General features: G+C 65.4%; 110 protein-coding genes and 1 riboswitch (1 of these 111 running past the window's edge). Of the genes, 45 read left to right on the top strand and 65 right to left on the bottom strand.

The genetic code is table 11. From position 1 onward, the window contains the following. The 4 genes in view from IE122_RS13255 to IE122_RS13240 are tightly spaced (each overlapping or abutting the next) and all read right to left on the bottom strand, a layout consistent with a single transcriptional unit that may run on beyond the window. Nucleotides 1-261, bottom strand: the 5' end (the start) of a protein-coding gene (locus IE122_RS13255; protein WP_189621650.1) for a protein-glutamate methylesterase/protein-glutamine glutaminase. Its footprint begins 765 nt before the window's first position; 261 of the gene's 1026 nt are visible here — the first part of the coding sequence; it begins with the start codon at nt 259-261; its stop codon lies beyond the left edge, outside the window. Further along, the gene (locus IE122_RS13250) at nt 258-1130 is read right to left on the bottom strand and encodes a CheR family methyltransferase (RefSeq protein ID WP_189621649.1); all 873 of its coding nucleotides are present in this window, start codon (nt 1128-1130) and stop codon (nt 258-260) included. Before IE122_RS13250 ends, IE122_RS13255 begins: the two co-directional genes overlap by 4 nt. Next, complete coding sequence (locus IE122_RS13245; protein WP_189621648.1) at nt 1127-3253, bottom strand: chemotaxis protein CheA; 2127 nt, start codon at nt 3251-3253, stop codon at nt 1127-1129. The genes IE122_RS13250 and IE122_RS13245 overlap by 4 nt, the downstream gene beginning before the upstream one ends. Continuing rightward, nucleotides 3250-3510, bottom strand: a complete 261-nt coding sequence (locus tag IE122_RS13240; protein ID WP_189621647.1) for an STAS domain-containing protein — start codon at nt 3508-3510, stop codon at nt 3250-3252. The genes IE122_RS13245 and IE122_RS13240 overlap by 4 nt, the downstream gene beginning before the upstream one ends. 377 nt (nt 3511-3887) lie before the next feature. On the opposite strand from IE122_RS13240, the gene IE122_RS13235 reads away from it, so the two are divergent. Next, entirely contained in the window at nt 3888-4928 is a 1041-nt protein-coding gene (locus IE122_RS13235) for a chemotaxis protein CheB (protein ID WP_189621646.1), read from the top strand. 15 nt (nt 4929-4943) lie between these two features. Here the strand turns inward: IE122_RS13235 and IE122_RS13230 are convergent, their stop codons facing one another. The 3 genes from IE122_RS13230 to IE122_RS13220 are packed head-to-tail and all read right to left on the bottom strand — an operon-like array spanning nt 4944 to nt 9138. Beyond that, the gene (locus IE122_RS13230) at nt 4944-6533 is read right to left on the bottom strand and encodes a DHA2 family efflux MFS transporter permease subunit (RefSeq protein WP_189621645.1); all 1590 of its coding nucleotides are present in this window, start codon (nt 6531-6533) and stop codon (nt 4944-4946) included. Next, nucleotides 6533-7678, bottom strand: a complete 1146-nt coding sequence (locus IE122_RS13225; protein WP_189621644.1) for an HlyD family secretion protein — start codon at nt 7676-7678, stop codon at nt 6533-6535. The genes IE122_RS13230 and IE122_RS13225 overlap by 1 nt, the downstream gene beginning before the upstream one ends. A 2-nt stretch (nt 7679-7680) precedes the next feature. Continuing rightward, complete coding sequence (locus tag IE122_RS13220) at nt 7681-9138, bottom strand: efflux transporter outer membrane subunit (protein ID WP_229814138.1); 1458 nt, start codon at nt 9136-9138, stop codon at nt 7681-7683. A gap of 25 nt (nt 9139-9163) precedes the next feature. Between IE122_RS13220 and IE122_RS13215 the strand changes: the two genes are divergently transcribed. The 13 genes from IE122_RS13215 (at nt 9164) to IE122_RS13155 (ending at nt 23783) form a co-directional block, all read left to right on the top strand. After that, nucleotides 9164-9862, top strand: a complete 699-nt coding sequence (locus IE122_RS13215) for a TetR/AcrR family transcriptional regulator (RefSeq protein WP_189621642.1) — start codon at nt 9164-9166, stop codon at nt 9860-9862. 76 nt (nt 9863-9938) lie between these two features. Continuing rightward, nucleotides 9939-13340 (top strand): acyl-[ACP]--phospholipid O-acyltransferase, encoded by a 3402-nt coding sequence (locus IE122_RS13210; protein ID WP_229814136.1) that lies wholly within the window; start codon nt 9939-9941, stop codon nt 13338-13340. Nucleotides 13341-13349: 9 nt separating this feature from the next. Next, entirely contained in the window at nt 13350-13841 is a 492-nt protein-coding gene (locus IE122_RS13205; RefSeq protein WP_189621641.1) for an asparaginase domain-containing protein, read from the top strand. 311 nt (nt 13842-14152) lie between these two features. Beyond that, entirely contained in the window at nt 14153-15205 is a 1053-nt protein-coding gene (locus IE122_RS13200; protein WP_229814146.1) for a sensor histidine kinase, read from the top strand. After that, on the top strand, nt 15198-15638 hold the full coding sequence (locus tag IE122_RS13195) for a response regulator (protein WP_189621639.1): 441 nt from the start codon (nt 15198-15200) through the stop codon (nt 15636-15638). The genes IE122_RS13200 and IE122_RS13195 overlap by 8 nt, the downstream gene beginning before the upstream one ends. A gap of 26 nt (nt 15639-15664) precedes the next feature. Beyond that, a complete protein-coding gene (locus IE122_RS13190) occupies nt 15665-17431 on the top strand; it encodes a putative bifunctional diguanylate cyclase/phosphodiesterase (protein ID WP_189621638.1) in 1767 nt (588 codons plus the stop codon). Between the two features lie 99 nt (nt 17432-17530). Beyond that, nucleotides 17531-17929: a glycine zipper 2TM domain-containing protein gene (locus IE122_RS13185; protein ID WP_189621637.1), complete on the top strand. Its 399-nt coding sequence runs from the start codon at nt 17531-17533 to the stop codon at nt 17927-17929. A gap of 136 nt (nt 17930-18065) precedes the next feature. Further along, nucleotides 18066-18239, top strand: coding sequence for a Flp family type IVb pilin (locus tag IE122_RS13180; protein ID WP_189621636.1), 174 nt, complete (start codon nt 18066-18068; stop codon nt 18237-18239). Between the two features lie 142 nt (nt 18240-18381). Next, on the top strand, nt 18382-19140 hold the full coding sequence (locus IE122_RS13175) for an SDR family oxidoreductase (RefSeq protein ID WP_229814134.1): 759 nt from the start codon (nt 18382-18384) through the stop codon (nt 19138-19140). Nucleotides 19141-19166: 26 nt separating this feature from the next. Beyond that, nucleotides 19167-20423: an SAM-dependent methyltransferase gene (locus tag IE122_RS13170; protein ID WP_189621635.1), complete on the top strand. Its 1257-nt coding sequence runs from the start codon at nt 19167-19169 to the stop codon at nt 20421-20423. Between the two features lie 72 nt (nt 20424-20495). Beyond that, a complete protein-coding gene (locus tag IE122_RS13165) occupies nt 20496-21713 on the top strand; it encodes an argininosuccinate synthase (protein ID WP_189621634.1) in 1218 nt (405 codons plus the stop codon). A gap of 221 nt (nt 21714-21934) precedes the next feature. Further along, complete coding sequence (locus IE122_RS13160; RefSeq protein WP_189621633.1) at nt 21935-22387, top strand: septal ring lytic transglycosylase RlpA family protein; 453 nt, start codon at nt 21935-21937, stop codon at nt 22385-22387. A 271-nt stretch (nt 22388-22658) separates the two neighbouring features. Then, complete coding sequence (locus IE122_RS13155; protein ID WP_189621632.1) at nt 22659-23783, top strand: zinc-binding metallopeptidase family protein; 1125 nt, start codon at nt 22659-22661, stop codon at nt 23781-23783. A gap of 13 nt (nt 23784-23796) precedes the next feature. On the opposite strand, the gene uvrA is transcribed toward IE122_RS13155, so the two are convergent. Continuing rightward, nucleotides 23797-26691 (bottom strand): excinuclease ABC subunit UvrA, encoded by a 2895-nt coding sequence (gene uvrA, locus IE122_RS13150; RefSeq protein WP_189621631.1) that lies wholly within the window; start codon nt 26689-26691, stop codon nt 23797-23799. A gap of 252 nt (nt 26692-26943) precedes the next feature. Here uvrA and IE122_RS13145 point away from each other — a divergent pair, with 252 nt between their 5' ends. The 3 genes from IE122_RS13145 to IE122_RS13135 all read left to right on the top strand — a co-directional run bounded on the left by IE122_RS13145 (nt 26944) and on the right by IE122_RS13135 (nt 28297). Next, on the top strand, nt 26944-27363 hold the full coding sequence (locus IE122_RS13145; protein ID WP_229814132.1) for a hypothetical protein: 420 nt from the start codon (nt 26944-26946) through the stop codon (nt 27361-27363). A gap of 121 nt (nt 27364-27484) precedes the next feature. Beyond that, on the top strand, nt 27485-27646 hold the full coding sequence (locus IE122_RS13140) for a hypothetical protein (RefSeq protein ID WP_189621630.1): 162 nt from the start codon (nt 27485-27487) through the stop codon (nt 27644-27646). 123 nt (nt 27647-27769) lie between these two features. After that, a complete protein-coding gene (locus IE122_RS13135) occupies nt 27770-28297 on the top strand; it encodes a septal ring lytic transglycosylase RlpA family protein (RefSeq protein WP_229814130.1) in 528 nt (175 codons plus the stop codon). A gap of 4 nt (nt 28298-28301) precedes the next feature. On the opposite strand, the gene IE122_RS13130 is transcribed toward IE122_RS13135, so the two are convergent. Genes IE122_RS13130 through IE122_RS13115 form a run of 4 tightly spaced genes read right to left on the bottom strand, consistent with a single transcriptional unit; the run spans nt 28302 to nt 32744 of the window. Continuing rightward, a complete protein-coding gene (locus IE122_RS13130; protein WP_189621629.1) occupies nt 28302-29042 on the bottom strand; it encodes an ABC transporter ATP-binding protein in 741 nt (246 codons plus the stop codon). Beyond that, nucleotides 29039-30004: a FecCD family ABC transporter permease gene (locus IE122_RS13125; RefSeq protein ID WP_189621628.1), complete on the bottom strand. Its 966-nt coding sequence runs from the start codon at nt 30002-30004 to the stop codon at nt 29039-29041. The genes IE122_RS13130 and IE122_RS13125 overlap by 4 nt, the downstream gene beginning before the upstream one ends. Continuing rightward, on the bottom strand, nt 30001-30855 hold the full coding sequence (locus tag IE122_RS13120) for a helical backbone metal receptor (RefSeq protein ID WP_229814128.1): 855 nt from the start codon (nt 30853-30855) through the stop codon (nt 30001-30003). The genes IE122_RS13125 and IE122_RS13120 overlap by 4 nt, the downstream gene beginning before the upstream one ends. Further along, nucleotides 30852-32744, bottom strand: coding sequence for a TonB-dependent receptor plug domain-containing protein (locus IE122_RS13115; protein WP_189621627.1), 1893 nt, complete (start codon nt 32742-32744; stop codon nt 30852-30854). The genes IE122_RS13120 and IE122_RS13115 overlap by 4 nt, the downstream gene beginning before the upstream one ends. 107 nt (nt 32745-32851) lie before the next feature. Beyond that, nucleotides 32852-33060, bottom strand: a riboswitch (cobalamin riboswitch). A 213-nt stretch (nt 33061-33273) separates the two neighbouring features. Here IE122_RS13115 and IE122_RS13110 point away from each other — a divergent pair. From IE122_RS13110 to IE122_RS13065, 10 genes are all read left to right on the top strand, one after another. Continuing rightward, nucleotides 33274-34413: a cell wall hydrolase gene (locus tag IE122_RS13110; protein ID WP_229814126.1), complete on the top strand. Its 1140-nt coding sequence runs from the start codon at nt 33274-33276 to the stop codon at nt 34411-34413. Nucleotides 34414-34514: 101 nt separating this feature from the next. Continuing rightward, nucleotides 34515-34865: a hypothetical protein gene (locus IE122_RS13105; protein ID WP_189621626.1), complete on the top strand. Its 351-nt coding sequence runs from the start codon at nt 34515-34517 to the stop codon at nt 34863-34865. 368 nt (nt 34866-35233) lie between these two features. Further along, nucleotides 35234-36196, top strand: coding sequence for a malate dehydrogenase (mdh, locus tag IE122_RS13100; RefSeq protein ID WP_189621625.1), 963 nt, complete (start codon nt 35234-35236; stop codon nt 36194-36196). A 124-nt stretch (nt 36197-36320) separates the two neighbouring features. Next, the gene (gene sucD, locus IE122_RS13095; RefSeq protein ID WP_189621624.1) at nt 36321-37211 is read left to right on the top strand and encodes a succinate--CoA ligase subunit alpha; all 891 of its coding nucleotides are present in this window, start codon (nt 36321-36323) and stop codon (nt 37209-37211) included. Nucleotides 37212-37422: 211 nt separating this feature from the next. Beyond that, a complete protein-coding gene (locus IE122_RS13090) occupies nt 37423-40278 on the top strand; it encodes a 2-oxoglutarate dehydrogenase E1 component (RefSeq protein WP_189621623.1) in 2856 nt (951 codons plus the stop codon). An 8-nt stretch (nt 40279-40286) separates the two neighbouring features. Continuing rightward, nucleotides 40287-41522 carry a 2-oxoglutarate dehydrogenase complex dihydrolipoyllysine-residue succinyltransferase gene (odhB, locus tag IE122_RS13085; RefSeq protein WP_189621622.1) on the top strand — a complete coding sequence of 412 codons (1236 nt, stop codon included), beginning with the start codon at nt 40287-40289 and terminating at the stop codon, nt 41520-41522. A gap of 28 nt (nt 41523-41550) precedes the next feature. Further along, nucleotides 41551-42072 (top strand): DUF1877 family protein, encoded by a 522-nt coding sequence (locus tag IE122_RS13080; RefSeq protein WP_189621621.1) that lies wholly within the window; start codon nt 41551-41553, stop codon nt 42070-42072. Between the two features lie 24 nt (nt 42073-42096). Further along, nucleotides 42097-43500 (top strand): dihydrolipoyl dehydrogenase, encoded by a 1404-nt coding sequence (gene lpdA, locus IE122_RS13075; RefSeq protein WP_189621620.1) that lies wholly within the window; start codon nt 42097-42099, stop codon nt 43498-43500. Between the two features lie 121 nt (nt 43501-43621). Continuing rightward, nucleotides 43622-45076, top strand: a complete 1455-nt coding sequence (locus IE122_RS13070) for a DUF4403 family protein (protein WP_189621619.1) — start codon at nt 43622-43624, stop codon at nt 45074-45076. A gap of 70 nt (nt 45077-45146) precedes the next feature. After that, entirely contained in the window at nt 45147-46085 is a 939-nt protein-coding gene (locus tag IE122_RS13065; protein ID WP_189621618.1) for an AEC family transporter, read from the top strand. A gap of 7 nt (nt 46086-46092) precedes the next feature. Here IE122_RS13065 and IE122_RS13060 read toward each other — a convergent pair whose 3' ends face one another. From IE122_RS13060 to rpsJ, 32 genes are all read right to left on the bottom strand, one after another. After that, on the bottom strand, nt 46093-47805 hold the full coding sequence (locus IE122_RS13060) for a DUF8614 domain-containing protein (RefSeq protein ID WP_229814124.1): 1713 nt from the start codon (nt 47803-47805) through the stop codon (nt 46093-46095). 149 nt (nt 47806-47954) lie between these two features. After that, nucleotides 47955-48503 carry a hypothetical protein gene (locus IE122_RS13055; RefSeq protein WP_229814123.1) on the bottom strand — a complete coding sequence of 183 codons (549 nt, stop codon included), beginning with the start codon at nt 48501-48503 and terminating at the stop codon, nt 47955-47957. 95 nt (nt 48504-48598) lie between these two features. Then, nucleotides 48599-50761 carry a prolyl oligopeptidase family serine peptidase gene (locus tag IE122_RS13050; protein ID WP_229814121.1) on the bottom strand — a complete coding sequence of 721 codons (2163 nt, stop codon included), beginning with the start codon at nt 50759-50761 and terminating at the stop codon, nt 48599-48601. A gap of 175 nt (nt 50762-50936) precedes the next feature. Further along, the gene (gene rplQ / locus IE122_RS13045; protein WP_189621617.1) at nt 50937-51359 is read right to left on the bottom strand and encodes a 50S ribosomal protein L17; all 423 of its coding nucleotides are present in this window, start codon (nt 51357-51359) and stop codon (nt 50937-50939) included. A gap of 193 nt (nt 51360-51552) precedes the next feature. Further along, the gene (locus IE122_RS13040; RefSeq protein ID WP_189621616.1) at nt 51553-52620 is read right to left on the bottom strand and encodes a DNA-directed RNA polymerase subunit alpha; all 1068 of its coding nucleotides are present in this window, start codon (nt 52618-52620) and stop codon (nt 51553-51555) included. A 104-nt stretch (nt 52621-52724) separates the two neighbouring features. Continuing rightward, the gene (rpsK, locus tag IE122_RS13035) at nt 52725-53114 is read right to left on the bottom strand and encodes a 30S ribosomal protein S11 (protein ID WP_007011846.1); all 390 of its coding nucleotides are present in this window, start codon (nt 53112-53114) and stop codon (nt 52725-52727) included. A gap of 67 nt (nt 53115-53181) precedes the next feature. Beyond that, nucleotides 53182-53550, bottom strand: a complete 369-nt coding sequence (gene rpsM, locus IE122_RS13030) for a 30S ribosomal protein S13 (protein WP_189621615.1) — start codon at nt 53548-53550, stop codon at nt 53182-53184. Between the two features lie 344 nt (nt 53551-53894). Beyond that, nucleotides 53895-54671, bottom strand: a complete 777-nt coding sequence (locus tag IE122_RS13025) for an SRPBCC family protein (RefSeq protein WP_189621614.1) — start codon at nt 54669-54671, stop codon at nt 53895-53897. 33 nt (nt 54672-54704) lie between these two features. Beyond that, complete coding sequence (locus IE122_RS13020) at nt 54705-55352, bottom strand: adenylate kinase (RefSeq protein WP_189621613.1); 648 nt, start codon at nt 55350-55352, stop codon at nt 54705-54707. Nucleotides 55353-55394: 42 nt separating this feature from the next. Then, complete coding sequence (gene secY / locus IE122_RS13015; protein ID WP_189621612.1) at nt 55395-56762, bottom strand: preprotein translocase subunit SecY; 1368 nt, start codon at nt 56760-56762, stop codon at nt 55395-55397. A 197-nt stretch (nt 56763-56959) separates the two neighbouring features. Next, nucleotides 56960-57439 carry a 50S ribosomal protein L15 gene (rplO, locus tag IE122_RS13010; RefSeq protein WP_189621611.1) on the bottom strand — a complete coding sequence of 160 codons (480 nt, stop codon included), beginning with the start codon at nt 57437-57439 and terminating at the stop codon, nt 56960-56962. Between the two features lie 106 nt (nt 57440-57545). After that, complete coding sequence (locus tag IE122_RS13005; RefSeq protein WP_189621610.1) at nt 57546-58727, bottom strand: ankyrin repeat domain-containing protein; 1182 nt, start codon at nt 58725-58727, stop codon at nt 57546-57548. 174 nt (nt 58728-58901) lie between these two features. After that, on the bottom strand, nt 58902-59078 hold the full coding sequence (gene rpmD / locus IE122_RS13000; RefSeq protein ID WP_189621609.1) for a 50S ribosomal protein L30: 177 nt from the start codon (nt 59076-59078) through the stop codon (nt 58902-58904). Between the two features lie 5 nt (nt 59079-59083). Beyond that, a complete protein-coding gene (gene rpsE, locus IE122_RS12995) occupies nt 59084-59806 on the bottom strand; it encodes a 30S ribosomal protein S5 (RefSeq protein ID WP_189621608.1) in 723 nt (240 codons plus the stop codon). 2 nt (nt 59807-59808) lie between these two features. Further along, nucleotides 59809-60147, bottom strand: coding sequence for a 50S ribosomal protein L18 (gene rplR / locus IE122_RS12990; RefSeq protein WP_189621607.1), 339 nt, complete (start codon nt 60145-60147; stop codon nt 59809-59811). After that, nucleotides 60147-60680 carry a 50S ribosomal protein L6 gene (gene rplF / locus IE122_RS12985; RefSeq protein ID WP_189621606.1) on the bottom strand — a complete coding sequence of 178 codons (534 nt, stop codon included), beginning with the start codon at nt 60678-60680 and terminating at the stop codon, nt 60147-60149. The genes rplR and rplF overlap by 1 nt, the downstream gene beginning before the upstream one ends. Beyond that, nucleotides 60680-61075: a 30S ribosomal protein S8 gene (gene rpsH, locus IE122_RS12980; protein ID WP_189621605.1), complete on the bottom strand. Its 396-nt coding sequence runs from the start codon at nt 61073-61075 to the stop codon at nt 60680-60682. The genes rplF and rpsH overlap by 1 nt, the downstream gene beginning before the upstream one ends. 15 nt (nt 61076-61090) lie before the next feature. Further along, a complete protein-coding gene (gene rpsN / locus IE122_RS12975) occupies nt 61091-61396 on the bottom strand; it encodes a 30S ribosomal protein S14 (protein WP_189621604.1) in 306 nt (101 codons plus the stop codon). Nucleotides 61397-61424: 28 nt separating this feature from the next. Next, nucleotides 61425-62006 (bottom strand): 50S ribosomal protein L5, encoded by a 582-nt coding sequence (gene rplE / locus IE122_RS12970; protein WP_189621603.1) that lies wholly within the window; start codon nt 62004-62006, stop codon nt 61425-61427. Next, nucleotides 61999-62316 (bottom strand): 50S ribosomal protein L24, encoded by a 318-nt coding sequence (gene rplX, locus IE122_RS12965; protein ID WP_189621602.1) that lies wholly within the window; start codon nt 62314-62316, stop codon nt 61999-62001. The genes rplE and rplX overlap by 8 nt, the downstream gene beginning before the upstream one ends. After that, a complete protein-coding gene (rplN, locus tag IE122_RS12960) occupies nt 62316-62684 on the bottom strand; it encodes a 50S ribosomal protein L14 (RefSeq protein WP_189621601.1) in 369 nt (122 codons plus the stop codon). The genes rplX and rplN overlap by 1 nt, the downstream gene beginning before the upstream one ends. Before the next feature lie 58 nt (nt 62685-62742). Further along, nucleotides 62743-63030, bottom strand: coding sequence for a 30S ribosomal protein S17 (gene rpsQ / locus IE122_RS12955; RefSeq protein WP_189621600.1), 288 nt, complete (start codon nt 63028-63030; stop codon nt 62743-62745). 12 nt (nt 63031-63042) lie between these two features. Then, the gene (gene rpmC / locus IE122_RS12950; RefSeq protein ID WP_189621599.1) at nt 63043-63240 is read right to left on the bottom strand and encodes a 50S ribosomal protein L29; all 198 of its coding nucleotides are present in this window, start codon (nt 63238-63240) and stop codon (nt 63043-63045) included. A 4-nt stretch (nt 63241-63244) separates the two neighbouring features. Then, nucleotides 63245-63676 carry a 50S ribosomal protein L16 gene (gene rplP, locus IE122_RS12945; RefSeq protein WP_189621598.1) on the bottom strand — a complete coding sequence of 144 codons (432 nt, stop codon included), beginning with the start codon at nt 63674-63676 and terminating at the stop codon, nt 63245-63247. Between the two features lie 21 nt (nt 63677-63697). Beyond that, nucleotides 63698-64393, bottom strand: a complete 696-nt coding sequence (rpsC, locus tag IE122_RS12940) for a 30S ribosomal protein S3 (protein WP_189621597.1) — start codon at nt 64391-64393, stop codon at nt 63698-63700. 3 nt (nt 64394-64396) lie between these two features. After that, nucleotides 64397-64774, bottom strand: a complete 378-nt coding sequence (rplV, locus tag IE122_RS12935; RefSeq protein WP_189621596.1) for a 50S ribosomal protein L22 — start codon at nt 64772-64774, stop codon at nt 64397-64399. Further along, on the bottom strand, nt 64774-65052 hold the full coding sequence (rpsS, locus tag IE122_RS12930) for a 30S ribosomal protein S19 (protein ID WP_189621595.1): 279 nt from the start codon (nt 65050-65052) through the stop codon (nt 64774-64776). The genes rplV and rpsS overlap by 1 nt, the downstream gene beginning before the upstream one ends. Before the next feature lie 6 nt (nt 65053-65058). After that, nucleotides 65059-65895, bottom strand: a complete 837-nt coding sequence (gene rplB / locus IE122_RS12925) for a 50S ribosomal protein L2 (RefSeq protein ID WP_189621594.1) — start codon at nt 65893-65895, stop codon at nt 65059-65061. A 6-nt stretch (nt 65896-65901) separates the two neighbouring features. Continuing rightward, nucleotides 65902-66222 carry a 50S ribosomal protein L23 gene (locus tag IE122_RS12920; protein ID WP_189621593.1) on the bottom strand — a complete coding sequence of 107 codons (321 nt, stop codon included), beginning with the start codon at nt 66220-66222 and terminating at the stop codon, nt 65902-65904. Then, nucleotides 66215-66838: a 50S ribosomal protein L4 gene (gene rplD, locus IE122_RS12915; protein ID WP_189621592.1), complete on the bottom strand. Its 624-nt coding sequence runs from the start codon at nt 66836-66838 to the stop codon at nt 66215-66217. The genes IE122_RS12920 and rplD overlap by 8 nt, the downstream gene beginning before the upstream one ends. Nucleotides 66839-66841: 3 nt before the next feature. Then, on the bottom strand, nt 66842-67597 hold the full coding sequence (rplC, locus tag IE122_RS12910; RefSeq protein WP_189621591.1) for a 50S ribosomal protein L3: 756 nt from the start codon (nt 67595-67597) through the stop codon (nt 66842-66844). Nucleotides 67598-67889: 292 nt separating this feature from the next. Then, entirely contained in the window at nt 67890-68201 is a 312-nt protein-coding gene (gene rpsJ / locus IE122_RS12905) for a 30S ribosomal protein S10 (protein WP_091146544.1), read from the bottom strand. Nucleotides 68202-68456: 255 nt separating this feature from the next. Here rpsJ and IE122_RS12900 point away from each other — a divergent pair, with 255 nt between their 5' ends. Next, entirely contained in the window at nt 68457-69434 is a 978-nt protein-coding gene (locus IE122_RS12900; RefSeq protein ID WP_189621590.1) for a class I SAM-dependent methyltransferase, read from the top strand. A gap of 7 nt (nt 69435-69441) precedes the next feature. Here IE122_RS12900 and IE122_RS12895 read toward each other — a convergent pair whose 3' ends face one another. From IE122_RS12895 to rpsL, 5 genes are all read right to left on the bottom strand, one after another. Next, nucleotides 69442-69786: a hypothetical protein gene (locus IE122_RS12895; RefSeq protein WP_189621589.1), complete on the bottom strand. Its 345-nt coding sequence runs from the start codon at nt 69784-69786 to the stop codon at nt 69442-69444. A gap of 92 nt (nt 69787-69878) precedes the next feature. Next, nucleotides 69879-71069, bottom strand: coding sequence for an elongation factor Tu (gene tuf / locus IE122_RS12890; protein ID WP_189621588.1), 1191 nt, complete (start codon nt 71067-71069; stop codon nt 69879-69881). A gap of 124 nt (nt 71070-71193) precedes the next feature. Next, nucleotides 71194-73287, bottom strand: a complete 2094-nt coding sequence (gene fusA, locus IE122_RS12885; RefSeq protein WP_189621587.1) for an elongation factor G — start codon at nt 73285-73287, stop codon at nt 71194-71196. A gap of 133 nt (nt 73288-73420) precedes the next feature. Next, the gene (rpsG, locus tag IE122_RS12880; RefSeq protein WP_189621586.1) at nt 73421-73891 is read right to left on the bottom strand and encodes a 30S ribosomal protein S7; all 471 of its coding nucleotides are present in this window, start codon (nt 73889-73891) and stop codon (nt 73421-73423) included. Nucleotides 73892-74069: 178 nt separating this feature from the next. After that, a complete protein-coding gene (gene rpsL, locus IE122_RS12875) occupies nt 74070-74441 on the bottom strand; it encodes a 30S ribosomal protein S12 (RefSeq protein WP_189621585.1) in 372 nt (123 codons plus the stop codon). 444 nt (nt 74442-74885) lie between these two features. Here rpsL and IE122_RS12870 point away from each other — a divergent pair, with 444 nt between their 5' ends. From IE122_RS12870 to IE122_RS12850, 5 genes are all read left to right on the top strand, one after another. Continuing rightward, complete coding sequence (locus IE122_RS12870; RefSeq protein WP_189621584.1) at nt 74886-75704, top strand: hypothetical protein; 819 nt, start codon at nt 74886-74888, stop codon at nt 75702-75704. 222 nt (nt 75705-75926) lie between these two features. Beyond that, on the top strand, nt 75927-76307 hold the full coding sequence (locus IE122_RS12865; protein WP_189621583.1) for an endonuclease domain-containing protein: 381 nt from the start codon (nt 75927-75929) through the stop codon (nt 76305-76307). 486 nt (nt 76308-76793) lie between these two features. Then, on the top strand, nt 76794-77129 hold the full coding sequence (locus IE122_RS12860; RefSeq protein WP_229814119.1) for an antitoxin Xre/MbcA/ParS toxin-binding domain-containing protein: 336 nt from the start codon (nt 76794-76796) through the stop codon (nt 77127-77129). Then, nucleotides 77126-77704: an RES family NAD+ phosphorylase gene (locus tag IE122_RS12855; protein WP_189621581.1), complete on the top strand. Its 579-nt coding sequence runs from the start codon at nt 77126-77128 to the stop codon at nt 77702-77704. Before IE122_RS12860 ends, IE122_RS12855 begins: the two co-directional genes overlap by 4 nt. A gap of 407 nt (nt 77705-78111) precedes the next feature. Further along, the gene (locus tag IE122_RS12850; protein ID WP_229814118.1) at nt 78112-78651 is read left to right on the top strand and encodes a hypothetical protein; all 540 of its coding nucleotides are present in this window, start codon (nt 78112-78114) and stop codon (nt 78649-78651) included. 21 nt (nt 78652-78672) lie between these two features. Here IE122_RS12850 and IE122_RS12845 read toward each other — a convergent pair whose 3' ends face one another. Next, nucleotides 78673-79686 (bottom strand): glycosyltransferase family 4 protein, encoded by a 1014-nt coding sequence (locus IE122_RS12845; RefSeq protein WP_189621579.1) that lies wholly within the window; start codon nt 79684-79686, stop codon nt 78673-78675. Continuing rightward, nucleotides 79655-80767, bottom strand: coding sequence for a glycosyltransferase family 2 protein (locus tag IE122_RS12840; protein WP_189621578.1), 1113 nt, complete (start codon nt 80765-80767; stop codon nt 79655-79657). The genes IE122_RS12845 and IE122_RS12840 overlap by 32 nt, the downstream gene beginning before the upstream one ends. Before the next feature lie 225 nt (nt 80768-80992). Here IE122_RS12840 and IE122_RS12835 point away from each other — a divergent pair, with 225 nt between their 5' ends. The 3 genes from IE122_RS12835 (at nt 80993) to IE122_RS12825 (ending at nt 84163) form a co-directional block, all read left to right on the top strand. Then, nucleotides 80993-81988 (top strand): glycoside hydrolase family 16 protein, encoded by a 996-nt coding sequence (locus tag IE122_RS12835; RefSeq protein ID WP_189621577.1) that lies wholly within the window; start codon nt 80993-80995, stop codon nt 81986-81988. A gap of 1162 nt (nt 81989-83150) precedes the next feature. Beyond that, nucleotides 83151-83648, top strand: coding sequence for a helix-turn-helix domain-containing protein (locus tag IE122_RS12830; RefSeq protein WP_189621576.1), 498 nt, complete (start codon nt 83151-83153; stop codon nt 83646-83648). 248 nt (nt 83649-83896) lie between these two features. Further along, a complete protein-coding gene (locus IE122_RS12825; protein ID WP_189621575.1) occupies nt 83897-84163 on the top strand; it encodes a hypothetical protein in 267 nt (88 codons plus the stop codon). Between the two features lie 31 nt (nt 84164-84194). On the opposite strand, the gene IE122_RS12820 is transcribed toward IE122_RS12825, so the two are convergent. The 8 genes from IE122_RS12820 to IE122_RS12785 form a co-directional block, all read right to left on the bottom strand. Continuing rightward, nucleotides 84195-84620, bottom strand: a complete 426-nt coding sequence (locus tag IE122_RS12820) for a hypothetical protein (protein ID WP_189621574.1) — start codon at nt 84618-84620, stop codon at nt 84195-84197. Between the two features lie 253 nt (nt 84621-84873). Beyond that, the gene (locus tag IE122_RS12815; protein WP_189621573.1) at nt 84874-85221 is read right to left on the bottom strand and encodes a hypothetical protein; all 348 of its coding nucleotides are present in this window, start codon (nt 85219-85221) and stop codon (nt 84874-84876) included. 180 nt (nt 85222-85401) lie between these two features. Next, nucleotides 85402-86661, bottom strand: a complete 1260-nt coding sequence (locus tag IE122_RS12810) for an O-antigen ligase family protein (protein ID WP_189621572.1) — start codon at nt 86659-86661, stop codon at nt 85402-85404. After that, the gene (locus IE122_RS12805) at nt 86658-87722 is read right to left on the bottom strand and encodes an acyltransferase family protein (protein WP_189621571.1); all 1065 of its coding nucleotides are present in this window, start codon (nt 87720-87722) and stop codon (nt 86658-86660) included. Before IE122_RS12805 ends, IE122_RS12810 begins: the two co-directional genes overlap by 4 nt. A 324-nt stretch (nt 87723-88046) precedes the next feature. Next, nucleotides 88047-90695: a family 16 glycosylhydrolase gene (locus tag IE122_RS12800; protein WP_189621570.1), complete on the bottom strand. Its 2649-nt coding sequence runs from the start codon at nt 90693-90695 to the stop codon at nt 88047-88049. Between the two features lie 140 nt (nt 90696-90835). Continuing rightward, the gene (locus IE122_RS12795; RefSeq protein ID WP_189621569.1) at nt 90836-91915 is read right to left on the bottom strand and encodes an acyltransferase family protein; all 1080 of its coding nucleotides are present in this window, start codon (nt 91913-91915) and stop codon (nt 90836-90838) included. 183 nt (nt 91916-92098) lie between these two features. After that, nucleotides 92099-92350: a hypothetical protein gene (locus IE122_RS12790; RefSeq protein WP_189621568.1), complete on the bottom strand. Its 252-nt coding sequence runs from the start codon at nt 92348-92350 to the stop codon at nt 92099-92101. Between the two features lie 79 nt (nt 92351-92429). Then, nucleotides 92430-93437, bottom strand: a complete 1008-nt coding sequence (locus tag IE122_RS12785; RefSeq protein WP_189621567.1) for a polysaccharide pyruvyl transferase family protein — start codon at nt 93435-93437, stop codon at nt 92430-92432. 423 nt (nt 93438-93860) lie between these two features. Here IE122_RS12785 and IE122_RS12780 point away from each other — a divergent pair, with 423 nt between their 5' ends. From IE122_RS12780 to IE122_RS12745, 8 genes are all read left to right on the top strand, one after another. Further along, nucleotides 93861-94301, top strand: a complete 441-nt coding sequence (locus IE122_RS12780) for a hypothetical protein (protein WP_189621566.1) — start codon at nt 93861-93863, stop codon at nt 94299-94301. A gap of 342 nt (nt 94302-94643) precedes the next feature. Next, a complete protein-coding gene (locus IE122_RS12775) occupies nt 94644-95204 on the top strand; it encodes a polysaccharide biosynthesis/export family protein (RefSeq protein WP_189621565.1) in 561 nt (186 codons plus the stop codon). 3 nt (nt 95205-95207) lie between these two features. Beyond that, entirely contained in the window at nt 95208-96566 is a 1359-nt protein-coding gene (locus IE122_RS12770) for an outer membrane beta-barrel protein (protein ID WP_189621564.1), read from the top strand. Nucleotides 96567-97081: 515 nt separating this feature from the next. Beyond that, nucleotides 97082-98260, top strand: coding sequence for a cell wall hydrolase (locus IE122_RS12765; RefSeq protein ID WP_189621563.1), 1179 nt, complete (start codon nt 97082-97084; stop codon nt 98258-98260). Nucleotides 98261-98310: 50 nt separating this feature from the next. Then, nucleotides 98311-99846 carry a TolC family outer membrane protein gene (locus IE122_RS12760; RefSeq protein WP_189621562.1) on the top strand — a complete coding sequence of 512 codons (1536 nt, stop codon included), beginning with the start codon at nt 98311-98313 and terminating at the stop codon, nt 99844-99846. Continuing rightward, nucleotides 99843-101549, top strand: coding sequence for a type I secretion system permease/ATPase (locus IE122_RS12755; RefSeq protein ID WP_189621561.1), 1707 nt, complete (start codon nt 99843-99845; stop codon nt 101547-101549). Before IE122_RS12760 ends, IE122_RS12755 begins: the two co-directional genes overlap by 4 nt. Before the next feature lie 33 nt (nt 101550-101582). After that, nucleotides 101583-102935, top strand: a complete 1353-nt coding sequence (locus IE122_RS12750) for an HlyD family type I secretion periplasmic adaptor subunit (protein WP_229814117.1) — start codon at nt 101583-101585, stop codon at nt 102933-102935. A gap of 591 nt (nt 102936-103526) precedes the next feature. Further along, a complete protein-coding gene (locus IE122_RS12745; RefSeq protein ID WP_229814115.1) occupies nt 103527-104396 on the top strand; it encodes a sugar transferase in 870 nt (289 codons plus the stop codon). Nucleotides 104397-104740: 344 nt separating this feature from the next. Here the strand turns inward: IE122_RS12745 and IE122_RS12740 are convergent, their stop codons facing one another. The 6 genes from IE122_RS12740 to IE122_RS12715 all read right to left on the bottom strand — a co-directional run bounded on the left by IE122_RS12740 (nt 104741) and on the right by IE122_RS12715 (nt 114798). Beyond that, nucleotides 104741-105430: a phytanoyl-CoA dioxygenase family protein gene (locus IE122_RS12740; protein WP_229814113.1), complete on the bottom strand. Its 690-nt coding sequence runs from the start codon at nt 105428-105430 to the stop codon at nt 104741-104743. A gap of 226 nt (nt 105431-105656) precedes the next feature. After that, the gene (gene glgX, locus IE122_RS12735; protein WP_189621560.1) at nt 105657-107459 is read right to left on the bottom strand and encodes a glycogen debranching protein GlgX; all 1803 of its coding nucleotides are present in this window, start codon (nt 107457-107459) and stop codon (nt 105657-105659) included. A gap of 13 nt (nt 107460-107472) precedes the next feature. Next, nucleotides 107473-108942 carry a glycogen synthase GlgA gene (glgA, locus tag IE122_RS12730; protein ID WP_189621559.1) on the bottom strand — a complete coding sequence of 490 codons (1470 nt, stop codon included), beginning with the start codon at nt 108940-108942 and terminating at the stop codon, nt 107473-107475. Between the two features lie 24 nt (nt 108943-108966). Beyond that, nucleotides 108967-110229 (bottom strand): glucose-1-phosphate adenylyltransferase, encoded by a 1263-nt coding sequence (gene glgC / locus IE122_RS12725; RefSeq protein ID WP_189621558.1) that lies wholly within the window; start codon nt 110227-110229, stop codon nt 108967-108969. Nucleotides 110230-110242: 13 nt separating this feature from the next. After that, entirely contained in the window at nt 110243-112420 is a 2178-nt protein-coding gene (glgB, locus tag IE122_RS12720) for a 1,4-alpha-glucan branching protein GlgB (RefSeq protein WP_189621557.1), read from the bottom strand. Next, entirely contained in the window at nt 112417-114798 is a 2382-nt protein-coding gene (locus tag IE122_RS12715; protein WP_189621662.1) for a glycogen/starch/alpha-glucan phosphorylase, read from the bottom strand. The genes glgB and IE122_RS12715 overlap by 4 nt, the downstream gene beginning before the upstream one ends. A 342-nt stretch (nt 114799-115140) precedes the next feature. On the opposite strand from IE122_RS12715, the gene IE122_RS12710 reads away from it, so the two are divergent. Continuing rightward, nucleotides 115141-115329 carry a hypothetical protein gene (locus tag IE122_RS12710; RefSeq protein ID WP_189621556.1) on the top strand — a complete coding sequence of 63 codons (189 nt, stop codon included), beginning with the start codon at nt 115141-115143 and terminating at the stop codon, nt 115327-115329. Nucleotides 115330-115343 lie beyond the last annotated feature (14 nt).

Below are 115343 nucleotides of genomic sequence, written 5' to 3'. Positions count from 1 at the left end.
TTCCTGCGTCGCGCCCGAGACGATCAGCACCGGCGTCGGCCGCAGGGTCATGATCTTTTCGAGGAAATCGAGGCCGTTCATGCCGGGCATCTCGATATCGAGGGTGACGACATCGGGATCGAGCCGCTTGATCATCTCGCGCCCTTCCGCCGCATTGGAAGCGGTGCCGGCGACGGTAATGTCCGGCTGTTCACGCAGGCGGGACATCAGGATCGCCCGCATGGTCGGCGAATCGTCGATGATGAGGACGCGGATGCTCATGCGTCTTTCCGCCGGTAGATCGTCGGCCCGACGAGGTTGAGGCGATCGGTGGCGGGGCCGGTAACCCTTTCGGAATGCCCGATGTACAACCAGCCGCCGGGGTGCAGCACATCGACAAAGCGCTGGACGAGCCGCTCCTTTGTCGGATTATCGAAATAGATCATGACGTTTCGGCAAAAGATGAAATCGAACCGGCCGGTGATCGGCCAGTCGGCCAGAAAGTTCAGCAGGCGAAAGCGCACGATGCTGCGCGCCGTTTCGGACACGCTGACTTCGCCCGCCCTTTCGGCAGTCCAGGCGCGGCGCAGCGCATCAGGGACAGGCTGCACGTCCTTGGGCTGATAGACACCGGCCTCTGCCTTGCGGATCGCATGCGGGGCGATGTCGCTGGCGAGGAGGCGCAGATCGCCTTGCGCCATCTTCAGTCCCTCGCCCTTTTCCGGGCCAAGCAGGGTCATGGCGATCGACCAGGTTTCCTCCCCGCTCGAACAACCGGCCGACCAGCCGCGGACCGGCTGCCCTTTGCGCAGCTTGTCCAGCAGCAGCGGCCGGACCGTGGCCTGGAGGTGTTCGAAGTGGTGGGCTTCGCGATAGAAAAATGTGTGGTTCGTGGTCAGCGCAGCCACGGCCCTGAACAGTTCGGTGGCATCGCCACGCATCCGGTCGATGAACTTGCCGAAGGTGATGCAGCCTGCTTCGCGCACCAGCGGGGCCAGCCGCGAATAGACCAGCATCGCCTTGCCTTCGGGCAGGACGATGCCGACCGCGTTGTAGACGATTTCGGACACCGCCTTGAAATCGGCGGCGCTGTATATCTCGGGAGAAATGCCGGGAACGGGGTCCATCCGGGCGGCCATCGTTAGCGTCATGCCGCCTGCCGTTCCTGCGCCGGCAATGCGCAGGCGACGAGGCCATCGACATCGACGATCAGCGCCACGCGCCCATCGCCCAGGATCGTCGCCCCTGCCACGCCTTCGACTGCGCGGAAATTGGTGGCCAGGCTCTTGATGACGAACTGGCGCTGGTCGCAGATGTTATCGACCAGCAAGGCCGCCTGCCCCGCGCTTTCGGTATCGACGACGATCAGCACGCCTTCGGCCGCAGCGGTTGCCCCTTGAACCGTGCCCAGGGCATCGCGCAGCGAGATGACGGGGATGAACCGCCCGCGCACGTTGAGCATCGCCCGGCTCGATCCCAGCCCTTGCACATCGGCTTCGGCCGGGCGCAGGCTTTCGACGACATGCGCCAGCGGAACCACCAGCGTCTGATCGCCGACATCGACGATCATGCCGTCCGAAATGGCCAGCGTCAGCGGCAGGGTGAGCGTGAAAGTGGTGCCCTTGCCCTCGATGCTGTCGATGGTGATCCGGCCGCCCAGTTCCTTCACGTTCTGGCGCACCACATCCATGCCCACGCCGCGGCCGGACACATTCGACACCACCTGCGCGGTCGAGAAACCGGGGGCGAAGATCAGGTTGTCGATCTCTTCGGCGGTAAGCTGCGCCTCGGGACTGATGATGCCCTTCTCGATCGCTTTGGCCAGCACACGCTCGCGGTTGATGCCCGCGCCGTCATCCCCGATCGCGATGAGGATGCGGCCGGAGCGATGCTCGGCCGAAAGCGTCAGCGTGCCTTCGGGAGATTTGCCCGCGGCGATGCGCTGCTCGGCGCTTTCGATGCCGTGGTCCACCGCATTGCGGATCAGGTGAGTGAGCGGTTCGCCCAGCCGTTCGATCACCGTCTTGTCGAGTTCGGTCGTCTCGCCGATCACCTCCAGCCTGACGTGCTTGCCCGTAGAGGCGGCCAGATCGCGCAGGATGCGCGGCACCCGGCTGAACACGCTGGAGATCGGCTGCGCCCGGATCGACATCGCGCTTTCCTGGATGTCGCGGGTCAGGGTTTCGAGCAGGCTCAGCTCGTCAGTTGCGGAAATGCCCACGCCTTCCAGCCGCTGGACCAGCATGGCCTGGGCAATCACCAGTTCGCCGACGAGATCGATCAGCCGGTCCAGCTTGAACAGGTCGATGCGGATCGATTGCCCGGCCGCAGGCGACGCGGGGACAGCCCCGGCCGGTGGCACGGCGGCAGTGGAAGTGGCGAAAACCGCCTGATTCTCTTCGGCCGGCACCGGGCCGGCGGCAGGAACCACGGCTGCGGCAGACGCCGCGACAGGCACCGGGGTTTCGCCCGGTTCAAACGCCGGAATGTCCTCATCCTCGCCGATCGCCAGCGCGCAATCGTCGCCGATGAAATCGAAGATGTCTCGCACCGCATCCTCGGGCGTTTCGGCGGGCAGCGCGTAAGTCCAGCCGAGATAGCCTTCGGAAGGATTGAAGCTGTCGAGCGGCGGCACTTGCGATACGTCACAGTGCGTGCATTCGCCCCCCAGCGCGGCGATGTCGCGCAGCATGAGCAACGGCTCGCTGCCGTTGCGCATCGCCCCTGCCCGCATGCGCAGATGCACCGGCCAGCGCGCGGGGGTAGGAGAAGGCACGAAATCGGCGGTGAGATCGTCCAGCAAGGCATCGAGGTCGAGCCCGAAGTCGTCTCCGGCACCGCTATCGATCGCCGGTTCAGGGTCAGGCTCAGGCGTGGCCTTGGGAGCGGACCCGGCGTTAGCGGCCATCGCCGCCTCCATTTCGCCGATCAGCCCGGCATCGTCCGGCGCTTCGGCGCATTCGCGCGCCGCCGTGACATGATCGGCCAGTGTATCGAGTGCGCGAAGCAGCAGATCGATAAGGTCCGGCGCAATCGCCACCAGCCCTTCGCGCACATCGGACAGCAGCGTTTCGAACGTGTGGGTATAGGCCTGAAGCGCGCCATAGCCGAACGCCCCGGCCCCGCCCTTGATCGAGTGGATCGCGCGGAACACCGCGTTCACGGTATCCGAATCCTGCGTGCCGGCGCGGCAGGCGGCCAGCCCGGTTTCCGCCGCCGCCAGCGATTCCTCGCATTCGACGAAGAAGATCTGCTGGATTTCCTCGGGGGTCACAGCTCAACCTCTTCGAACAGTTCGGCAGTCAGCCCGGTCAGCCGCGCCGCTTCGTCCAGTGCGGGGCTCGCCACGATGATCGCGCCGCCGCCACTGCGCCGGGCCGAAACCAGCAGTTGCAGAACCGCCTGCCCGACATGGGTCACGCCGCTGGCATCGACGCGGGTGGGGCCATCGCCCATTGCGGCGACGAATTCGGGGCACAGCGCCTCGGCGGCAGCCCGGTCACAGCGGGCAGGCAGAGTAATGCTGGTCATACTCGGGCTCCTGCGCAACGTGCCTGATCGCTACCGCCCCGCGCCTTCATCAGCGTCACCGGTGACCTACGGGTTTGTCCCAGGGGCACGTGGCAGTATCCCACCGCGCAGGCCGCCGGCGTCCCCGGCAGGGGCCGGGGGCGCAGGGCCCCGCACTTGGCGCAAATCCTCATCGGCGCATCCCTCGTCTGATACCGGAACCGGGCCCGGAAATGCTCCGGTCCAATCGAATGCATCCTTGTTAGGCCAGCGCGAGCGAACGCGGGGTTTGCCGCAAACTCCGGCGATGTGCGTAGCGTGGTTAAGGAAAATGCTTGGATGCTTAGCGGTAAGTGGCAGATGAACTGGCCCCGTGCCGATAGGAAGGTTTCCCCGCGATGCATGATGCCCGCGTCCTGGTAGTGGACGATTCAGCCGCGATGCGCGCCCTGTTCTGCGATGTGCTGGAGCAATCCCGCAATGTGCGCGTCATCGGCACCGCCGCCAACGCCGCCGAAGCGCGCGACCAGATCGCCCAGCTCATGCCCAATGTCGTCACGCTGGATGTCGAGATGCCGGGAATGAGCGGCATCGAATTCCTGGAAGAGATCATGACGACCAGCCCGATGCCGGTGGTCATGCTCTCCTCACTCACGCAGAGCGGCACCGAAACATCGCTGCGCGCGTTCGAGCTGGGCGCGGTGGAGTGCTTCCCCAAGCCGCTCAAGGCGACGCCCGAACAGTTCGCCAAGACGGTGGGCAAGCTCGGCAAGATCGTGCTGGCAGCGGCCAATTCCAACGTCCGCGACAAGCCCCGCCATCGCGGGCCGCGCGCCGCTGCCGATACCGCAGCGGCCGGTTATGCCGCCAATGGCAAGATCGCTGCATTCAGCACGTCGATGGGCGGGGTGGACGCGCTGACCGAGATCCTGGGCCACTATCCCAAGGCCTGCCCGCCCACGGTCATCGTCCTCCAGACCGAACCGGCGCTGGCTGAAATGTTCATCGCTCGCGCTGACAAGGACTGCGCCTGCGCCGTCCGGCCGGCCGAGGACGGGGCGGAACTGATGCCCGGAACAGTCCACATCGCATTCAATCCGGCGCGGCATGTCATCGTCGAGCCGGGTACCCCGGCGCGGCTGCGTCTGGTCGATCGCGATCCGGTCGAAGGGTTCCGCCCTTCGGCGACGTTGCTGTTCGGCTCGATCGCGCGGGGCGGCATGCCCGCCATCGGAGCAGTGCTGACCGGCATGGGAGAGGATGGAGCCAAAGGGCTCAGGCTATTGCAGGCGGCCGGCTGCCGGACCTTGGCGCAGGATCGCCAGACCGCCACCGTGCCGCAGGCCCCGGCAGCCGCAGTCGAAGCCGGCGCGGTCGATGCGGAACTGAAGCTGGAAGACCTCGCCGCAGACGTTCTGGGCAACTGCGCGGCGACATGATCGCCTCCGCGCCGATCAGTGCGCTTCGGCCGCTGCTTCGGCCGCCTTGGCTCCGCGCGCGGGTTTCGGGGCCAACCACACCGTGCAGGCAGCCAGCATCAGCAGCACCGCCGAGAGAGCAAAGGTATGGTCGGTCGCCAACGTGACCGCCTGCCGCTCGACCATGGCAGCGATATTCGCCTGCGCGGTTGCCGCCGATACGCCGTGCTGCTGCATCGCTGCGGTCACCTCGTTTACGCCGTTCATCGTCCCTACCAGTTCGGCACGGTCGGCGCGGGAATAGTCATCCCACAGCGCGGTAATGGTGGCGGTACCGACGGCGTTCGAGATCGTGCGGGTGAAGCTGATGATGCTGGCGGCGGCCGGCACCTCCTCGGGGTTTACCGAACTGAGGCTGATGAGCGTGAGCGGCAACATAAAGCAGGCGACGCCGAGGCCCTGGATCAGTTGCGGGAACACGAAGTGCCAGAAATCGGTATCGGTATTCCACCGCGACCGCAGCAGCGAACACATCGCCACCCACAGCATGCCGAAAAACACCACGAACCGCGCATCGACATACTCGATGACCTTGGGCACCAGCGGAGCGCCGATGATCGCCATTACGCCCGAGAAGGCCATGACATAGCCGGCCTGAGTGGCGGTATAGCCCATCGTCGTCTGGAGGAACTGCGGCACGATCACGACTGACGCGAGGTATGTCCCGAAGGCCAGAGTCAGGGAGATCGCCGCAGCGCTGAACCCGCGATGGCGGAACACCTTGAGGTCAACCACCGGGTGCGCCTCGCCCAGTTCCCAGATCATGAACACCGCGAAGCCGACTGCCGCGATGCACCCGAGGGTGACGATCGTGGTCGAATTGAACCAGTCCTCGTCGCGGCCTAGGTCGAGCATAAGCTGGAAAGCGCCAACCCACAGCACCAGTAGCGCGAGCCCGGCGAAATCGATCGGCAACTTCTTCGTTTCGGTATCGCGCCCGCCCAAGGTCATGCGCAAGCCGATGAAGATCGCCGCCACGACCGGCACATTGATGAAAAATATCCAGCGCCAGCTCCAGTTGTCGCTGATCGTCCCGCCCAGGATCGGGCCAAGGATCGGCGCGACGATGACGGTCATCACCCAGGCGGACATCGCCTTTCCGCGCACACGCGGCGGGAAGACCCGCATCAGCATCATCTGCGACAGCGGCATCAGCGGCCCACCGCAGAAGCCCTGTCCCAGCCGGAACAGCACCAGCATCGGCAGCGAGGTGGCGAGGCCGCACAACGCCGAAAACACCCCGAAGCCGACGATCGACACGAACAGGACGCGAAAGGCCCCGAACCGGCCGATCATCCAGCCCGCCAGCGGGACGCAGATCGCTTCGGCGACAGCGTAGGAGGTGATAACCCAGGTACCGCTGGATACGGCGACGGCCATGCCTCCGGCGATGTGGGGGACGGAGACGTTGGCGATCGTCATGTCCAGCGTGACGACGAAATTCGACAGCGCCAGCAGGAACCCGATCAGCACCATGCGCGGGGTTACCGGGCGGTCGTCCTCGGTCGATGGCGGGCGGGCAGCACCGCCCGCCCCACCAGCAGCAGGCGACGCGGTCGCGGCCATCAGTCAGGGTCCGAGATGTCGATCTCGGCTTCCATCGACAGGCCCACACGCAGCGGATGCTTCTTCAGCTCGGCCGGATCGAGCCGGATGCGCACCGGCAGGCGCTGCACAACCTTGATCCAGTTGCCGGTCGCGTTCTGCGCCGGGATCAGCGAAAACGCCGAACCGGTGCCGCCCGAAAAGCCGACTACCGTGCCGTGATAGACGACATCGCCGCCGTAGAGGTCCGACTTGAGTCGCGCCTTCTGGCCCACGCGGACCTTGCCGAGCTGGTTCTCCTTGTAGTTCGCCTGCACGTAAAGCTGCGCCATCGGCACGATCCGCATCGCCACCGCGCCCTTTTCGATCGATTGCCCCACTTCGATCGCGCGCTGGACGATGACCCCGTCCATCGGCGCGCGGACCAGCGTGCGTTCGTAATCGAGCTGAGACTTTGCCAGTTGTGACTTGGCGAGCAGGACCGAGGGCGCGTTCTCGACATTGGTGCCGCGTGTGATGGCGGCCGACGCGCGCTGTTGTTGCTGCGCATTCACCGCTTCAGACCGCGCCTGGCTCAGCCCCGCGCGCATCGCATCGAGATCGGCCTGCGCCTTGGCCAGCGCTTCACGCGCCGAGGACAGGTCTTCGGCCGAAACCGCGCCGGTGCCGGCCAGTGCGCTGCGGCGGCCATAGTCCGCCCGCGCCTTGACCAGCGCCGCCTCGGCCGCCTTGGCCTGCGCCGCCGCCGTCGAAATCGCCGCATCCTGGGCATCGCTGGCCGCACCAAGGGCGAGGTTCTTGGCGAGGTCCTGTTCGTACATGCGCTTGGCATAGGCGACGCCGGCCTGGCCCTGCTTCAGGGCGATAAGCTGATCGCGCGCATCCAGCCGATAAAGAATCTGGCCGCGCCGCACCGTCTGCGTGTCGATCACGTCGACGCTGGCCACGGTGCCCCCGGTTTCCGCTGTCACTTGCGCCACGTCACCGGCGACATAGGCATTATCGGTGGAAACCGACCGAGAACCGATGAAAAAGTTGTAAGCGAACCACAGAACGGCGATCACCGCCACGACGATGGCAACGATCAGGAACAGACGATTGCGGCGGCCATTGCTGATGACGGGCTGGGGTTCGGCAGCATCGGCCTGCTGCGCTTCATCGCTCATGGTCAATTGACCCCTTCATTGGAATTCTCTGCATAGCCGCCGCCCAGCGCGCGCCGCAGCGCGATATCGTAAGCGAGCGTGACGAACCGCGCATCGACTGCGGCGGTGCGGGCATCGAGCGCGCCAGTCTGGGCCTGCAACGCATCGATATAAGTGGAAAGCCCGGCGTTGTAGCGCTTCAGCGCCAGGTCGCTGGCCGCTTCGTAGCGCTGCGCCGCCAGTTCGGCATCACGTTCCCGCAAGGCGGCTGCATCGCGGTTGGACAGGGCATCGGCAACGTCCTGCAACGCGCCGATGACGGTGGCATCGTAATCGGCGACGGCAAGATCATATGCCCCGCGCGCCTGCGTGAACTGCCCGGTCAGCCGCCCGCCCTGGAAAATCGGCAGGCTGATCGCGGCACCGGCATTGCCGTAAGTCGAGCCGCTCTTGAACATGTCGGCGATGTGCAGCGCGTCAAGGCCGATCAAGCCGGACAGGCTGATGTCGGGCAGGAACGCGGCCTTGGCGGCATCGATCCGCGAACCGGCCGCTTCGACCCGAAGCCGCGCGGCGACGATATCGGGCCGCCGGCCGGCCAGCGCAATGCCGGCATCGGCGGGGACCGGTGTCGCTTCGAAACGCGCGATCGGAGCCGGGGTGATCGACAGCCCCCGATCCGGACCCGCCCCAAGCAACGCCGCCAGCGCGTGCCGCGTGACCAGAAGCTGAGCGTCATTGGCGGCCAGCGCATTGCGCGCCTGCGCTTCGAGCGCTTCGGCCTGGAGCTGCGAGGTGTTGTTATCGAGCCCCTGCCGGACCCGCGCCGTGGCCAGCCGGGCAAGTTGCCCGCGCGCCGCGAGTTCGTTGCGCAGCACCTCCCCGCGCGCGGCGAGCCGGGCAAGGTCGAAGTAGGTCGAAACCACGTTGGTCGACAGCATGACCCGCGCCTGCCGGGCATCGACTTGCGCGGCGGTTTCTTCCGAGGTCGCGGCGGCCAGCGTCTTGCGATTCCTGCCCCACAGGTCGAGATCGAAATCGCCGGTCAGTGCCAGCGAGCCGGTCGAAATCCAGCCGTGCGGGATGAACGCGGAGGGCGCGCCGGTATTGTAGCTCTGCTTGGTGAAGCCGGCCGATCCATCGACGCCGATGCTGGGCAGCGTCTGCGCCCCGGCGATCAGCGCCGCACCGCGCGCCTGGCGGATGCGCGCTTCTGCCCGCGCGACATCAGGCGAATTCGCCAGCGCTTCGGCAACGAGCGTATCAAGCTGCGGATCGCCGAAACTGCGCCACCACGTATCGGCCGGCCATGCGGGTGCGCCGACGGTGGTGCGGTTAGCTAGCGAAAGCGCGCTTTGCTGTGAGGAAGGTGCCCGGGTTTGCGGGCGTGGACCCAGGTCAGGGGCGGCGCAGGCGGCAAGCGCCGCGCAACAGACGGCGGCACCAAGCGCGCTGCGGGCGACTCGAATTTTAGATTTCATACTCATCGGTACGATTTTTATCGGCTTGCCGGTTGCCAGTGTCAACATAAAAGTGTACCAGTCAGTATCAATGGATAAGTGCACGAGCAAAAGAGAGGAAAACCGGGCCAGACGCCGGGCCGCGATCCTGTCGATCGCCCATCAGGGCTTTCTCGACAATGGCTACGCGGCAACCAGCATGTCTGCGATAGCTGATAAACTGGGCGGGTCGAAGACAACTCTGTGGTCCCATTTTTCATCGAAGGAAGAGCTGTTCAACGCGGTCGTCGAGGACCTCGTTGCAAAGCTGGAGAATGATCTGCGCGATGTGCTCGACGTGGACCGTTTCTCGGTCGAGGCGCTGCGCAGACTGCTGATCCGCCTCTGCGCGCGATTGATGACGCCTTCCGCCATCGGCCTGACTCGCCTCGTCATCGGCGAGGCAGGGCGCTTCCCCGAGGTGGGTGAGGTCTTCTTTCGCAACGGCATCACCACGCTGCGCGCCAGGCTGCTGCGGTTCTTCGAAGGCGGATTCCCGCCCGCGCGCGCCGGGGTTCTGATGGAACTGACCATGTGCGCGGTGCAAGGGTTCCGGTTTTCCTCGATCGTGCGGGGTCAGGCTTTGACCAACAGCGAGATCGAAACCTTCGTCGATTGCCTGCTCGAAAATCTGCGCATCCCGGCCGACTGGGCCGATCGTGCTGCGGCGGCCGACAGCGTCTCCGACAACGACGCGGACGATTGACCGGGAGCGAAACGCCGCCTTACCCATTATGGCAGATTGGACTGCCGCATCTGCCCTGTCCCTGAGGAGTCCCTGCTTGTCTGCACCTGATTTCTCGCTGCTGGGCCAGCGCCGCTTCGGCCCGATCTTCGTGGTCCAGTTCCTGGGTGCCTTCAACGACAACCTGCTCAAGTTCGCGATGCTGTTCCTAGCGAACTACGGCATCTATGCCAGCGCGCCCCAAATGGCCGAGCAGTTGGGCGTGATCGCCACCGGGCTGTTCACCCTGCCGTATTTCCTGTTGTCCGCCCTCGCCGGGCAGGTGGCCGATCGCATCGACAAGGCGCGCCTGATCCGGTGGATCAAGGTGGCGGAACTGGGCATCATGGTGGTCGGGCTGATCGGCTTTGCCGCCAGTTCCATCCCGCTGCTGCTGGGTGCGATTTTCCTGATGGGCGTCCATTCCACCTTCTTCGGCCCGGTCAAATACTCGATCCTGCCGCAGCATCTTTCTCCTCGCGAGATCATGGGCGGCACCGCGCTGATCGAGGGCGGGACCTTCCTGGCGATCCTGGCCGGGCAACTGCTGGGCGGCGTTGTGCCGCCGTGGGAGGCAGGCGTTTTGGCGATGGGCTGCGCCGCGCTGGGCTATGGTGCGGCCCTGGCGGTTCCCACCGCGCCGCCGTCGCGCGCCAGCCATCCGATCGACTGGAACGTGCTGCGCGGCACATGCGCCGTGCTGGGCACTGCACGATCAGGGCGCGGCGTGTGGCTGGCGATCCTGGGGATTAGCTGGTTCTTCGCGGCCGGGGCAGTGCTGCTCTCCGAACTCGCGCCGCTGGTCTCGGGATCGTTCGGGGCCGACCGACGGGTGGCGACGGCGTTCCTGGTGGTCTTCTCGATCACGATCGCGCTCGGCTCGTTGGTGGTGAACCGCTTGCTGAAGGGCGAGGTCTCCGCGCGCTATGTCCCGATATCGGCGCTGGCGCTGGCAGCGGGACTGATCGACCTGTGGCTTTCATCCAGCTCGTTCGAAGTGGTCACCCCCGGCGCATCGCTGTCGCAGTTCCTGGCCACGCCCGGCGCATGGCGCGCCGTCGCAGATATCTTCGTGATCGCGCTGTCCGGCGGGATGTTCATCGTCCCGCTTTATGCGATCCTTCAGGTCCGCTCCCCGGACGCCGAACGCTCTCAGATCATTGCCGCCAACAACATCGTCAACGCCGGGGTGACTGTGTCGCTGGTGCTGGTGACCACATTGTTGCTCGGAAAGGGCCTTGGCGTGCCGGCGGTCATCGGCGCGCTGGGCTTCGCCACGCTGGTGGTCGCACTGATCAGCGTCTGGCTGCTGCCGGACACGCTGTTCAAGGGGGCAGTGCGCCTGCTGCTGCGGCTCGCCTATCGTGTAGAACTGCGCGGGGCGGAGAACATGCCCGCGCCAGGTGAGCCGGCGGTGGTCGTCGTCAATCACCTCAGCTTCCTCGATGGGCTGCTGCTCGGCGCGTTCCTGCCCGGACGGCCGGTCTTCGCGGTCCACACCGCCATCGCCCGCGCCTGGTGGATCAAGCCGTTCCTCCAGTTGTTCGAGGCGTTTCCCGTTGATCCCACCAACCCGATGGCCGCCAAGGCGATGGTCCGGGCGGTGCGTGAGGGGCGCACGCTGGTGATCTTTCCCGAAGGCCGCATCACCGTCACCGGCGCGCTGATGAAAGTGTTCGACGGCCCCGGCATGGTCGCCGACAAGGCGCATGCGCCGATCGTTCCGGTCAGGCTTGACGGTCCTCAGTATTCCACCTTCTCGCGCCTCAAGGGCAAAGTGCGGACGCGCCCGTTCCCCAAAGTCACGATCGACATCCTGCCGCCGCGCCGGTTCGAGATCGAGGGCGAGATGACCGCCCGCCAGCGCCGTGCCGAGGCGGGGCGGATGCTGTACGACGTGATGAGCGGGATGATCTTCGATACCTCTGCCATCGATCGCACGCTGTTCGCCGCGCTGTGCGAGGCGCGCCATATCCACGGCGGCAAGGCGCTGGTGGTCGAAGACCTCAAACGCGATCCGATGTCGTTCAACCGGCTCGTGCTGGGGTCCGAACTGCTGGGCGACGTGCTGGCGCGCCAAACCGCGCGAGGCGAAGCGGTGGGCTTGCTGCTGCCGAACGTGGCGGGCGCGGTGGCCGCGTTCTTCGGCCTGCAGGCTCGCGGACGGGTGGCGGCCATGCTGAACTTCACCGCCGGCGAAGCCAATTTGCGCTCGGCCTGCGTGACCGCCGAAATACGCACCGTGGTCACCGCGCGCGCTTTCGTCGAGCAGGGCAAGCTTGGTGCGGTGATTGCTGCGCTGGAAGCGGACGGCCGGCGCGTCCTTTATCTGGAGGACCTGGCGGCGCAGATCAGCGGCGGGGCCAAGCTGTGGCATCTGCTGACCGGGTGGCGCGCTCCCGCACGCCATGCCCGGCTTGCCATCGCGCCCGGCGATCCCGCCGTGATCCTGTTCACATCGGGATCGGAGGGCAGCCCGAAAGGCGTGGTGCTGAGCCACCGCAACCTCCTTGCCAATTGCGCGCAGCTTGCCGCGCGGATCGATTTCAATCCCACCGATATCGTGCTGAACGCGTTGCCGGTGTTCCATTCGTTCGGGCTGACCGGCGGCACCTTGCTGCCGGTGCTGAACGGCATCCGCACCGTCCTCTATCCCAGCCCGCTGCATTACCGCATCGTCCCCGCGCTGGCCTATGACGCGAACGCGACGATCCTGTTCGGCACCGACACGTTCCTTGCCGGCTATGCCCGGATGGCGCACGGATATGACTTCTATGCCCTGCGCTACATCTTCGCCGGGGCGGAAAAGGTCCGCGACGAGACCCGCCGCACGTATGCCGAAAAGTTCGGCCTGCGCATCCTTGAAGGCTATGGCGCGACAGAATGTTCGCCGGTGATCGCGGTCAACACGCCGATGCACTTTCGCGCCGGCTCGGTCGGCCGGCTGCTGCCGTCGCTAGAGCCGCGTTTGGAGCCGGTGCCGGGCATCGACGAAGGCGGCCGCCTGTTCGTGCGCGGGCCCAATGTCATGGCGGGCTATCTACTCGCCAATGCGCCGGGCCAGTTACAGCCGCCCGCCGAAGGGTGGCACGACACCGGCGATATCGTCACCATCGATCCCGAAGGGTTCGTCACCATTCGCGGACGCGCCAAGCGGTTCGCCAAGATCGGCGGAGAAATGGTGTCGCTGCCGGCGGTCGAAGGCTATGCCGGCAAGGTCTGGCCCGATGCCGAACACGCCGTGGTCACCCGCCCCGACGCCAAGAAGGGCGAGCAACTCGTGCTGTTCACCACCGCCCGGGCTGCCACCGCCAAGGCGCTGCTGGAATGGGGCCGCGCCAACGGCGTGACCGAGCTGATGCTGCCGCGCGACCTGCGCGTAGTGGATGCCCTGCCCGTGCTGGGCACCGGCAAGATCGATTACGTGACCCTGGCCGAGATGGCCAAGGCACCGGCCTAAGGAACCGCCATGTCGCTTGCTCCCATCCTCGTCGTCACCACCGGCGGCACCTTCGACAAGCAGTATTTCGATGCGCTGAGCGAATACAAGATCGGCGAAACCGTGATCGACAAGCTGCTGGCGATCGCCCGGGTGGCGCACCCGTTCCGGGTGGTCGAACTGATGCGCAAGGACAGTCTTGACCTGACCGATACCGATCGCGCGCTGATCCGCGCCACCATCGACGCCGCGCCGGAAACCCGCGTGGTCATCACCCACGGCACCGACACGATGACGCATACTGCAGCCGCGCTGGCCGACGTTACCGGCAAGACGATCGTCCTCACCGGCGCGCTGGCCCCGGCGCGGTTCGCGGAAAGCGATGCGCCGTTCAACCTGGGCATGGCTTTCGCCTGCTGCCAGTCCGCCCCGGCGGGTGTGTGGATCACGATGAGCGGATCGGTTTTCGATGCACTCAAAGTGCGCAAGGACCGCGAAGCGGGCAAGTTCGTCGAAATCTGACGGGGACGGGGTTAGGGTCCTGACCCTAAGGCACCGGAACGGTGCCGCCCCCCCCATTTACCTCCATTCCCGGTCCTTCCCCGGCGGACTTCACCCGGCCAATCCCTTAGGGTTTGTGCAGTGGCGGCAGTTGCCATTGCGGAAAGTCTGTCGGCGCTAATCATTCGCAATGGACGGGCAAGAGCTTGCGCGAAGCAGGCCTGCTCACCGGTCGCACGTACAAAACCCGCCCCGGCGAAACGGGGCTTCATCATCGTGACTCCGGAGTTGCCGTGCAGATAGCCTTGCCCGTTTCGTCAGACTTGCAGAACGTGCTGCTGCACGCGCCGATCGGCGTGCTGATCATCGATGCACGGGGGCAGATCGTGTGGGCGAACGACGCTCTGGCAAACCAATTCGGCTATCGCATCGATGCGCTGGTGGGCGCGCCGCTGGGCATGCTGCTGCCCGACCGCTTTCGTGAAGGGCACATCCACCACTTGCGCGGCTATGCCGAAGCCCCGGCCTCGCGGATGATGGGGTCGGGCCGCGACCTGACCGGGCTGCACAGTTGCGGGCGTGAATTCCCGGTCGAAATCGCGCTGAGCGCGGTGGGTGGCGGTCTGTCGCCGCTGTTCATGGCCATCGTCAGCGACATTTCCGGCCGCAAGCGCGCCGAGGAAGCGCTGCAGCGAACGAATGCCCAGCTTGAGGAATTCACCTACGTCGCCAGCCATGACTTGCGCTCGCCGTTGCGCGGCATCGCCGATCTGATCACCTGGATCCGTGAGGACCTAGGGGAAGACCGCTTGTCCGATGATGTCCGCCACAACTTCGAACGGGTGGCACTGCGCATCAGCCGCGCTGAACAGATGATCGACGATCTGCTGGTCTATGCCCGCGCCGGCACCCGCGATCCGATCGTCAACCGGGTCGATCCCATCGCGCTGGTGGCGGACTGCATCGCCCTCGCCGATGTACCGGCCGGATTCACCGTGGAAACCGACATCATCGGCCACCCGATCGAATGCCCGCGCGCCCCGCTGGCCACGTCTCTACGCAACCTGATCGCCAACGCGGTCAAGCATCACGGCCACGACAAGGGCCGCATCCGCATCTCTCTGCGCGAGATCGGGCGGTTCTGGGTGTTCCATGTCGAGGATGATGGCAAGGGCATCGCCAAAGGCAGCGAGGAGCGCATTTTCAAACTGTTCCACCGCGCCTCCCCCGAGACCGAGGGTGACGGGGTGGGCCTGGCGTTCACCCGGCGCATGATCAATGCCCACGGCGGCATGATCACCGTCGCCCCGCAAGGAACGCTCGGGGGTGCCTGCTTCGAAGTGTACTGGCCGCGCATCCAGCTCAAGGAAGAAAGCGATGGCTGAACCGCTGCACCGGCCGCTGTTCTGCACCGTCCTCCTCGTCGATGATGATGATGTGGCCACTGAAGGCGTGCTGCGCAGCTTTCGCAAGCACGAGGTGCCCAGCCACACCGTCACCGCGCAGGATGGCTATGAAGCCCTGGAAATCCTGCGCGGGCTGCACCCGTACAAGAGCATCCATACCCCGGTGATCGTGCTGCTCGATCTCAACATGCCACGCATGGACGGCTTTCAGTTCCTGGAGGAAATGCGCGCCGATCCGGTACTGCGCCGCACGGTGGTGTTCGTGCTCAGCACCTCGGCGCGCGATCAGGACCGCGCCCGCGCCTATGACGAGCAGGTGGCCGGTTACATGGTCAAGTCCGCCGTCGGCCCGCAGTTCGCCCTGCTCGCGGACTTCATGAACCAGTACGCGAGGACGCAGAACCTCCCCTGACGTGCCCCCACAAGGACCGCATCCCCATGGAATTCCTGCACAATTCCCCTACCGACATCCACGCCCTGATCGTGGATGACGATGATGTCGATCGGGAACGGCTGACGCGCATGCTCCATCACGGTCCGCGCCGGATCAGCGTGGTCGAAGCGGCCTCGCGCGCTGAAGCGCTGCAACTGATCCGCCGTCCAGCTACCCATTTCGATATCGTGTTCCTCGATTTCGGGCTGACCGACGGGGACGGCCGCGATCTCGTCCCGGCGATCCATCAGGAACTCGATCCGGATTGCCCGATCGTGGCGGTCACCGGCAACGGCGATGAACAGATCGCCGCCGCCGCGATCAAATCGGGTATGACCGAATTTCTCACCAAGAAGGCGCTGTCAGCGGAAAAAGTGGCGGCATCGGTGGAAGAATGCATGGCCTGGCGCAAATACCGCCAGGACCTGCGCCGCGCCGAGGCGGAGCTGACTCACCGCAGCATGCACGATCCGCTAACGGACCTGCCCAACCGCAGCCTGTTCTTCGACCGGCTTGAACAGCACTGCGCCCGTGCCCGCCGCAGCGGCGATCCGGTGGCGGTGGTGATGATCGACCTCGACCGGTTCAAGGAAGTGAACGACAGCCTCGGCCATGCCGCCGGCGACATGGTGCTGGGCATGGTGGCCCGGCGGCTACGCGCGAACCTGCGCGAAGTGGATACGATCGCCCGGCTTGGCGGCGATGAATTCGCGCTGATCCTCCAAAACATCGCCACGCACGAAGCGGCGCTGCAGATCGTCGGCAAGCTGATCAAGCTGGTCGAGCAACCGATCCTGCACGACCAGCGGGTGCTCTACGTCGGCGCTTCGGCGGGTGTGGCGCTGTGCCCGCAACTGGGATATGCGCCCACCGCGCTGCTATCGGCAGCGGACGCGGCGATGTACGATGCCAAGCGCGGGATCGACAAGGTGGTAGTCGCCACCGATACGCTGGCACTGGGGCTGACCGCGATCGACCGGCCGGTTCTGCTCGAAGAATTCGAAGCGGCGATGGCGGCGAACGAAGTGGACTGGCACTGGCAGCCCAAGATCGACATGCGCGATGGCCGCATCACCGGGTTCGAAACGCTGGTCCGCTGGAACCGCGCCAAGGGCGAGCCGATCTCGCCCGAACACCTGGTCCGCACGGTCGAGCAATCGCCGCTGCTGGAAACCTTCACCTATCACTGCCTCGACCGGGTGCTGGCCGAGTTCGCCCCGATCCGCAGCGCGGTGGGTGACGTGACGCTGGCGGTCAACATCTCACCGCGCGTGCTGGAGCGGCCCGGCTTTGTCGAACGGGTGGCCGAAAAGGTCCGCCTTAACGGCATCGATCCCCGCAGCGTCACGCTGGAACTGACCGAGACCGCGCTCATCAACAATCCCGCGCAAACGCGCCGGGTGATCGAGAGCCTGCTGGCGCACCATATCCAGTTGTCGATCGACGATTTCGGGGCCGGCTTTACCTCGTTCGGCTACTTGCGCGAATTTCCGGTCGGCGAAATCAAGATCGACCGCTCGTTCATCGCCCGCTTTTCCGAAAGCCGGTTCGACCAGTCGCTGGTGAGCAGCCTGGTGGTGCTGTGCGAAAGCCTGGGCATCCCGCTCGTAGCCGAAGGGGTGGAGACGCTGGAAACGCGGCAAAGGCTGGTGGCGCTGGGGTGCCATTATGGCCAAGGATACGGCATCTGCCCGCCTATTCCCTATGCCCAAGTCATGCCGTGGATCGCAAAGTGGTACGTCAGCCTGCCGGGCAAGACGCTCAGCGCCTGAGCCTGTCGGGAACCTGACCTCGCAGTTCATCCCGGGTACGGGAACCACTTGGCACATCATCGCTTCATTCCGGCGCATGTCCGGCAGATGGAGCAAGCCATGAAAAAGTTCATCCTCGCGCTCACCGCCCTTGGCCTGGCGCTTCCCGCCCTGCCCGCCGCCGCCGATCCGCCGCCATGGGCCCCGGCGCACGGGCACCGCCACAAGGAGTATCGCGACGGGCATCGCCACCGCGACCGCATCTATGACGATCGCGGGCGCTATTACCACCCGCGCCGGATTACCCGCAACGACCACATCTGGCGCGGCCGCGACGGGCGCTATTACTGCCGCCGCGATAACGGCACCACCGGCCTGATCATCGGGGCCGGGCTTGGCGCGCTCACCGGCAGCGCAGTGGCTGGGCGTGGCGACAAGACGCTGGGCGCCGTAGTCGGCGGCGTGCTGGGCGGCGTGGTCGGCCGCGAAATCGATCGCGGTGATTTGCAGTGCCGGTGAGCCTGCTCCTCAGATCGTAAACGCGCGAATAACCATGTGATTACCTTTTTATAAATGATTTGTCCGTATTCCTACCAATCGTTCCTCAGCGTTCGCAGGGGATTGATCGATAATTCTTTCGTCCAAGGGGGCCTTTGTGCGGATACTGAAATATCTTCGTCGCGACGAGACTGCGGCAACAGCTATCGAATACGGCCTGATCGCCGCGCTTATCGCGGTCGCGGCGATCACCGCCATGTCGGGCATGGGTTCGCAGTTGAAATCCACGTTCACCAAGACCTCGTCGAGCATGTCGACGGTCAACTCCTAAACCGCCCATCGCCGGCGCGACAGCAAGGGTCTGGCGCGCCGGTCCGGCGGTGGATGTACGGGATGCCTTCCCCATGCGGAGGGTTTGTGGTCCAAGGGGCGATGTCGTGCGTCCCGCCCCGTTGCCATAGCTCTCCCCCGCAATGCCGCTAAATCGCCCCGCCATGCTGGTGACCGGCGGTGCCAAGCGCATTGGGGCAGCGATTGCCCGGGCCTTCGGGGCCGCAGGCTGGCACGTGGTCATCCATTACGGCCGCTCGCTCGATCAGGCCCGCGCGGTCGCCGCGGAACTGCCCTCTGCCGAGATCATCGCCTGCGATCTGGACGATGATGCGGATTGCCGCCGCATGGTGCGCGACCTTGCCGAGAGCCTGCCTGACTGGCGCGTGTTGGTGAATTGCGCCGGGGTGTTCGATCTCGACACCGCCGATGCGATCGACCCGGCGATCTTCGCCCGCGCCATGCAGGTCAACGCCGCCGCTCCAGCCCGATTGAGCCAGGATTTCCTGCGGTTAGCCCAAAGCGCCGGTGGCAAGCGGGTCATCCATGTGACAGACCAGAAGCTGCTCAACCCCAATCCGGATTTCTTCTCCTACACGATGAGCAAGCACGCCTTGGCATCGACCATCCCGATGCTGGCAATGGCGGCAGCCAACGCAGCGGACCGGGTCTACGGCATCGCCCCCGGCGCGATCCTTGCCAGCCACGACCAGACCGAGGCGGAGACCGAGATTTCCCATCGCATGAACCTGCTGGCCCGCAAGACGCTGGCGGACGACATTGCCGATGCCGCCCTGTTTCTCAGCGAAGGCTGGCTGGCGAGCGGCGAGACGGTATTCGTCGATTCCGGCCAACACCTCCTTGCACAGCCGCGCGATGTCCTGTTCCTTGCCCGCCAATGATGGCCCCCTGACCGAGGTTTCGAACCGTGAGCGCACCGATCCTTGACCGCTATCTTGCCAAGGCCATCCGCCACGGGACGCTGACGATCCTGCGTCCCGATGGCAGCACCACCACCGTCGGCCAGAGCGCGCCGGGCTATCCCGATATCCGCATCCGCCTGGTCGACAAGGCAACCGAGCGCCAGATCCTGATGGACCCGCGTATCGGTGCCGGCGAAGCGTACATGGATGGCCGGCTCATCGTCGAAGCGGGCGAGATCATGGATCTCGCTGCCCTGCTGCGGATGAACAACCGGTGGGATCATGGCGGCAACATCGCGCCGAAGGGCGCGCTCAAGAAACTGGGCGGCAAGCTCGTCACCCTGATCGACGGGATGAACGAAGCAGCGCGCGCCAAGCGCAACATCGCGCATCACTATGACATCGGCAACGATCTCTACCGGCTGTTCCTCGATACCGATCACATGCAATATTCCTGCGCCTACTGGCCCGATGACAGCATGACGCTGGAACAGGCACAGGAGGCCAAGCTCGCCCACATCGCCGCCAAGCTGCGGCTCGATACCCCGTCCGCCGCCCCGCTGCGCATTCTCGACATCGGCTGTGGCTGGGGCGGGATGGCGATCTACCTGGCCCGCAAGACCGGCGCGCGGGTGCACGGCATCACCCTCAGCGAAGAACAACTGGCCCTTGCCCGCGAGCGCGCCGAGGCGGCGGGCGTTACCGATCTGGTCACGTTCGAACTGGTCGATTACCGCGCCCTCGAAGCGCGCGGGGAGCGTTATGACCGGATCGTCTCAGTGGGCATGTTCGAACATGTCGGGCAGGCGCAGTTCGGCCAGTTCTTCCGCACCGCCCGCGCCCTGCTGGCGGAAGACGGGGTAATGCTGCTGCACACCATCGGGCGCATGGGTGGCCCCGGCGCGACCGATCTGTTCACCCGCAAGTATATCTTCCCCGGCGGCTATATCCCGGCACTCAGCGAAACCGTGGCCGCCAGCGAGAAAGTGCGGCTGATCGCGGCCGACGTGGAGAACCTGCGGCTGCATTACGCCAAGACCCTGCGGCAATGGTACTCGCGCTGCGTGGCCAACAAGGACGCGATCATCGCGATGATGGACGAGCGGTTCTATCGCATGTGGCTGTTCTATCTGTCCGGGGCCACCGCCGCGTTCGAGAGCGGCAGTATGTGCAATTACCAGATCCAGTACATCCGCGATCGCCACGCCACCCCCATCACCCGCGATTACCTTGCCGACGCAGAGGCGGGGCTGACCGGCTGAGCCGCAAAGGTTGCGATAAGGCGGCGGCACTGTTAGGCGCGCGCCACGATTCCACGCGGGAGCCCGTGACCAATGTCCTCCGAGATCAAGAAGGTCGTCCTCGCCTATTCCGGCGGCCTCGATACCAGCGTCATCCTCAAGTGGCTCGAGGTCACTTACGGCTGCGAGGTTGTGACTTTCACCGCCGACCTCGGCCAGGGCGAGGAACTGGAACCCGCCCGTGCCAAGGCCCGCCTGATGGGCCTGCCCGAAAGCAATATCTATATCGATGACCTGCGCGAGGAATTCGTGCGCGACTTCGTGTTCCCGATGATGCGCGCCAATGCCCGATACGAAGGCGATTACCTCCTGGGCACTTCGATCGCCCGGCCGCTGATCTCCAAGCGGCTGATCGAGATCGCGCACGAGACCGGGGCTGACGCGGTTGCCCATGGGGCGACCGGCAAGGGCAACGATCAGGTGCGCTTCGAACTCTCGGCCTATGCGCTTGATCCGAACATCAAGGTGATCGCCCCGTGGCGCGAATGGGACCTGACCAGCCGCACCGCGCTGATCGCCTGGGCCGAACAGCACCAGATCCCGGTGCCGAAGGACAAGCGCGGCGAAAGCCCGTTCTCGACCGACGCCAACCTCCTCCATACCTCGTCCGAGGGCAAGGTGCTGGAAGACCCGTGGGAAGAAACCCCGGACTACGTCTATTCACGCACGGTCAATCCCGAGGATGCGCCGGATGCGCCCGAATACATCACCATCGATTTCGAAAAGGGTGATGGCGTCGCGTTGAACGGCGTCGCGATGTCGCCGGCCACCCTTCTCGCGGCTCTCAACGATCTCGGTCGCAAGCACGGCATCGGCCGTCTCGATCTGGTCGAGAACCGCTTCGTCGGCATGAAGTCGCGCGGGATGTACGAGACGCCCGGTGGCGAGATCTATGCCCGCGCGCACCGCGGCATCGAACAGATCACGCTCGATCGCGGGGCCGCTCACCTCAAGGACGAGCTGATGCCCAAGTATGCGGAGCTCATCTACAACGGTTTCTGGTTCGCACCCGAGCGCGAGATGCTGCAAGCCGCGATCGATCATTCGCAGGCGCGGGTGAACGGCACGGTGCGGCTCAAGCTCTACAAGGGCCAGGCTTCCGTGGTCGGCCGCATGAGCGCGGATTCGCTGTATTCCGAACGCCACGTGACGTTCGAGGATGATGCCGGCGCGTATGATCAGAAGGACGCGGCCGGCTTCATCAAGCTCAACGCGCTGCGCCTGCGCCTGCTCGCCCAGCGCGATCGCTGACCGGACGCCCGGCGCACGATGCCGGGTTAACGCAAATGCTCACCTGTTAACATATCTCGGCGGCCCGTTGCCTTAACGCGACGGGCCGTTCGCGCGTCCCGAGTCCCGCCATCCCCACCGGCGGCCGCTTCCTGTAGAAGCCGCGCATCGTCAATGACGAAGCGGGGTATGTTTTGCGGGCCATCATCATCAGCAAAGTGGCGGCATTGTGCTCGGCCACCATGTTCCTGATCGCCAGTCCGCTTCATGCCGATTCCGCCCTGGTCCGCGTTGCGGTTTCGCCCACTGCACCGGCGGCCACGCTTTCGCCCGCTCCCGTCCTCTCCCCGGTTCCGGCTACTGCTGTTCCTGCGCCACCCCCTGCACCGGTCTACCAGCCGATGGGCAAAGGGATAGCCAGCTATTACGGCCGCGAACTGATCGGCGCACGCACCGCCAGCGGTGAACGATACGATCCCGGTGCCTTGACCGCAGCGCACCGCAGCCTGCCGATGGGATCGCACGTGCAAGTGACCAATGCGGCCACCGGCCAATCTGTTATTGTAACCATCAATGATCGCGGCCCGTTTCACGGCAATCGCGTAATCGACCTGTCCCAGGCCGCAGCGCGCCAGTTGGGGATCGAGCGCGCGGGCAGCGGCATGGTGTCGCTCGCCGTTGAGGCCGACGACTGACCCAACCCGGTTGATACCGTGTAGGGTGACGCTGTCCTGTAGGGGGCGGCCGACGCGGTGCGCGGGAGGGGGGGGAAGAACACCGCGCCGACCTTCACACCCCAAATGCACTATGGGCGGACTTGGTTCCCCGCCACGGACAAAAAGTGCATCGCGAGCGACCGCCGGCCTGACCGGACCGCCCGCTTCGATATTTCTCGGCCACGCGGAAACGGCGGTGGCGCTTCCTCGTTATGTGCCCGACTGCCCCTCTGGCTGACGAGAAGAGACTATGCGCCCTTATCCCTGCCCCAATTGCCGCCGGCTCAACCATTTCGAAGTGCGCGTCTGCCCCGGATGCAGCGCCACGCTGGGCTATGAACCCGGCCGCGACACCTTCCTGTTCCTTGCCGACAATGCCACCACCTGGCGCGACGGCGAAGGCAACGAAGCGCCTGTCGTGGTCTGCGCCAACAACAACGATTTCCAGATCTGCAACTGGCTGGTGGAAACCGACGACGATACGCCGATGTGCCGCGCCTGCCGTCACAATCGCACCATTCCCGACCTGGCCGAACCGACCGTGCCGGAGCGCTGGGCCAAAGTGGAAGCGGCCAAGCGGCGGATGTTCCATACCCTGATCCGGCTTGGCCTCCCGCTGGAGACCAAAGCTGAGGAAACGCCCGAGCGTCAGGGGCTGGCGTTCGATTTCCTCCATGACCCGGAAGCGGAGGCGACCGGGCACCGGCGCGTGTTGACCGGCCACGACGACGGCCTGATAACGCTCAACCTGATCGAGGCCGACGACGCCGAACGCGAACGCACCCGCGCGGCGATGGGTGAGCCGTATCGCACCCTGCTGGGCCACTTCCGGCACGAAGTAGGCCACCATTTCTGGTCCCGACTGGTTGCTCCCGATGCCAAGCGGCTTGAGGCGTTCCGGGCCCTGTTCGGCGATGAGCGCGCCGACTATTCGACCGCCCTTCAGGCGCACTACGCCGATAACGGCGGCAATATCTGGACCGACGCTTATGTCAGTCATTACGCCACATCACACCCGTGGGAGGATTTCGCCGAAACCTTCGCGCACTATCTCCATATCGTCGATGTTCTCGCCACCGGCGGCGGGCTGGACCTGTCGCTCGAACTGGGCGCGCCGGGAGCACCGCGCGAGGTGGAGATCGGCTTCGATCCTTATACCGCCGAGGCTGCCCGCCTGGCCGAGGCGATGGCCCCGCTGGCTTTCGCGATGAACGCGATGAACCGGGCGATGGGCCAGCCGGATCTCTATCCGTTCAACCTGTCAAAGGCGATCGTCGGCAAGCTGGCCTTCATCGAACAGCTCGCGCGCGACGCCCGGTCTCCGGCCGGTACAAGCCGGCCGAAACCGCAGGCCGATCTGGCCCCCGCCGCCTGATCAGCCCTGCTGTTCAGGCGGTGAGCAGCGGCTTGAGGTAATGCCCGGTGAAGCTGCCGGGCACCTTGACCACCTGCTCGGGCGTGCCCTCCGCAACGATCTGGCCACCGCGCACGCCCCCTTCAGGGCCGAGGTCGATGATCCAGTCCGCTGTCTTGATGACATCGAGGTTGTGTTCGATCACGATCACCGAATTGCCCTGATCGACCAGCCGGTGCAGCACCTCCAATAGCTTGCGCACGTCCTCGAAGTGCAGGCCGGTGGTCGGCTCGTCCAGCACGTAGAGCGTCTGCCCGGTCGATCGCCGCGCGAGTTCCTTGGCCAGCTTGACCCGCTGCGCCTCGCCACCCGATAGCGTGGTCGCCTGCTGGCCAACTTTGACGTAGCCCAGCCCCACCTCGTTCAGCATGTGCATCCGGTCGCGGATCGGCGGCACCGCCTTGAAGAACTCCTCCGCATCCTCGATCGTCATGTCGAGCACATCGGCGATGGAATTGCCCTTGAACTTCACTTCCAGCGTTTCGCGGTTGTAGCGCCGGCCGTGGCATTCCTCGCACGTCACGTAGACGTCGGGCAAAAAGTGCATCTCGATCTTGATCAGCCCGTCCCCCTGACAGGCCTCGCAGCGGCCACCCTTGACGTTGAAGCTGAACCGTCCGGCCTTGTAACCGCGCGCCTGCGATTCCGGCAGCCCGGCGAACCAGTCGCGGATAAGGGTGAAGGCCCCGGTGTAGGTCGCCGGGTTGGAGCGCGGGGTGCGCCCGATCGGCGACTGGTCGATCTCGATCACCTTGTCACATTTCTCGAGCCCGGTAATGCGGTCATGCGCTCCGGCGATCACCCGCGCCCCGTTCAGCGCGCGACTGGCCCCGGCCTGCAAGGTATCGATCGTCAGCGAGGACTTGCCCGAGCCCGACACCCCGGTGACGCAACAGAACGTCCCGAGCGGAAAGGCCGCCGTCACGCCGGTCAGGTTGTTGGCGCGGGCGTTCTCGACCACGATTTTGTGCCCGTTGCCCTTGCGCCGCACCTTGGGCACCTCGATTTTGCGGGTACCGTTGAGGTAGGCGGCGGTCAGGCTGTCCTTGCTCTTGAGCACCTGTTTCAATGTGCCTTGGGCGACCACTTCGCCGCCGTGGACCCCGGCCCCCGGCCCCAGATCGACGATGTGATCGGCGGCGCGGATGGCATCCTCATCATGCTCCACCACGATCACCGTATTGCCGAGGTCGCGCAGCCGCTTGAGGGTGACCAGCAGCATGTCGTTGTCGCGCTGGTGCAGGCCGATGCTCGGCTCGTCCAGAACGTAGAGGACGCCGGAAAGGCCCGATCCGATCTGGCTGGCCAGCCGGATACGCTGGCTTTCGCCGCCCGAAAGCGTGCCGCTGGTGCGATCGAGATTGAGGTAATCCAGACCGACATTGTTGAGAAATCCGAGCCGTTCGTTGATTTCCTTGAGGATGGCGCGGGCAATCTGCCGCTGCTGATCGGTCAGCTTCGCATCCAGCGCGCCGAACCACGTGCAGGCATCGGCCACGGACAGCCGCGCGGCGTCAGCGATGTCGCTCCCCGCCAGCTTGACCGACAGCGCCTCGGGTTTGAGCCGCTTGCCGTCACAGGTCTCGCACGGCTGCGCGGTCTGGAACTTGGACAGTTCCTCGCGCATCCAGGCGCTGTCGGTCTGGAGCATGCGGCGATTGAGGTTGCCGATCACCCCTTCGAACGGCTTGGAGACGGTATATTCCTTCTTGCCGTCCTTGAATGTCAGCGGCACCGGCTTGCCGGCGGTGCCGTACAGGATAACCACCTTGATCTCGGCCGAAAGCGCGTCCCACGGCGTTGTAAGGTCAAAGCCGAAGTGCTTCGCCAGGCTCGCCAGCACCTGCATGTAATAGGGCGAAGGCGGGTTGGACTTGGCCCACGGCACCACCGCGCCCTGCTTCAGCGAAAGATGTTCGTTCGGGACGACCAGTTGCGGATCGAACAGCAGCTTTTCGCCCAGCCCGTCACACGCCGGGCATGCGCCTTGGGGCGCGTTGAACGAGAACAGCCGCGGCTCGATCTCCTCGATCGTGAAGCCGGAAACCGGGCAGGCGAACTTTTCGGAAAAGACGATGCGATTGGCAGGCAACCCCGCGCCCTTCATCGCCCCGCCCTGCCCCTCATGCTCGCGCCCGGGCACTACCCCATCGGCGAGATCGACGTAGGCAAGGCCTTCCGCCAGCTTGAGCGCCTGCTCGAAACTGTCGGCCAGCCGGGTCTGGATGCCGTCCCGCACAGCGATACGATCAACCACCACTTCGATGTCATGCTTGAACTTCTTGTCCAGCGCCGGCGCATCCTCGATCGGATAGAACTCCCCGTCGATCCGCACCCGGGTAAAGCCGGCCTTCTGCCACTCGGCCAGTTCCTTGCGGTATTCACCCTTGCGGCCACGAACCACCGGTGCCAGCAGATAGGCGCGGGTCCCTTCAGGCAGGTCCATCACCCGATCGACCATCGTCGACACCGTCTGCGCTTCGATCGGCAGGCCGGTGGCGGGCGAATAGGGCACACCCACCCGCGCCCACAGCAGGCGCATGTAGTCCCAGATCTCGGTCACGGTGGCGACGGTGGAGCGCGGGTTGCGGCTCGTCGTCTTCTGCTCGATCGAGATGGCCGGCGAGAGGCCGTCGATATGCTCGACATCAGGCTTCTGCATCATCTCCAGAAACTGCCGCGCGTAGGCGGACAGGCTCTCGACATAGCGGCGCTGGCCTTCGGCATAGATCGTGTCGAACGCGAGGCTGGACTTGCCGGATCCCGACAGCCCGGTGACGACGATCAGCGCATCGCGCGGCAGATCGATATCGAAACCCTTGAGATTATGCTCGCGCGCGCCGCGCACGGAAATCGTGGTAAGACTCATGGGAGATATTTGTTCCAGATTTGTTCGCGCATCGCAAGAGGCACGCGGGATCGATGCACCGGGTTCGATCCCCTATGTTGGCGCGCGCCGCCGGGATTGCAACGCACGGCCACCCCGCCCCGAAATTTGCACCGGTCGGCGCTAGGCCACTCTCCCCGTCGCATTTCGTTGGCGCGGTACGGCGGCAACACGCCATACGTCTTCGCGCACGCCGACGCGGAGCGAAAAACACCGCGTTTCAGGGATGATACGATGAGAAAACCCACTCCGTTCGGCGTGGCGGCGCGCGCCGCGTTCACCGCCTTCGCACTGGCAAGCGCCGCCGCCCCGCAGCTCGCTCGGGCTGACGACCCGACCGATCCCGCCATGCGCAACCAAGCCGCGCGCGAAGCTGACCGCGAGACGATCCGTCGCATGAACGAAGCCCAGCTCGCCACAGTCCGCGATCGCGACGCGGGCTACGCCAGTGGCTGGCGCGCTTACGATGCGACGCGCGGACGTGCGGAGTACGAGGCGACTTCACCGCCGCCCGCTCACGACTCCGGCTATCGCGCCACGCGCGCCGAGGCGGACTATGCCGATGCCCGTCGCGAGTATGACGAGGCCGTGGCGCAGTGGCGGCGGGACGTGGCTGCCTGCCGCGCCGGGTACACCGAATACTGCGCCCGGTAGCAGCGCCCTGCCGATGGCCTGATGCACGGTCCGACAGGGCGATAAATCCCGAGGCAGCGCCTGCCCGATCTGGCAGCACGCCCCCATCAGGTCTATATGGTGAGGTGAGAGGAGAAGAGCCATGATCGATGACAAGCAGATGCTCTATCGCCGCAACCGTTTCGCGCCCCACGGGAGCGAGCGGACCGGTTCGCTCATTTTCGACCGCCAGATTGCCGAAAAGCGCGGAGGTGGGGCCGAGCCGATGCGTATCTGGTCAGGCGGCCGGTTTCACACCGCCTGAGACCTGAAAGCAGAGGATAAAGCGCGACGCAGCCGTGACGCGTCGGCGGGACCGGCTTAGCGTTTGAGTATGGTCCGCGCCTATCCTTGTCCCGGCCGGCTTGCGCTGGCAGCCGCTGCCGCAATGGCACTCGCCGGGTGCGGCGGCGGCAAGTTTCGGCCGGTGGCGGATGTGCCGGTGCGGATCGGCCCGCCTTATATGGTGCGCGGCACAACCTATACGCCCGCCGCCGATCCGGGCTACGACATGCTCGGCTATGCCACATGGTACGGCAATGAGAGCGGCAATCGCACCGCTAACGGGGAGCGGTTCCAGACCGGGTGGGCGACCGCCGCCCATCGCACCCTGCCCTTGCCGAGTTATGTCGAGGTTACCGCGCTTGACACCGGGAAGCGTATCCTGCTGCGGGTGAACGATCGCGGCCCGTTTGGTGAGCAGGCGCGGATCATCGACCTGTCGCGCGGCGCGGCGGAGCGACTGGGGGTGCGGAACAAGGGCAAGGCGGCGGTTCGGGTCCGTGTGGTCCAACCGAGCGAAGCCGATCGCAAGGCTCTGCGCGAAGGGCGCGAGCCGCGCGGCTTGCCGCCGGTATCCGGGCGGGCGCTGCGCAATCTGCAGGACCAGTTCGCGCGCGGCGTCGGCCCGCGCTGACCCGTCAGGGCAGCGACAGCGCCCGAAAGCCCGGCTCCCCCAGCCAGCGACCATTGACGCCCCATACCCGCGCGATCACATCTTCGTTCAGCGCCTCATGCGGCGGGCCATCGGCGGCGATATGCCCCTGATCGAGCACCACCACCCGATCGGCATGATTCATCGCGCAGGCCAGATCGTGGAGCACCAGCACCACCCCGTGCCCGGCCTTTGCCTGATCGCGGAAACAACGGATCAGTCCCGAGGCATGCGCCAGGTCCAGGCTGGCAAGCGGTTCATCAGCCAGCAGCCAGTCCGGCCGTGTTGCCAGCACCCGCGCCATCAGCGTCCGTGCCCGCTCGCCGCCCGACAGGCGCGAGACCGGGCGGTGGCGCAGATGTCCCATATCCATCGCCGAAAGCGCAGCCTCGATCGCCGCGCGCGCAGTCTCCGAGGGGGCGTCGGGCCAGGGCAGCCGCCCCAGCGAAACCAGCACCTCGACCGAGATATCCCAAGCGATCTGCGGTGATTGCGGCAGATATCCGATCCGCCGCGCCCGCATCGCTCCGGGGATCGCCGCAAGCTTGCCATCGTCGAGCAGGACAGTGCCGGCTTCGGGTGCGGTCAGGCCGGCAAGGCAGGCCAGGAGGCTGGACTTTCCCGCCCCGTTTGGCCCGCAGATGGCGGTGAGTTCGCCCGACCGCAACGACAGCGAGACGCCGGAGAGGCGGCCGGCAAGGGTCACGTCCTGCGCGCTCAGCGTCATGCCAGCCCCCGCCGCATCCGCAACAGCAGGACGAGGAAGAACGGCGCACCGAGCAAGCTGAGCGCGATGCCCAGTCGCAGTTCGCTACCGCTGAGCGGGAGGATACGGCACAGGCAATCGGCGACCAGCAAGAGCAGCGCCCCGGCGAGCGCGCTGGGCACCAGCAGGCTCGACGGGCGGCGGTCGGTCAGCGGGCGCACCAGGTGCGGCACGATCAGTCCGACGAAACCGATGATCCCCGCCACCGCAACGCCCGCGCCAACGGTAAGCCCAATGCCGGCGATCATCAGCGCCTGCAGCCGGCGCGGATCGACGCCGAGCGAGCGTGCCGCCGCATCGCCCAGCGTCAGCGCGTCAAGGCTGCGGCCGACGCTGGCGAGCAGCGCGATCCCGACCAGGGTTGGCGGCGTGGCGATCCACACTTCGCGCCAGGATCGGTCGGCCAGCGCCCCCATCAGCCAGGTCACGATCTCGCTCATCGCGAACGGCGTGGGCGAAAGGCTGATCGCCAGGCTGGTTAGCGCGCCGGCGAGGCTTGAGATCATCAACCCGGCAAGCGTGAACAGCGCGATGCCGCCGTCGCGTCCGGCGATCAACGCCAGCAGCGCCATGGCCCCCGCCGCCCCGCACAGCGCAAAAACAGGCAGCAGCCATGCCGAAGCGGCATAGCCGGTCCAGAAGCTCAGCACCGCGCCCAGCGCCGCGCCCGGCGCGACGCCGAACAGGCCCGGATCGGCCAGCGGATTGCGCAGGAAACCCTGCATCGCCGCACCCGCCGCGCCGAGCCCCGCCCCCAGCACCAGCGCCAGGATCGCGCGCGGCAAGCGCAGTTCAAAGACGATGACGGCCGCATAGCGCGTTTGCGGTGCGAACGGATCGATCCACACCCGCCCCGCCAGCAACGACAGCGGCACTGCCAGCACCAGCGCGGCGAGCAGCAGCAGGATCAGGCGGCGGTTCATTTCGCCAACCCTTCGCGCAGGCGTGCGAGGCGTGCAAGCGCGCGCGGGATCGTCGGGCCGCCGCACCAGTGCAGGCTGCCGTCAAGCGGAATGCGCTGCACCCCGGCCAGCCGCGCCAGCACCGGATGGCGCAGCAGCCGGTCCTCTTCACCGGCAGCGTGGCCGATCGTGAAGATCACGCGCGGGGGGTCGGCCAGCATCCGTTCGAGCGGCAGGTAGTCGGCCTGGGCGAGGCCGCGCGCCGATGCCGCATTGGCGTACCCGGCGTGCGCGAGGAGGTCCGCGATCAGCGTGTCGTTGCCGGCCACGATCCCGCCCATTTCCCACACCAGCGCTTGGACCGGAGGCTGGCCGCGATGCCGGTCGGCAGCTTTCAAAGCATGTTCGATTGCGCCGACAAGCTGCTCGCCATACGCGATATTTCCGGAAAGGCGGGCCAGATCACGGATCTGCGTTTCCGACTGGGCGACGGTGGCCGGCATCGGATAGGTGACCAGCCGGATGCCGGCATCGCGCAGGCCCTGCGCCAACGGTGGCGAGACGTAAGACCCGGCAACGACGATATCCGGGCGCAGCGCCAGAACCTCTTCCAGCGTGCCGCCGGTGGACCGCAGCCGGCGGGCGGCGGCAAGGTCCATCGAGGTCGAGGTGGCCTCCTGGCTGTAGTGGGAGATCGCCAGCAACTGGCCGGGCACCGACATCCCGGCAAGGATCGCGTCGCTGCAGGGATTGAGTGATACGATGGTCGGCCGGGCAGCCGAAGGCGCGCCGCCCGGCACCGCCGCGCCCTGCCCGTCCGGCAGACAGCCGGTCAGGAGGAGCGCGATGAGCGGGGCGGCGCGGCGGATCACATTTTCACCCGTACCCCGGCAAAGGCCGAACGACCGGCCGTGCCATAGCCGCTGACCACTTCGTAGTGGCTGTCGGTCACGTTCTCGACGCGCCCGAACAGTTCGAAGTGCTCACCCAGAGGCAGGCTGGCGCGGATCGTGCCAGTGGCCCAGCCGTCGATCTGCGTGGCGTTGGAGGCATTGTCATAAGCATCGGACACCATGCGGATATCGCCGCCCAGCACCAGCCCCCAGGGGCTGGTCCAGTCGAGCGATACGGTGATGGCATTGCGCGGACGCCGGGCCAGATCGTTGCCCTGGTTGGGATCGCCCGCCGTGCGATTGGTGGTCTTCACATAGGTGTAGCTCGCCCGCCCGCGCAGCGCCGGGGACACCTGAGCCCCCAGCTCCACTTCGACGCCGGTGGCGCGGGCCTTGCCGACATTGTCGTAAAAGCCGTAGCCGCCGTCATCGCACAGCGGATTGCTGGTGCTGAAGCACGAGACATAGTCGATCAGGTTGCGACTGTCGCGCCGGAACCCGGTGACGGCGGCGAACAGCGCGCCGTTGCGATCGCCCCATTCCAGTCCGGCATCATAGCTGCGGCTGCGTTCGGGGTGTAGCTTGTCATTACCGTAGTCGGAAAAAAGCTGATAAAGCGTCGGCACCTTGAAGCCTTCACCGTAGGATGCGCGGGCACGTAGCTCGCCAACCAGCGCGACCGAGCCGTTCGCACCGAAGGTCCAGGCATCGCCGAAGCGCGAGTGATCGTCGTAGCGCAGACCGGCGGCCACCGTTACCGCTTCGGAATACCAGCCGAGCATGGCATGGCCGCTCGACAGGTTGGCGCGGCGGCGCTCCTCGAACGAGACATCGAAGCGCGACCACTCGTGATCCGCCCCGAAATCGAGCCGCAGCGCCGGCAGGATGTCGTAAGAGCCCGCCAACTGGGCGCGGCGGGTCTGCCCCTGCGTTTCATAATTGGGCTCGGGGGAAAAAGTGGGATCGTAATAGCGTCGGCGGGTGTCCGAGAGCTGATAGCTGGCGTCTAGCGTCAGTGCCTCGCCGCTGTAGCGAAGACCGGCCAGCGCGCCGATTTCGCGGCTTTTCTGATATTCCGGATCGTCAGCGAAAACATAGGCGGGTGCGGGATATCCGTCGATATCGGTGCGACCGTCCGAGTAGCGACCGACGACACGCGCGGTCAGCTCGGGCGTCAGATCGACATGGGCGCGGCCGCCGACCCGCCATTGGCGGTAGCCGTCCCGCTCGCTGCCGCCGCCGAACTGCGAGATGCCATCGGTGCGCGAATAGCCGCCGTTGAGGTTGATCGCGTAACGATCGCCGACGACGCCGCCATCGACCTGGGCATCGACGCTGTCGCGCGAACCGTATTCGATGCCGGCCTGCACCCCGTCGATGTCGCGGCTCGTCAGCGCCAGCACGCCGCCGATCGCTTCCGAACCCCAGATGACAGAGTTGGAGCCGCGCAGCAGTTCCACCTTGCCGATCCCTCCGCTCGACAGGCCGCCGAAATCGTAGCCGCCGCCCGGCGCGGCAACATCGGCGACGCGGATGCCGTCGACCATCACCAGCAACTGCTGCGAGTTGGCACCGCGCACGAACAGGCTGGTGGTGGCACCAAGCCCGCCATTGCGCGAGATCGTGATCCCCGGCAGGCGTTCGAGCACGCGGGTGAGGTCAGTGCCCTGGACGGAACGCACTTCGGCATCGCCGATGACCGAGATCGCCTGCCCGGCCCAATCGACGCGGGTGGCCCCGCCGGTGGCGACGACAGTGATGAGATCGTCGCGCACCGCATCGGCGGCGGGGACGGCCTGATTGTCCTGCGCGAACGCGGGCGAGCTCACCGCAAGGGCGGTGGTGATGAAATACAGATACTTACGCAAGATAGCTTCCTCCTGACCTGAACGAATTGCCGTTCATGGCGGAGGCGTGCCCGGCTCTCATGAAGCCGTGCCCATCCCGCTGCATTTCCGGTACACCCCGCCCGGCGCGAATAACGGCGTCAGCAGGCAGGTCTCCTGGCTCCCGGATCACGGCCCGCCCTCGCCTTCCCGGCCTCGTTGGATGAGGGCCAGTGGCATGTGGAGCGCGGGCTCCCCGGTCACAGTTGCGGGGGCAGCTACGGGAATGGGGACAAGTCCCTTCACCCGAATTCCCTCTTAGGCCCACATAGCGGGCACCTATGACGTGGCGGCGCTCCTAGTCGCCGCACTGCGGCATGACAAGTGCTTTGGTCCAAGCCCTTGATAAACGGGGCAAACGCACGGTTTCTTAACCGGTTAATCCTACAACGCAGGGTTGTACCGCAACGGGACGGCACCGCCAGCGGCCATGCACGGCGGGCAAAAGCAGGGTAAATGCCGTGTCGCAGCAAGCACAACGCGCATCACCGCGCGCCATCGAAGGACCTGCGTGACCGCTTCCCCGTCCCGCCCAGACGCGTTCGAACCCGAAGCGGAGCGCCCCGGCGATTTCGCTGCCGTGTTCACGCGCAAGGGCGGGATGACGGGCCGCAGCGGTTCGCTGCTCGACAAGCGCTGGTCGCTCGGCGTCACCGCGTTGGCCGTAGTGGCACTGCCGGCATTCGCGGCGCAGGGCACCTGGGACCGGTTCTCGATCGGCAACGCCGTGGCCACCGATGCCACTGTGGAGCCGATGCCGTTCGAACAGGCCGGGGCCAGCTTTCCCGGTTCGGCTTTCTATTATCTGCAACTCGATCCACCCGTGCCGCAGATCGGCGAAGGCATCCATTCGGACGCCGAGGACGCCCCGAACGATCCCGCCGGCATCCCGGTCGCCCGCGCCATGCGCATCGACAACAGCGGCGTCGATCGCACCCGCGCCGAACAGTGCCTGACCGCCGCGATCTACTACGAAGCGGCGAGCGAGCCCGATTCGGGCCAGCGCGCGGTGGCGCAGGTGGTGCTGAACCGGGTGGCGCACCCCGCCTATCCCAACACGGTGTGCGGGGTGGTCTACCAGGGCTCGGAACGATCGACCGGATGCCAGTTCTCCTTCACCTGCGACGGATCGCTGGCACGCGGGCCGGTGGCGCTGTTCTGGGACCGCGCCCGCGCGGTCGCCCGGGCGGCGCTGGCGGGTTACGTCTATGCTCCGGTGGGCCTGGCAACGCATTATCACACGGTGCAGGTCCACCCGTACTGGGCCGCCAGCCTCGACTATCTCGGCACTATCGGCGCGCATCGGTTCTATGCCTTCCAGGGCGCGGCCGGACGGCCGGGGACGTTCCGGTTCGCCTATTTCGGCGGCGAGCCGCTGCCCGCCCCGCACCCGCGCGCGACGGTGGAAACGCCGCTACCCACAACGCTCGATCCGGTGGCGATCGAACGCGCCTTCGCGGCAGCCGACCAAGGCACGCGCACTGGGGCCGCAACGCCGCCGCCTGCAGCTTTTGCACAGCCGCGCTATTCCGAGGACGTCAAGGCACGCGGCGGAGACACTTTATATCAGGCGCGCAACCTGCCGGAAACGCAGGGAATAAAAGCGGAGTATGCAAACTCCGGGCGCTGGCTTACCCAGCAAGCCGACTGAGCGATAAAATAACAAAGCGGCAACCATAGCCCCTCATCAAGGCTTAGCGCCTCGTGCTCTAAACGGTCTCCAAGAGCAAACCGCACAGGAACAGCGACCCGATGACGATCCGCTTTGCCGCCGCCCGGGGCACTTACAGTCCCGCCGTCCGGCACGCCCTATGCCCTTCGGCTCCCCTCAGCGCGATCAATGACAACCAGGCCGAAGCCGGCACCCTGGCCACGCGCGCCCGTGGCTTCGCGGACGAGCGCAGCCTGGCCCGCGCCTTGCGCCATTTTTCCCGCCACGGCCTGTCCGCCGCCTCCCGCGCCCGCGACGCAGCACTCGCCGCGCATGTGATGCTGGACGATGCCGAGTACCGCCACTGGCTGGAAATCTGCCGCCACCTCGATCGCCGGATGGCGGCCAAGCTGGTGATCCTGACCGGACGCGGCCCCGCCGGCCACGGCTAAGCGCCGCCCGCTTTCCATCCCGCCGCTTCGTCATCGCGCGCGACCAAAGGTCGCGTGGCGGTCCACGGCGGTTTCAGCCGCCTTTGACTGCTTAATTCGCTTCGCGGGTTCGCGATGGCGATCAGATGCAATAGTTTCAAGTCGGTGCCCCGCACCCCTGCGCGCACTCGCCAAGTCATTAATGCAATTGCGAACTATTATCATAAATAAAAGTGAGGGCCCGTCCCGATCCGGTGCTTTCGCGGTTGCAAAGTGTGCGGGACGGGCGTAACCGGCCCCTGCACATTTCGGCGCCTGCCTTTTGCGGGATGAAGCAGGCCGCCTTGGGCCCGGTGAAATCCCGCCGCTGGGAAGGACACGCAGACACAATGGCTCGCAAGAAGATTGCGCTTATCGGCGCTGGCAACATCGGCGGTACGCTGGCGCACCTCGCCGCCAAGAAGGAACTGGGCGATATCGTCCTGTTCGACGTTGCCGAAGGCCTGCCCCAGGGCAAGGCGCTCGACCTGTCGCAGTGCGGCCCGGTCGAAGGTTTCGACGCCAAGGTTACCGGCACGAACGACTATGCCGATATCGCCGGCGCGGACGTCATCATCGTCACCGCTGGCGTCGCCCGCAAGCCGGGCATGAGCCGTGACGATCTGCTCGGCATCAACCTCAAGGTCATGAAGTCGGTCGGCGAAGGCATCGCCGCCAACGCGCCCGACGCATTCGTCATCTGCATCACTAACCCGCTCGACGCGATGGTGTGGGCGCTGCGCGAGTTCTCGGGCCTGCCGCACAACAAGGTCGTCGGCATGGCCGGCGTGCTCGATTCGGCCCGCTTCGCCACCTTCCTCGCCTGGGAATTCGGCGTTTCGGTCAAGGACGTGAACGCGTTCGTGCTGGGTGGCCACGGCGACACCATGGTGCCGGTCACCAGCTACACCACCGTTTCGGGCATCCCGGTAGACGATCTCGTCAAGATGGGCCGTTCGTCGAAGGAAGCGATCGACGCGATCGTCCAGCGCACCCGTTCGGGCGGCGGCGAGATCGTCGGCCTGCTCAAGACCGGTTCGGCGTTCTACGCCCCGGCCACCAGCGCCATTGCGATGGCCGAAGCCTATCTGGGCGACCAGAAGCGCATCCTGCCCTGCGCCGTCCACGTTGATGGCAAGTACGGCCTCGACGGCCTCTATGTCGGCGTGCCGGTGGTGATCGGTGCGAACGGCGCCGAAGAAGTCATCGAAATCGCGCTCGACGATGAAGCGAAGCAGAACTTCCAGGTCTCCGTCGATGCGGTCAAGGAACTGCTGGTCGCCTGCAAGGCGATCGACGGCTCGCTGAACTGAACATTCTGATTCCCCCGCGCGGTTCGGGCCTGACGGACAGGCCGGTGCCGCGCGGGTCTCTACCCGACTTGGCACCTCCCCAGCCATCAGTGGCTGTTTCCCCGATCAGGAACAGGAAATCCCTATGTCCATCCTCGTAAACAAGAACACCAAGGTCATCACCCAGGGCATGACCGGCAAGACCGGTGCGTTCCACACCCAGGCCGCGCTCGACTATGGCACGCAGATGGTTGGCGGCGTGACCCCCGGCAAGGGCGGCACCACCTTCCTTGACCTGCCCCAGTTCGACACCGTGCATGAAGCCAAGGCCGCGACCGGTGCGACCGCTTCGTGCGTCTACGTGCCGCCCGCCGGTGCGGCCGATGCGATCCTCGAAGCGATCGATGCCGAGATGGAACTGATCATCTGCATCACAGAAGGCATCCCCGTGCTCGACATGATCCCGGTGAAGCGCGCGCTGACCGGTTCGAAGTCGCGCCTGATCGGCCCGAACTGCCCCGGCGTCCTGACCCCCAACGAATGCAAGATCGGCATCATGCCCGGCAGCATCTTCTCGAAGGGTTCGGTGGGCGTCGTTTCCCGTTCGGGCACGCTGACCTATGAAGCGGTGTTCCAGACCACCAACGCCGGCCTTGGCCAGACCACGGCTGTCGGCATCGGCGGCGACCCGGTCAACGGCACCAACTTCATCGACGTGCTGGAACTGTTCCTGGCCGACGACGAGACCAAGTCGATCATCATGATCGGCGAAATCGGCGGTTCGGCCGAAGAAGAAGCGGCGCAGTTCCTCAAGGACGAAGCCAAGCGCGGCCGCAAGAAGCCGATGGCCGGCTTCATCGCCGGTCGCACGGCTCCTCCGGGCCGCCGCATGGGCCATGCCGGCGCGATCGTCTCGGGCGGCCAGGGCGGCGCGGAAGACAAGATCGCGGCAATGGAAAGCGCCGGCATCCTCGTCTCGCCCAGCCCGTCGCTGCTGGGTGAAACGCTGGTCCAGGCGCTGAAGGAATTTGCCTGATCCCCTGAATATTTCCGCGCCCCTTGCGGTTTATCGCACCCACCGGGGCGCGGAAAACTTAACCAGAAGGCCGTAGGCCCCGCCGGGGCTGAAAACGGCCTCATCCGCAGGCGGACCTGCACTTCTCCCTCCCCGGGAAGCGACCAAGGCCCGCAAGACGAGTTCGCTTGGTAGCGCCGGGACATGACGTCCCGGTCAGAAAAGGTGTCCCATGGGCAACGAAAACCTCGATTTCACGCCTGCGGCTCAAGACCTTGACGGTCCGCAGCCCGGTCCGAGCTGGCAGCGCCGCAACTGGCCGTCGGTCGGGGCCGAATTCGAGGACGACCTGACCCAGGCCCTCGATCCGTCGGCGCTGCGCGTGGCGATCGAGAAGGCGGCCGCCAAGGGCGGCAGCAAGGTGGACGGGGCGGCGACCGAAGAAATCGTCATGCATTCGATGCGTGCGCTGATGCTGATACGGACATTCCGGGTGCGCGGTCATTTGGGAGCCAACCTCGATCCGCTCGGCCTCACCCATTCCAAGCTTCCGGCGGACTTGACGCCCGAATACCATGGCATCACCGGTGCCGATCTCGACAAGCCAGTCTATGTGGGCGGGGTGCTGGGCCTGCGATGGTCGACCGTGCGCGAAGTCGTGCAGATCCTGCGCGCCAACTATTGCGGCAAGGTCGGCCTCGAATACATGCACATCGCCGATGTCGAGGAGCGCCGCTTCCTGCAGGATCGCATGGAAGGCGCGGACAAGGAGATCGAGTTCACCGTCAACGGCAAGCGGGCGATCCTGCAGGCCGTGGTGCGCGGCGAGCAGTACGAGAAGTTCCTCGGCAAGAAGTACGTCGGCACCAAGCGCTTCGGGCTGGATGGCGGGGAATCGATGATCCCGGCGCTGGAGGCTGTCATCAAGTACGGCGGCCAGCTCGGCGTCAAGGAGATCGTCTACGGCATGGCCCACCGCGGCCGCCTCAACGTCCTCGCCAACGTCTTGTCCAAGCCTTACCGCGTGATCTTCCACGAATTCTCGGGCGGTACCGCCAACCCCGAGGATGTCGGCGGATCGGGCGACGTCAAGTACCACCTCGGCACCTCGGCCGACCGCGAGTTCGACGGCATCAAGGTCCACATGAGCCTGATGCCCAACCCTTCGCACCTCGAAACGGTCGACCCCATCGTGCTGGGCAAGGTGCGCGCCTATCAGGTGTTCCATGACGATATCGGCGACGATATCGGTCCCGGCGCGCGGCATCGCCAGGTGCTGCCCGTGCTGATCCACGGCGATGCCGCCTTTGCCGGCCAGGGCGTGGTGTGGGAATGCTTCGGCCTGTCCGGGGTCAAAGGCTACAACACCGGCGGCTGTATCCACTTCGTCATCAACAATCAGATCGGCTTCACCACCAGCCCGCAGTTCGCGCGCAATTCGCCCTATCCAACCGATGTCGCCAAGGGTGTCCAGGCACCGATCCTGCACGTCAACGGCGATGATCCGGCGGCGGTGACGTTTGCCTGCAAGCTGGCGATCGACTACCGCCAAACCTTTGGCCGCGATGTCGTGATCGACATGTGGTGCTATCGCCGGTTCGGGCACAACGAGGGCGATGAGCCTTCGTTCACGCAGCCGCTGATGTATGCCCAGATCCGCAAGCATCCGCCGGTCAGCCGCATCTATGCCGACAAGCTGAAGCAGGAAGGCGTCATCGATGACACTTTCCTTGCGCAGGCCGAGGCAGATTTCAACGCGCTGCTGGAAACCGAATTCGAAGCGGCAAAGACTTACAAGTCCAACCACGCCGACTGGTTCGCCGGTCGCTGGAGCGGGTTCAACAAGCCGGTCGATCCGGAAACCGCGCGGCGCAACGTGCAGACCGGGATCGAGGCCAAGCTGTTCGACAGCCTCGGCCGCACGCTCACGACGGTTCCGGAAGACCTGACCGTCCACAAGACGCTCGCCCGGATCATCGACGCCAAGCGCGAGATGTTCAAGACCGGCGAAGGGTTTGACTGGGCGACCGCCGAAGCGCTGGCGTTCGGCTCGCTGTGTTCCGAAGGCTATGCCGTGCGCCTGTCAGGCCAGGATTGCGAACGCGGCACGTTCAGCCAGCGTCACGCGGTCTGGGTCGATCAGAATACCGAGCGCAAGTACACCCCGCTCACCACCGTCCCGCACGGCAACTTCGAAGTGCTGAATTCCACCCTGTCGGAATACGGCGTGCTCGGCTTCGAATACGGCTATGCCAGCGCCGATCCCAAGACGCTGGTGCTGTGGGAGGCGCAGTTCGGCGATTTCGCCAACGGCGCGCAGATCATCATCGATCAGTACATCGCCGCATCGGAAGCGAAGTGGCTGCGGGCAAACGGCCTGGTTCTGCTGCTGCCACACGGCTACGAGGGCCAGGGCCCGGAACACTCTTCGGCCCGCCTGGAGCGCTATCTGCAACTGTGCGCGCAGGACAATATCCAGGTCTGCAACATCACCAGCCCGGCCAACTATTTCCACCTGCTGCGCCGGCAGATGCACCGCCCGTTCCGCAAGCCGCTTGTCATCATGACCCCCAAGTCGCTGCTGCGCCATCCGATGGCCAAGTCGGCCGCTTCGGAATTCATCGGCGACGGGCACTTCTTCCGCATTCTGTCGGACCACAATCCGGCGGCAGATGCGCAGACCCGGCGGGTGATCCTGTGTTCGGGCAAGGTCTACTACGACCTCCTGGAGGCGCGCGACAGTGCCGGGATCACCGATACCCAGATCATCCGGATTGAACAGCTCTATCCGTTCCCCGGCGAACCGCTGACGACGCGGCTTTCGCGCATGACCGGTCTCGAAGAGATCGTGTGGTGCCAGGAAGAGCCGCAGAACAACGGATCGTGGTTCTTCGTCGATCCGCTGATTGAGGCTGCCGCCAAGAAGGCCGGTATCAAATCGCCGCGCCCGCGCTATGCCGGGCGCAACGCCTCAGCCTCGCCCGCGACGGGTCTTGCCAAGCGCCATGCCGCAGAGCAGGCCGCGCTGGTGGCCGATGCTCTGGGTCTTTCCGTCCGTTCCGAACTCCGTCGCAAGCAGAAGGCTTGAGATAAGACATGACCACCGAAGTCAAGGTGCCCGTCCTGGGCGAATCCGTCGCCGAAGCCACCATCGGCCAATGGCTCAAGCAGCCGGGCGAAGCCGTTGCCGCTGACGAGCCCATCGCCAGCCTCGAAACCGACAAGGTCGCCATCGATGTGATGGCCCCGCATGCCGGCGTGCTGGCCCAGCAACTCGCCAAGGAAGGCGACACCGTGACGGTGGGCGCGCTGATCGCGACGATCGAGGAGGGATCGGGCACCGCTGCGGCGAAGCCTGCGGCAGCGCCTGCGCCTGCGGCTGCGGCCCCGGCCGCTACGCCCTCACCGGCCCCGGCCCCGGCACCTGCCGCTGACGACGCTTCGGGTGCGGCCTCGGTGCTGTCGCCGGCGGTGCGCCGCGCGGTGCTCGAATACGGGATCGATCCTGCCACCATCAAGGGCACCGGCAAGGACGGTCGCATCACCCGCGATGACGTGGTGGCCGCCGCGCAGGCCAAGGCGTCCAGCCCCGCGCCTGCCGCCAGCGCCGCCCCCCCTGCACCGGCCGCCGCCCGCAACGAAGAGCGGGTGAAGATGACCCGCCTGCGCCAGACCATCGCCAAGCGGCTCAAGAGCGCGCAGGACGATGCCGCGCTGCTGACCACGTTCAACGATGTCGACATGTCCGCCGTGATCGCCGCGCGCGATCGCTACAAGGACGTGTTCCAGAAGAAGCACGGCATCAAGCTCGGCTTCATGAGCTTCTTCGCCAAGGCTTCGGTGCTGGCCCTCAAGGACATCCCGGCGGTCAACGCCCAGATCGACGGGGACGAGATCGTCTATCACGATTACGTCGATATCTCGATCGCCGTCTCCGCGCCGAACGGCCTTGTCGTGCCGGTGGTCAAGGACTGTGACAAGCTTTCGTTCGCCGGGATCGAAAGCGCCATTGCCGATTTCGGCAAGAAGGCGAAGGAAGGCACGCTGACCATGGCCGACATGGCCGGCGGCACCTTCACCATCTCCAACGGCGGCGTTTTCGGCGGATTGATGTCCACCCCGATCATCAACCCGCCGCAGTCGGCCGTGCTCGGCCTGCACCGGATCGAGGACCGGGCGGTGGTCCGCGACGGGCAGATCGTGATCCGGCCGATGATGTACATCGCGCTGTCCTATGACCACCGCATCATCGACGGCCGCGAAGCCGTGACCGCGCTCAAGACCATCAAGGAAGCGATCGAGGACCCGACGCGCCTGCTGATCGACCTCTGATCGAGAACGGGACGAGATGGCAAAGGACATGATCTGGACCGCGCGGCAGGCTGATGCCGGAACCGTCGCGCGGCTCCGCGCGAACCCGGAAGACATCGGCGCGTTCATCAGCGGGATGGATGTCGATCCCGACCTGCTGGACGCCCCCGCCGACGTGCACAATCCGGCGATCCCCTTCGACCTCGACACCCAGTGGCAGGCGATCCACCACCTGCTGACCGGCTCTGCCGGCGCGGCCGACGGCCCGCTGTCGATCATCGTCGGCAAGTTCGAGAAGATCGGCAGGGATCAGGGGTTCGGCCCGGCCTGGCTGATCCCGGCGGAAGCGATCGCGCTGGCCGATGCGGCGCTGTCGCAGCTTGACGATGACGATCTGCGCGAACGCTATGACGCCAACGCGATGGTCAAAGATAACGTCTACACCGCTGCGACCCTGGCCGAGGAAGGCGAAGGCGCGATCGACTTCATCATCGACGATATCGATCGCCTGCGCTCGTTCCTGTCCGAAGGCGCGAACCGAGGTCTCGCCGCGCTGGCGATGATCAACTGATACTGCTGGACACGGAAGAGAGCCATGGCTGACCAGACTTACGATTACGACGTGCTCGTCATCGGCGCGGGCCCGGGCGGCTATGTCGCCGCGATCCGTGCGGCGCAGCTTGGCCTGAAGACCGCCTGCGCCGAAGGGCGCGAGACGCTGGGCGGTACCTGCCTCAACGTCGGTTGCATCCCCTCGAAGGCTCTGCTCCACGCTTCGGAATACTTCGACGCCGCCAAGGGCGGGGCGATGGCCGCCATGGGTATCGAGGTGACGCCCAAGCTCAACCTTGATGTCATGCAGGGCCAGCGCAAGGATGCGGTGAAGGGCCTGACCGGCGGGATCGAGTTCCTGTTCAAGAAGAACAAGGTCGATTGGCTCAAGGGCTATGCCGCCTTCAAGGACGCGCACAGCGTTGATGTGGGCGGCAAGACGGTGACGGCGAAAAACATCGTCATCGCCACCGGCTCCTCGGTCACGCCGCTACCGGGCGTGACGATCGACAATGCCGGCGGCGTGGTGGTGGACAGCACCGGCGCGCTGGAACTGGCTGCGGTCCCGAAGAAGATGGTCGTCATCGGCGGCGGCGTGATCGGGCTGGAACTGGGCTCGGTGTGGCGGCGTCTGGGTGCCGAAGTCATCGTCGTCGAATTCCTCGATCAGCTCCTGCCCGGCATGGACATGGACGTGCGCAAGGAAGCGGCGAAGATCTTCAAGAAGCAGGGGATGGCGCTCAAGCTGTCGACCAAGGTCACCGGCGTCGAGGTCAAGGGCAAGACGGCGAAGGTATCGGTCGAACCTGCCAAGGGCGGGGACTCCGAAGTGCTTGAGGCCGATGTGGTGCTGGTCGCCATCGGCCGCCGCCCGAACACCGAAGGCCTCGGGCTGGACAAGATCGGTCTCGAACTCAACCAGCGCGGCCAGATCGAGACCGACCACGATTTCGCGACCAAGGTTGCGGGCGTTTGGGCGATCGGCGACGTGATCCCCGGCCCGATGCTGGCGCACAAGGCCGAGGATGAGGGCATCGCCGTGGCCGAGAACATCGCCGGGCTGACCGGCATCGTGAACCACGATGTCATCCCCGGCGTGGTCTACACCCAGCCCGAGATTGCCGGTGTCGGCCTGACCGAAGAAGCGGCCAAGGAACGCGGCGCGATCAAGGTCGGCAAGTTCCCGATGCTCGCCAACAGCCGCGCCAAGACCAATCACGAGCCTGACGGTTTCGTGAAAGTGATCGCCGATGCGCAAACCGATCGCGTGCTGGGCGTGTGGTGCATCGCCAGTGTCGCCGGCACGATGATCGCCCAGGCCGCGCAGGCGATGGAGTTCGGCGCAACCAGCGAAGACATCGCCTACACTTGCCACGCCCACCCGACCCATTCGGAAGCGATCAAGGAAGCGGCGATGGCGGTTACCGGCAAGCCGATCCACATCTGATCGCCCTCAGCCAAGGCTGCGCCTGATCGCGGCCACGGAACCGTTGGCCGATTGACGATTTTTGTCGTCCATGTGGGCGCATCGAAAATCGGGATCGGCAGGCCTCATTGCGCGGGCTGCCATGGCAGGCGTTGCCGCGCTGGTCCTGACCTTTGGCGGATGCCATCGCAAGGCCGCCGAAGGTGCCCCGCCCCGTGCGACCGACCGGATCAAGGTGGACGATGTCCCCTCACTGGTCACGGTGCCGGTGCGCGCCGATCTCGGCAGCCTTGTGACGCGGTTGGAGCGCGAAATTCCGCGCACCTTGTGGACGATCGACAAGCCGGATCAGGTTTGTGTCGCGAGCAAGAAGATCGATCTCGGCATCGCCCGGGTAAAGACGCCGACGCTGAAGTGCCGGATCGTCGGCAGCGTATCGCGCGGACCGCTGCGGCTCGAAGGCAACGGGCAGGATATCCTGATCGCCATGCCGCTCCACGCCGTCCTGCGCGCGGAAGACATCGGCGGCGTGCTGCGGCGGGAGACCGCCACCGCCGATGCGATGGCGCACGCCCGGGTCCGGCTCGATCTCGCCAAAGACTGGAACCTGACCGGCAAGATCGACATCTCCTATGACTGGACCAACGCACCACATCTCGATTTCCTGGGCCAGCGGATCGATCTGACCGAGAAAGCGGATGCGAAACTCGGGCCCGTGATCGCGCGGCTCGAACGCACGCTCCCCGCGCAACTCGAAGCGCTGCGGGTGCGTGAAACGGTGGCACAGGCGTGGAAATCGGGCTTCACGACGCTGGAACTCAACGAACGGAACCCACCAGTGTGGATGCAGGTAAGGCCGGTCGAACTGCAGTACGGCGGCTATTCGGTGCGCGGCCACAGCCTTCTGCTGCGCCTTGGCCTCAAGGCAATCACCCGCACCAAGGTGGGAACGCGACCGGCCGAACCCGCCCCGGTCCCCCTGCCCCCGCGCGCGCCGCTTTCCGGCGAGGTCGGCGATCTGTCCTTCTATATCCCGGTCATCGCCGATTACCGCGAACTGGAGCCCGTCCTGATGAAGGCGCTGCACAAGCGGTCGAAGCGGCCGTTCGACGTGCCGGGATACGGGCCGGTCATGGCCCAGTTCCGCTCAGCCACGATATACGGCACCACCGGCGGGCGTATTGCCGTCGGGCTTGATTTCACCGCTAACGACCCCGACGGCGCGCTGGCCGATACGCGCGGTCGCATCTGGCTGACCGCGCGGCCGGTCAATGCGCCAAACTCGCGAAAAGTCGCATTCCGCGAACTGCAGGTCAGCGGCGACACCAATGCCGTGGCCGGCGATCTGGCCTTGGCGCTGGTCAACGCCCCTGCACTCTCCTCCACCCTCGAACAGGCGCTGGGCCAGAACTTCCAGAAGGACTTCGACAAGCTGCTGGGCAAGATCGCCCGCGCCATCGATGTGCGCCGCGAAGGCGATCTGGTGATCCGCGCGGAAGTCACCGACACGCAGACCGGCCGCATCCGCGCCACCGGTGAAGGGTTCTATCTGCCGGTGCGCGCCAAGGGGACCGCGTCCATCAGCCTCGCGCACTGACGCCAAATCGTTTCCTCCGCCCTCGAAACATGCTTAGGAGCGGCAGTCTCCCGCCAACCCAGGGTTCCGCGTGCTGCTTCCGCTCCTGACCGTCCTGCCGGTCTTTGCCCTCATCTTTTCAGGCTGGCTGGCGCGGCGTCTCAATATGCTGGGCGCGGCGGCAACGAGTGAACTGAACCGCTTCGTCGTCTACCTCGGCCTGCCTGCGCTGCTGTTCGACGTGACCGCGACCGCGAAGCCCGAAGAGATCTGGCAGCCCGGCTTCATCCTCGCCTTCGGTATCCCGGCGCTCCTGGTGTTCGGCGTAACCGTGGCGCTGCGCCGGCTGAGCGGCCGCCCGCTGGCCGACAGCGCCATCGACGGGCTGGCCACCGGCTACGCCAATACCGGATACATGGGCTTTCCGCTGGCCCTGGCGGTGTTCGGGCATCAGGGGCTGGCGCTTACCCTGATCGCCTCGATCGTGACGATCTGTCTGCTGTTCGCGGTGGGCATCGCCGTGCTGGAGACCGGTTTGCAGGACGGCAGTCGCGGTGCGGCGCTGGTCGGCAAGGTCGTGGTCAAGCTGATGCGCAATCCCATCGTCGTCGCGCCGGCACTGGGCGCGTTCTTCCCGATCACCGGGGTGGCCTTGCCCGATGTCGCTGCCCAGTACCTCAAGCTGCTGGGCGGCGCGGCATCGCCCTGTGCGCTCGTCGCGCTTGGCCTGTTCCTCGCCGCCGACCACGGCCGGGCCCCGCGCGGCCAGAACGCCACGGCAGCGGTGTTCATCGCCGCCAAGCTGCTGGTGCAACCGGTGCTGACCTATATCCTCGCGGTCTGGGTGCTGAGGCTCGAACCGCTCACCGCCCACTGCGCCGTACTGATCGCCGCCCTGCCCACCGGCACCGGTCCGTTCATGCTGGCCGAATTCTACAACCGCGAGGCCGCGCTCACCGCGCGGGTGGTGCTGGTATCGACCATCGTCTCGTTGTTGACCGTAACGCTCTATCTCGGCCTGATCAGGTAGCCCCTGTTCACACTTTGTCGGGATAGACCGGCAAGATATCGACCGGGATGTCCGCCATTGATGCGATCGCGGCGTCAGCCTCGGCATCCAGCTTGCCCCACTTGTCGAGAAACGCCTTGGTGCCGGCGTAATCGCCATTGGCCTGCAGCATCAACATGTCGTGCAGCAGTGCCTTGAGCCCGGCTTCCATCTTGTCGTTATCCACCCGGTAGCGCTTAGCCGCCGGATCCCAGGCGAACGCACCCTGATCGCGCAGGTAAGCGTGTTGCAGCGCCGCGCCCTTGCCGTGCGCCTCGACTGCGCCGAACCGGACGGCGCGGAATATGCCGGTGAAGTATGTGGCGAAAAGCTGCGGTTTCTCGGCAACAGGCAGTTCACCCTTCTGCATCATCAGCAGGAGGTTCCACACTCCGGCGACATCGGCCTTCGCCTCTTCCAGCGCCGAGTTCTGCTCCTTGAGCGCCTTGTCGACCGTGGTGGTTTGACCGTTCACCACGATCGTCCCCGGCCCCAGGCTGTGCGACAGTTCGTGGAACAGCGTTTCAAGCTGCATATACTTCTTGTCCACCAGCGCCGCCTGATCGGCGGGCAGCACATGCGCGGCCATGGGCTGGAGGATGCGTTCGAACTTGGCCCCCAACACATTGGCAAGGATCACCTTCTTCGCGCCCTTCGCCTCGCGCACCCGCTCGTCGTTCGGCAGGTTGAAGGCGATGGTCTGGACGCCAGGCACATTGTCGCCGCCACCGTGGACCTGATCGGCCACCGCGATCGGGCTGGCGAAGCCGCGCTGGAAGTTCTTGTAGCGATCCTCGATCGGCAGGTTCCCCTCCATGTCGCGCAAGTAGGCCTTGTATTTGGCCAGCGCTGCGCTTTCCTCCGGGTCCTTGAGCGTCACGAAGCTTTCGAACGACGTCTTCACACCCATCAGCCGGTCGGTATAGACCTCGTAGGCACCGATCGCAGGCTCGATCGGGGTTCCTTCGATATCCATCCACGCCAGTTCGCTGGCAAAGTAGTTATCGGTCAGAAAGGCGTTGGCGCGCAGCAGCAGGAACTTGCGCAAGGACGGATTGGAAGTGCGCGCCGCCGCCTGTTGCAGCAATTTTGCCGCCGGTTCGAGCCATTCCCGATACTCGCGCGAATAGGGCACGGCGGCCAGCTTGTCCCCTTCGCGGCGCACCACGGTATAGGGGCTGGTCAGCGCGTCCTTCTGTTCCGGGTGAGCGGCGAGATAGGCCTCGAACGCCTCGCGGGTCAGGTCTTTGGGGTAAAAGCCCGCACCTTCGGGCATTGGCGCGGTGCCCCAGAACGGGTGGAGATCGGCCAGCTCGTCCCAGGGACCGAAATTGCGATCGAACATGGCGACCAGCAGATCGCGGTCCGCCCGCCGGTTCATCGACACTGCCTTGCGCACTTGCGGATTATCGACCGAACGCTGGCGCAAATAGATCTGGCTCATCAGATCGGACGCCTGGATCAGCAGGTTGACGACATCGCGCTCCTCCGCCGTCAGGAACTTGGCATCGACCGGCATCGCGATCCGCGCGAGCTTTCCCGCCTGGGCGGCAAGGTCATACTGCTCCTGCGCCACGGCCTGCTCCTGTGCCAGTGCCGGCGCGGAGGTTGCCGCCAGCAGGGTTGCCAAAGCCAGCGCCCGATAGGGCCTGCCGCTGCGCGCGGGCATGCCGGCAAGACGCGAAAGCGGATGAATGGGCATGGCCTGCTCCGATATGAATTATGATTCAACTTTTGCGGGAGTAGCGCATGGGCGGGGCAAGACAAGCACCAAACGCAATCGCCGCCCGAACACTGGGTCCGGACGGCGATCGGGGTTCGCCGTGCTGGGGTAGGCGGTGATTATGACCTTCAGATGACCCCATGGCCATCAACGGCGACGCTGCGCACCTGCCCGCTGTCATCGATCGAGCAGGCAAAGCCGCGGCCATCCGTCAACCGGCCGCTCACGCTGTAGCGATCCGCGCTGCGGGTAACGGTATCGACCGTATCCACCTGCCAATCGCCCTTCTCGATCTCGTCGGCGCAGACGCCGACGGCATCGTCGAAATGCCCGGAAGCCTGATCCCGTGCGCCGACCGGAGCGTCGTCGCGCCCGCGATCGGAACCGGCACTATCATCCTCGTAGCGTCCGCCGTCCCGGTCGCGCGCGTCGTTGCGGTCGCGGTCGCGGTCGCGGTCGCGGGCCGAGTTGCTGGCCGCAGTGGCGATGGCCGCCACACCGCCGACAATCAGCAGACCGGCCAGCAGATCGCCGCCGTCGATCCCGCCGCCATGGTGACGGTGGCCATAGCCGCCGTGCCAGCCCCCATGGCCGCGCGCGAGCGCGGGCGTGGCGGTCATCGCGAAAGCGGCGGTCGCCGTCAGGGCAACGGCAAGGCGCGAACGCAGCATGGTCATGTTCAATGATCCCGGATCGGACGCGCGATAATGCGCGCCGCTTATGGTTATCGAAGTAGGCCCCTCATGCTTTCGTGGCGATGAACCGTGCCGTGTCAGCGCCTGGCTGCATCGGCCGCGTCAACCGAAAGCCCGGTCCACTGCGCCAGGAAGGCAAGGATATCGGCCCCCTCCTCGATCGCCTTGTCGGTCGGCTTGCCGGACCCGTGCCCGGCGCGGGTTTCGATACGGATCAGGTGCGGCCGGTTGCCGATGCTGGCATGCTGAAGCGCTGCCGCGTACTTGAACGAATGGCCGGGAACCACGCGATCATCCGTATCGGCGGTGGTCACCAGAATGGGCGGATAGTCTCTGCCGGATGCGATGTTGTGATAAGGCGAATAGGCGCGCAAGACTTTGAAATCGGCCTCGCGATCGGGATGGCCGTAATCATCGACCCAGTATCGCCCGGCGGTGAACTGATCGAAGCGCAGCATGTCCATCACCCCCACCTGCGGGACGGCGGCGGCGAACAGGTCCGGCCGCTGGTTGACCACCGCGCCGACCAGCAATCCGCCGTTGGAGCCGCCCTGGATGGCCAGGCCATCCTTCTTCGCGATGCCTTCGCGGATAAGGTATTCGGCGGCGGCGATGAAATCGTCGAAGACGTTCTGCTTGTTGGCACCGGTGCCCGCCTCGTGCCATTCGCGGCCATATTCGCCGCCGCCGCGCAGGTTTGCCATCGCAAAGGCCCCGCCCGCTTCGAGCCAAGCCATACGGATGGCAGAGAACCCCGGCGTCAGCGCCACATCGAACCCGCCATAGCCATAGAGCAGCGTCGGCAGCGGCTTGCCGGCGCGGGCAAGGTCCTTGCGCCGGACGATGAACATCGGCACCCGCGTCCCGTCCTTCGAAGCGTAGAAGCGTTGCTCGACCAGATAGTCCTGCGGATCAAAGCAGACGCCCGGCTCGGCGAACGGCGCGGTCTGGCCGGTCTCCATGTCCATCCGGTAGATTGCCGAGGGGCAGGCGAAGCTGGTGAAGCTGTAGAACGTCTCCGGATCGCCCGGGCGGCCGCGAAATCCCGATGCGGTGCCGAACCCGCCCAGCGTGATCGCCCGCGCCGGCCGGCCGTCGAGGCTTACCACTTCGGCATGGCTGGCGGCATCGCGCAGGTAATTGAGGATCACCGCGTTGCCTACGATGCCCGCCCGTTCCAGGATCGCCGCGCCTTCAGGCACGATCTGCGTCCATTGCGGATTGCGCTGGCCAAGGTCGATGCTGACAAGCCGGAAGCGCGGGGCGTTCCAGTTGGTCACGTACCACAGCCGCTTGCCAACGCCTTCGACCAGACGCCAGTCATCGGTAAACCCGCTGACCAGCGGCACCGTCTTCCAGCCCAGCTTGGCGCGCGCCTTCAGATCGATTGCGCGCACTTCGTAGCGGGCGTCAGTGCTGACGGTGGTTGTGATGATCGCCAGCCTGCCGTCCTGCGTGACCCGGGCGGTATGGCCGTAACCGGGATGCTCGGGGGTGGAATAGACCAGCTCGTCCTCGGCCTGCGGCGTGCCGAGCCGGTGAAAGTAGATCGCCTGATCGAACGTCGCCCCCTGGAAGGCCGTACCGGGTGCGGGCTCGGGGAAGCGGGAATAGAGGAAGCCTTCCTCACCCACCCACGCCAGCCCGGTATATTTCGCCCAGCGCACTTCGTCGGCCAGCGGCTTGCCGGTGCGCACGTCCAGCACATGCAGCACGCGCCAGTCGGTGCCGCCGTCCTGCACGCTGTAGAGCAGATACTGGCCGTTGAGCGACGGTTTCCAGGCATCGAGCGCGGTCGCCCCGTCAGCGGCCCAGGCATTGGGATCGAGCAGCAGGCGCGGCACGCCAGCCAGTCCATCACGCACAAACAGTTGTGCCTGATTCTGCAGCCCCGAATTGCGCATGTAGAAATAGCGCGCGCCGGCCTTCTCGGGCAGCCCGAAGCGTTCGTAATTGGTCAGCGTGCGAATGCGTTCCAGGAAGTGCGCCCGCTGCGGCAGCGCATCGAGATAGGTCCGCGTGACAGCATTCTCACGAGCTACCCAATCGGCCACCGGCGGTGCCTCGCGCACGTCGGCTTCCAGCCAGCGATAGGGGTCGGCGATGGTTTCGCCGAAGCGGGTTTCAACCACATCGTCGCGGCGGGTTTCGGGATAGCGTATGTCTGTCATCGTGCCGCCAGAGATGGGCCCCGCCAGCGTGGCGAGCAAGAGCCCCAGCACCGCCCGCAGGCGAACCATCACCAACTCCCGTTGCTTTTCTTTGCGTTTACCCCTGCACCGCTGTCGGCTTCAGGGAGGCGCGAATCCGTCGCAGCCCGCTATAGTGGCGCAACCCGCTCGAAACGACAACGGCCGCGCCGGGTTCTTCCCGGCGCGGCCGCATGTCTTGCAACCCGTCTCCGGGCGGCCGGGCTCAGGCCTCGGCGTAGTCTTCGGCTTCGTTGTTCACCGGACCCGAATCCTGGCCCTTGGCATCGACATCGCGGTCAACCAGTTCGATGATCGCGATCGGCGCGGCGTCCGAAGCGCGGATGCCGGCCTTGATGATACGGGTGTAGCCACCGTTGCGACCGGCATAGCGATCAGCCAGAACGCCGAACAGCTTGGCTTCCTGGGTCTCGTCCATCAGGCGCGCATGGGCCAGACGACGGTTCGACAGGCCACCATGCTTGGCGAGCGTGATCAGCTTTTCGACGTAGGGGCGCAATTCCTTGGCCTTGGCCGTCGTGGTCTGGATCTGCTCGTGCTTGATGAGCGCGGCAGCCATGTTGCGCAGCAGGGCGGCGCGGTGGCCGGAGGTGCGCTGCAGTTTGCGTTGACCGTGTTTGTGACGCATTTTTCCGTTCTCCGTTCGTAGGGGGGCCGTGTGAGGTACCCCGATCCTGGTGACGCTTGCGGGGGCCACCTGCCCATCTCATTGCCCCGTCATCCCCGCGAAAGCGGGGACCCATCTCCTATCGACCGACACTGGACGGATCGGGAGATGGCTTCCCGCCTTCGCGGGAATGACGAAGTATTACTTCAAGCGATCAGCCCAGAAGTTCCTGTTCGAGCTTCTTGGCCATCTCTTCGATGTTCTCGGGCGGCCAGCCCGGGATGTCCATGCCGAGGCGCAGGCCCATCGACGAGAGGACTTCCTTGATCTCGTTGAGCGACTTGCGGCCGAAATTCGGCGTGCGCAGCATCTCGGCTTCGGTCTTCTGGACCAGATCGCCGATGTAGATGATGTTGTCGTTCTTGAGGCAGTTGGCCGAACGCACCGACAGCTCCAGCTCGTCCACCTTCTTGAGGAGGTAACGGTTGAGCTGGTTGGTATCGCTCTCTTCCGGCGCAGCCGACCCGCTCGAAGCCATGCCCAGCATCGGCGAGGTGCCAACCGGAGCGATGTCCTCGAAGTGGACGAACAGGCTGAGCTGGTCCTGGAGGATGCGGGCGGCATAAGCCACCGCGTCTTCCGGGGTCACCGTGCCGTCGGTCTCGACGGTCAGGCTCAGCTTGTCGTAGTCCAGTTCCTGGCCGACGCGGGCGTTTTCAACCTTGTACGACACCTGGCGCACCGGCGAGTAGAGCGAATCGACCGGGATCAGGCCGATCGGCGCATCGACCGGACGGTTCGACACGGCGGGGACATAGCCCTTGCCGGTGTCGGCGGTCAGCTCCATGTTGAGCGTCGCACCCTCGTCGAGGTGGCAGATCACCAGACCCTTGTTCATGACCTCAATGTCGCCAGTGACGGCAATATCGCCGGCCTTGACTTCGGCCGGGCCGGTCGCGGACAGTTGCAGGCGCTTGGGGCCTTCGCCCTGCATACGCAGCGCAATCTGCTTCACGTTCAGCACGATGTCGGTCACGTCTTCGCGAACACCGCTCAGCGAACTGAATTCATGCAGCACGTTCTCGATCTTGATCGATGTGATCGCCGCGCCCTGCAGCGAGGACAGCAGCACGCGACGCAGCGCGTTGCCGAGCGTCAGGCCGAAGCCGCGCTCAAGAGGTTCGGCGACAAACGTCGCCTTGAGCTTGGGGTCTGGTCCCGGCTTGACCTCAAGGCTGTTGGGCTTCTTGAGTTCCTGCCAGTTCTTGATGTTGACAGTCATGGACTTCCCCTGGGAGTGATGGCGGTGACCCCCGGCGCCTGGTGGAAAGGCGCGAGGGCGATCCGAAAACGGACGGTGACCGGTTCACCGTCCGGCAGGCACGATCAGACGCGGCGACGCTTGGACGGGCGAACGCCGTTGTGCGGGATCGGCGTCACGTCGCGGATGGACGTGATGGTGAAACCGACCGCCTGGAGGGCGCGCAGCGCGCTCTCACGGCCCGAACCCGGGCCCTTGACTTCGACTTCCAGCGTGCGGACGCCATGTTCGGCGGCCTTCTTGCCGGCATCGTCAGCCGCGACCTGCGCAGCATACGGGGTCGACTTGCGGCTGCCCTTGAAGCCCATCATGCCCGCGGACGACCAGCTTATCGCATTGCCCTGGGCGTCGGTGATGGTCACCATGGTGTTGTTGAAGCTGGCGTTCACATGCGCGATGCCGCTGGTGATGTTCTTGCGCTCGCGGCGCTTAATGCGCTGAGGTTCGCGTGCCATGATCTGTGTATCCTGTCGCTATAGCTTGCGTCAAAGCCGATGGGCCGGCGTTGCGGCCCGGAACGGCTTACTTCTTCTTGCCGGCGATCGGCTTGGCCTTACCCTTGCGGGTGCGCGCATTGGTGTGCGTGCGCTGGCCGCGAACCGGAAGGCCCTTGCGGTGACGCAGGCCACGGTAGCAGGCGAGGTCCATCAGGCGCTTGATGTTCATCGCGGTCTGGCGACGCAGGTCACCTTCCACAACGAGATCGGCGTCGATCGTTTCGCGGATCTGCAGCACTTCGGCGTCCGAGAGGTCCTGAACGCGACGGCTGTGGTCGATGCCCAGCTTGTCTGCAATTTCGAGGGCCTTGGTACGGCCGATACCGTGAATATAGGTCAGCGCGATAATCACGCGCTTGTTGGTGGGGAGGTTTACCCCGGCAATACGAGCCACTTAATTCTCCATGCTCCACAGGGACGGCAGAAAGCCACCCTATCTCAACGCTTTACCGCCCGGCGGGCCTTGGCCCATTGTCCCGGACGCCCCCCGACAAAACGAAATGGCAAAAAGCCCGGCCGCCGGCGTTAACATCGCCACAGCAATCCGGACTTACCTTTGTTCCATCGGGTGAAGGGCGCGCTTAGAACGATTCGCAAGCCCTGTCAACGACGCCCACGCGACGCGACATGGTTTTCCAGGGCGGAAACCGGAAACGGGCAATCGCTGCCCGTCACAGCACTATAACAGGAAAGCGCGGCGTTCGAAAGCGCTGTTGTTCAGGGCGGTTTCGGCGGCGATCAGCGCCCTGACGGCAGGTTGGGATTGCCCTGTACCGGCTGCTCGGTCGGCTCGCCATCGGGCGCATCAGCCGGGGCATTCTCGGCGGGAAGATCGAACAGATCGGGCACGGGTGCCTCCCCCACCGGCGCTTCGGCAGCGGGTTCTGCAGCCGGCGCGGACTTCGCCTTGCCCTTGCCCTTCGCCGGCGCATCGATCGCCACCGCCCCACCCAGCCTGGCGACCAGACCGGCAAGCTGCTGGGCCAGCACGCCATCGACACCGCCGGACATCTGCGCCATCGGCACCCGCAGAAATCCGCCCACGACATATTCCATCATGATTGCCGTGCCCTTTTCGGCCGGCTTGAGCTGGAATGTAAGAGTGCCGGTGACGGCATCGCCCTGAAGCGGCCCTAGTGCGCCGACCATCCGCAGCACCCGGGGCTCCTCGACGTAGACGACCCGCATGTGTTCGACCGTGCCGCGCGGTGCGGCGCGCGGGGAATCCTTGCTGGGCAGCAATTCGCAGAAACAGCCGCCTGCGCGCGGGTCGATCGTGAGATTGGCGGCATCGCCGGACCAGGTGTGATCACTGTCCCACCACTTGGCCGGGCGAAGCAGCAACTGCCACACCTCGGCCGGGCTGGCGGCTACCATTTGCGCATGCTGGATCACGAACCCGCTGTCCGAAACCTGCGCCACTTTCGCTGCCGCCGGCCCCGCCGTGAAGGAAAGAGCCGCTGCCCCGGCGATCGCGAGAGCCCAGCGGATGGCCGGGAATGCTTCCTTGGTCATCTGTGCACGGGCTCCATGGGCGCGGTCGCGCGATCAGTTGGCGAGAATGCTTTCGAGCGCGTCGGTCACAGCGTCCATCTCGGCCATGCCATCGACCTTGCTGACGATCCCCTGCGCTTCGTAGAACGGCAGGATCGGGGCAGTCTTGGCGCGATATTCGGCCATGCGGGTGCGCACGGTTTCAGCGTTATCATCAGGGCGGCGCTTGAATTCGGTGCCGCCGCACTTGTCGCAGGTGCCGGGAACCTTGGGCTGTTCGAACGTATCGTGATAGCCCTTGCCGCACGTGGCGCATGTGTAGCGGCCGGTGATCCGCTCCACCAGCGCGTCCTCGTCTACGCCCAGCTCGATCACATGATCCAGCTTGCGGCCGCGCGCGGCCAGGATTTCATCCAGTGAACGGGCTTGCGCCTCGGTGCGGGGATAGCCGTCGAAGATGGCACCGGTATCGGCCCCCATCGCGTCCAGCTCGTCGCCGATCAGCGCCGAGACGATCGCGTCCGAAACCAGCTCGCCACGTTCCATCACGGCCTTGGCTTCCAGCCCCGTCGGCGTGCCGGCCTTGACGGCGGCACGCAGCATGTCGCCGGTCGAAAGCTGGCGCATGCCGTGCCGTTCGACCAGACGCTGTGCCTGGGTTCCCTTGCCCGCCCCCGGGGGGCCCAGAAGAATGATGTTCACGCCCTGTATCCTCTCGATGCGAAAAGGTGCCTCACGCCCCTGTCAGCGGATGCGCCCTTTGAGTTTGGCTTTCTTGATAAGGTCGCCGTACTGGTGCGCCAGCAGATGCGACTGAATCTGGGTGATGGTATCCACGGTCACGTTGACCACGATCAGCAGGCTGGTGCCGCCCATGAACAGCAGCGGCAGCCCGGTCAGCGACAGAAAGTATTCCGGCAGGCAGCATACGATCGTCAGATAGGCCGCGCCGATCACCGTCACCCGGGTCAGCACGTAATCGAGATAGGTGGACGTGTTCTTGCCGGGACGGATGCCGGGAATGAAGCCGCCGTTCTTCTTGAGATTCTCCGCCGTCTCGTCCGGGTTAAAGACGACCGCGGTGTAGAAGAAGCTGAAGAAGATGATGCCGGCGGCATAAAGCAGCATGTACAGCGGCTTGCCGTGGCCCAGATACTGGTTGAGCGAGACGACGACCTTGCCCATCGTCGATTCCGGCGAAAGCGACTTGCCGGCGAACTGGGTGATCGTCAGCGGCAGCAGCAGCAGCGAGCTGGCGAAGATCGGCGGGATGACGCCGGCGGTGTTCATCTTGAGCGGCAGGTGCGAGCGATCGGCCTGCATCATGCCACGCTGGGTCGCGCGCTTGGGATACTGGATCAGCAACCGGCGCTGAGCGCGTTCCATGAAGCAGATCATCAGGATCAGCGCCACCACCAGCACGATCAGCGTGATGATGAGCACGGACCCGGTATCGCCGGCGCTATAGGCCTGACCCAGGTTGCTGGCGAACTTGGGCATTTGCGCGACGATGCCGGCCATGATGATCAGCGAAACGCCGTTGCCGATCCCGCGCGAGGTGATCTGTTCACCCAGCCACAGCAGGAACATGGTGCCGCCGACCAGGCTGATCACCGCGCCGACGCGGAACATGATACCGGGATCAACCACCGCCTGCATGCCGGTCGACGCGCCGTAGGCCTCCAGGCTCACAGCCAGGAAGTAGCCCTGCAGCGCACAGAGGAAGACGGCCCCGTAACGGGTATACTGGTTGAGCTTCTTGCGCCCCGCCTCGCCTTCCTTCTTCAGCGCCATCAGCGCCGGATGCAGCGATGCCGCAAGCTGCACGACGATCGAGGCGGTGATGTAGGGCATCACGCCGAGCGCGATGAGGCTCATACGCTCAAGGCTGCCGCCCGAGAACGTGTTGAACAGATCGAGGATGCCGCCTTGCGTCTTGCTGTAAAGCGACTGCAGGATGAGCGGGTTGACGCCCGGCAGCGGCACGAAGCTGAGGAAGCGGAACACGATCAGCGCGCCGATCGTGAACCAGATCCGGTTCTTCAGTTCGGTAGCTTTGGAGAAATTCGCCAGGCTGAGCGTGCTGGCGATGTTATCGGCGCGGGAAGCCATGATCTTGCGAATTGCCTCGAAACTGTCTTTTCGGATTCGGCCTTAGCGACAGATGCCACCCTTGTCGAACCCCGGAACGGAACTGGCCATATAGACATTCGTAGGATGTCTCAAAGCCCACTCCGCGCAAAAACGAGAAGAGGGCGAAGCGCTGATGCGCCTCGCCCTCTCCGGTATCCTGTAGTGCGGCGCGGGCCTCAGGCCTCGGCGGTTTCAACCGCCGGCAGCGCAACCGAACCGCCGGCCTTCTCGACCGCTTCGATCGCACCCTTGGAAGCGCCGGTCACCGCGAACGCCACCTTGGCGGTCAGTTCGCCCTTGCCCAGCAGGCGCACGCCGTCCTTGCCGCCACGAGCCAGGCCGGCGGCCTTCAGCGCAGCGTGATCCACCGTGCCCGACACGTCGAGCTTGCCGGCGTCGATCATCTTCTGGATCGCGCCCAGGTTCACTTCTGCGTAGTCCTTGGCGAACTTCTTGTTGTTGAAGCCGCGCTTCGGCAGGCGCATGTGCAGCGGCATCTGGCCGCCTTCGAACCCGGCGATCGAAACGCCCGAACGCGCCTTGGCACCCTTCTGGCCGCGGCCGGCGGTCTTGCCCTTGCCCGAGCCGATACCCCGGCCCACGCGCATGCGGCGGTGACGGGCTCCGGCGTTATCGCGGATATCATTCAGTTTCATGGTCTGCACTCGCTTTCGCTGTTGTCGCGCTGGATGGAAAGGCGGCCCCTTAAGCGAAACCTTGTAAAGAGTCACGCGCCTTTTTGGCCGGGCTGCGCTATCGCCATTACGGCCTCGGCTTATCACCCAGACCTAGTACCAGCTTTCCATCGGCGGGGACCGCAATGCCAAACGCATCGCGCGCGGGTGTCCACCGCAGCACCTCGATCCCCCGCTGGCACAGCGCCGCGTCGAACTTGTCGAACCCGGTTCCCGGCTCAAGCCGGCAGTCGAGAGACTTACCCTCCGGATCGACGGCGATGATCATCTCATGGCGCGCGAAAGGCTTGGTGACGAGCTGCGCCTTGTAGACGCCGCGCAGATCGGTCAGGCTCTTGTTGAAGGCATCGATCCCAAGGTCATGCGCGCGCGGCAACTGGCGCAGGGTGGCGAAATCGTCTTCGGTGATGAGCGGCCGCATGCGCCAGATCATTGCCCCCCACCGCATGGTGCGGGCGATCTGCATCGGCGAATCGCGATCGACCAGACCCTGGCATTTCGCCCCGGCCGGGGAAGCGCCCTGATTGAGCAGGAAGTCCGCTGCCGGCCAGCGTCGATAGGCCACTGCCCAGGCGAGCGGGCTCATGCCGAACAGATCGGGCTGGTTGATATCGCGCCCGGCGCGCAGCAACAGCCGCAGCCGCGCGATCGATCCACGCCGCGCCGCCTGCCAGATGTCACTCGGCTTGGCCGGGGCGCGCAGGCCCGGATACCCGTAAGCGCGATAGCCGGGCTCGAACAGGTGTGAGGCATTGTCCTCGGCTTGCGGCTTGCCGGAATAGGCGCGGCAGATATCGTCGAACGGATAGCGCCGGTCTGCCATCACCGTGGCGTTGTAGACGCTGGCGAAAGCGACCAGATCGGACGAAGCCGGCTTCTGCCCTTCGTTCTGGGTGAATTCGATGACTCGCGCGGTCCAGGGCGACAGGCCGCCCATCAGCCGGCAGCGCGCGCCGTATGCCTCGGTCGTGATGCCATCGACGGTCATCCGCCCTGCGAGGCGAAAATCGCCGCGATCCATGGCCTTGCGCGCTTCGGCAACCGGATCGGGATCGCGGGTCAGCAGCGCATGCCGCAGGGTGCCGTCCGCGCGAGCCTGCTTCTGGTAAAAGCCGGGGACATAGCTGCCATCGCTGCACTCCTGCCCGCGCGCACCACGCCGGGCATCATCGCCGGGTGAATTGCCGCAGCCTCCCAGGGCCAGCGTGGCAGCGGACAAGGCAGCAGTGACGATCGCCTTACGGAACAATGCTTTCCCCCGGGGAGCTAGGCGGCGTGAACGAACTCGGCGGCGAACGCCCATACCACAAGCACGTGCGCTGGGAAGGCCCTCACCCGCCGTCCGACCTCCAGGCTGTTCAAAACAAAAGGCCCCGGCGTTTCCACCGGGGCCCTTCGGTCGCGACACAGAGTGCCGATGGTCTTAGTCGACCACCTGGACCATGTGCGGAAGCTTGGCGATGGCACCGCGCACTTCGGCGGTGTCTTCCAACTCCACCACGCGATGCATCTTGCCCAAGCCGAGACCGATGAGGATCTTCTTCTGGCTTTCCGGGCGACGGATCGGCGAACCGATCTGCTTGATCTTGATCTTGGCCATGCTGCTTACTCCACGATAGCGGCGGCGGCGGCTTCGGCCTCCACCTCGCTGGCCCCGCCACGGCCGAGAAGGTCGGCGACCTTCTTGCCGCGACGCTGCGCGACCGACTTGGGCGATGCCTGGTTGGTCAGCGCGTCGAAGGTGGCGCGGATCATGTTGTAGGGGTTCGAGGTGCCGACCGACTTCGAGACGACATCATGGATGCCCAGGCTTTCGAACACGGCGCGCATCGGACCACCGGCGATGATACCGGTACCGGCCGGAGCCGACCGCACGTTGACCTGGCCGGCGCCGAAGTGGCCCTTGCCGTCATGATGCAGGGTGCGGCCTTCCTTGAGCGGAACGCGGATCATCTTCTTCTTGGCCGAAGCGGTCGCCTTGGTGATGGCTTCCGGCACTTCGCGAGCCTTCGAGTGGCCGAAGCCGACCCGGCCCTTGCCATCGCCCACCACGACCAGCGCGGCGAAACCGAAGCGCTTGCCGCCCTTGACGGTCTTGGAGACGCGGTTGATGTGGACGAGCTTCTCGATCAGCTCTTCGCCCTGCTCGTCGTCGTTGCCGCCACGGCCACCACGACGATCATCGCGACGGCCACCACGGCCGCCACGGTCACCGCGATCGCCGCCGCCACGGCCACGGCCGCCACGGCCACGACCTTCGCGGACTTCGGTTTCACCGCCCTGCGGCTGTTCTGCGGCGATCTGTTCAATGTTGTTTTCGTCAGCCATGATCAGAACTCCAGCCCGGCTTCACGGGCGGCATCGGCCAGCGCCTTGACGCGACCATGATAGAGGAAGCCACCGCGGTCGAACACGACAGTGGTGATGCCGGCCTGCTTGGCGGCTTCGGCCAGTTCCTTGCCGACACGGGTTGCCGCGTCGACATCGGTGCCCTTGCCACCCAGCGTGTTGGCTGCGGCAACGGTACGGCCCTGCGCATCGTCGATGATCTGCGCATAGATGTGACGGCCGGTGCGATGCACCGACAGGCGGGGACGACCGCCCGAGCGGGCACGAAGGGCGGTGCGGACGCGCCGCTTGCGGCGGTCGAAGAGGGACAGCTTTGCCATTACTTCTTCTTCCCTTCCTTACGGAAGATAAACTCGCCGCGGTACTTGATGCCCTTGCCCTTGTAGGGTTCGGGCTTGCGCCAGCGACGAATCTCGGCCGCGAGCTGGCCGACCTTCTGCTTGTCGATACCGGAGATCTCGACCGTGGTGTTGTCAGGGGTCTTGACTTCAAGACCTTCCGGCACCGCGATGTCGACGTCGTGCGAATAGCCGAGCTGCAGCTTCAGGTTACGACCCTGAGCGTTGGCACGGTAACCGACACCAGTGATTTCGAGCACCTTGGTGTAACCTTCGGTCACGCCCGAGATGAGGTTCGAAACCAGCGTGCGCTGCATGCCCCAGTGGCTGCGCGAGGCCTTGGTCTGGTTGACCGGGCGCACCGCGATGGCAGCGTCGTCCAGCTCGTAGGTGACGAGATCGGACAGACCCATGGTGAGCGTGCCCTTGGGGCCCTTCACCGACAGGATGCCGTTATCGATGTTGGCGGAGACCCCGCTCGGGATCGCCACCGGCTTTTTGCCGATGCGGCTCATCAGAACACCTCCGCGAGCACTTCGCCGCCGACGTTCTGGGTGCGGGCCTCGGCGTCCGAGAGCACGCCACGCGGCGTCGACACGATGGTGATGCCAAGGCCGTTGCGCACGATCGGCAGTTCCTTGGAACCCGAATAGACGCGGCGACCGGGCTTCGAGACGCGCGCGATATGCTTGATCGCGGGTTCGCCCTCGAAATACTTCAGTTCGATGCGCAGTTGCGGGTGAGCACCCGACGCGTCATCGCTGAAGCCACGGATGTAGCCTTCGCGCTGGAGCACTTCCAGAACGCGGGCACGCAGCTTGGAAGCGGGCGAAAGGACGGAATCCTTCTTCGCCTGCTGGCCGTTGCGGATACGGGTGAGCATGTCACCCAGGGGATCGGTCATAGCCATTATTCTAAATGCCCCTTACCAGCTCGACTTGGTCACGCCGGGGATCATGCCCTTGTTGGCAAGATCACGCAGCTCGACGCGGCACAGGCCGAACTTGCGGTAGTAACCGCGCGGACGACCGGTGGTCGCGCAGCGGTTGCGAATCCGGGTCGGATTGCCGTTGCGCGGGATTTCGGCCAGCTTGAGACGAGCAATGAGGCGCTCGGTCTCGTCAAGGCTCTGGTCGTCGGCAACGGCCTTGAGGCGCGCGTACTTGCCGGCATACTGCTTGACGAGCTTCTTGCGACGCTCGTTCTTGTTAACGGAACTCAGTTTCGCCATGGACTTAAGCTCTCTTACCTAAGACCGCTCACGCGGCCTGCTTCTCTTCGGCGGCTTCCGCCGGGAACGGGAAACCGAACAGGCGCAGCAGTTCGCGTGCTTCCTCATCGGTCTTCGCGGTGGTGGTGACGATGATGTCCATGCCACGCACCTTCTCGATCTTGTCGTAGCTGATCTCCGGGAAGATGATCTGCTCCTTCAGGCCCATCGCATAGTTGCCACGGCCGTCGAACGACTTGGGGTTCAGGCCACGGAAGTCGCGGATGCGGGGCATCGCGATCGTGATGAGGCGATCGAGAAATTCGTACATGCGCTCGCGGCGCAGGGTCACCTTGCAGCCGATCGGCATGCCTTCACGCAGCTTGAACTGCGCGATCGACTTGCGGGCCTTGGTGATGACCGGCTTCTGGCCCGAGATGGCTTCCATCTCGGCAGCGGCCGTGGTGACCTTCTTCTTGTCCTGGCTCGCCTCGCCCACGCCCATGTTGAGCGTGATCTTCTCGATCCGGGGGATTTCCATCACGTTCTTGTAGCCGAACTTCTCGGTCATCGCCTTGACGATTTCCGCATCGTACTTGGAACGGAGGCGCGGAGTGTACTTGTCAGCCATCGATCGTTTCCCCGGACTTGACGGCCACACGGACCTTCTTGCCGTCCTTGACTTCGAAGCGCACGCGGGTCGGCTTGCCGTCCGCAGTGGCTACGGCAACCTTGCTGATCGCCATCGGCGCGGCAGTGCGGTCGATGCCGCCCTGCGGGTTCGCCTGGGTCGGCTTGCGGTGGCGGGTGGCGACATTGATGCCGTCGACCACGACCTTGCCATCCTTGGGCAGAACCTGGCTCACGGTGCCGGTGCGGCCCTTGTCCTTGCCGGACAGGACGATCACGCGGTCACCCTTCTTGATCTTCGCGGCAGCCATCACAGCACCTCCGGAGCGAGCGAGATGATCTTCATGAAGCCGCGGCCGCGCAGTTCGCGCACCACGGGGCCGAAGATACGGGTGCCGATCGGCTCCTCGTTCTTGTTGATGAGCACGGCGGCGTTACCGTCGAAACGGATAACCGAGCCGTCGGCGCGGCGCACGTCCTTCTTGGTGCGAACGATCACCGCACGGTGAACGTCGCCCTTCTTGACGCGGGCACGGGGCTGCGCCTCCTTGACCGACACCACGATGATGTCGCCAACGCCTGCGGTACGACGCTTAGACCCGCCCAGCACCTTGATGCACTGGACGCGCTTGGCGCCGCTGTTGTCCGCGACGTCGAGATTGGATTGCATCTGGATCATCGATCCGGTTCCTTCTCACTGGCTTGCCGGAACAAGTCCGGCAGTTCCAAAAATCGTCTTAGTTGGCTGCGTCGACTTCGAGGTTCGCCTCGATCGCGGTGCCCTTGCTCGCAGCGAGACGGTCAAGCACCTTCCAAGTCTTGGTCTTGGAGTAGGGCTTGGTTTCCTCGATGCGGACCTGGTCACCGGTCTTGAAGGTGTTGTCCTCGTCGTGCGCGTGATACTTCTTCGAGCGGCGGATGATCTTCCCGTAAAGGGGGTGCTTCACCTTGCGCTCGACGAGCACGGTCACGGTCTTGTCAGTCTTGTCGGAAACAACGGTCCCGATCAGGATACGCTTGGGCATCGTGTTTCCTCCTTACTGCGCCGAACGCTCGGCCTGCAGCGTCTTGATGCGCGCGATTTCACGACGCACTTCCTTGACGCGGGCCGGACGCTCTAGCTGGTTGGTGGCAGCCTGGAAGCGCAGGTTGAACTGCTCGCGCTTGAGATCAGCAAGCTCGGCGCCCAGTTGATCGTCGCTCTTGGCGCGCAGGTCTTCGGTTTTGCTGGCCATGGGTTTAGCCCTCCAGGTGCGAGGTGTCGCCGAGGCGGGCAACGACCTTGGTCTTGATCGGCAGCTTCATCGCAGCGCGGCTGAAAGCCTCGGCAGCGAGCGGGCCGGCGACGCCGTCCAGTTCGAACAGAATGCGGCCCGGCTTGACGCGGGCAGCCCAGTATTCGACCGAACCCTTGCCCTTGCCCTGACGGACTTCGGCAGGCTTCTTCGAAACCGGCACGTCCGGGAAGACGCGGATCCACAACCGGCCCTGACGGCGGATGTGGCGGGTGATCGCGCGGCGGGCCGCTTCGATCTGGCGGGCGGTGATCCGCTCGGGCTCCATGGCCTTGAGGCCATACGATCCGAAGTTCAGATCGGTGCCGCCCTTGGCGTCACCCTTGATCCGGCCCTTGAAGGCCTTGCGGAACTTGGTTTTCTTCGGTTGCAGCATGGTGCTTGTCCTACCTCAGCCTCAGCGTGCCGGACGCACGCCGGAGGTCTGAGCCTCCATCATCAGGCGGTCCTGCGCCATCGGGTCGTGGCCCAGGATCTCACCCTTGAAGATCCAGCACTTGATGCCGATGATGCCATATGCGGTCAGCGCTTCGGCTTCGGCATAATCGATGTTGGCGCGCAGCGTGTGCAGCGGCACGCGGCCTTCGCGATACCATTCGGTACGCGCGATTTCCGCACCGCCTAGACGGCCGCCGCAGGTGATCTTGATGCCTTCGGCACCCAGACGCAGCGCCGACTGAACCGCACGCTTCATGGCACGACGGAAAGCGACGCGACGCACGAGCTGATCGGCGATGCCCTGGGCGACGAGCTTGGAATCGATTTCCGGCTTGCGGATCTCGACGATGTTCAGCTTCACGTCGCCATCGGTCATCGTGGCCAGCTTCTTGCGAAGCTTCTCGATGTCAGCACCCTTCTTGCCGATGATGACACCCGGACGGGCGGCATAGATCGACACGCGGCAGTTCTTTGCGGGACGCTCGATCACCACCTTGGAGATCGCGGCCTGCGGCAGCGATTCCATGATGAACTTGCGGATCTTGAGATCCTGCTCAAGCAGCTTGCCGTAATCGCGGCCTTCCGCGAACCAGCGGCTGTCCCAGGTGCGGTTGATCTGCAGGCGCAGACCGATCGGATTGCTCTTGTGACCCATGGATCAGGCCTCCTCGACTTCGCGGACGACGATCCGCAGCCGCGAAATCGGCTTGAGGATCCGGGTCGACTTGCCACGGCCACGGGCGTGGAAGCGCTTCATGGTGATCGACTTGCCAACCGATGCCTCGGCAACGACGAGCGCGTCGACGTCGAGGTTGTGGTTGTTTTCCGCGTTGGCGATCGCCGAAGCGAGCACCTTGCGGGCATCGACAGCCATCGCCTTCGTCGAGAAGGCGAGGATGTTCATGGCATCCTCGGCGCGCTTGCCGCGGATCAGGCCGGCGACCAGGTTGAGCTTCTGTGCCGAACCACGGATCGTGGTCCCGACGGCGAGAGCTTCCTTGTCACCAACCTTGCGGGGTGCAGCTTGCTTGCTCATCAGCGCTTGCCCTTCTTGTCGGCGGCGTGGCCGGGGAAGCTGCGGGTGGGAGCGAACTCACCCAGCTTGTGACCGACCATGTCCTCGTTGACGGCGACGGGAACGAACTTGCGGCCGTTGTAGACGTTGAACGTCAGACCAACGAACTGCGGCAGAATGGTGGAGCGACGCGACCAGGTCTTGATCGGACCGGCGCGGTTGCCGGCCTCCTGCGCGACTTCAGCCTTCTTGAGAAGGTAGAGGTCGACGAAGGGGCCTTTCCAGACGGAACGTGCCATCGTGACTTACCTCTTCTTCTTGGCGTGACGCGAACGGATGATCATCTTGTCCGTCTGCTTGTTGTTGCGGGTGCGGGCACCCTTGGTCGGCTTGCCCCACGGCGTGACCGGATGACGGCCACCCGAGGTGCGGCCTTCACCACCACCGTGCGGGTGATCGACCGGGTTCTTGGCGACGCCGCGCGTCAGCGGGCGACGGCCCAGCCAGCGCTTGCGGCCGGCCTTGGCGAGGGTCTGGTTGGAGTTGTCGGGGTTCGACACGGCGCCAACGGTGCCCATGCAATCGCCACGCAGGTAACGCTGTTCGCCCGAGTTGAGGCGCACGATCACCATGCCGCGGTCACGACCGACGACCTGCACATAGGTGCCGGCCGAACGGGCGATCTGGCCACCCTTGCCCGGCTTCATCTCCACGTTGTGGCAGATAGTGCCGACCGGCATCTGCGAGAGCAACATCGCGTTGCCCGGCTTGACGTCGGTCTTCTCGCCGGCGACGACCACGTCACCAACCGCAAGACGTTGCGGGGCGATGATGTAGGTCTGTTCGCCGTCGGTGTACTTCACCAGAGCGATGAACGCGGTGCGGTTAGGATCGTATTCCAGGCGTTCGACCGTGGCATCCATGTCCCACTTGCGACGCTTGAAGTCGATGAAGCGGTACTTCTGCTTGTGGCCGCCGGCAATGCCGCGCGAGGTCACGTGACCCTTGTTGTTGCGGCCGCCGGTCTTGCTCTTGCCCTCGGTCAGCGACTTGACCGGCTTGCCCTTCCAGAGCGCCGACTTGTCTACGAGGACCAGGCCGCGACGGGCGGGGCTGGTCGGGTTGTATGTCTTGAGTGCCATGGTGCCTTAACCCCGCACGCCTTCGGTGATGTCGATCGACTGGCCTTCGGCCAGCGTGACAATCGCCTTCTTCACGTCGCTGCGGCGGTATTCCTTACCGCGCCAGCGCTTGGTCTTGCCCTTGACGACCAGCGTGTTCACGCCGGTCACCTTGACGCCGAAGAGAGCCTCTACGGCAGCCTTGATCTCGGGCTTGCTCGCCTTGTCGGCCACCTTGAAAACGACCGCGTTCTGCTCGGAAAGCAGGGTCGACTTCTCGGTGATGTGCGGAGCGAGGATCACGTCGTAATGACGAATGTCCACGTCCTTCGCTGCGTTCTTAGCCATTGAAGCGCGCCTCCAGCTTTTCGACAGCGGCGCGGGTCAGCACCAGCGTATCATGCTTCAGGATGTCGTACACATTGGCACCGACGGCGGGGAGCACGTTGAGGCCGACGATGTTGCGCGCGGCGCGGGCGAAGTTGTCGTTCACCGCTTCACCGTCGATCACCAGGACCTTCTTGCCCCAGTTCGCCTTGGCGAGCGTGGCGACGAGCGCCTTGGTCTTGCCTTCGACGTCGAGGCTGTCGACGACGACCAGACCGCCCTGCGCCTTGGACGACAGCGCCATCTTGAGGCCGAGCGCGCGAACCTTCTTGTTCAGCGAAACGTCGAACTCGCGACGACGAGCGCCGTGAGCCTTACCACCGCCGATGAAGACCGGAGCCGCACGATCGCCGTGACGGGCCGTGCCGCCACCCTTCTGGCGACCGAACTTCTTGCCGGTGCGGGCAACGTCCGAACGCTCGCGAGTGGCGCGGGCGATGCCGCGACGGTTTTCGAGCTGCCAGGTGATGACACGATGGAGGATGTCGGCGCGCGGCGCGAGGCCGAACACGTCATCCGAGAGATCGACTTCGCCGGTGCCGGCGGTGCCGTCCAGATTGAGGACCTGAACCTTCACGACTTAGCCCTCCTGGCCTTCGGTCGCCTCGACGGCCGCGGTGTCTTCCGCGGGGGTGTCGGCAGCCTGATCGTTGCTGTTGGCGGCGGTCTTCAGACCGGCCGGGTACGGAGCCTCGGCGTGACGGTCCACCTTGACGGCGTCCGAAACGGTGAGCCAGGCGTTCTTCGAGCCGGGCACCGAGCCCTTGACGAAGATCAGGCCACGCTCGTCGTCCACGCGGACGACTTCGAGGTTCTGCTGGGTGCGCTGACGGTCGCCCATGTGGCCGGCCATCTTCTTGTTCTTGAAGACCTTGCCCGGATCCTGACGGTTACCGGTCGAGCCGTGGGCACGGTGCGAAATCGACACGCCGTGCGTGGCGCGCATACCACCGAAGCCCCAGCGACGCATGGCGCCCTGGAAGCCCTTGCCCTGGGTGTGGCCGGCAACGTCAACCAACTGGCCGGGCACGAAGTGCGAGGCAGCGATGGTGGAGCCGACTTCCAGGAGCGCGTCGTCGGCGACGCGGAATTCCGCGACGCGCATCTTGAGGGGAACCTGCGCCTTGGCGAAGTGCTCGCGCTGCGGCTTGGCTACGTTCTTCTGCTTCGCTTCGCCGGCACCGAGCTGGACGGCAACATAGCCATCGACATCGGTGGTACGGACGGAGACGACCTGGCAATCTTCCAGCGCCAGGACGGTGACGGGCACATGCCGGCCGTCCTCCTGGAAAAGGCGGGTCATCCCGACTTTCTTAGCGATCACGCCGGTGCGCATGACCAAAACTCCTCACAGAGGCCAACAGGGACCATCCCCGCAGGCGTGTCCAGCCCTGGTGCGATGCGTGGCCCCCGTCCGGGCTGGGTGCTCCCTGCCCGCCCATATGGGCGGCGGAAGCGAGACGGGGGACGCATTCCTGGAGCAAGCCCCAGAGGTATCCCTTGTGTCCACCGGCGGCGTTGGTGCCGGGGGCTCTGTCTCTCGCGAGGTTTCCCTCGTTCAAGCCGATCCTTGGGATCGGAAAGGATGTGGACCGAAGTCCGAAATTTTGCGCCTGAGACTGGCAGGCTTACGCCAGCTTGATCTCGACATTCACGCCGGCAGCCAGATCGAGCTTCATCAGCGCATCGACGGTCGCGGCGTTGGGCTGAACGATGTCCAGCAGACGCTTGTAGGTGCGCACTTCGAACTGCTCACGCGACTTCTTGTCGATGTGCGGTCCACGGTTGACGCAGAACTTTTCAATCTTCGTCGGCAGCGGGATGGGGCCACGGATCAGAGCGCCGGTGCGGCGTGCGGTATCCGCAATTTCACCCGTTGCCTGATCGAGAACGCGGTGGTCGAACGCCTTGAGGCGGATGCGGATGTTCTGAGCTTCCATGTACCTGCTACCGATGAGAAAGAGCCAAAGGGCATACGCCCCAAACAAATTCGAAGCGCGCCCCTACATCGGCATCGGGATTCGCGCAAGCGCTGATTTGCGACATTCTCGGAGGATATGGCCCGCACGGCTTGAGGTGGCCGGAACGGCGGCAGGATTGGTGCGTCGGTTATCGGGCGCACTGAAGCAATAAAATGAAAAAATTGGGCAAATCACGAGCAAAGGACCTGCTCCAGCAAGAGCGAAGGAGGCTCCATGCTGGTTGAAGATGCACGCCTTATCATCGATCGGCTTGCTTGCCCCGCGTGTCACGGGCCTCTCACCATCGATCGCGAGAGCATGCGTTGCACGGCTCCCAAATGTTCACAGAACGCCGAGCCATTCGCGAGCCTTGGCGGCAAACCCGTCCTCATTGACTTTGAACGCAGCTACATCGATCGCGCGGCGATCATCGAGACCGGCGGTGCCAGCCCACTTGACCGGCGGGAGCGCAGCCCACTCGTTTCACGCATCCTGCACGGCTGCAATCATGCATCGCCCCATTTTGCGCAACGGCTGATCGAGAGCTTGACGCGAGATCGCGTCGATCCGACCATACTCGTGATCGGCGGCGGTCGTGTCGGCAGCGGGGCCGATGCACTGTATCAGGACCAACGGGTCCGCGTCATCGCCCTCGACGTCTATGCCAGCCCGTTGGTGACAGTCGTGGCGGACGGGCACAGACTGCCCTTTGCGGACGGCAGCATCGACGCCGTATGGGTCCAGGCGGTCCTTGAGCACACTCTTGATCCCATGGCGATCGTGGCCGAGATGCACCGGGTGCTGCGCCCGGGCGGTCTCGTTTTCGCCAACGTGGCGTTCATGTGGCCCATCGTCGAGCAAAACTACGATTTCACGCGATACACCGCGAGTGGTCTGCGCTGGCTGTTCCGCGATTTCGACGTCGAGGCGATGGGCTTTTCGTCCGGTCCCGGAACGGGTGTGGTCAACGCGATACGCTATCTCGCCCAGTCACTGTTGCGGAACGAGAAACTCGGTAGCTTTGCTACCCTGCCCTTCCTGTGGCTACGCTGGCTCGATCGGTTTTGTGGCAACCGGCGCGGGATGGATGCGGCACCGGCACCATTCTTTTATGGCCGTCGCCGCGAATGCGGGATTACGCCACGGCAACTCATCGCCTTCTACGATGAGCAGCCCGACCTGATCCGCGCCGCGCACCGGTTGCGAAGCTGAGACCGGTCTATTTCCGCTTCTTCGGGATGGGTGCGTAAAAGTCGGGATCCTTCTTCGCGACCCATGCGACAAACTTCTCAATCGCCGGATCGGCCAGCAAGCCGCTGGCGTCCATGCCGAAGCGTTCCAACTGCGAATTGGTGAAGTGGGCGATGATGGTCTGCTGGCAGATCGGGTGCATCGGCACCGTGTCGCGCCCTCCCCGGCTCTTGGGTACCGGGTGGTGCCAGACCACCTCTTCCCCACAAGGACGCCCGCACAGCCAGCAATCAGGCTTGGGCGCGGCCTGCTCCTCCTCGTCATCGCGATAGAGGTCCTCGCGCGGACCATGCTTGGAATATTTGCGCGCCATTCTCCGGCTCTCCTCCCCTGATGCGAAAAGCCCGGCCTCCCTTGCGGAAGACCGGGCTTTTCTTGTCCGGTGTTACCCGTGATCTGCGAAGCTTACTTCGAGATCGAGGCAACCACGCCCGAACCTACGGTGCGGCCGCCTTCGCGGATAGCGAAGCGCAGACCTTCGTCCATCGCGATCGGGGCGATCAGCTTGATCGACAGCGAGACGTTGTCGCCCGGCATGACCATTTCGGTGCCTTCGGGAAGGATCACTTCGCCGGTCACGTCGGTGGTGCGGAAATAGAACTGCGGACGATAGTTGGCGAAGAACGGCGTGTGACGGCCGCCTTCTTCCTTCGACAGCACGTAGACTTCGGCGGTGAACTCGGTGTGCGGGGTCACGGTGCCCGGCTTGGCGAGAACCTGACCACGCTCCACGTCTTCACGCTTCAGGCCACGAACCAGCGCGCCGACGTTGTCGCCGGCTTCACCCTGGTCGAGCAGCTTGCGGAACATTTCGACGCCGGTGACGACGGTTTTCTGCGTGTTGCGGATACCGATCACTTCGACTTCGTCGCCAACCTTGACGATGCCGGTCTCGATACGGCCGGTCACAACGGTGCCGCGACCCGAGATCGAGAACACGTCTTCGACGGGCATCAGGAAGGGCTTGTCGGTCGGACGCGGGGGCTGCGGGATGAACTCGTCAACCGCCTTCATCAGCTCAAGGATCGATTCCTTGCCAATGTTGTCGTCACGGCCTTCGAGAGCGGCCAGAGCCGAACCCTTGACGATCGGAATATCGTCGCCCGGGAAGTCATACGAGGACAGCAGTTCACGCACTTCGAGTTCGACGAGCTCGAGCAGCTCTTCGTCGTCGACCTGGTCAACCTTGTTCATGTAGACGACCAGCGCCGGCACGCCGACCTGGCGAGCGAGCAGGATGTGCTCGCGGGTCTGCGGCATCGGGCCGTCAGCGGCGTTCACGACCAGGATCGCGCCGTCCATCTGGGCGGCACCGGTGATCATGTTCTTCACGTAGTCAGCGTGGCCCGGGCAGTCGACGTGCGCGTAGTGACGGGCTTCGGTCTCGTACTCGACGTGGGCGGTCGAGATGGTGATGCCGCGCTCGCGCTCTTCGGGAGCCTTGTCGATGTTGGCGAAGTCAACGGCTTCACCGCCGAAAGCTTCGGCCATCACCTTGGTGATCGCAGCGGTCAGCGTGGTCTTGCCATGGTCAACGTGACCGATGGTGCCGATGTTGCAGTGCGGCTTGTTCCGCTCGAATTTTGCCTTGGCCATCTTTCAAACCTTCTTTCGTCTTGAATGTGAATCTGCAGGCTTCGGAGCGGGGCCCACGGAATCGCAGGCGCCGCCCCTAGAACCATTCCTGCCCGGAGGCAAGCTTCTCCTTCGACCCGCCAGCTTAGGCGAGCTTCTCCTTGACTTCGGCCGCGACGTTCGCCGGGACTTCGTCGTAGTGGGAGAAGAACATCGAGTAGTTGGCACGGCCCTGGGTGAACGAGCGGAGCTGGTTCACATAGCCGAACATGTTGGCAAGCGGCACCATCGCCTCGACCACCTGCGCGTTGCCGCGGGTGTCGGTGCCCTGGATCTGGCCACGACGGCTGTTCATGTCGCCGATGACGTCGCCGAGGTAATCCTCGGGGGTGACGACTTCGACCTTCATGATCGGCTCGAGCAGCTTGATGCCCGCCTTCTGGGCCACTTCGCGCATCGCGCCGCGGGCACAGATTTCGAATGCCAGCGCCGAAGAGTCGACGTCGTGGTATGCACCGTCATAGAGCAGCACTTCGAAGTCGATGATCGGGAAGCCGATCAGCGAGCCGGTCTCGGCGGTCTCGCGGAAGCCCTTCTCGATCGCCGGGATGTATTCCTTCGGAATGTTGCCGCCCTTGATCTCGTCCTTGAAGACGAAGCCCGAACCGCGTTCACCCGGAGTGACCTTGACCTTCACGCGGCCGAACTGGCCGGTACCGCCCGACTGCTTCTTGTGCGTGTAATCGATGTCCACCGGCTTGGCGAGGTATTCGCGGTAAGCCACCTGCGGCGCGCCGACGTTGGCTTCGACCTTGAACTCGCGACGCATGCGATCGACGATGATGTCGAGGTGCAGTTCGCCCATGCCCTTGATGATCGTCTGGCCCGATTCATGATCGGTCGACACGCGGAACGAGGGGTCCTCGGCCGAGAGACGGTTGAGCGCGACGCCCATCTTCTCTTGGTCGGCCTTGGTCTTGGGCTCCACCGACAGTTCGATGACCGGCTCGGGGAATTCCATGCGTTCCAGCACGATCGGCGCGCGTTCGGCGCAGAGCGTGTCGCCCGTGGTGGTTTCCTTCATGCCGGCAAGCGCCACGATGTCGCCCGCAAAGGCTTCTTCGATGTCCTTGCGGTCGTTGGCGTGCATTTCGAGAATGCGGCCGACCTTTTCCTTCTTGCCCTTCACCGAGTTCAGGTAGCTGCCCTTCGACAGGGTTCCCGAGTAGATGCGGATGAAGGTGAGCGAGCCGACGAACGGATCGTTCATGACCTTGAAGGCCAGCGCGGAGAACGGCGCACCGTCTTCCGGCGGACGGCTGTCCTTCTCGTCGCTATCGACCTTGACACCCTGCACGTCTTCGATGTCGAGCGGCGAAGGCAGGTAATCAACGACGGCGTCGAGCAGGGGCTGCACGCCCTTGTTCTTGAACGCCGAGCCGCAGACCACCGGCACGAACGCGTGGCCCAGCGTACCCTTGCGGATCAGCTTCTTGAGCGTATCGACGTCAGGCTCGTTGCCTTCGAGATAGGCTTCCATCGCGTCGTCGTCCTGTTCGACGGCGAGTTCGATGAGCTTGAGTCGATATTCGGCCGCTTCGTCAGCCATGTCGGCCGGGATCTCTTCGTAGAAGAACTCGGCCCCCAGCGATTCATCCTTCCAGATGATCGCACGGTTGTGGACGAGATCGACGAGGCCCTTGAGGTCCGCTTCCATGCCGATCGGCAGATAGAGAACCGCCGGCGTCGCGCCAAGGCGATCGATGATCGACTGCACGCAGTATTTGAAGTTGGCGCCAGTGCGGTCCAATTTGTTGATGAAGCACATGCGGGGGACGCCGTACTTGTCGGCCTGGCGCCATACGGTTTCGGACTGCGGTTCGACCCCGGCGACGCCGTCGAAGCAGGCGACCGCGCCGTCGAGCACGCGCAGCGAGCGTTCGACTTCGATGGTGAAGTCAACGTGCCCGGGGGTGTCGATGATGTTGATGCGGTATTCCTCGCCCTGGCCGCTGTCCGCCTTCCAGAAGCAGGTGGTGGCCGCCGAGGTGATGGTGATGCCGCGTTCCTGCTCCTGCTCCATCCAGTCCATCGTCGCGGCACCATCGTGCACTTCGCCGATCTTGTAGGACTTGCCGGTGTAGTAGAGGATGCGCTCGGTCGTCGTGGTCTTGCCGGCGTCGATGTGCGCCATGATACCGATGTTGCGATACAGCGAGAGCGGATGGCTGCGGGCCATGGTGAAAATCCTTAGAGAGCTCAGGGTGTGGGGAGCGAAGCGGCCATGAGATAAGCCCTCGCCCCCTGAATTGGAAGTGTGACGCCCGGATGACCGCCGATCGACCGACAGCCCCCGGGCGACACAGACCCCCTTACCAGCGGTAGTGCGAGAAGGCGCGGTTCGCGTCCGCCATGCGGTGCGTGTCCTCGCGCTTCTTCACGGCATTGCCGCGGTTGTTGGCGGCATCGAGCAGCTCGCCCGACAGGCGCGCGGCCATCGTCGTTTCCGGACGGTTGCGCGCGGCCGTGATCAGCCAGCGGATGGCCAGCGCCTGGGCGCGCTCGGGACGAACCTCGACCGGCACCTGGTACGTCGCACCGCCGACGCGGCGCGAACGCACTTCGATCTGCGGCTTCACATTGTTCAGCGCATCGTGGAACAACTGCACCGGATCGGCCTTGGCGCGGCTCTGCATGGTATCGAGAGCGCCATAGACGATCGATTCCGCGACCGACTTCTTGCCGTCGAGCATGAGGTTGTTCATGAACTTCGACAGGGTCTGATCCCCGAACTTGGGATCAGGCAGGATTTCCCGCTTCTCGGGACGACGACGACGTGACATTTTCGCTGTTTCCTTCGGAAATGCGGCACTCCCGTCCGGGAGCGCCTCGCGGCACCGGCCCTCTCCCCCACCCGACCACCCATGAGACTACCCTGTCGGGTGGTCGGGTGGGGGAGAGGGCCGGTGCCGCACCCGCCGTGAGGCGGGAGAAGAATGACTCTATGCGGCTAGGCCCGGGTCACTTCGGACGCTTGGCGCCGTACTTCGAGCGGGACTGCTTGCGGTCCTTGACGCCCTGCGTGTCGAGCACGCCGCGCAGGATGTGGTAGCGCACGCCGGGAAGGTCGCGCACGCGGCCGCCGCGGATCAGCACGACCGAGTGCTCCTGCAGGTTGTGGCCTTCGCCGGGGATGTACGAGATGACTTCGCGGCTGTTGGTCAGGCGGATCTTGGCCACCTTGCGCAGCGCCGAGTTCGGCTTCTTCGGGGTGGTGGTGTAGACGCGGGTGCAGACGCCGCGCTTTTGCGGGTTCTGCTCCATCGCCGGGACCTTGCTCTTGGCCTTCTGCGGCTCGCGGCCCTTGCGGACAAGCTGGTTGATAGTGGGCATCTGGCTCTTCTCTTCAAATGGGAGTGCGATGGATGCGGGCCGAAGGCATCGGCCGGTACCCGTCGCACCCCGGTTCAAACCGGGTCCGGGAGCAGGTTTCTCGAAAGGAAGATGCCGCGAATCACGCAAAGGGCAAGGCCGAAGCGGCGTCCGAAAGGACCGCCGGGGCCATGCAGCGTGAGCCGAAGAACACTCCACCCGATGGACCAACCCACGGATTACTCTGCCGTTTTCCGCCATAAAGGCGGGAAGCGGCAGCGTTCAGCTCTATGTTGTGCCTTCCGGGCGGGGCCCGAAGGGATGCGCGCCGTTAGCGGGTTTGGGGGGTGGGGTCAAGGTTGGGGGGCATTGAGACCTGCCGTTCCGAGGCGCGCTAGCAAACTGTGATATTTCTGCAGCCACAATATTGACTCCAGCAGAGTTTCGTGACGCTTTGAAAATATCATGACCGCGACTTCCCCTCACGCACGCCGCTGTATATTTTGCGGCTCGAGAAAAAACATGACCCGCGAACATGTAGTCCCGAACTGGTTACGTAATATAATTCCTCGGGTGAGCGAAAACCATACTCATGTTGCGACACTTTACATCAAAAATGAATCCAAACCGACATTTCAGCGATTCGTTAAAACACGTGGCGGAAACTTGGGGACGAGACAACTCCTCATGGTCTGTGAAATCTGCAACACAGGCTGGATGAAGGATCTACAGGATGAGTTAATTCCGATTCTCTCCCCTTTGATTAATGGAGACTGGACGAAGTTTTCGGCACAACATGCGGAACGAATATCGGTATGGCTGGCCATGACCACGTCAGTTGTAGCGATGAGCTTCCCGAAATCTGGTGGAGTCACAGTGAATGATCGAAATTTTATACGTAGAAATCTTGCGGTGCCCCCTGGATGGCTGATGTGGCTCGGTCGGGGTTCGGGATTCCATAGGATTACGTATTCAAACCGCCCCGGCACCGTTATCCTGGGAACCGATGCGACTGCCCCCGACGTGGTCGAGACAAACCTGGCAGTCACCACCATCGTACTGGATCAATTGATCCTCCACTGTATCAATGCTCCAAATGCCAAGCTCTTACCCGACCTAATCCCTTATTCAGTTGATTTGGCGGTGTTTCCTATTCACCCGTGGGGTCAACCACCGTTAGATTGGGCCACTATGCCAATAATCCACGACAAGTCTTACGAATGGATTCGGCTTAGAGACGCTTATTATTTCGAAGTCATGCAACCTCTCTTCTCAAGAAGTTAACATAATCGGATAGATGCTGCATCAATAATAATAACATGCGCTTCCATAGTGATTTCCAGTGCTATTGCTACCGCGAAATCGGGCGCTATTCTCCCCTCCCGCTCGCGGGAGGGGCACGAGACTTGGGCCGTAGGCCTTAGTCGCAGCGGGGTGGGCCGCCCCTGCCCTCGGCTGACAACTTTTTAACTCCCCATATTCGGCGACGCACCACAGCCTACGCCGGTGCCCGATTTCAAACCCCGCCATACGCAGCGCGCGCGCCAGTTGCGCAATGCGGCTACGCCCGCTGAGCGGATGCTCTGGCGGTATCTCGCGCGAGGGCAGATGGGGGCGAAGTTCAGCCGGCAGATGCCGGTTGGCCCGTATTTCGCGGACTTTCTCTGTCGCGAGTTGGGCCTTGTTATCGAACTGGACGGGTTTTCCCACAATGCGCGCCCCGAATACGATCTGGCGCGCGATCGCTGGATGGCGGAACAAGGCTTGCGGGTGCTGCGGTTTCCGAACGCTGCGGTCTTGCGGGAAATGGAGATGGTGCTAGCGGCGGTTTCGGCTGAGATTTCGGTTTTGCGGGGGGCTCGGGATGGCCCACCCCGCTGCGACTAGCGGGCAAGCCCGCAAGTCTCGCTCCCCTCCCGCAGGCGGGAGGGGGTGCCAGCGCCACGGCACAGCGAAGTGCTGTTTTCCCCTCCCGCTCGCGGGAGGGGCGCGAGACTTGGGCCGCAGGCCTTAGTCGCAGCGGGGTGGGCCGTCTCCAACCCTTGCCGCACAAACCATTTTCCTACACCCGCGCCATCGCGGCACATAGGCCAGCCTTGGGGAATTCGTTTCAACTGCGCCGGATCCCTCCACCATCCGCGCTGCGGATGGTCCCCCTTCCCCGCAGGGGGAGGATGGGGAACGAGGTCCATGCATTTGCGCAGCCGCCCGCTTTCCATTCGGCTGTGATGCAACTGGTTTTCACCGACTGGCAGTCGTGAAAACGATATGATAGTGATGGATACAGCAAGTGTGCTTTCTTTTGGCGCGCGCCGCAGCGCGACTGGGGCAGGACATCTTGCGGAGCGCATGCGTGTGGAAGGTCATGACAGCATGAATGCCGTTTCCCGGTTCATCGACAGGTTGCAGGACGATGGCGGCCTGAAGGGAACCGACATTGCCAATTTCGCCGATGTCTCTTCGGCAACCGTCCACCGCTGGAAAGCCGGTTCGCATGCGCCCAGGCCCGAGGTGCAGCTTTTGCTGGCGCGGCTTCACTATGTGGTGAGCCGCCTGGATGAGTATTACACGCCCGAGGAAGTGCGCATCTGGCTCTATTCGGAGCATCCGCAGCTTGACGGGCAGCGGGCGATCGATCTGATCGTCAACGATCGCACGGCCGAGGTCATCGCGATCCTCGATCGCCTCGATGCCGAGGCCTATCTTTGAGTCAGGACTATCGCCTGCCCCGACCGCAGGCTTTGCTGGATGCGATCGAGAGCGAAACGCCGATTGCACTGGACGCGCGACTGTGGCGGGTGGTCAGTGATGGCCGTGATCCGCTGAGCGCCGGGCGATCGGGCGGGCGTTGGGACGACGGCAGTTTCGATGTGCTCTACACATCCAGCGAGCGCGACGGGGCGTTGGCGGAGGCATGGTTCCATGCCGCGCGCGGCCAGCCGATCCCGCCCTCCAGACCGGCAAAGCGCGTCCATCGGATCAGTGCGGAACTGACCCGTGTGCTGGACCTTTCCGGGGAAGGCCGCCTCGCCGCATTGGGCGTGAACATGCAACTCTATGGCCAGCTTTCCTACGTCCAGCGCGGCGGTGAATACCCCACCACCCAGCAGATCGGCGAGGTTGCATTCTTTTACGAATACGAGGCCATCGTCGTTCCCAACGCGCGCTGGCCGACGAGCAATGTGATCGTCCTGACCGAACATGCGAGCATTTCGGCGCTCACGGCAGACCACGGCGAGCTGATCGACCTTGCCGCGTGGCGCGCCAGCACCCGGCCAAGATGACCGGGCGGCGGTGGCTGCACGCTGAAACCATTTTCCTACAGCCCCGCCATTAAGGTACATAGGCCAGCCTTGGGGAACTCGTTTCAACTGCGCCGGATCCCTTTGCCATGCCGCATGATCGCAAGACCCGCTCCCGCAAGGGGGGCGATGATGGACGTTCCGTAATTGGCGGGCGCCCCTCCACCGTCCGCGCTGCGGATGGTCCCCCTCCCCCGGTGGGGGAGGATAGGCGCCCCGCCGCGCGGGGGGAGCGGGAGGATACAGGCCCTCCCCCGGCCCCTCCCGCGAACGGGAGGGGGGATTGTGGGACGCCATCGCCTGCGGCTTTGGCGTGTGTTTCGGTCCGGCCTTCTCGGCGCACTTCGCGCACGGCGTTTGCCGGCGACGAGCCGGACGGGGATGATCCGTTGCTGGCCTTTGCGCCCTATCTCCACAAGCGGCCGCGCCGCAATGCGATCACGCCCGACCGGCAGCGCGCGTTCATCGCGGCGCTGGCGGCGACGGGGATCGTGACGCAGGCGGCGCGGCGGATCGGGGCTTCGCTGGAGGCGCTGTACAAGCTGCGCGGCCTGGCCGGGGCGGAAGGGTTCGCCGCCGCGTGGGAGGCGGCGATCGACCGCGGCATCATGCGGCTGGAGGATTGCGCGCTGGAACGCGCCATCGTCGGCGAGCTGCGCCCGCTGGTGAGCGGGGGCGAGGTGGTGGCCCACTATGTCCGCCACGATACGCAACTGATCCTGTTCCTGCTGCGCCAGCGCCGCAGCGGCCGCTATGGCCGCGACGTGGACCTGCGCCCCGGCTCCGCCCTGTACGAGCGCGTGCGCGCGGCGATCGAGGCGGAGCGGCCGAGCCAGGAGGAAATCTATGCCTCGATCGACGCCAAGCTGGACCTGATGCGGGCGCGGAGCGAGGCGGCGCTGGCGGAGCGGGAGGATGAGGAGGATTGAGGATGGTTGAGGTGGCCCCCCTCACTCGTTCGCGGCCAGCGCGCGGAGCATGCGTTTGGCGCGTTGCAGGGGGGTGGGGCGGTGGCGGGCGCAGGGATCGGCAATGTCCGGTGTGTGACGGGCGGTGTGGGCGAAGAACGCCTCGATCCCGGTGAACAGGTGTTCGAGCCGCTGCGCCACGGCGGCGGGGGCGTAGGGTTCCAGAAAGGCGGCGTCCGGCGGCCGGGGGCCCTGCGCGGCGACGGCTTGGCGGACCTGTTCGACGTCCCACGCCAGCGAGTGGACGCGCAGCTTGTGGCAGTTGACGGCGGGATCGAGATAGTCCGACAGGGCATCGTTCACGCTGGAGAACACCACGCAGCCTTGCGCCAGCGCCTCCAGCGGGGGGAGGCCGAACCCCTCGGTCGCGCCGACGGCGATCCAGTGTTCGACCGAATCATAGAGGTAGACCTTGCTGCGCCGCATCCATGCGCCGAGATCATCGACCCAGCCATCGAGCAGGACCACATGGCAATGCGGGCGCAGCGCCGGGACCAGCCGTTCGAGCAGGTAGCGCGAGGATTTGCGCGTCTGCACCAGCACATCGATATCGCGCGCGGGGGGCGGCACGGCGGGGGGCGGATCGATCACGTTGGGGACGTCGATCACGTTGGGGACATGGGCGATCCAGTTGTTCGGCGCGCGGCGGCCCCAGTAGGCTTGCGTGTTGCGGCTGACGCACAGGATCGGCACCTGCGGCGAAATGCGCATGCCCCAGCCCGAACTGTGCGCGAAATAGACGACATCGCGCCCGCGCAGCCGATCGAACAGCATCGCAATATCCGGCCCCCAATGGATGGCGAAGATGGGCGCTTCGGGGCCGGTGGCGGTGTGGGCGAGCACATCGTCAAGATGGTCCCACCCGGCGACGCGCGGGCCGTAGGCGGCGGCGGAGACGCGGGTGAAGCGGGCGCAGGCGTGCTGGAACCGGACTTGCGCCGAATTGCCGCCGACGTCCATGCGATCATGCGGAAACAGGAAGACGATCGGCCGCATGCACGGGCTCCGGCAAGGGGGTGGAAGGGATCAGGGCATCGGCCATGGCTTCGAGAAAGGGCTGAATTTCCTCCGCCCCGGCGAGGCGATGGCGGGTGCCGGGCTGCGGGCTGGCGGGCAGACCAAGCCGCCGGGCCAGCCCTTCGCGCACGCTGCCGCGCATCAGCCGCCGCGCCACCGGATCGCCGCGCAGGATCGCGACGGCGCGGCCCCAGGCGCGCTGCTTGAACGCCGCCACCGCATCGAGATGGCGCAAGGTGCCGACAAGGTTGACCCGCCGCGCCGCCAGTTCATGGGCCAGCGCATCATCATCCGCCGCCACGTCCGCCTGATCGAGCGCGAGCAGCAGCCCGGTGAGATCCGCCCGATCGAGGCGGTGCGAGGTGGATGCCGCGTGGCGACGGTAGAAATAGGTCGGCTCCGGAACAAACCGGTAGCGCGCCCCGGCCATCAGGCAGCGCAGGACGAGATCGAAATCCTCGCCGATGCGCAGGCGTTCGTCATAGGCGAGGCTGTGCGCGCGCAAGAAGCCGAGGTCGAGCAGCGGCTTGAGATAGCCGAGCGAGACCCCGCCCCCGCCGATCATGTTGGCGGCGACGAACCGCGCCGCGCCGATATCCTGCGGCACGCGCCACGCATCGCCCGGCGCGAACGGCACCGCCCGCAGCGCCCTGCCCCCGTCGTCCACCGCGAAGGCGAGCATGTTGGCGGCGCAGACCTGCGCGCCCGACCGCTGCCGCGCCCGCAACAGCCGTTCGACATGGCGGGGATGGAGCAGATCGTCGCTGTCGAGGATCAGCGCCAGCGGCGCGGCGGCGGCGGCAAGGCTGGCGTTGCGCACCGCGCTCAACCCCCGGCGCGGGCCGGGCAGCACCCGCACGCGCGGATCGGCGGCGGCATGCGCCTGCGCCAGCGCCGGGGTATCATCGACCGAGCCATCATCCACCACCACGATCTCTATCGCGGACACGGTTTGCCGCCGGGCACTATGCAGGGCGGCATCGATCGTGCGCCCGGCGTTGCGGGCGACCATCAGGATCGACACTTGCGGCAGGATCGACACTTGCGGATTGGCCGGCACGCACTGCCCCTTTTGCGCTGATCATGACCGACCGGCGAAAATCCGCCGCGATTCGCGCCAAGGCTAGTCCACCGCCGCCGCTCGCCGAACCGCAGAGGCATCCGTTATGGAGGCGAATTACACATACTTACGAGGCGAGCCGGGTAGGATGGCACCCGGTTCCGGCGGCGATCCCCGCGCCCCCGGCCATGGGATCGAACTGGTATGCGCCCTCGCCTTCCGACAATGCCCGGCCCTTCGCCGACGGCACGGATCGCCCGCCTCGCCATGGCGGGTACCGCACTGGTAATAGCGTTGGCGCTGGCGCTGCCGCCCTGCCCGCCCGCGCTGGCCGCCGGTGTGCCGATCGTGGTGGCGGGCGAAGCGCAGGAGGCCAGGGCCGGTGCGCCGCTCTCCAGTTATATCGACACCAGCGCCCGCCCCGCGTTCGAGGATCGCTTCGCCACGTTCGATCACGGCACCGATCAGGCCCCCCCGCTGCAGCCGCATCGCTGGCGCACCGTCTATGGCTATGGCGGCGCGTTCTCCATGGCGAACCGGCACATGTCATCGACCAGCTTCGGATCGGACGCGGCGTTCGCGGGGTTGAGCGCCGGCGGGCCGGGCACCGGCCCCGGTGCAGGCCCCGCACCCGGCCCGCGCCCGCTGGGCCTCGATCCGTTCGTCCACCGCCCCGGGATGCTGACGATCATGGCCCACCGCACCCCCGATCGGGCGCGGCTGCTGGCCTGGAACAAGCCCTATTATGGCGGCATCATCACCACCAAGTTCAGCTTCGCCCAGCGCTACGGCTATTTCGAGATCGACGCGCGCCTGCCCGTGGGCAAGGGCATGTGGCCGGCGTTCTGGCTGATGCCGATCGACGGCGCGTGGCCCGAGTCCGGCGAGATCGACGTGTTCGAAGGCCTGGGCGATCCGCGCTCGGTCTATTGCACGGTGATCGCCGGGCGCACCAAGGTCTCGCGCCGCATCCGGCTGTCGTTCGACGCCTCGGCCGGGTTCCACCGCTATGGCGTGCTATGGCGGCCCGACGTGATCGTGTGGTTCATCGACGGCCGCGAGGTCTCGCGCGCCGCCACCCCGCCCGCGCTGACCCGCACCAGCGCCTACCTGATCGCCAACCTGGCGATCGGCGGGGCCTGGGGCGGCTTTCCGGATGCGAAGACGGTGTTTCCGGGGCGCTATGCGATCCGCAGGATATCGGTGTGGCCGCTGCGGTGAGGGGTCGCTAACGCCAAGCGCCGGAAATCTGAATCCGTTCGTGTCGAGCGAGGTCGAAACACGCTGGCGCGCTGGTTTGCGTGTCTCGCCTGCGCTCCCCCACTTGCTCGACAGCGCAGCGCCTGAGACGGGGCGGTGGGGCTGGTCCGAAAGAAGAAAACGGGTTCGCGCAGAGGCGCAAAGACGCAGAGGTGCTGCGCTTGCGGCACTGCCGCTTTCCCATTCGAGGGTGCGTTTGTCGCGGCGTTGAAACGGGGCTGGCGTCGGCGGCATCGAGCAACACCTCTGCGCCTTCGCGCCTTCGCGTGAACCATTACTTCCTTTGTGGTTGCGGTCCGCAGAATTTCGGCCGGCCGCTGCCGTCGCGCCGCACGGGCTCCATGAGCCTATGCCAGACGATGTTGCCATTGCTTGGGCCATCACCCCAGAATCAGCCAGATCGCGATTGCACATACGGCGAGGGGGCAGACTATTGCGACGACCAAGCCGCGCCAACCCCAGCGGCGATGGGCAAACTCTGTCCCCATCTCCCAAAAGCCTTCACCCAGTAGTTCAATCAGCCAGCCCACGGCCGCAGCTCCGCATTGCTGCCATTCGTTTTACTGGCATTCGACGGGATTTGAAACGGGCTTCGCAATGATTTGCTGCTCATGCTTCAACCTATGCGACTGTGTCTTTGTAGGTCAGTCGCTTGCCGAGGCGGCGTGGACAAATTCGGCAATGATTGGAACGGCTGACATTGGGACAAGGCCGTCTTTCTCATCGTCAGCGGTGAAAGGCAGCTCATGACCAAGTCGGACATTCACGGCGTGCCGGGGCAACTTCCATCCACGCCCGAGACTGGGCCGTAAGCGGATTGTCGGCTTCTGGAAGCCGAAGGGCGGAAGCTGCCGCTCGCGGCGTTCATTCAAATTCCAAACGCACGTGGCGCTGGAATTGTCTCGACCGACCGGTCATCCGCGACCGGTCTGCCTAGAGTGCTATGTTAGTATGCCCTTATGCCGATGTGCAGGTTAACCGGACTGTCCTGATTCATCGGACGTGGGCGACCTGTCCTAACCGGACGCTGGTGTCTATGCGCGATCGGACATAGAAGTCCAGTCGGCTACCATTGCAAGTAGCCAGAAATCGACACATATTGCGTTCAACGAGGTAACGCAACATGGTCAAAATCGTCTCATCTATCAAGCCCACCAAGGTCGTGCCAATCAAGCCAAAGGCCGACACCCGCAAGGCGTCGGAGAAGAAATACGGCAAGCCGGTCATGGACCTGGGTTTCTGTATTGTGCCGTCGCTGCTCATGCAAGCGCAGGCGCGGCTTGGCATCAACCCAGTGCAGTTCAACGTCATCATGCACCTGGCCGACATCTGGTGGGACGCCGCGCAACGGCCTTGGCCGAAGAAGCAGCTGCTGGCCGAGCGCATGGGCATGAGCGAGCGGCAGGTGCAGCGGCAGATCGCCGAGCTGGAAAGTGCCGGCCTTGTACAGCGTATCGAGCGCACCCGGCCTGGGCGCGGCAAGACCAGCAACGAATACGACCTGTCCGGTCTGGTGAAGCGATTGAAGGAGCTGGAGCCGGAATTCACCGAGATGAAGCAGGAGAACCAGAAGCGCCGCAAGGCGGTTGCCCTGCCCAAGCATCGCCGGGCATCGGCATAAGGTTTGAGGGCTGCGGTCCACCACAGCCTGTCAGGGCGTAGGACGTGGCGCTTCGGCCAGAAGCATCGGCCCCTTCCATAAGGGCAGGATGACGCCGCCACGTCCTATGTTCGATTATGTAGCGCTGTGCGCCGGATTTGCGAGGGTTTCCTGCAACAGCCCGGCCCGTTTTATGAATTTGCGGCCTAGTAAACTGGCACGGCAATTCCAGTCTAACCCGTCCGGCTTTCGCGTGATAGGCACCAGCTATGACCGAACTTGACGCAATCAAGATGTTGCTGTGGAAAGAATGGGATCCGATCGGCGTCAATGACGATCCCAACGCTTCGGGAGAGTATGACGCCTATGCGGAACAGCTTTATGGCATGCTTTCCCGAGGCGCTGACGATGACGAACTTGCGCGCCACCTTTCATGGTGCGTTACCGCATTGATAGGCCTCGGAGCCGACGATGCGCATTCGTCATCGATCGCCCGAAAAGCTGTTGCAATTCACTTGTGTCACGCACGTAAATAGACCCCATAGGAGTGACCATAAGTGGCCAGCTTTACGTCTCAACTGTGAGCCCGTTACCGGCGGGAAGAACCTCCAGAACGGTGCCGGTGCCAATCAGCCTGGCACCTTCCTGAATGCGCCATTCCCGGCCCGGGTAGATTTGCCCCTCCAGGCCGGGCCAATTCAAGAACGTCATCGCCAGGTCGATGCTGGCTCCGGGTTGCAACTCTGCATTATCCGGCAAATCGATCTGGCCTATCGTCATTTCGCGATCGTCCGCCCCGAAGAAATTGTGGTTGGGGCGGAAACTGCCTCTGATCGGGGAAGCGCGGCCACCCTCGGCTTTCGACAAAAGCCGGATTCTAGCTTTCACGGTGATGGTCTGGTCGCGCATCGTGCTCCTCGCGAGCAGAGTAGCCGCTTCTTCGATCACGACAATGTCGCCTTGGCGGGCGAAAGACGATTTCGGCGTCTGCATGCCGCGACGATGCGCGATCCTTCGAGCGCAGCCGCTTGAAGGGAGCGGTTGTTGCTCCATCCTCCTATCCTCGAAAATGTCTGCTGCCGCCAGTTGCCACGCTGGGTCGCATGATAAGACAAGCCGGCGATGACGAGACAACGGGGGCAGGCCGCGGCGCATGACTGGCACATTTGTATATTTATCAAACTGGCACGGTAATCCCGTAATGGTGACTTTTGTCGCGGGATATGTACGAACGGATCATTGCCTTTCATTTGTCCCCGGAGCGTTCGCCCCCCCCCTTTGCGGCAACGCCTAGCTTGGCGCTTCGGGCATTCCACCATGCTTTGGTTACCAAAGCAGCCGCGAACGCCGCAAGCGATGAGAATATCCCAGTCACGCCAGGATCCCCTGCCTCGAAGGTCCTGACGAAGACAACGGCAAGGATAATCGCAGCAAGGCACAGCAGAATCGCCAGAGCTTTTAGAGCCGTTGTCATTTGCAGAATGCCTCCGTGATAGTCTGGTCGCTCATTGGCGCTCCTCGCGAGGACAGTAGCCGTTTCTTCGAACACGACAATGTGCCCTTGGCGGGCAAAAGACGATTTCGGCGTTTGCATGCCGCGACGATGTGCGATCTTTCGAGCGCGGGGCGCTTGATGGGACTGGCTGCTCCTCCACCCTTGAGGGGGGAGGTTCGGAGGAGGTGTACCCCCGCCGGCGTCGACGCGCTGCCTTGCGGCAGCGCTCCCCTACCCCCGGCCCCGCCCCGCCGGGGCGGGGGGATGCTAGGCGTGCAATCAGGGTCTGGGTGGGCGCAACACCGGCAGGCAGCCGAAGCCGGCGGCCGCGAACATCATGATCGTGGGGGCGACGAGGGCGCTGGGGCGGATGGGTTCGACGGGGGTCTTGGCCATTTCGTGCGCGAGGTACGCCAGCCAGAAGCAGGCGGGCAGCGAGCGGGTGATGACGAAGCGGCGCAGCAGCAGGGCGGCGGTGGCGGCCCAGGTCAAGACCAGCGCGGCCACGCCGATCAGGCCGGTTTCCACCCAGGTCTGGATATAGCCGTTGTGAAACGAGAACGCGGTGCCTTCCTGCCGCACGTCGAAATAGCGCCACAGGCCGATCGCTTCGGGGTTTTGCGCGGTCCAGAAGCCGAAGTAGCCGACGCCCAGCCATGGCCGTTCGGCGGTGTAGAAGGCGGCGCGGTACCACAGGTAAGCGCGCCCGGTCAGCCCTTCATCCTTGTTCGAGGCTTGCTGGACCAGCGCCAGCAACTGATCGAAGAACAGCGCGCCCAGCACCAGCGCGGTGACCAGCGCGATGACGAACAGCAGCTTGGCCGCAGGCGAGGCCTTGCGCAGCAGGAGCAGCGCCGCCAGCAGCGCCCCCGATGACAGCAGCGCCGCGACCGCCCCGGCGGAGCGCGCCGCCAGCGTGGCCATGACGCAGATCGCGGTGACAATCGCCAGCGCCGCCGACCATGCCCAGGCCCGCCGTTCCAGCATCATCGCCAGCCCGGCGAGCGCCAGCAGCACGGCGGTGCCGGTAGTATCGGCGAAGTAGTTCTTCGCCTCTCCCCCCAGACCATAGAGCGCCGGAGCCTCGCCCAGCCCGTCCGCCCGGGTATTGCCGGCCAGCCACGAGGCGACTGTATAGCCGCCGTAGACCGCCAGCAACGCCAGCAGCACGGTGCGCGGCCGCTCCGCCTGCGAGAGCAGCAGGCCGGCATAGGCGGTGACGGTCATCTGCACGGCGGCGCGCAGGGTCAGCTCCGGGAAATCAGCCCAGCTTGCCGAGAGCAGCGCCACCGCCGGATAGACCAGCAGCGGCCAGCAGCGGCGCAGCGTCAGCCCGGCCTGCTCCAGCCGCAGCAGGGTATAGAGCCCGGCGAGGAGCAGAAACGCGAGCCCGCCGGCGGTGCCGAGGTTGGCGGGGATGCGCGACAGCAGCATGAGCCCGGCGAACACGCCATCCTGCCAGTTGCGATCGGCGAACAGCGCGGCCAGGCGGCTGCCGTCCGCCTGGCCTTGATGGCGCGGGAGGATGGCCCCGGTCATTCCGCGCCCGCCGGTGCAGCGCGTGTCCGCGTGGCAGGAGTGCACAGGCGGCGGGCGAGGTGCGTCAGCGGCAGTTCCAGCCCGCGATGCACCGCCAGCCCGACCAGCGCCGCCAGCGCGACGCAGGCGATCATCAGCGCGGGCGCGGTGCCGGCATGGATCAGGCCGAGCGCGGCGGCGAGGAAGGCGAAGCCCTGCGTGACGAAGGGGTGGCTGAGGTACAGCGCGTAACTGGCGTCGCCCAGCGCCTGCACCGGCCGCGCGGCCAGCACCCTGCCCCCGGCCTCCGCCCGCAGCGCCAGCCACACCAGCCATGCCGCCGGCGCCAGCGCCGGCGGCACCGGCAGCGCGCGCGCCAGCGGTTCGGGCAGCGTGGCTGCGGCGATCAGGGCCAGGAATGCGAGCGGCATCAGCGCCAGCGCCGCCCGCGCGCGGCGGGGATCGCCGGGGTGGGCCTGATACCGGTATCCCAGCGCCATGCCCGCCGCGAATTCGAGGAGGATCGGCTGGGTCAGGAAGCGCAGTTCGGGGGCGAGGTGTTGCCTGGCGGCAAAGCCGAAGGCGGCGATCGCTACCAGCACGGCCACGCCCAGCAGCACCCGCCGCAGGTCCGCGACCGTCAGGCACAGGGCGAAGACGCAGTAGAACGCCATTTCCAGATTGAGCGACCAGCCCACGAACAGCACCGGCCGCATCGTGCCATCGGCGCGTTCACCGGGGATGAAGGCCAGCGATTTAAGCAGCGCCACCGGATCGGCCCGCGTCGCCCCGAGCAGGCCGGGGGCGGCGAGGGCCAGGGCGAACAGCAGCGCGGTCAGCGTCCAGTACAGCGGGGCGATGCGCAAGAGGCGGTTGGCGAGGAACGCCGCCGGGCTTTGCCTGCGCCGCGCGGTGGTGTGGACCATGATGAAGCCGCTGATGACGAAGAACAGGTCCACCCCCACCGCGAAGGGGGCGAGCTGCCCCGCGCCGATGCCGAGCGGCGCGGCCAGCGTTTCGAGGTGCACGACCACCACCATGAGCGCCGCCAACGCACGCAGGGCCTGGATATTACGAAGCATCCGCGCAAGAATCCCCGAAGCCGCGGCACCGGACCGGTGCCGCGACTTGGATACAGGCTGGGCCGATCAGGGTCGACCGGGCGGCCGGGAAGACTGATCGATATCGGAGGGGATTTGGGGTTAGGCTCGTGAAAGGGAAAGAATGGTTCACGCGGAGGCGCGGAGGCGCAGAGGTGTCGCGCAAGGGCGCAGCCTTCGTCTCCCTTCTACGTGGCGACAAACGCAGCCTCGACAAGGAAGGCGGCGATGCCGCGTACCTGACCTCTCTGCGCCTCCGCGTCTCCGCGTGAAATCCTTCCTTGTCCCGCCGCAGCGGGATGGGACTCAGGCCAGCAGTCCCACGGCATGGGTGAAATCAGTGTCCGACTGGAACGTGATATCGGCGAAGCTGGCGGTGGGTGCGCCGGCGAGGGTGATCTTCTCGGCCCCCACGGTGATGATCGTCGAATTGCCGATGTGGACGATGCCGACTTTGGCGGGATCGGTATCGACCAGAACGATCCTGTCAGTCCCGACCTTGAAATCGGCGATGCTGTCGATGCCCCAGCGGCCGGAGAACGCGAAGGTATCCGCGCCGTCGCCGCCGTAGAGGGCGTCGAAGCCCGCCCCGCCGATCAGGACATCATCCCCCGCGCCGCCCATCAGCGTATCGGCACCATCGCCGCCGTCGAGCAGGTTCGCGCCGGCATTGCCGATGATGCGGTTGACCAGATCGTTGCCGATGCCGTAGATGTCAGCAGTTCCCGTCAGCATCAGGTTTTCCACGTTGGCCGACAGCGTGTGGCTGATGCCGGCGAACACGGTGTCGAGCCCCTCGCCCGGCTTTTCGATGACGACATCGCCGACCTGCGCGACGATGAAGGTATCATCGCCCTTGCCGCCGATCAGCGTATCGGCTCCGGCCCCGCCGTCGAGATAGTCGTTGCCGTCCAGCCCGGTGAGGACATTGGCCCCGTCGTTGCCGACCAGCCGGTTCGCAAGGGCGTTGCCGGTACCGTCCAGGTCGGCGGTGCCGTCGAGGCGCAGGTTTTCGAGGTTGTCGCCCAGCCGGTAGGTGATGGTGGACAGCACGCTATCGGTGCCCTCCCCGGCATTCTCGACGATTTTGACCGATGCATTGTCGACCTTGTAGGTATCGTCGCCAAGGCCGCCGATCAGGGTATCGGCCCCGCCGAAGCCATCGAGATAGTCGTTCCCGGCCAGTCCGGTCAGCACGTTGGCAGCGGCGTTGCCGATCAGCCGGTTGTCGAGCGCATTGCCGGTGCCATCGATCGCGGCGCTGCCCGAAAGGAGGATGCTTTCGACGTTATCGGGCAAGGTGTAGCTGGCCGAAGACAGGACGAGATCGATGCCGCAGTCCTTCGCCTCGACGATCTTGTCGAGCGTGGAGGTGACGGTGAAGGTGTCGTTGCCGGCGGTGCCGGTCAGGGAGGCATAGCCGGGCCCGCCGCTCGTCGAGCCCGAGGCGGGCGGAGGTGGTGGCGTAGTATGTCCGTCGGGCGTGGTGCCGCCGGTGACCGGAGCGGACGGATCGTAAGTGTAGTGGGTGCCGTTGACGGTGGCCGATACGGTGTCCGCCGTGCGGTAGGCGCGGACATAATCCACTTTCATCTCGCCGGTACCGGTGCTTGCATCGGCCGGGCCCGCCCAGCTCTTGTCCCCGCCGACGGCGAGGTTGATGAGCATGTACATCTCTTTCTTCATGGCCTCGGGCGTGTCCTGCCGGGCCACTTCGACGCCGTCGATGTAGTAGATCACCCGATCTGCGTTCCAGTCGACCCCATACGTGTGGAACTGGGTGGAATCGATCACCGCCCTGTCCTGCGCCATAGTGTTCGCGCCGTTTTCGCGGCCGTGCGTGGTCATGTAGACGACGTTGGGATCGTTGCCGAGCATCTCGAACACGTCGAGTTCGGGCGGCCAGCTATTGTCGGTCGGCAGCAGCCAGAAGGCGGGCCAGAAGCCGTTGCCGGCGGGGAGCGCGGCGCGGATCTCGAAATAGCCGTATTGCTGGGCATAGGAGAACTTCGAGGTCAGCAGGCCCGAGGTATAGGTGTGCCCGTCAATGAACGGCTTGATCGCATCGCTCGCGGGCGCGGCGGTGATGGTCAGCACGCCGTTGTCGATCGAGAATGGGTTGACGCCCAAAGGCTTGCTGCCGGTGCCGGTCCAGGTGGGGTCGGTGTAGACTTCGGCCTCGCCCTGCAGGGTATGGCTGGCGACGGAGCCGGGGCCGCCGTTGCCGTATTCGGTGCGCCAGCCGCTTTGCCGCATATTGAGATTGAGCGTGTTGAATTCGTCGCTGAAGCCCAGGGTCAGCTTCGAAGCGTCACGATCATAGGTGAAGTCCGCCGCTGTCAGGGTGCCGGCCTTGATACCGTTCAGCACCAGCCGTTCGCCATTGTCGAAGGTCAGCACGGTGTCGCGGCCGACTTGCTTCAGATGGGACTGGACCTGGCTGAAATTGGTCAGGCCCTGCCCGCCGAGGCGGATATGGTCAGTGCCGACGGTGTAATCGGCGATGACGTCGCTGCCGTTGCCGGCGGTGACGATGAAGGTATCGGCACCGCCCCCGCCGATGAGGAAATCGTTGCCGCCCTTGCCATCGATCTGCTGATCGAATTCGTTGCCGATGATGACATTGTCACCCGCATTGCCGCCGCCGTACCAGGCGTTCTTGCCTTCGAGGATGAGGTTTTCGACGTTGGCTTCAAGGACGTGATAGACCGAGGACCGGATCGTGTCGGTCCCCTGCGCCGCCGCTTCGGTGACGGCGTCCTTGATGCTGGAGATGATATACGTGTCATCCCCCAGGCCGCCCTTGTAGATATCGCCGCCGCCGTAACCGCGCATGATATCGTTCGCGGCGGTGCCGAGGAGCAGATCCTTGCCCGCCGTGCCGAACAATGCCTTGGTCGCGGTGTCCGAAGACCTGAGTGAAAGCCCGAGGGCGTTCGTATAACTGAAAGCCATGATGCTGATCCCTTTCGAACCGAGGGCGTCCCATCCGCCGCCGGGTTGAAAGGGAAATTAGGAATACGAGTCATAATCCGGCTGAAACGATTGCGGTGAATTAAAATTAACTGTTTTCAAACCTTAATTTACAGAGAACATCAGGCTACGTACTGACCCAGTTTGTACGTGATAGTTGCATAAGTATTTTTCCTGCGCTCACCCACCTCAGCCAGTAACAATACAGCCAGGATCGTCAAAGTGGTGGCTATCGCCGCTTTCGCCGCGCCGCCCAGCGAAACCGGCAGCAAGACCGCGAACAGCACCATCAGCGGCAAGTGCGCGATGTACAGCGTGAAGCTGGCACCGGCGAGGAAGCGCACCGCGCGTTCGACCAGGGCAGGCCAGAAACCCTGCCCCGGCGCAGTGGCCGCGAAGCTGACGATCAGCAGCGCGATCAGCACCGCCAGCACCGCATAGTAGCCCATGCTGAGCGCCAGCGCGCCGGGCGCGTGCCATTCGAACAAGGGCGCGGCGGGGGCGCTGGCAAACTTGCGCCAAGCCAGCACCGCCAGCGCCGTCAGCCCGACCAGTAGCCAGCCGCGCGCCGGAGAGAGCCTGACCCCGCGCCGCACCATGTGCCAGGCGACCACTCCGATCAGCCAGAGCGGAAATGCCAGGACGATGCGCGGCCCGCACACCGCCGCCCACGCGGCCATCATCGCCACGCGCCACCAGCCCCGGCCGAACAGCAGGATGGCGAAGGCGACATAGTACGCCATTTCGAACCCGAGCGACCAGAACGGCGCGCCGGTGCTGATGACCCCGCGCGCGAACCACAGCTCGTTCGTGAAGGTGAGGTAGCGCAGAACCCCGGCCAGAGATGGCGGATCGCCCACGGTCCCGGCCAGCGCCAGCGGACCCGGCGCGTATGCCGCGGGATCGATCCGGACCCCGATCGCATAGCACAGGCACAGCACCACCAGCGCCAGCGGCACCACCGACACCATGCGCAGATACCGCGACCGGGCATAGGCGCGCCAGTCCTTTTCCCGGCCGTCCGTCACGAAGGCGATGACGAAGCCCGAAAGGACGAAAAAGATCGCCACGCCTTCCTTGGCGCTGTGGTGGATCAGGTCCGGCAAGTGCAGCGCGAAGACTTCGGCCATATGGCCCACCAGCACCAAGAGCGCGGCACCCAGCCGCAGCAGGTCCAGAAACAGCGAAAGGCTCTTGTTCAACGGCGGGCTCCGGGTCTGGCCGTGCGTTGTGGCGGCGTGCGGCTGCGGGGAAGACCCGCGACCGCACGGCATCGCCGGGGCTTCGGGTTAACCCGTGCAGCCTATGAACATAGCCGCCGGCCCCTCAATCCGAGATGCATCCGATTTACAGCCTATTCGGTTGCGGATTGCCCGGCAGCCGGTTCAGAGCACGCCGAGCAGCGCCGCGATCCCGGCCCACATCGCGAGGCTGAGGCACAGGCCGACGAACCACCAGCGCCAGCGGACCGGGCGGGCGCCGATGGACCCGGCCGCGCGGGCGGCCTTTCGGGTTGGCAGGTTGCGATCCTGGGGCATGTTCCGGCCAGCCCGATAGTCCGCCCCGGCCGAGGAAGCGTTAGCCGCGACATCGGGAGAAACCCCGAGACCACGCGGGCTTTTCGGACGATCATCCATCGAGGCGGAAACCTAGCGGGAGCATACCGGGCCATGATAGCCGAGCCGCGCGCCAAAGCCAGCCCGCGCGGCGCGACGGTCAATCCACGGTACTGCACAACGCATCCTGCGCCCGCACCAGCGTCTCCAGCCGTTCGCGCATCGCGGCGCGCAGGGTGTCGCGGCGGGCCTCGGCGCTGCACCAGGGGGAGGCCTGTGCCAGACGCAGCAGGTGCTCCGCCGTGCGATCGGGTGAATAGCCGAGCAGCGCCCGCGCCGGGGGTACGCCTTCAAGCACGGCCTTGGCCGCGCGCTTGAGCCGCGAAACCTGCCGGGCGGGCGCGACCCGCGACCGGAATTCGCCAAGCGCAGCCTCCGGGTCGATGGCGATCCGCGTGCCGAACGGTTCGGCCCGCCTGCCGAACCGCAGCAGCGGCATCGGATCGGGCGGGACCACCATCGTCACCGCGATCCGCAGGTCCAGCGATGCCGCCCAGTCCGCCCATTTGGCGGTCGAGAAATTGCCGGACACCGCGAACGGCACCCACGGCACGCCGAAACTGTCCGCCAGGATCGCACCGTGCAGCGATTCGGTCAGCACCAGTTGCGCGCCGCGCAAGGCGCGGATGACCTCTGCCGGGGTGCCGCGCGGATCGACCAGCCGCATCCCGGCCAGCCGCGCCGCCTTGTCCCAGCCGGGAAAGGCAATGGTTTCGTAATGCGGGACCACCACGGTGCCGGCCTGCGGCACCGCGCCCCCGGCGAGTTCCGGCAGCAGCGGGGCCAGGATCGCCCCGTCAGTCAGCGCGCGGTGGGACTCAAGGCCGAGAACTCGCGCCGAGATCGGGCCGCGCACGCAGTGATAGTCAACCTGCAGGCCCCGCCATGCCGCGACGGGAGCGTAGCCGATCCCGCTCGAAAACACGTGGAGCCGGCGCGCAACACCCGGCGGCATGCCGATGATCGTGCCGATACCCACGAACCAGGCGGCATCGTCCGGTTGCGGGCCATGCGCTTCATCCCGGAACAGCGCCGGGGCCAGCGCGGGCCACAGGATATCGTTCAGATCATCCCCGAAATTGGCGACGGCGGGGCGATAGCGGAGCATTTTCACGCGCCGGTCGCCCCTGCCCTGCCGCGCGACGATTCGCCGCCGCCTGTGCCACGACGGGTTCGCCGAATTTTCCATTCTAGTCCGAAATGCACCATCGGCTCGGCACTCCTGGCCTGTCCATCCGTCGAGGCCGCCGATCACCGAGCGGCACCAGCGAAAATCTCACACTAAAAATAGCGCCAACTCTCCGCAGGACGAGAATTGTTCGATCGGTAACGGATCAAACGACCAGCAGAATCACGACGAACAACAATGACACAGCCTTGAAGTCGTCAAAATTAAAGACCTATAATGAAGTGTCGTAAACGGAGGGCACATTTTCGACAAACCGGGATGATTTAGCGATCAACCCCATCCTTGCGTTCGATATACGTCGCATATTTCGTCTTCACTAGTACTATTACTTAGGAGGTTTGCATGACAATCGTGATTGGCACCAGTGGCAGTGACAAGATCGCGGGAACCGGCAGCAACGATGCTCTTGTCGGGGGGGCCGGGGTCGATGCCTATTATGGCGGCGCGGGCAATGACGCCTTCGTCCTCAAGCTGTCAGACTTCGACGCCGGGCTCAACGCCAACTCCGGCCTCGGCGCGAAGGCACAGGACTTCATCTACGACTTCAACGGCGCGGGCGTCTACCAGGCCGGCAACAACGATTTCCTGTACCTGCAGGGCTTCGGCGCAGGCTCCACGCTGAGCTTCATCGGCTATGGCCAGAACAGCGCCAGCCCCGGCGGCGACGTCCATGCACAGTACTACTCGATCCACAGCACGATCACCGGTCTCGACTACGTGATCGCGATCGGATCGACGAACGGCAACCAGCTCGTGCTGGGTGACTACAACTTCTACAACTGACCCCCCCGCAGGCGAAGGGGGCATTTGCGCTCCCTTCGCCCCGGCATGCCATTGGCTAAGCATAGCGCCTGCGGCACCCATTTCCGCGCCGGTCCTTACCGGTTCGCGCGAAGTCCGCGTGCGTCCCGGCCCCGTGCATCTGTATCGGTGACGGCAGCATAATAAGGGCAAGGTCGATCGAATATGGAGGCGATATCTTCGTATCGGATCGAAATCGAACCAGTCTGCCTTTGTAAAAGAGGGTGTTTCAAAGCCAGATTACGAGAAATTCCGCCGACCGTTCTTACCGGATTCTCGTCGGGCAGGCCGCTTCCGGTCTGCGTATCCAAGGGGCTGGCTACCATGCGATCATTATTTCTAGCTGCAGGCATTCTCGTTTCCAGCGCCCTCGTTTCGGGCTGCGCCGCCAAGGCCCCTCCGGCCAGTGCGATGCCGGTCCGCGAAGAAGGCTACGCGCTCGGCTCCGGGGACCGGCTGCGCATCACCGTCTATGGCGAAGACAAGCTGACCGGCGAATATCTGGTAGACGGCACCGGCTCGATCGCCTTCCCGCTGATCGGCGCGATCCGGGCGCGCGGCAGCACCATCACCCAGTTGAGCGAGAAGATCGCCGCCGCGCTGCGCCAGGGCTTCCTGGACGATCCCAGCATCTCGATCGAGGTGCTGAACTTCCGCCCGTTCTACATTCTGGGCGAAGTGAACCACGCCGGCGAGTTCCCTTACGTCGAAGGGCTGACCGTCTACAGCGCCGTCGCCAAGGCCGAAGGCTTCACGTATCGCGCCGAGACCAAGCGGGTGTTCATCCGCCACAAGGATGCCCCGGCCGAAGTGCTGTACCGGCTGGACGGCGCCACCCCGGTCCAGCCCGGCGACACCATCCGCATTCCCGAGCGCAGCTTCTAACCGATGCGGCACAACAGCACCTGCGTCCCCGCGCCGCCGGGCGCGCGCGGACGGACGGCCTCCCGCGCGCCCTGCGCCTCGCGCGCGCCCTGCGCCGCGCGCGCGATCGTGCAGGCCTCGCTGGGGATCGCCGCGCTGGGCGCAGGCACGCTGGGCGGGGCGTTCACCGCCCGCGCGCAGAGCCTGTCCCCGCCGGTCACCGAACCCGACGATGTGGCAGGGAACCGCAAGCTGCCGCGCTACCAGCCGATCGGCTATGACCTGCGCGGGTTCGATATCCTGCCTTCGGTCCGCTTCGGCGCGCGGGCGGACGACAACGTGTTCTTCACCCCCGATCACCGGGAGGCGGATGCCCAGCTCCAGGTCGAACCGCGGCTGCGGATCACCCGCAAGACCAAGCTCAGCGCGCTGGCGGTGGATGCCAGCCTGCGGCGCAGCATCTATGCCCGGCTGCACGATCAGGACACCACCGAATACGGCCTGCGCGCCGCGTTTCGCCGGGGCAATGACCAGGCCGCGCTGGCGGCCGAGGCGGGCTATCGCCGCGAAGTGATCCAGCGCGGCTCGGTCGAAAACGATCTGACCGCAGGGCCACCGCTGCTGCGGCGCGTGCTGGACGGAGCGCTGACCGGGCACAAGCGGTTCAACCGCTTCGCGCTGGACGCGCGCGCCGGGGTGACCTGGCTGCGCTATGAAAGCGTGGACGGCGCGACGAGCGACCAGCGGTTCCGCGACGGCGAGCGGTACGAAGGGCAACTCGTCGCCTCGTTCGACATCAGCGCCCGCACCTCGGTATTCGCCGCCGGGGCCTATCAGCGGTTCGATTATCGCCGCTCCCCCGCCATCGGTAACCGCGACGCCGATGACTGGAGCGGGCTGATCGGCGTGCGCTATGACCTCAGCCGGGCGCTGATCGCGCAAGTGGGGGCGGGGTATCGCACCCACCGCTTCGTCGATCCGCGCCAGCGCAGCATTTCCGGGCCCGCGATATCCGCGCAACTGCGCTATTACCCCACCCGCCTGCTGACCGTGCGCGGCAGTGTCGAGCAGACCGTCACCACCAGCCCTTACGACCTCGTCAGCGCCGTCACGGTCACGACCGGGCGGGCCGAGCTGGAATACGAGTACCGGCGCAATGTCTCGCTGCTGGCGGCAGGCGCGCTGACATTCGAGGATTACGGCCATGCCACCTATTCGGCGCGCACGCTGTCTCTATCGGCCGGCCCGGTGTGGCGGATCAACAACTGGCTGAGCGCGCAGGCGAGCGTATCGTACAGCCAAAGGTTCGCGCAAGGACGCGGGGCCCCGTTCGATCCCTACCGCCAGTTCGGCGGCATGATCAGCCTGACGGTGGCGCGCTGATGCGCCTGCTTTTCGCCCGGCCGCTTGGTGCGGAGGATGCGCGTGGGGCGGATGCCGGGGGTCCGCTTGGGAGCGTCTGGGGCGCAGCCTCGGCGACGTCAGCGCCGATTGCCGCCGTGATCGGCGGGGTGCCGCAGCAAGGGTGGGGATTGGGTGCTGAGCCAGACGCTGCTGCACCTGCGACGGAAATCGAAGCGCGATCGAGTGCCAGAAGTGCCCGTCCGCTCGGGCGGCGATCTGCATTCTTGGGTTTGGATGCTGACGATGCGCCCCCGCATCTCCCCTCCCCGCCGGGGAGGGGGCGGGGGTGGGGGAGCGATGCCGCAGGCAGCGCGTCGATGGAGGAGGGGGACACCCCCCTCCCGACCTCCCCCCTGGAGGGGGGAGGGGCAGGTGGTGCAATCATCCATAGTCGCGCGGCGGAGCCGGGGTTGGATGGCCTGCAAGGGGACGTGCGTTTCAGCGCTGCTGGACGTCGCTCGTCTCCCGCAGCCTTGCCGCTTGCAGGCGCTGGGGTGATCGGACGGTGGCCGCTGGTCGCCGTGTGTCTGGCGATCATCGCCGTGTTCGTGTTGCAGATGCATGGCCCGCACAGCGCGAGGCTAACGCATCGCCAGAGTCCGGCCGCTGCCGGCGCGCCGCTGCCGGGTGCTCGGGCGCAAACCCCGCTCGCAGCGCCGCCGGTAGAACCGCTGGTTTTCGCGCGGATCGATCGCGATAGCGCGCGGGCGATCAATGCGGCGATCGGGTTTCAGCCGCTCGGGCCCGATGCGCCGATCCCGTTTGTCGTGCCCCCGGCTTCGGCCGATTACGCGCGGGCGCTGGACTGTCTGGCCAGCGCCGTATGGTATGAAGCGGGCGACGATCGCGGCGGTCAGCAGGCGGTGGCGCAAGTGGTGCTGAACCGGCTGCGTCATCCGGCCTATCCGCATACGGTGTGCGGCGTCGTCTATCAGGGGGCGCAGCGCAGCACCGGGTGCCAGTTCACCTTCACCTGCGACGGCGCGCTGGCGCGGCGGCCCTCTGTCGCCGGGTGGCAACGCGCCCGCGAAACGGCGCGCGCGTTTCTGGCCGGGACGACCGATCCGCGCGTGGGCATGGCGACGCATTACCATACCGACTGGGTGCACCCTTATTGGAGCGCATCGCTCGACAAGATCGCCAAGGTCGGCACGCATCTGTTCTTTCGCTGGCACGGCGGCTGGGGCCGGCGCGCGGCCTTTGCCAGCGGCTATGCCGGCGGCGAACAGCGCGAGCCGCGGCTGGCGATGCTGTCCCCCGCCCATGCCGGGGGCGATACGCCGCGCCTCGCCTATGCGCTCGACGATCCGGCGGGGCTTGCCGCCGCGCGTCCGCCCGGCAGCGGGCTGGTGGACCGGGGCAGTGGCGATCACTTCATCCTCGTCGATGCCCAGGGCGATGGCGACGCGCTGGCGCTGCAGGGGCTGGGACAGTGTCGCGGGGCAAGCTATTGCAAGGTGGTCGGCTGGGACCGGCGGGCGCAGGGCTTCGGCTCGCCCGACAACCCGGTCGCCCGCACGGTCGCCTTTCTGTACGTGAGCGACCGGCGCACCGGGGTCGAAGTGGTGCTGTGGGATTGCGGGCGATACAACCGCCCGGTCGACAGCCAGTGCCTGAGCGAGGCCAACCGACGCTGGATCAGCTTTCAGGGCGATCTTTCGCGTGCCTCATGATCCATGGCCCCGCCACCGGCATCGCACCGCCCCGGCATCGTGGAGCATCCATGCACACGCCTGACCCCCGCCGTCCCGGCGCGGATCGGCCGCCGTTCGCCCTGCTGATCGCCGCGGGTGCCCTCGCGCTCGGCCTGCCGGTTGCGGCCGCACGGGCGGAAACGCTGGCCGATGCGATTGCCGCCGCTTATGAAAACAACCCCGGCGCGCAAGCCGCCCGGGCATCGACCCGCGCCGCGCAGGAACGGGTGGAGCAGAGCCGCGCCGCCTTTGGCCCGACGCTGACCGGGGATGCCGGCTATGTCTATTCCTGGCAGCGTTCGCGCTATCGCGGGGTGACCGTGCAGCAGGCCGGCAGCTTCACACCGCAAGCCTCGCTATCGGTGGACCAGCCGCTGTTCACTTTCGGCCGGCTCGCCAGCCAGCGCCGCTTCGCGCAGGCCGGCTACGGTGCCTCGATCGCGCAATTGCGGGCTACCGAGCAGGACCTGATGGCCAACGTCATCATCACCTATGCCGCCGTGCTGCGCGATATCAAGCTGGTGGGGATCGCGCAGGAGAACCTGTCGCTGCTGAACGAACAGCTTGACCAGACCAGCGCCCGCTACAGTTCGCGCTATGCCACCGAGACCGACCTGCAGCAAACCCGCAACCGCATTTTCAGCGGTCAGGCGCAGCTTGAACTGGCGCAAGGCAACCTGGAAGCGAGCCGCAACACCTTCCGCAACCTGACGGGCCATTATCCCGACGATCTGGCCCCGCTGCCGCAGCTTCCGCCGCTACCCGCCACCATCGCCGACGCGCAGAACATCGGCGCGCAATCGAGCCCCTTGGTCGAACAGGCGCGCTTCGAACTGGCCGCAGCCCGGGCCCGCATCGGCCAGGCCAAGGGCAACGCCCGGCCCTATGTCAGCGCTTCGGGCACGGTCGGCATGACCCGGCCCGACCTCCAGTTCGAAGACCTGCACCAGCTTTCCGCGCAGGCCCGCGTGGGCGTGACGGTGCCGTTCTTTTCGGCGGGGCTGCTCTCCGCCCGCATCCGCGAGGCGCAGCAGGACGCCGATGCAGCGAGCCAGCGGGCGGAACAGACATCGCGCGATGTGCGCGAGAATATCGCCAGTTTCTGGGACCAGCTCGCCGCCGCCCGCCGCGCCCTGCCCGCCTATGCCCGCGCGGTCGCCGCGGCGCAAAGCGCGCTGGACGGCGCGCGCGAACAGCAGTTGGCCGGCCAACTCACCTCGCTCGACGTGCTCGATACCGCGCGCGACCTGCTGGTATCGCGCCAGGCGCAGGCGCAGTCCGAAGCGCAACTGTTCGTGCAGCACGCCCTGCTGCTGGGCGCGATGGGCCAGCTTCGCGCCGATGCCTTCGCGCCCGGCACCCCGGCTTACGATCCCGCCGGCTATGGCCCCGGCCCGTTCACCGGCTTGCCGAGCGGGCCGCTGGTCCGGCTGATCGATGCGCCGTTCGTGGACCAGCGCTTCAAGGCCACCCCGCTGGCGATCGAGCACGACGACGAGGCGGGCCACGCCATGGCCCTGGTGCCTGCCCCGGCTGCGGTGCCACCAGGAGTGGCCGCGCCATGACCCCGGCGCAACCGTCCCGCCTGCTGGGCCATGTCGGCGCGATGCTGCAGGTGCTGCGGCCGGTGATGGGGCCGGTGCTGATCTTCAGCGCGGTGTTCAACGTGCTGCTGCTGTCCGGCTCGTTCTTCATGCTGCTGGTCTACGATGACGTGCTGGCCAGCCGCAGCCTGCCCACGCTGTTCGGGCTGCTGCTGATGGTGGCGGTGGCCTATCTGTTTCAGGGGCTGATCGACGTGATCCGCGCGCGGGTGCTGATGCACGCCGGGGCGCGGGCGGACCGGCTGTTTTCCGATCGCATGTTCGATGTGATCAGCCGGTACGAGCTGGACGCCGGGCCACTGCCTTCGGGCAGCGCGCCGGTGCGCGATCTCGACATGGTGCGCGCGTTCATTTCGGGGCAGGGCCCGCTGGCCCTGCTCGACCTGCCCTATGTCCTCCTGTTCCTGCTGATCCTGTTCGTGTTCCACTGGCTGCTGGGGCTGACGACGGTGGTGGGGGTGGCCGTGCTGGTGACGCTGATGCTGGCCGGGGACGTCCGCACGCGAGGGCCGACGGCCGACGTCGCCTCCGCCTCGGCCACACGGTTTGCCATGGCCGAGGATGTGCGCCGTAACGCCGAAGTGCTGCGGGTGCTGGGCATGGATGCCTGGCTGCGACGGAACTGGGACGCGGTGAGCGCCGGGATCATCGCCGCGCACGATCGGCTGTCGGGCGTGTCCAGCCGGATGCAGGTGATCAGCAAGGCGTTCCGCATGTTCCTGCAAAGCTTCGTGCTGGCGATGGGGGCATTCCTGGTCATTCGCGGCTATGCGACCGGCGGCGTCATCATCGCCGGATCGATCCTTTCGGCCCGCGCGCTGATGCCGGTCGAACAGACGATCGGCCAGTGGAAGGGGATGACCGAGGCGACGCAGGCTTGGCAACGGCTGAACGCCCTTCTCGCCGCCGTTCCCCGCCGCGAACCACCGCTGCCGCTGCCGCGCCCGGCGAAAAGCCTGGAGGTGCAGGGCGCGGTGTGCGGCCCGCCGGGGCGGCAACGGGTGACGCTGGCCAACGCCAGCTTCCGGCTGGAGGCGGGGCAGGCGGTGGCGGTGATCGGCCATAGCGGATCGGGCAAATCCACGCTGATGCGCGCGATCACCGGGGCATGGCCACTGCTGCGCGGCGCAGTGCGGCTGGACGGCGCGGCGCTCGATCAGTGGGACCCGGTGCAACTGGGCCGCGATATCGGCTATGTCCCGCAAGCGATCGAGATGTTCGATGGATCGATCGCGCAGAACATCGCCCGCTTCGATCCGCAGGCGGTGCCCGAAGCGGTGATCGCCGCCGCGCAGGCGGCAGACGTTCACGAGATGATCGTCGCCTTGCCCGGCGGCTATGACTACCGGCTGGGCGGACCCGGCGGCGGCGGGCTTTCGGCCGGACAGAAGCAACGGCTGGCGCTGGCCCGCGCGCTCTATGGCGATCCGTTCATGCTGGTGCTGGACGAACCCAATTCCAACCTCGATGCGGTGGGCGAGGCCGCGCTGGCCGAAGCGGTGCGCAAGGCCAAGGAGCGCGGGGCGGTGGTGGTGATCGTCGGCCACCGGCCATCGGTGTTCGCGCATGTCGAGCAGGTGATGGTCATGGCCGACGGCCAGATCCGCCAGATGGGCGAACGGGGCGAGATGCTGCAGCGCCTCAACTTCAAACCGGCGGCCTGATCCTTCCCGCCCGCCGCCGCAAAGGATAGCGCTATGCCGAGCCCGGCCCTCGTTTCCGCCGCCGCCCTGCCCGTCCCCGGGCATTCGGGCGAATACGTCCCCGAACAACGCCTGCAAAGCGAGGTGCGCAGCGGGTTGATCCTGTGCGGCGCGCTGGTGTTCGGCCTCGGCGGCATGGCGGCGGTGCTGCCCATGGCCGGGGCGGTGATCGCGCCGGGGCAGGTCGGCGTCGCCTCGTTCGTGCGGCAGATCGGCCATCCCACCGGCGGGGTCGTTTCCGATGTGCTGGTGCGCGATGGCGATCATGTCGGAAAGGGACAGCCGCTGCTGCGGCTTGACGCCACGGTCAGTCAGGCGGCTGCGACCTATACCGGCGAGAATGTCGACCAGTTGCTGGCCCGCGCCGCGCGGCTGACGGCGGAGCGGGACGGCGCAGCGGCGATCGCCTTTCCCGCCGAGCTGACCCGGCGCGCCGCCGATCCGGACATCGCCACGCTGATGGGGCAGGAACGGCGCACCTTCGCACTGCGCCGCGCCGCACGGCAGGCTGCCGCCGCGCAGCTTGACCAGCGGGTGACGCAGACCGCCGCCGATATGAGCGCGGCCCGCACCAAGGCCCGCAGCCTGGATGACCAGGCGGCGCTGATCAACGATGAGCTGGATGCCACGCGCAAGCTCTATGAACGGCGCTACACCACGCTCGATAGGCTGAACGCGCTCGAACGCACCGCCTCCAGCCTCGCCGCCGATGCGCGCGGGGCGCAGGAAAGCGCCGTCGCCTCCTCTGCCCGGATCGACGAACTGCGCGTGCAGCGCGGCGCGATCGGCGCGGATGCGCGGTCCAACGCCGCCGGCGAACTGATGGACGTGCTGGGCCGCATCGCCGAACTGCGCCGCGCGCAGGCAGCGGCGGATGACAGTTACGACAAGTCGGTGATCCGCGCCCCGCAGGCCGGGGTGGTCGACAAGCTGGCGTTCCGCACGGTGGGCGGGGTGCTGCCGCCGGGCCAGACGGTGCTGGAAATCGTGCCCGACGATGATCGCATGGTCGTGGAGGCGACGGTGGCACCGGTCGATGTCGATCAGGTGCACGAAGGCCAACCGGCGGTGATCCGCTTCAGCGCCTTTTCCACGCGGACAACGCCCGAACTGAACGGCCACGTCACTCACGTTTCCGCCGACCGGACCGACGACCGCAACGCCCAGGCCGCGTTCTATCGGGTAACGATCAGCCTCGATCGCGGCGAGATCGCGCGGCTAGGCGGGCTGCGGCTGCGGCCGGGCATGCCGGCCGAAACCTTTATCCAGACCGGCCAACGCTCGATGCTGAGCTACATCCTCAAGCCTCTGTCCGACCAGCTCGCGCGGGCATTCCGTGAGAATTGAGGGGGGCGATTCGTCAGTTCCCGAAAATGCAATCGTTAGCAGACGCGGCTGATCTGTCGTCGTGTCGATCGGCGCGGCCGCGTCGGCACCTGCTGGTGAGAAAAGCGATGAAAATGGCAGTTAATCCCGAAGCGACCCGCTCCATAATGAACGCAGTGCGGAGGCAGATTGTGCGCCAGCTACGACGGGTTGCGCGCTCACGGGCATCGCTAATACCAAGGCTCATTGATCCGAACTCATAGCCCTCTCCCCTTCAGGGGGGATGGTGCCGCTTCGCCCCCTCTTTACGCCGGCTAGGCGGACAACCCGCCAAGCCTGCGTATCTCCCTGAAGGGGAGAGAGGAACATGAGTCAAAGCTATTGAGACTTGACATTACACCAACTTGTATAAGTAATACCACCTAATTTACCGCCTTAATTCATCTTTTTCGGATCATTCTCCCGTGCTGCACTGCATCATCGGAATATTGACGCGCGATTTACTTCAATTACGATGCTGTCAACCAAAGGCGGTTACTCTTCGTGGTGGGGATATCCGTTTCCTTTCAGGGGGATGGTTAGATGGACCTGTGCGCTGACGACCAAGCTGGAGTGAACTTTCCTAATTTCGCGATGACCGGCGGGGGGCTGCCGATCCTGCCACTGGAAGGCGGCGGCGCGGGGGTGATGGCACCGCCCGACCGCGTTGCGCGTCGCCGTCGGCGGCGTCACCCGCGCAATCTGGCACGACGTCCCGTGCCCGCGCGCAGCGTGGCTGCCCCCGGTGCCGGCCCCGCGCCGGCCACAGCCTGGGTGCAGCCGCTGGGCGATCATGCCGGGGCAGAACGTCATGCGGAGACCGGGCATCACGCGGGCACGGGGTTGGGCCGCGCGTTCGATATGGCCGTGGCGCTGGCGGCTATCGTCCTGTTCCTGCCGTTGCTGCTGGCGATCGCGCTGGCGGTGCGGCTGTCCGGGCCGGGGCCGGTGCTGTTCGTGCAGCGGCGGATCGGGCTGGGCGGGACCAGCTTCCCCTGCCTCAAGTTCCGCACCATGGTCGCCAATTCGCAGGAGGTGCTGCACGATCTCCTCGCCACCTCGGCCGAAGCGCGCGGCGAATGGGCGCGCGACCAGAAGCTGCGCAACGATCCGCGCATTACCCGCATCGGCGCGGTGCTGCGCAAGAGCAGCCTCGATGAACTGCCGCAACTGTTCAACATCCTGGCCGGGCACATGAGCATCGTCGGCCCGCGCCCGATCGTGGAGGCCGAAGTGGTGCGCTATGGCGCGCGGTTCAGCGCCTATTGCTCGGTGCGGCCGGGGCTGACCGGGCTGTGGCAGGTCAGCGGCCGCAACGAGGTTTCCTACGAGGCGCGGGTGCGGCTCGATGCGTTCTACGCCTTGCGCAAATCGACGCTTTACGATGTCGCGATCTGCATGCGCACCGTCCCCGCAGTCCTCGCCTCGCGCGGCTGCTACTGAACCGGGGGCCCATTGCCCCAGCGCCGGCCGAACAGGCGGACATGTGGGTTGCGCTGCGGTGTCTCGACTTCGCTCGACACGAACGGGAGGGGCTGATTTCGCGGGACAACTGAAGGCGGGCCATCCGGCGCATCGGGCGCAAATCTACCCCGAACCGGACTTGCAGGGAGGGCGTCCACGCGGCGTCCGGCCGGATGGATCGCGCGTGCGTGATGCTTCGGGTCCCCTGTAGCCAGGGCGTGATCCGCTCGCCCTCCAGCGGATCACGCCCCGATGCGTTTTGGTACCTGATGATGGTGCCGAGCGGTGTTTGATCGCGCACGGTGCAGGTCCTCAACCGGCCGTCACACGCCCAACCACTCCAATCCACCAGGCAACTCGTCAGCGGAATAGTCGACCTGCAGCACCCTGCGACGCCTAGGATTTGTCGCCACAGCAGACGCATGCAGAATAGGCGTGGCGTAGGCCCAAACGTCACCTGCCTTAGCCAAGCAAGCAAATGCATTGCACTGCTCTAACACATCTGCGTATGCATCGACTTCCAGCTTCCCGGCAAGATGGGAGCCAAGTGCGATAAGCAGCGGCGCGTTCTGTGCAGGCACGTCATCGAGATGCACACGAAGTGTCACCATTCGGGCGAGAAGGTCATAGGGCGGCGCTACATGCTGAAGACCGCGCTTGATCGTCCAGGGGCCGAAGCCATCCACCGGTAGGCGCTGCTTCACGCAAATGGTTCGATCCTGATGCCACGCCAAGGCCCAGTTGGTAGTCGCTGTCTTGTCAAACAGGATCGCTCGGACTGGAGCACACTTCCGCCCCATCAAAGCTTCTGCGATGCTGCCGACGACGCCAGACGCACCCAAAACTGCCGACAGCGCTGAAACACCATGGATGCGGACACCCGCCTGATCGGACGGAAGTTTCGCAAGGGCAGCGCCGAGTTCATCAAGAACCTTCAATGCTCCTGCGGGAACGAACTGCGCCCCATCCCCCATCAGCGTCAGGTCTGATGCGCTTGGTGGTGAAGTCATCATGAAGGTGATTTAGACCCTCTGGCCGAGTTTAAGCAATGGCCAGTTCAGGCGGCGAACGGGATCAATGCCGGCGGAGGCGGACACATGAATTTGCCTCCGCCATGACGAGTACCATCCCGCCTCGTTGCATGGCGTGCTCCTCCATTCTTCAGGGGGAGGTCGGGAGAGGATGCAGACTTCAGGTTCGCGGGCCGGATAGACCGCCCCCGGTTTGCGCGCCTCGGGGCTACTCCCCTATGACCACGGTGCGGGTGGTGCGGTCGATGGTGAAGGCGGGCGGAGTGCCGGGCTCGCCGAGGCAGCGCAGGTAGTGTGATTCCGGTGCTTCCCATTCGGCCGCCGCGATCGGGTAGCCGTCGCGGGAGAGCCAGTGGACAGGTTCGTGGAAGCGGCTGTATGCGCCCGGCTGCGCGCTGCGGCGGGCGCTGAGGGCCTGGACGTAGGCTTCCAGATCGCGGTCGCGGCCGGTCCAGTCGATCCAGCCGATGGCGTTATCCTGGCAATAGGCGTTGTTGTTGCCCTGTTGCGAGCGGCCGAATTCGTCACCGGCGGTCAGCATGATCGTGCCGGTCGAGGCGAACAACGTGCCGAGCAGGGCGCGCAGATCGCGAGCCCTTGCGGCGATCACGGCGGGGTCGTCGCTCGGCCCTTCGACGCCGTTGTTCCAACTGAAATTTTCGCCATGCCCGTCACGGTTATGCTCGCCGTTGGCTTCATTGTGCCGCTCGGCATAAGCGACCGTATCGGCGAGGGTGAAGCCGTCATGCGCGGCGAGGAAGTTGACCGAGCGGCAATCGCCGTGGGGGAAATGGGGGCCGAACACATCGGTCGATCCGGCCAGCCGGGTGGCCAGCGCGCCGATCGTCGCCTCGCCGCGCCAGAAGCGGCGCACGTCATCGCGAAAGCGGTCGTTCCATTCGAGCCAGTGGCCGGGAAAGTTGCCGAGCTGATAGCCGCCGGGCCCGATGTCCCACGGCTCGGCGATGAACACGCGATTGGCCAGCAGCGGATCGGCGGCGATTTCGGCAAAGATCGGCGCGGCCGGATCGAAGCCCGGCCCGCGCGCGAGGACGGGGGCGAGATCGAAGCGGAAGCCGTCCACCCCGCAGGCGCTGACGAAGTGGCGCATCGTCGCCAGCGCCAGTTCGCGCACCCAGTCGACCGCGAAATCGAGTGTATTGCCGCAACCGGTATCGTTGATGAGGGTGCCGTCGGCGGCGCGGGCATAAGCCGCCGCGTCCAGCCCGCGCAGCGACAGCACGCCCCCTTCGCGATCGCTTTCGCCCGAATGGTTGAACACCATGTCGAGGAGGACGCCGATCCCTGCGGCATGGAGCGCGGCCACCGTATCGCGCAGTTCGGCCACGCCGCCGGGGCACAGGCCGGGATCGAGCGCCATCATCGCGACCGGGTTGTACCCCCAGGCGTTGACGAGGCCGAGCGGCGGCAAGTGGCGCTCGTCGAGCCAGGCGATCACCGGCATCAGTTCCACCGCCGTGACGTGCAGGGCCTTGAGACGGGCGATGACCGACGGGTGCGCCAGCGCCGCCACCGTGCCGCGCAAGGCCTGGGGAACATCGGGGTGGAGCATGGTGAAGCCGCGCACGTTGACTTCGTAGATCAGCCCGCCGGGCGTGAAACGCGGGGCTGCGGGCTTTACCACCGCGCGGGGCGCGGGGACGATGGCGGCGGGGACGATGGCGGCGGTATCGGCCCCGTATCGGGCAAGGCGCGGGTCCTGGACGAACCGGCGGTCCAGTTCGACGGCGTAGGGATCGACGAGCAGCTTGGCGGCATCGAACCACAGGCCGGCATCCGGGCTCCATTCACCATCGGCGCGAAACCCGTAAGCCTGTCCAGCCCGTTCGCCCGGCAGGCTCAGCGTCCAGCATTCCCCCTGCCGGATCATGGCGATACGCTGTTCCGCCCGCCTTTCCCCGAACAGGCACAGCCACAGCGCGCGGGCGGCGGGCGCGCGGACCGCAAAATGGGTGGCCCCCTGTTCGATCCAGGCGCCCAGCCGGGTCATCGCCCGCGCCGCATCATGGCACGAGCGAGCGGTACAGCTCGGCGTAGGCCTTGCCGCTGGCGGTCCACGAAAAGTCGCCGGCCATGGCGTTGCGCTGGATCGCGCGCCAGACCGGCGCTTGCGCGAACAGTTCCACCGTGCGCGACAGCCCGGCGGCGAAGCTGTCGTAATCGACGCCGTCGAACTGGATGCCGGTGGCGACGCCTGCGGCCAGCGCCGCCGGGTTCGCGTCGATCACGGTATCGGCCAGCCCCCCGGTTCGGGCGACGACCGGAACGCAGCCATAGGTCAGCCCGTAAAGCTGCGTGAGCCCGCAAGGTTCGAAGCGTGACGGCACCAGAATGGCATCGCCGCCGCCCTGCATGCGGTGCGACAGGCCTTCATCATAGCCGAGCCGGACCGCCACCTTGCCCGGATGGCGGGCCGCGGCGCGCAGCAGTTCGCGCTCTATCTGCGCATCGCCCGAGCCGAGCAGCGCCAGCCGCCCGCCGATGCCGACGAGGTGGTCCAGCACTTCGAGCAGGACATCCATGCCCTTCTGCCAGGTCAACCGGGTGATGACGACGAACAGCGGTCCATCGCCGCTATCGAGGCCGAATTCCGCTTCGAGCGCGCGCTTGTTGAGGCTGCGCTTTTCAAGGGTGCGGCGGGTGAAGCGCGCGGCCAGGGCGGGATCGCGCGACGGGTCCCACAAGGCGGTGTCGATGCCGTTGAGTATGCCGGAGACGGCATTGCCGCGCGCCGCGATCAGACCTTCGAGCCCCATCCCGAACCGGGCGGAGCGGATTTCGCGGGCGTAAGTCGGGCTGACGGTGGTGACGCGGCTGGCGGTGGCGATCCCGGCCTTCAGCAGGCCGACCCCGCCGTGGTATTCGACGCCATCGAGGCTCCACGCCTGCGACGGCAGTTCCAGCCGGGCGAACACCTCGCCACCGGCGCGGCCCTGGAACGCCATGTTGTGGATGGTCATCACGCTGGGCAGCGGGGCTTCCCCGAACGGCGCGTAATGGAGGTAGGCGCAGGCCATTGCCGCCTGCCAGTCGTGCGCGTGGACCAGATCGAAGCCCTGCGGCTTGCCCCCTGATCGCACGCAGCCCCCGGCGATGTCCGCCGCCGCGCGCCCGAGCGCCGCGAAGCGGTGCCAGTTATCGGCCCAGTCGTTCCCGGCGAGATCGCCATAAGGGCTGCCGTCACGCGCGAACAGCGCGGGGACATCGAGGACGAGCAGCGGATGATCGCCCAGCTTTCCCGCCAGCAGCCGCGCCGGGGTGCCGAGCAGCGCATCCCAGGTGTGGACCGCGCGCGGCTTGCCCCTGCTCCCGGCAATGGCGGCCAGCACCGCCGGATAGCCGGGCAGCAGCGTGGTCATCGCCACGCCGTGCGGCGCGACCGCCGCCGGCAGCGCGCCCGCGACATCGGCCAGCCCGCCGGTCTTGACCAGCGGCACCGCTTCGGAGGTGACGGACAGAACCCGGATCGTCATGTCACGAGCGTGGCCCGACGGCGATCACAGTTCAAGCCGCTCGATCATCGCCTTGGTGATGAGGCACACCCCGGTTTCGGTCCTGCGGAAGCGCTGGCCATCGAGGATCGGGTCTTCGCCGACCACCAGCCCTTCGGGAATGCGCACGCCCGAATCGATGATGACCCGGCTGAGCCGGGCGTGCCGGCCGATGTTGCAATAGGGCAGGATCACCGCTTCATCGGCGCAGGACCAGCTTCCCATCTTGACCCCGGTGAACAGCAGCGAGCGGCGGGCATAGGCCCCCGAGACGATGCAATCCTGGCTGATGAGCGAGGAGATCGCGTGCCCGCGCCGGCCTTCCTCGTCATGGACGAACTTCGCCGGGGCGGCCACCCGGCTATCGGTCCAGATCGGCCATTCGCGATCGTACATGTCGAGCTTGGGGACGGTATCGGTCAGATCGAGGTTGGCCTCGAAATAGGCATCGAGCGTGCCGACATCGCGCCAGTATTCCTCGATCTCTTCTGCCGCGCGGATGCAACTGGCGGTGAACCGGTGGGCCTGCGCCTTGCCGTGCTTGACGATGTAAGGGATGAGATCGCCGCCGAAATCGCGCCCGGAACCGGGGTCAGCAGCATCGCGCCGCAACTGTTCGAACAGGAAGCTGGTGTCGAACACATAGATGCCCATGGATGCCAGCGCATTGTCCGGATCGCCGGGAATGCCGGGCGGATCGGCCGGCTTTTCGATGAACGCGGTGATGCGATCCCGGGCATCGACATGCATGACGCCAAAGCCGCTCGCTTCCTCGCGCGGGACGACGAGGCAGCCCACGGTCACGTCCGCGCCCGAGTTGACGTGCTGCTGCAGCATCAGCTCGTAATCCATCTTGTAGATGTGATCGCCCGCCAGGATCACCATGTAGCGCGGGGCGTGCGCTTCGATGATGTCGATGTTCTGGTACACCGCGTCGGCGGTCCCTTCGTACCACAGCATTTCGGAGATGCGCTGGCTGGCGGGGAGGATATCGAAGCTTTCGTTGCGTTCGGGGCGCATGAAGTTCCACGCCCGGTTCATGTGCCGGATCAGGCTATGCGCCTTGTACTGGGTGGCGACGCCGATGCGGCGGATGCCCGAATTGATCGCGTTCGACAGCGCGAAATCGACGATCCGGCTCATCCCGCCGAAATAGACCGCCGGCTTGGCGCGATTGTCGGTCAGTTCCTTGAGCCGGCTGCCGCGTCCGCCGGCCAGCACATAGGCCATGGCGTCGCGTGCCAGCGGCTGTCCCGTCTGCGTCCTCATCCCAGCCACTCCCTTATTCCCCTGCGAATTCCAGCATGATCGTCGCCAGCGGCGGCAGCGTTGCCATGGCGGTCCCGCCGCTGGTCTTGACCTGACCCAAATTGCCCTTGCCGGTACCGCCATAGTGCAGGGAATCGCTGTTGAGGATTTCGTTCCACTTGCCGTCGTGCGGCAGCGGCAGCGGGTATCCCGACAGCATCGCAGGGGTCATGTTGGAGATCACCGCCACCGGATTGACGCCCGGTGCCGTGCGCAGCCACGCGAAGACGGAATTGGCGCTGTCATCCACCACCAGCCAGCGGAAGCCATCGGCATCGCAATCCCCGGCATGGAGCGCCCGCTTGGCGCGGTAGATGCGATTGAGATCGCGGACGAGATTGCGCACGCCTTCGTGCGAGGGTTCGGCGCGCAGGGCCCAGTCGAGCGCGCGTTCCTCGCTCCATTCGCGGCGCTGGGCGAATTCCTGGCCCATGAACAGCAGCTTCTTGCCGGGATAGCCCCACATCAGCGCGTAATAGGCGCGCAGGTTGGCGAACTGCTGCCATTCATCGCCGCTCATCTTGCCGAGCAGCGACCCCTTGCCGTGGACGACCTCGTCATGGCTGAGCGGCAGGACGAAATTCTCGCTGAAGGCGTACATCAGCCCGAAGGTCATATCGTCATGATGATAGCGCCGGTGCACCGGATCGCGCGCCATGTAGCGCAGCGTATCGTTCATGAAGCCCATGTTCCACTTGAACCCGAACCCCAGCGCCGTGGCGCGGGTTCCCGGCGCGGCATCGAGCGCGGGCTGCGTGACGCCGGGCCAGGTGGTCGATTCCTCGGCGAAGGTGATGAAACCGGGGTGCGCCGCGCCCAGCGCCTTGTTGGTTTCGCGCAGGAATTCGACCGCTTCCCAGTTCTCGCGGCCGCCTTCGTCGTTAGCGATCCATTCGCCTTCCTGGCGCGAATAGTCCCGGTGAAGCATCGAGGCCACCGCATCCACCCGCAAGCCATCGACATGATAGCGTTCGGCCCAGAACAGCGCGTTGTTGATGAGGAAGCTTTGCACCTCGCGCCGGCCGAAGTTGTAGATCAGGGTGTTCCAGTCCGGGTGGAAGCCCTGCCTGGGGTCCTCATGCTCGTACAGCGAAGTCCCGTCGAAGCGGACGAGGCCGTGCTGATCGGTGGGGAAGTGGGCGGGCACCCAATCGAGGATGACCCCGATCCCGGCGCGGTGTGCGCCGTCGATGAAGCGGGCCAGCCCGGCAGGCTCCCCGAACCGGGCGCTGGGGGCATAGAGCCCGGTGCTCTGATAGCCCCACGACGGATCGTAAGGATGCTCCATCACCGGCATGAATTCGATATGGGTGAACCCCATCTCGACCACATAGGGGATCAACTGATCGGCGAGATCGTCCCAGTTGAGGAACCAGTTGAACCGGTCGCGCTGCCACGATCCGGCGTGGACTTCATAGATCGAGACCGGCACCTTGCGCGCATCGACCGAGGCCCAGTGCGCCCGGTGTGCCTCATCGCCCCAGTCCAGCTTGGCCGGACGCGCCGTCATCGAAGCGTTGTGCGGGCGGATTTCCGACATGAACGCGAAAGGGTCCGCCTTGAGCGGCTGGGCGACGCCATCGGCACCGACGATGTAATACTTGTAGGCGCGGTAATCGCCGATGTCGGGGATGAAGATTTCCCACACGCCGATGTCGGCGCGCTTGCGCATGACGTGGCGGCCGGGCTGCCAGTCGTTGAAATCGCCGACCACGCTGACCCGCTGCGCATTGGGGGCCCAGACCGCGAAATGGACGCCGCTGGCCCCTTCGTGGCGGATCAGATGCGCGCCCAGCTTGTCGAACAGGCGCATGTGCGCGCCTTGGGCGATCAGCAGATCGTCCACCGGCCCCAGCACCGGCCCGAAGCTGTAAGGATCGGTGACCACCCAATCGTGCCCGCCCGCCGAACAGCGGTAACGGATCGGCTGGGGGTCGCCGGTCAGGCTGCCTTCGAACAGGAAGCGGTCATCGACCTTGGTCAGCACCCCCAGCGGGCGGCCATCGAGGCTGAGCGCCTCTACGCTGTCGGCACTCGGCAGGATCGCCCGCGCCAGCACGCCGTCCGGCCCGGAGTGGGCACCCAGCAAGGAGAACGGATCGGCGTGAACTCCCAGCAAGAGCGCGTCGATGGCACTTTCAGGTGGTTTCACAGAACTTTCCAGATGTCCTTGGCATATTCGGCAATCGTCCGGTCGGACGAGAACCAGCCGACGCGGGCGATGTTGCGGATGGCGGCGGTGCGCCAGCCGGCGGGGTCTTCCCAGCGCGCATCGACGGAGCGCTGGGCGGCGGCGTAGCTATCGAAATCGGCGGCGCACATGAACCAGTCATTGTCGTAGATGCCGCCGATCAACCCGGCATAGCGCCCCGGATCATCGGGCGAGAACACGCCCGAGGCAATGGCGGACAGCGCCTGCGACAGTTCGCGCGATCCTTCGATCACTTCGCGCGGATTATAACCATCGGCGCGCTTGGCGGCGACTTCCTCGGCGGTGAGGCCGAAGATGATGATGTTCTCATCGCCGACATGGTCCTTGATCTCGACGTTGGCACCATCGAGCGTGCCGATGGTGAGCGCGCCGTTCAGCGCGAACTTCATGTTGCCGGTGCCCGAAGCCTCCATCCCGGCGGTGGAAATCTGCTCCGACAGGTCAGCCGCCGGAATGATCCGTTCGGCGAGGCTGACGTTGTAATTCGGCACGAACACCACCTTGAGCAGCCCGCCGACCGACGGATCGGCGTTCACCCTTCGGGCGATGTCGTTGGCCAGTTTGATGACCAGCTTGGCGTTGTGATAGCTCGGCGCGGCCTTGCCGCCGAAAATCTTGACCCGCGGCACCCAGTCCCGTTCGGGGTGGCTGCGGATCTGATCGTAGAGCGCCACCGTCTCGATCAGGTTGAGCAACTGGCGCTTGTATTCGTGGATGCGCTTGATCTGGACATCGAACAGGGCATCGGGATCGAGCCGGATGCCCATGGTCTTCTTGATATGCTCTGCCAGGGCGACCTTGTTGGACCGCTTGACCTCGGCGATCCGCTCACCCAGCGCCGAATCTTCGGCCAGCGCGGCGAGATCCACCAGCTTTTCCGCGTCGTCGAGGAAATCGTGGCCGATCGCGTCCCTGATAACCTTGGTCAGCCCCGGATTGCACTGCTGCAACCAGCGGCGCGGCGTGACGCCGTTGGTCTTGTTGTTGATGCGGGTGGGATAGAGCGCATGGAGATCGGCGAAGACCGTCTCCTTCATCAGTTCCGTATGCAGCGCGGCCACGCCGTTGATCGAATGCGCACCGACAAAGGCCAGGTTGGCCATGCGCACCCGCCGTTCGCCGCTTTCCTCGATCAGGCTGATCGCGGCGATCTGTTCATCGCTGCAGCCGGCCTTGCGCGCTTCGCGCAGGATGCGGCTGTTGATCGCGTAGATGATCTGCATGTGGCGCGGCAGCAACCGCTCGAACAGCGGCAGCGGCCAGGTTTCCAGCGCTTCGGGCAGCAGGGTGTGATTGGTGTAGGAGATGGTCTTCTTGCACACCTCCCAGGCTTCGTTGAATTCGAGCCCGTGCTGATCGACCATCAGCCGCATCAGTTCCGCCACCGCCACTGACGGGTGCGTATCGTTGAGCTGGATCGCCGCCTTTTCAGGCAGCGTGCGGATATCGCCTTCGTACTGGACGTGGCGGCGCACGATGTCCTGGATCGATGCGGCGGTGAAGAAGAATTCCTGCCGCAGCCGCAGTTCCTGCCCGGCCGGGCTGCTGTCGGCCGGATAGAGGACCCGCACCAGGCTTTCGGCGCGAACCTGTTCGGCCAGCGCGCCGAAGTGATCGCCCGCATTGAAAGCATCGAGCTTGAGCGGATCGAGCGGGCTGGCCGTCCACAGCCGCAGCGTGTTGACCCGCTTGCCGCGCCAGCCGACCACCGGCGTATCGACCGCCGTCGCCTCGACGAATTCGGCGGGGTGCCAGACGACATGATCGCCATCCGCCGCCACTTCGCCGCCGAAGCCGATGCGATAGGAGCTTTCGAGCCGTTCGAATTCCCAGGGGTTGCCGTGGGCCAGCCAGGTTTCGGGCAGTTCGACCTGCCAGCCTTCATCGATCCGCTGGCGGAACATGCCGTTCACGTAGCGGATGCCGTAACCGTAGGCCGGGATATCGAGCGTGGCGAGGCTTTCCATGAAGCACGCCGCCAGCCGCCCGAGGCCGCCGTTGCCCAGCGCCGCATCGGGCTCCAGCTCCTCAAGCTGCGCAAGGTCGAGCCCGTGCGCGCTCAGCGCCGCTTCGAATTCGCGGGTCATGCCCATGTTCGACAGCGCATCGCGCAGGAGCCTGCCGATCAGGAACTCCATCGAGAGATAATAGACCCGCTTGCCGCCTTCGTCATAAGTGCGGCGAGTGGAGGCGAACCAGGCATCGATGATGGAATCGCGCAAGGCCAGGATCGAGGCGGTATACCAGTCATGCTGGCGGGCGGCGCGTTCGTCCTTGCCGACGCGGTGGCGCAACACCTTGACGATATGCGCATCCATTTCCGACGCAGTTTCCCCGCCGATATCGGGAAGAGGTTCTGAAGCCACGGCCGCACTCCTGCTGGGCCCGCGCAGCCACCCCGTTGAAAGGGGCCATCGCGATGCCGGTCATCGCCAAAAGGGGGCGACACCCCCGCTCCTTTCCATCCTTCTCCCACGCCATGGCTACCACAGGCGCGCCCTGCGGCAAGGTGGATTTGTGCACTGCCGCAATATTTTGGCGCGAACAGAAAGGTCGATGCTGGGAAGCATTGGCCGTCGAAGCGCGCGGCTTTCCGGCCGGCGATTGGACAGAGAAGACCGACGCTTGCCTTTTGGGCGTCATTGACGTACAATGCGCAGATGACGACACGTACGATCACGGTGGCCGAGACGCACGCGTTTGCGCGATCGGCTGAACGGATCTGGAGCGAAAGCGAGCGCGCCGAACTGGTCGATCATGTGGCACACCATCCGGAGGCGGGCGACGTGATCCCCGGTACGGGCCTACCGGATGCACACATCGTGATTGAAAGGAGGGAGCAGGTGTGATTCCGTGTGGTTGA

It is taken from the genome of Novosphingobium colocasiae, from assembly GCF_014652555.1.
Classification (GTDB): Bacteria; Pseudomonadota; Alphaproteobacteria; order Sphingomonadales; family Sphingomonadaceae; genus Novosphingobium; species Novosphingobium colocasiae.
Note: the sequence above shows the minus strand (reverse complement) of the source record. Positions and strands in the feature narration are given on the sequence as shown.

Coding starts and splice junctions, on each gene's coding strand:
- IE122_RS13250 (WP_189621649.1), bottom strand. CDS start 1,130: ATGACGCTAACGATGGCCGCCCGGATGGACCCCGTTCCCGGCATTTCT.
- IE122_RS13240 (WP_189621647.1), bottom strand. CDS start 3,510: ATGACCAGCATTACTCTGCCTGCCCGCTGTGACCGGGCTGCCGCCGAG.
- IE122_RS13235 (WP_189621646.1), top strand. CDS start 3,888: ATGCATGATGCCCGCGTCCTGGTAGTGGACGATTCAGCCGCGATGCGC.
- IE122_RS13230 (WP_189621645.1), bottom strand. CDS start 6,533: ATGGCCGCGACCGCGTCGCCTGCTGCTGGTGGGGCGGGCGGTGCTGCC.
- IE122_RS13225 (WP_189621644.1), bottom strand. CDS start 7,678: ATGAGCGATGAAGCGCAGCAGGCCGATGCTGCCGAACCCCAGCCCGTC.
- IE122_RS13220 (WP_229814138.1), bottom strand. CDS start 9,138: ATGAAATCTAAAATTCGAGTCGCCCGCAGCGCGCTTGGTGCCGCCGTC.
- IE122_RS13205 (WP_189621641.1), top strand. CDS start 13,350: ATGTCGCTTGCTCCCATCCTCGTCGTCACCACCGGCGGCACCTTCGAC.
- IE122_RS13195 (WP_189621639.1), top strand. CDS start 15,198: ATGGCTGAACCGCTGCACCGGCCGCTGTTCTGCACCGTCCTCCTCGTC.
- IE122_RS13190 (WP_189621638.1), top strand. CDS start 15,665: ATGGAATTCCTGCACAATTCCCCTACCGACATCCACGCCCTGATCGTG.
- IE122_RS13185 (WP_189621637.1), top strand. CDS start 17,531: ATGAAAAAGTTCATCCTCGCGCTCACCGCCCTTGGCCTGGCGCTTCCC.
- IE122_RS13175 (WP_229814134.1), top strand. CDS start 18,382: ATGCCGCTAAATCGCCCCGCCATGCTGGTGACCGGCGGTGCCAAGCGC.
- IE122_RS13165 (WP_189621634.1), top strand. CDS start 20,496: ATGTCCTCCGAGATCAAGAAGGTCGTCCTCGCCTATTCCGGCGGCCTC.
- IE122_RS13160 (WP_189621633.1), top strand. CDS start 21,935: ATGTTCCTGATCGCCAGTCCGCTTCATGCCGATTCCGCCCTGGTCCGC.
- IE122_RS13155 (WP_189621632.1), top strand. CDS start 22,659: ATGCGCCCTTATCCCTGCCCCAATTGCCGCCGGCTCAACCATTTCGAA.
- uvrA (WP_189621631.1), bottom strand. CDS start 26,691: ATGAGTCTTACCACGATTTCCGTGCGCGGCGCGCGCGAGCATAATCTC.
- IE122_RS13145 (WP_229814132.1), top strand. CDS start 26,944: ATGAGAAAACCCACTCCGTTCGGCGTGGCGGCGCGCGCCGCGTTCACC.
- IE122_RS13140 (WP_189621630.1), top strand. CDS start 27,485: ATGATCGATGACAAGCAGATGCTCTATCGCCGCAACCGTTTCGCGCCC.
- IE122_RS13135 (WP_229814130.1), top strand. CDS start 27,770: ATGGCACTCGCCGGGTGCGGCGGCGGCAAGTTTCGGCCGGTGGCGGAT.
- IE122_RS13130 (WP_189621629.1), bottom strand. CDS start 29,042: ATGACGCTGAGCGCGCAGGACGTGACCCTTGCCGGCCGCCTCTCCGGC.
- IE122_RS13125 (WP_189621628.1), bottom strand. CDS start 30,004: ATGAACCGCCGCCTGATCCTGCTGCTGCTCGCCGCGCTGGTGCTGGCA.
- IE122_RS13105 (WP_189621626.1), top strand. CDS start 34,515: ATGACGATCCGCTTTGCCGCCGCCCGGGGCACTTACAGTCCCGCCGTC.
- mdh (WP_189621625.1), top strand. CDS start 35,234: ATGGCTCGCAAGAAGATTGCGCTTATCGGCGCTGGCAACATCGGCGGT.
- sucD (WP_189621624.1), top strand. CDS start 36,321: ATGTCCATCCTCGTAAACAAGAACACCAAGGTCATCACCCAGGGCATG.
- IE122_RS13090 (WP_189621623.1), top strand. CDS start 37,423: ATGGGCAACGAAAACCTCGATTTCACGCCTGCGGCTCAAGACCTTGAC.
- odhB (WP_189621622.1), top strand. CDS start 40,287: ATGACCACCGAAGTCAAGGTGCCCGTCCTGGGCGAATCCGTCGCCGAA.
- IE122_RS13080 (WP_189621621.1), top strand. CDS start 41,551: ATGATCTGGACCGCGCGGCAGGCTGATGCCGGAACCGTCGCGCGGCTC.
- lpdA (WP_189621620.1), top strand. CDS start 42,097: ATGGCTGACCAGACTTACGATTACGACGTGCTCGTCATCGGCGCGGGC.
- IE122_RS13070 (WP_189621619.1), top strand. CDS start 43,622: ATGGCAGGCGTTGCCGCGCTGGTCCTGACCTTTGGCGGATGCCATCGC.
- IE122_RS13060 (WP_229814124.1), bottom strand. CDS start 47,805: ATGCCCATTCATCCGCTTTCGCGTCTTGCCGGCATGCCCGCGCGCAGC.
- IE122_RS13055 (WP_229814123.1), bottom strand. CDS start 48,503: ATGACCATGCTGCGTTCGCGCCTTGCCGTTGCCCTGACGGCGACCGCC.
- IE122_RS13050 (WP_229814121.1), bottom strand. CDS start 50,761: ATGGTTCGCCTGCGGGCGGTGCTGGGGCTCTTGCTCGCCACGCTGGCG.
- rplQ (WP_189621617.1), bottom strand. CDS start 51,359: ATGCGTCACAAACACGGTCAACGCAAACTGCAGCGCACCTCCGGCCAC.
- IE122_RS13040 (WP_189621616.1), bottom strand. CDS start 52,620: ATGACTGTCAACATCAAGAACTGGCAGGAACTCAAGAAGCCCAACAGC.
- rpsK (WP_007011846.1), bottom strand. CDS start 53,114: ATGGCACGCGAACCTCAGCGCATTAAGCGCCGCGAGCGCAAGAACATC.
- IE122_RS13025 (WP_189621614.1), bottom strand. CDS start 54,671: ATGACCAAGGAAGCATTCCCGGCCATCCGCTGGGCTCTCGCGATCGCC.
- secY (WP_189621612.1), bottom strand. CDS start 56,762: ATGGCTTCCCGCGCCGATAACATCGCCAGCACGCTCAGCCTGGCGAAT.
- rplO (WP_189621611.1), bottom strand. CDS start 57,439: ATGAAACTGAATGATATCCGCGATAACGCCGGAGCCCGTCACCGCCGC.
- rpmD (WP_189621609.1), bottom strand. CDS start 59,078: ATGGCCAAGATCAAGATCAAGCAGATCGGTTCGCCGATCCGTCGCCCG.
- rpsE (WP_189621608.1), bottom strand. CDS start 59,806: ATGGCTGACGAAAACAACATTGAACAGATCGCCGCAGAACAGCCGCAG.
- rplR (WP_189621607.1), bottom strand. CDS start 60,147: ATGGCAAAGCTGTCCCTCTTCGACCGCCGCAAGCGGCGCGTCCGCACC.
- rplF (WP_189621606.1), bottom strand. CDS start 60,680: ATGAGCCGCATCGGCAAAAAGCCGGTGGCGATCCCGAGCGGGGTCTCC.
- rpsH (WP_189621605.1), bottom strand. CDS start 61,075: ATGGCTATGACCGATCCCCTGGGTGACATGCTCACCCGTATCCGCAAC.
- rpsN (WP_189621604.1), bottom strand. CDS start 61,396: ATGGCGAAACTGAGTTCCGTTAACAAGAACGAGCGTCGCAAGAAGCTC.
- rplE (WP_189621603.1), bottom strand. CDS start 62,006: ATGGCTGACAAGTACACTCCGCGCCTCCGTTCCAAGTACGATGCGGAA.
- rplX (WP_189621602.1), bottom strand. CDS start 62,316: ATGGCTGCCGCGAAGATCAAGAAGGGTGACCGCGTGATCGTCCTGTCC.
- rplN (WP_189621601.1), bottom strand. CDS start 62,684: ATGATCCAGATGCAATCCAATCTCGACGTCGCGGACAACAGCGGCGCC.
- rpsQ (WP_189621600.1), bottom strand. CDS start 63,030: ATGCCCAAGCGTATCCTGATCGGGACCGTTGTTTCCGACAAGACTGAC.
- rpmC (WP_189621599.1), bottom strand. CDS start 63,240: ATGGCCAGCAAAACCGAAGACCTGCGCGCCAAGAGCGACGATCAACTG.
- rplP (WP_189621598.1), bottom strand. CDS start 63,676: ATGCTGCAACCGAAGAAAACCAAGTTCCGCAAGGCCTTCAAGGGCCGG.
- rpsC (WP_189621597.1), bottom strand. CDS start 64,393: ATGGGTCACAAGAGCAATCCGATCGGTCTGCGCCTGCAGATCAACCGC.
- rplV (WP_189621596.1), bottom strand. CDS start 64,774: ATGAGCAAGCAAGCTGCACCCCGCAAGGTTGGTGACAAGGAAGCTCTC.
- rpsS (WP_189621595.1), bottom strand. CDS start 65,052: ATGGCACGTTCCGTCTGGAAAGGCCCCTTCGTCGACCTCTACCTTCTC.
- rplB (WP_189621594.1), bottom strand. CDS start 65,895: ATGGCACTCAAGACATACAACCCGACCAGCCCCGCCCGTCGCGGCCTG.
- IE122_RS12920 (WP_189621593.1), bottom strand. CDS start 66,222: ATGGCTAAGAACGCAGCGAAGGACGTGGACATTCGTCATTACGACGTG.
- rplC (WP_189621591.1), bottom strand. CDS start 67,597: ATGCGCACCGGCGTGATCGCTAAGAAAGTCGGGATGACCCGCCTTTTC.
- rpsJ (WP_091146544.1), bottom strand. CDS start 68,201: ATGGAAGCTCAGAACATCCGCATCCGCCTCAAGGCGTTCGACCACCGC.
- IE122_RS12900 (WP_189621590.1), top strand. CDS start 68,457: ATGCTGGTTGAAGATGCACGCCTTATCATCGATCGGCTTGCTTGCCCC.
- IE122_RS12895 (WP_189621589.1), bottom strand. CDS start 69,786: ATGGCGCGCAAATATTCCAAGCATGGTCCGCGCGAGGACCTCTATCGC.
- tuf (WP_189621588.1), bottom strand. CDS start 71,069: ATGGCCAAGGCAAAATTCGAGCGGAACAAGCCGCACTGCAACATCGGC.
- fusA (WP_189621587.1), bottom strand. CDS start 73,287: ATGGCCCGCAGCCATCCGCTCTCGCTGTATCGCAACATCGGTATCATG.
- rpsG (WP_189621586.1), bottom strand. CDS start 73,891: ATGTCACGTCGTCGTCGTCCCGAGAAGCGGGAAATCCTGCCTGATCCC.
- rpsL (WP_189621585.1), bottom strand. CDS start 74,441: ATGCCCACTATCAACCAGCTTGTCCGCAAGGGCCGCGAGCCGCAGAAG.
- IE122_RS12870 (WP_189621584.1), top strand. CDS start 74,886: ATGACCGCGACTTCCCCTCACGCACGCCGCTGTATATTTTGCGGCTCG.
- IE122_RS12860 (WP_229814119.1), top strand. CDS start 76,794: ATGAATGCCGTTTCCCGGTTCATCGACAGGTTGCAGGACGATGGCGGC.
- IE122_RS12845 (WP_189621579.1), bottom strand. CDS start 79,686: ATGCGGCCGATCGTCTTCCTGTTTCCGCATGATCGCATGGACGTCGGC.
- IE122_RS12835 (WP_189621577.1), top strand. CDS start 80,993: ATGCCCGGCCCTTCGCCGACGGCACGGATCGCCCGCCTCGCCATGGCG.
- IE122_RS12830 (WP_189621576.1), top strand. CDS start 83,151: ATGGTCAAAATCGTCTCATCTATCAAGCCCACCAAGGTCGTGCCAATC.
- IE122_RS12825 (WP_189621575.1), top strand. CDS start 83,897: ATGACCGAACTTGACGCAATCAAGATGTTGCTGTGGAAAGAATGGGAT.
- IE122_RS12820 (WP_189621574.1), bottom strand. CDS start 84,620: ATGCAGACGCCGAAATCGTCTTTCGCCCGCCAAGGCGACATTGTCGTG.
- IE122_RS12815 (WP_189621573.1), bottom strand. CDS start 85,221: ATGCAAACGCCGAAATCGTCTTTTGCCCGCCAAGGGCACATTGTCGTG.
- IE122_RS12810 (WP_189621572.1), bottom strand. CDS start 86,661: ATGACCGGGGCCATCCTCCCGCGCCATCAAGGCCAGGCGGACGGCAGC.
- IE122_RS12805 (WP_189621571.1), bottom strand. CDS start 87,722: ATGCTTCGTAATATCCAGGCCCTGCGTGCGTTGGCGGCGCTCATGGTG.
- IE122_RS12800 (WP_189621570.1), bottom strand. CDS start 90,695: ATGGCTTTCAGTTATACGAACGCCCTCGGGCTTTCACTCAGGTCTTCG.
- IE122_RS12790 (WP_189621568.1), bottom strand. CDS start 92,350: ATGGATGATCGTCCGAAAAGCCCGCGTGGTCTCGGGGTTTCTCCCGAT.
- IE122_RS12785 (WP_189621567.1), bottom strand. CDS start 93,437: ATGCTCCGCTATCGCCCCGCCGTCGCCAATTTCGGGGATGATCTGAAC.
- IE122_RS12780 (WP_189621566.1), top strand. CDS start 93,861: ATGACAATCGTGATTGGCACCAGTGGCAGTGACAAGATCGCGGGAACC.
- IE122_RS12775 (WP_189621565.1), top strand. CDS start 94,644: ATGCGATCATTATTTCTAGCTGCAGGCATTCTCGTTTCCAGCGCCCTC.
- IE122_RS12770 (WP_189621564.1), top strand. CDS start 95,208: ATGCGGCACAACAGCACCTGCGTCCCCGCGCCGCCGGGCGCGCGCGGA.
- IE122_RS12760 (WP_189621562.1), top strand. CDS start 98,311: ATGCACACGCCTGACCCCCGCCGTCCCGGCGCGGATCGGCCGCCGTTC.
- IE122_RS12755 (WP_189621561.1), top strand. CDS start 99,843: ATGACCCCGGCGCAACCGTCCCGCCTGCTGGGCCATGTCGGCGCGATG.
- IE122_RS12750 (WP_229814117.1), top strand. CDS start 101,583: ATGCCGAGCCCGGCCCTCGTTTCCGCCGCCGCCCTGCCCGTCCCCGGG.
- IE122_RS12740 (WP_229814113.1), bottom strand. CDS start 105,430: ATGATGACTTCACCACCAAGCGCATCAGACCTGACGCTGATGGGGGAT.
- glgX (WP_189621560.1), bottom strand. CDS start 107,459: ATGACCCGGCTGGGCGCCTGGATCGAACAGGGGGCCACCCATTTTGCG.
- glgA (WP_189621559.1), bottom strand. CDS start 108,942: ATGACGATCCGGGTTCTGTCCGTCACCTCCGAAGCGGTGCCGCTGGTC.
- glgC (WP_189621558.1), bottom strand. CDS start 110,229: ATGAGGACGCAGACGGGACAGCCGCTGGCACGCGACGCCATGGCCTAT.
- IE122_RS12715 (WP_189621662.1), bottom strand. CDS start 114,798: ATGGATGCGCATATCGTCAAGGTGTTGCGCCACCGCGTCGGCAAGGAC.
- IE122_RS12710 (WP_189621556.1), top strand. CDS start 115,141: ATGACGACACGTACGATCACGGTGGCCGAGACGCACGCGTTTGCGCGA.